Consider the following 115,343-nt stretch of genomic DNA (forward strand, 5'->3'; position numbering starts at 1 on the left):
CAACCGTGATTTGGCCGATTCGATGCAGCATCTGGTCCAGCACGGTCTGGTGGCTTCCAAAGCCGTGCACCGCCTCGATCTGCCGAACTTGCCGACCACCCGCAGCCTGCGCAACGACATCGGCGACCTGCGCAGCCGCCTCAAGTACGCCGCTTACGACACCACCCAGGGCACTACGGCCAAGGACGGTTTGTCGGTCAGCCCGTTGCTCGGGGTCGGCAAGAACAACCCGTTGAGCCGGGTGATTGGCGAGTTGATCGCCAGCGCCCAGCATCAACTGACCATCTGCACGCCGTACTTCAACCTGCCATTGGCCGTGACCCGGGAAATCAACCGGGCGCTGGCGCGGGGTGTGAAGGTCGACATCGTGGTCGGCGACAAGACTGCCAACGACTTCTACATTCCACCGAGCGAGCCGTTCAAGGTGATTGCGGCGTTGCCGTATCTCTACGAAATCAGCCTGCGGCGCTTCGCTAAACGCCATCAGCGCAACATCGACAGCGGCCAGTTGAACCTGCACCTGTGGAAGGAGGGTGACAACACCTACCACCTCAAGGGCATGTGGATCGATCAGCGCTACACCTTGCTGACCGGCAACAACCTCAACCCGCGAGCGTTTCGTCTGGATCTGGAAAACGCTTTGCTGATCGATGATCCGCGTGGCGAAATGCTGGAGCCACGCCGCACCGAACTGGCGGAGATTTTCCAACACACCCGGCGCATCGAGCGTTATCAGGATCTGGAAACTTTGCCGGATTATCCGGCGGGTGTTTCGAAGTTCCTCAAGCGTGTCAGCCGCGTGCGGATTGAGCGGTTGCTCTACCGCATTTTGTAAGGCCTGAAAAAAAGCATGGCTGGCAAGCCAGCTCCTACAGGGTTTGATGTCGGTCACGTAATTGTGGTTCGACTCAGAAACCTGTAGGAGCTGGCTTGCCAGCGATGAGGCCCGTCCAGGCGCTACAACACTCAGTTCAATCCCAGTTTCCCACGCAACGTGGACAAGTCTTCCGCCAGTGTATTCACCGGTCCGACCAGCGCCTTGCGGTCGTTTTCCTTCACTTTGTCATAGGTCTCGAAACCGCCGTCCTTGGTTTTGTACTTGGCCAGGATCTTGTCCACGGTCGCAAAATTCTTATCGACTTTGGCCACGAACGCCGCGTCCTGCTTCTGGATTTGCGGGCGGAACAGGTCGACGATTTTCTTCGCTCCGTCGATGTTGCCCTGGAAGTCATAGAGGTCAGTGTGGCTGTAGCGATCTTCCTCCCCGGAGATCTTGGTGGCCGCCACTTCTTCCAGTAGCGCAGCGGCACCGCCGACGACTTTTTCCGGCGGGAACGTCAGGCCGGCGACGCGGGTTTGCAGGTCATTCACGTCTTTGTTCAAACCGTCTGCCAGTTCGCTCAGGCCCTGGGTGCTGTTTTCCGAGAACAGCGAGTATTCGATGCGGTGGAAACCGGTGAAATCTTCGGCTTTCACGCCTTTTTCGTGGTCGTCGACGCGGGAGTCGATGGAGGCGTCGAGGTCACTGAACAGTTCAGCAATCGGCTCGATCGACTCGTAGTAAACGCGGGTCGGTGCGTAGAGTTTTTTCGCCGTGGCCAGGTCGCCTTTTTTCACCGCGTCGGTGAACTGCTGGGTGTGGCTGGCCAGCTCATCCAGTTGCTCAGTGACGTAGATCTTGTAGTCCGAAATCGGTTGCACCAATTCCAGCGGCGCCGTCGCCGCGAAAGCCGAAAGCGGGGTGTTGAGCAAGCCAAGGGTCAGCATTAACGCGAGTGGCGACTTTTTCATGGGACGGTTCCGTGGAGGTTGTTGTGGTTGTTAAGCGTTGGTTTTCGGTTGTGTGGCAGCGAGCAGCGAACGACCGATGAAGTCCTGATCGCCGGTGACCCCGGGCAGGGTGAAGAAATACCCGCCGCCGACCGGTTTGAGGTACTCCTCCAGCGGTTCGCCATTGAGGCGGGTTTGCACGGTGATGAAGCCTTTTTCCAGGTCGGCCTGGTAGCAGATGAACAGCAGGCCCATGTCCAACTGACCGTTCTTGTTCACCCCGTTGGAGTAGTTGAACGGCCGGCGCAATATCAAATTCGCCTGTGTCGCGGCGGTGCGCGGGTTGGCCAGGCGGATGTGCGCGTCGAGCTTGGTCAGCTTGCCTTCGGGGTCTTTGCTGTAGTCCGGGACCTGGCTTTCGTGTTCGCCCCCCATGGGTGCGCCGCTGCTTTTGACTCGGCCGAGAATGCTTTCCTGTTCCTGCAACGGCGTGCGGTCCCAACGCTCCACGAAATTGCGGATGATCCGCACGGCTTGATAGCTGCCATTGGCCGCCCACGCCGGTTCATCACTGTCGGGCTGGACCCAGACGATGCTGTCCATGGTTTTGGCGTTATTGGAATCGGGGTTGGCCGAGCCGTCACGAAAACCGAGGAAATTGCGCGCGCTCTGCGCAGGCACGCCGGGTTTGGTCGGCGCCTGGGGCGGTACGCTGCCTTCCTGTTTCCAGCGCACCAACAGCAAATCCGGGAGGTTTTTCACGATGTCGCGCAGGGCATGGATGTTGGTGTCGTTGGTGTTGGAGCAAAACTGCAGGCTCAGGTCGCCATGGCAGCAATCGGCGTCCAGTGCGTCGTTGGGAAAACCGACCATGCGGATCAGGCGTTTGGGTCTGACTTCGGCCAGGCCGAAGCGCTCATCGAACAGCGAGGCACCGACTGACACAGTGATGGTCAGGTTGTCCGGGGTCACCACGGGGCCGAGAATGCCGGAGTCTACTGGCGGCAATTTCGGATCGACCTGTTCGACTGGACCACCCTTCATCAGGAACGCGATGCGCTCGTTGAGGGTGCGGAACAGTCGCTCCAGGTCTTCGCGGTCGCTGGCCAGCACATCGAACGACACCAGCATTCCGGAGGCCGGACGCGGAGTGACAATGCCGCTCTGGTGCTTGCCGTGGAAGTCGTGGCGATCTTCGGTTTTGTCACTGCTCGGTGCTTCAGTGACCTGTGCGGGGCTGGCGGCCATGGCCGGGCAGCTCAGGGCCGAGCCTGCCAGTGCGACACCGGCAGCGCCTATGCCCATCAGCACCCGGCGACGTTGAAGGTTGAGTTGCGCTGAATCGTTCATCTGAAAGTCGTCTTCTGCTTACAGGCCGGAAAGGCCAAGGGCGGGATCGATCCCATCGAGTGCGTCGGCCAGTGCCTTGGCCTTGTCGGCGATCTCTTTGCGCTGTTCGGCGCTGACGCTGTCGTAGCTGGCGTAACCATCTCCGACCCTGAAGCCGTTGAGTTCGCCATCGAAGGCGTTGAGGGCGTTGTCGATTTTCGGCAGCAATTCACCGACGGATTTCGCCAGCAACGGGCGCAGCAACTCGACGACTTTGCGTGCGGCATCGAGATTACCGGCAAAGCCGTTCAGGTCACTGTGGCTGTAGCGTTCTTCTTCACCGCTGCCGGCGCGAACGTCGGCGAGGTTGTTGAAATTGCGCACCACGATGCTGACCAGTTGCTCCGGTGGCAGAGACTGCGCCAACAATTGCTGTTTGAGGGTGGTGACGTCGGCGAGCAAGCGCTGGGCGACCGGTTTCAGGCCATCGAGGTTGCGCTGTTGGAACAGTGCGTATTCGAGGCGGTGGAAACCGGTGAAGGCCGGATCCTGCTCACGCTTTTCGAAGTAGTCGGCGCGGGCATTGATGCTGTTATCCAGTTCGGCCAGACGCTGGGCGGCCGGGGCCAGCCGTTGATATGCAGCGCGGGCGGGTACGTACAAGGCTTGGGCCTGACTCAGGTCGCCGGCTGCGATGGCCTGTTCGAGGGCGCCTACCGCTTTGATCAGCGCAGTGCCCTGGCTGCTCAGGTACACGCGAAACTCCGACAACGGCCCGACAAACGCCACCATCTTAGGCTTGGCTTTGGCCGCCGCATCGGACGCCGCCGTCGAGGTGACGTGCAAGGTGCCACGGGGGTTGCTCAGCAGGCCGCAGGTGATCGCGTAGTCGCCCGGCAACAGGTTGGCGTTGATCACCTGGCTAAGGCCCGGCGCGATGTTTTCGCGTTCTTCGACCACTAGCACGCCGTCGAGAATTTCCCATTCAACGGCGCGATCGGAGCGGTTGACGATGCGGAAACTGGCGCGTCCGGCCGGAACTGTCAGCGCATTCGGTTCGCAGCTGTGCGATTGAATGGTCACCAGCACCTCGTCGTGGTTGGTCTGGCGCTTGGCTGCGGCCATTTTCGAGGCGTAGAAGAACAGGCCGCCGGCGGCGATCATCACGATCACGGAACCGGCCACGGCCCAGCGCAATGCGCGGGGAGGGGAAGCCTGGGTGGGGGCTTGATTTGGCATGGTTGCCCTTACTGACTGGAAACTGAGGAAGACTGTTTGGCGGGTGCCGGGGCCGGGAGGAAAAACATCACCAGCGCCACGATCAGATAAAGCAGGTAGGCACCAAGGGTGCTGATGGTCGGGGCGTCCTGATAACCGAACATGCCGGCCAGTACCGAACCCAGCGGGCCGTCCATCGGCAGCGTCGCGCTGATGTCAAACAGCACGGTTTGCAGGTGGTTCCACACCCCGGCTTCATGCAGCGCTTGCACCGAATTGGCGAGGATGCCCGCAGCGACCACGAGGATGAACAGGCCAGTCCAGCGAAAGAACGCACCAAGATTCAGGCGCATGCTGCCGGTGTAGATCAGGAATCCGACAATGATCGCCAGGATCAGGCCGAGCAGGGCGCCGATGGGGGCGGACGGGCCTTCGCTTTGCTGGAACACTGCGAGCAGGAAGAACACGGTTTCCAGGCCTTCCCGCGCCACGGCGAAAAACACCATGGCGATTAGCGCGGTGACTTGGTGCCTGGACCCGGTTAGCGCCTGATCCAGGGACGCGTGCAACGAATGCTTGATCGAGCGCGCGACCTTGCGCATCCAGAACACCATGGAACTCAGGATGCCGACGGCCACCAGTCCGACCACACCTTCAAACAGTTCCTGTTGCTTCTGCGGGAATTCGGCGCTGACCAGTTCCAGCCCTCCACCGACCAGCAAGGCGAGGGCGGCGGCGAGGAATACGCCGATCCACACGGCAGGCATCCATTGACCGCGACCAGTCTGTTTCAGGTAACTGGCGATGATGCCAACGATCAAAGCGGCTTCGATGCCTTCGCGCAGCATGATCAAAAAAGGGACGAGCATTCAGCACCGTGACGGCAATAGATAGGGTGCTAAGTTGTAACATAATGACACTCATTCCCAAATGGCATCCATTGCCATTTACCTGAACCTAAGCTGAACAACCCGCAAGATCACTTAACCTCCTGTGGAAGCTAGCCTGCTGGTAATAAAGGCGTGTCAGTCAACATAAGTATCGAATGTGATGCCGTCATCGCTGGCAAGCCAGCTCCTACAGGGATCTGCACTCGGCAGGTGGCTGCGCTAATATCCCCCACCCAATCAAGAACAAGGCTCACCACGCTCCATGGCGGAAAAAGACACCATCTCCATCCAATTGGTGCGTGAAGCGCTGTTGCAAAGTTGCGCCCCTGGCGTTGCCACCGACGAGGTGCTGGACAAGGTCGGCATCGATCCGGCCTTGCTGCAAAGCACTGACGCCCGCGTTCCGGCGAGCGCTTATGCGCGGCTTTGGCGCTTGCTGGCCCGGCGAGGGGACGATGAGTTTTTCGGCATGGACCCGCGCAAACTCAAATCCGGCAGTTTCGAGTTTCTTTGTCGCAGCGCCATGGTCCAGCCGAACCTGGCGATGGGACTCACCAGCGGCTTGAATTTCCTGTCGTTGATACTCGAGCGCATGCCCGCCGAGCTGGTGCATCAACAAAGCCTGGCAGAAATCGTCTTGCTTGAAGACGACCATGAACCGCGCCGGGCCTTCACCTATTTCACCTACTGGATGATCGTCCATGGTGTGGCCTGTTGGCTGGCGGGGCGGCGGATCCCGATTTTGGCCATCGAATTGCGCTGCGCGCAGCCGGATTTCTGTGATGACTATCAGGTGATGTTCTCCGAAAACCTGCGTTTCAACCGGCCACGCACGCGGATGATTTTTTCCGCCGAGTGCCTGGATTTGCCGATCAAGCGCAGCGCCGAAGAACTCAGGCGTTTCCTGGCCCATGCGCCTGCGAATATTTTGGTCAAGTACCGTGACCCGCAAAGCCTGGCCAGCCGGATCAAACAGGATCTGCGGCAACTGCCCGCCGAACACTGGCCGGAAACCGAAGCCCTGGCGCAACGCCAGTGCATGTCGGCCTCGACCTTGCGCCGCCGGCTGGCCGAGGAAGGGCAGACCTATCAAGGGCTCAAGGACAGCGTGCGTAAGGAATTGGCGATTGTCTGGCTGGCAGAGCCGTCCATCAGCTTCGTTGAAATCGCGACGCGGCTGGGGTTTGCCGACGCGAGTTCGTTCTACAAGGCGTTTCGCAAGTGGTCGGGATCCAATCCGGGGCATTACCGCAGTTTGATTCTCAACGAGTCTGACTGATCTATTTTTTGGTGTGGCTGGGCTGACGCCATCGCTGGCAAGCCAGCTCCTGCAAATTGAAATGCGAGCCCCTTTAGGAGCTGGCTTGCCAGCGATGGCGGCCGTCCAGGCGCCACACCTCTCGACCTTGGCCAAACCAGTCAAGCAACTTGATAACTTTGACCATTGCCCCGCACCCCGCACAGGGCGAGTATTTCCCTGTTGGTTACGGTTCCCCGACCTAATAAAAATACAGAGGGATTCTGGCAATGCGCGATTACTTGTCTGCCGTTTCACAGTTCAATTATCAGCACACCGTCAACGCCGCACTCGCGGGCGATCTGAATGCCCTCAACGCCTGTATCGAGTGTTGCGACCGGCATGTCTTGCCAGGTCGCATCGCGCTGTTCTGGGAAGGCCGCGATGGCTCCAGCGCCACTTATACCTTCAGCGACTTGCAAGACAAGGCAGCGCGCTTTGCCAATTTCCTGCTGGCCCAGGGCGTGAAAAAAGGCAATAAGGTTGCCGGTCTCTTGCCCCGTAACATCGAATTGCTGATCACCGTATTCGCCACCTGGCGCATCGGCGCGGTGTATCAGCCACTGTTTACCGCGTTCGGCCCGAAAGCCATCGAGCATCGTCTCGGCAGCTCCGGCGCCAAGGTCGTGGTCACTGACGCCGTCAATCGCTCGAAACTCGAAGAAGTCGCCGACTGCCCGACCATCGTCACGGTCACTGGTGCCAAGGGGCAGGGCATTGTCCGTGGTGATTTCAGTTTCTGGGCTGAACTGGCCAATTATTCCGCGCAATGCGAACCAGTGATGCTGACCGGCGAAGACCCGTTCCTGCTGATGTTCACCTCGGGCACCACCGGCCCGTCGAAAGCGCTGTCGGTGCCACTGAAAGCCATCGTCGCGTTCCAGAGCTACACCCGCGACGCAGTGGATCTGCGCCCGGAAGATGCGTTCTGCAACGTCGCTGATCCGGGTTGGGCCTACGGTATCTATTTCGGCGTCACCGGGCCGATGTCGATGGGGCACCCGATCACCTTCTACGATGGTCCGTTCACCCTGGAAAGCACTTGCCGGGTGATCAACAAGTACGGGATCACCAACCTCACCGGTTCACCGACCGCCTATCGTTTGTTGATCGCCGGTGGCGATGAATTCGCCAAGTCAATCAAAGGCAAGTTGCGCATCGTCAGCAGCGCGGGCGAACCATTGAACCCGGAAGTGATTCGCTGGTTCGCCGACAACCTCGGCGTGGTCATTCACGACCATTACGGCCAGACCGAACTGGGCATGGTGCTGTGCAACCACCATGGCTTGGAGCATCCGATTCACATGGGTGCCGCCGGTTTCACCTCGCCCGGTCACCGTATCGTGGTGCTGGATGATCAATACCAGGAGTTGGGCGTTGGCCAGCCGGGCATCCTGGCCATCGACCGCAGCCAGTCGCCAATGTGCTGGTTCGCCGGTTATGAAGGCGCGCCGACCAAAGCCTTCGTCGGCAACTACTACCTGAGCGGCGACACCGTTGAGTGGAACCCGGATGGCAGCATCAGCTTCGTCGGCCGCAGTGACGATGTGATTACCACTTCCGGCTACCGCGTTGGCCCGTTTGACGTGGAAAGTGCACTGATCGAACACCCTGCGGTGATCGAAGCAGCGGTGGTAGGCAAGCCCGATCCGGAGCGCACTGAACTGGTCAAAGCCTTTGTCGTGATCTGCTCGCAATACCGCGCCACGCCGGAGCTGGCCGAAGAGTTGCGCCAACATGTGCGCAAGCGTCTTGCCGCGCACTCGTACCCGCGTGAAATCGAATTTGTCAGCGAGTTGCCGAAAACCCCAAGCGGCAAATTGCAGCGCTTTATGTTGCGCAACCAGGAAATCGCCAAGGCTCAAGAGGCCGCCGCGAAGAACGTTTCAGCTTGAATCCAAGGAAACAATGATGCAGATCGAAAACAAGGTTTTTCTCGTCACCGGCGGTGCCTCCGGCCTCGGTGCGGCGACCGCTGAAATGCTGGTCGCGGCCGGTGCCAAAGTGATGCTGGTGGACATGAACGCCGAAGCCGTCGCGGCTCAGGCCCAGCGTCTCGGCGCGCAAAGCGTTGTCGCTGATATCAGTAACGAAGCGCAGGCCGAAGCTGCTGTGCAGGCGACGGTCAAAGCCTTTGGCGGGCTCAATGGCCTGGTCAACTGCGCCGGCATCGTGCTGGGTGAGAAGATCCTCGGCAAGACTGGTCCGCATGCGCTGTCCAGCTTCAGCCAGGTGATCAACGTCAACCTGATCGGCAGCTTCAATATGCTGCGCCTCGCGTCGGCAGCAATTGCCGAAAGCGAAGCGGACGCCGGTGGCGAGCGCGGCGTGATCATCAACACCGCCTCGGCAGCGGCTTATGACGGCCAGATCGGCCAGGCAGCTTATGCCGCGTCCAAGGGCGCCATCGTCAGCCTGACGTTGCCGGCGGCTCGCGAACTGGCGCGTTTCGGCATCCGCGTGATGACCATCGCTCCGGGCATTTTCGAAACCCCGATGATGGCCGGCATGACCCAGGAAGTCCGTGATTCCCTGGCTGCTGGTGTGCCGTTCCCACCGCGCCTGGGTAAACCGGACGAGTACGCTGCGCTGGTCAGGCATATCATCGAAAACAGCATGCTCAATGGCGAGGTGATCCGTCTCGACGGCGCCTTGCGCATGGCCGCCAAATAAGGAGGATTAGTCATGACTATTTCCAACGATCCGATTGTCATTGTCAGCGCCGTCCGCACCCCGATGGGCGGTTTCCAGGGCGAACTGAAAAGCCTTACCGCACCGCAATTGGGTGCAGCCGCGATCAAAGCGGCGGTTGAGCGTGCCGGTGTGGCCAGCGATGCCGTCGACGAAGTGCTGTTCGGCTGCGTGCTGCCCGCCGGCCTTGGCCAGGCGCCTGCGCGTCAAGCGGCGCTGGGAGCCGGGCTGGATAAATCGACCCGCTGCACCACCCTGAACAAGATGTGCGGCTCGGGCATGGAAGCGACGATTCTGGCCCACGACATGCTGCTTGCCGGTAGCGCTGACGTGGTGATCGCGGGCGGCATGGAAAGTATGTCCAACGCGCCGTATCTGCTGGACCGCGCCCGCAGCGGTTATCGCATGGGCCATGGTCGGGTGCTGGATTCAATGTTCCTCGACGGCCTCGAAGACGCCTACGACAAGGGCCGACTGATGGGCACCTTCGCCGAAGACTGCGCCGAAACCCAGGGCTTCAGTCGCGAAGCCCAGGACTCATTTGCCATTGCCTCGACCACCCGCGCACAACAGGCGATCAAGGACGGCAGCTTCAAGGACGAGATCGTACCGCTCACCGTAACGGTCGGCAAAGAACAGGTGACGATCAGCAACGACGAACAGCCGCCGAAAGCCAAACTGGACAAGATCGCTTCGCTGAAACCAGCGTTCCGCGATGGCGGCACCGTTACGGCGGCGAACTCCAGTTCGATCTCCGACGGTGCCGCCGCACTGGTGCTGATGCGCCAGTCGCAAGCGCAGAAACAAGGCTTGAAACCGCTGGCGGTGATTCACGGGCACGCCGCGTTCGCCGATACCCCAGGGCTGTTCCCGGTAGCGCCGATTGGTGCGATCAAGAAGCTGGTGAAGAAAACCGGCTGGTCCCTGGATCAGGTCGATCTGTTCGAAATCAACGAGGCATTTGCGGTGGTCAGCCTGGTGGCGATGACTCAACTGGAGATCCCCCACGAGAAACTCAATGTGCACGGCGGCGCTTGCGCCTTGGGCCACCCGATTGGCGCGTCCGGCGCGCGGATTCTGGTGACCTTGCTCTCGGCCTTGCGCCAGAAAAACCTGAAGCGCGGCGTTGCGGCGATCTGCATCGGCGGCGGCGAAGCCACGGCCATGGCTGTGGAATGCCTGTATTGATTTGATTTCTGTAGGAGCCCGGCTTGCCGGCGATGACGATCTCAATGACGTCATCGCTGGCAAGCCAGGCTCCAACAAGGGCAAATGTATTTTTAAGGAACTGGCATGATCCCGAATGACGACCAACAACAAATCCGCGACATGGCCCGGCAATTCGCCGAGGAACGGCTGAAGCCGTTCGCCGCCGAGTGGGACCGTGAGCACCGCTTCCCCAAGGAAGCCATCGGCGAAATGGCCGAGCTTGGTTTCTTCGGCATGCTGGTGCCAGAGCAGTGGGGCGGTTGTGACACCGGTTACCTGGCCTACGCGATGGCCCTGGAAGAGATCGCGGCCGGCGACGGCGCGTGCTCGACCATCATGAGCGTGCACAACTCGGTCGGTTGCGTACCGATCCTCAATTACGGCAACGACGATCAGAAAGAGCGCTTCCTCAAGCCATTGGCCAGCGGTGCGATGCTCGGCGCTTTCGCCTTGACCGAACCGCAGGCCGGTTCCGATGCCAGCGGCTTGAAAACCCGCGCCCGACTGGAAGGCGATCATTACGTCCTCAACGGCTGCAAACAGTTCATCACTTCCGGGCAGAACGCCGGGATAGTGATTGTGTTTGCCGTGACCGATCCGGGCGCCGGCAAACGCGGCATCACCGCATTGATCGTGCCGACCGACTCGCCCGGCTACAAAGTTGCGCGGGTGGAAGACAAACTGGGCCAGCATGCGTCCGACACCTGCCAAATCCTCTTCGAGGACGTGAAAGTCCCGGTGGCTAACCGTTTGGGCGAAGAGGGCGAAGGTTACAAGATCGCCTTGGCCAACCTCGAAGGCGGCCGCGTCGGCATCGCCTCGCAATCGGTGGGCATGGCCCGCGCGGCGTTTGAAGCAGCGCGCGACTACGCCCGTGAACGCGAGAGTTTCGGCAAGCCGATCATCGAGCATCAAGCGGTCGCGTTCCGCCTGGCGGACATGGCGACCCAGATCGCCGTGGCGCGGCAGATGGTGCACTACGCGGCGGCGTTGAGAGACAGCGGCAAACCGGCATTGGTCGAAGCTTCGATGGCCAAGCTGTTCGCCTCGGAAATGGCCGAGAAGGTTTGTTCCTCGGCCTTGCAAACCCTGGGCGGTTACGGTTACTTGAACGACTTCCCGCTGGAGCGCATTTACCGCGACGTGCGGGTTTGTCAGATCTACGAAGGCACCAGCGATATTCAGCGCATGGTCATTTCGCGCAATCTTTGAGAGAAGGAAACCCCTTGTGAGCTTCGAAACGATTTTGTTGGAAACCCACGGCCGTGTTGGCTTGATCACCCTGAACCGTCCGCAAGCGCTGAACGCGTTGAACGCGCAGATCGTTAGCGAACTGAACCACGCTCTCGATGGTCTGGAAGCTGATTCGAACATCGGCTGCATCGTGCTGACCGGCTCGAAAAAAGCCTTTGCCGCTGGCGCGGACATCAAGGAAATGGCCGAGCTGACCTACCCGCAGATCTACATCGACGACCTGTTCAGCGACAGCGATCGCGTGGCCAACCGCCGCAAACCGATCATCGCTGCCGTCAACGGTTTCGCCCTGGGTGGCGGCTGTGAGTTGGCGCTGATGTGCGATTTTATTCTGGCCGGTGACAATGCCAAGTTCGGCCAACCGGAAATCAACCTCGGCGTACTGCCGGGCATGGGCGGCACCCAGCGCCTGACCCGCGCCGTGGGCAAGGCCAAGGCCATGGAAATGTGCCTGAGCGGGCGTTTGATCGATGCGGTGGAAGCGGAGCGTTGCGGGATCGTCGCGCGAATCGTGCCGAGTGATGAACTGCTGGACGAAGCGCTGAAAGTCGCGGCACTGATTGCCAAGAAGTCCTTGCCGATTGCGATGATGGTCAAGGAAAGCGTCAACCGTGCTTTCGAAGTGAGCCTGTCCGAAGGCGTGCGCTTTGAGCGCCGGGTGTTCCATGCGGCGTTTGCGACGCAGGATCAGAAGGAAGGGATGGCGGCATTCATTGCCAAGCGTGAGGCCGAGTTCATCGGCAAGTAATGCGGCGTTTTTGCTGACGCTATCGCTGGCAAGCCAGCTCCTGCGGGTTTCGGGGCATACACAATATTTGTGAACGACCGAGAACCCTCTAGGAGCTGGCTTGCCAGCGATGCTTTTAGAGCCTCAAACCAGATAGTTCTTCAATTCCCGCGCAATCACCATCCGCTGAATCTCGCTCGACCCTTCATAGATCTGCGTGATCCGTGCATCCCGGTAATACTTTTCTACCGGGTAATCCTCCAGATACCCATACCCGCCATGAATCTGTATCGCTGACGAACAGACTTTCTCGGCCATCTCCGACGCAAACAGCTTGGCTTGCGAAGCCTCTGACAGGCACGGCTTGCCGGCAGTGCGCAAACGTGCGGCGTGCAGGATCATCAGGCGTGCTGCGTTCAGTTGCATGTGCATGTCCGCCAACAGGTTGGCAATGCTTTGGTGCTCGATGATCGGTTTGTCGAACTGCACGCGATCGCGCGAATAGGCCAGCGCCGCTTCAAACGCCGCGCGGGCAATGCCCAGCGCCTGGGCGGCGATGCCGATGCGCCCGCCTTCGAGGTTGGACAGGGCAATCGCCAGGCCTTTGCCGCGTTCGCCGAGCAGGTTGGCCTCGGGTATGGTGCAGTTGTTCAGCGTGACCGCACAGGTGTCGGACGCGCGGATGCCCATTTTGTGTTCCGTGCGATCGACGATGAACCCGGCAGTGTCGGTCGGCACCAGGAACGCTGAGATACCGCGCTTGCCCAAATCAGGATCAGTCACGGCAAACACGATCGCCAATTTGGCCCGTTTACCATTGCTGACGAATTGCTTGGCGCCGTTGATTACCCATTGGCCGTCGCGCAGTTCAGCGCGGGTGCGCAGGTTGTGCGCTTCGGAACCGGCCTGAGGCTCGGTCAGGCAGAAGCAGCCGATGACCTGACCGCTGGCCAGATCCGCCAGCCAGGTCTGTTTCTGTTCTTCGCTGCCGTAGTTGAGCACCGGCCCGCAACCCACGGAGTTGTGGATGCTCATGAATGCACCGGTGGCGCCGTCGCCGGCCGAGATTTCTTCCACTGCCAACGCATAGGCGACGTAGTCGACATAGGTGCCGCCCCATTCCTCGGGCACCACCATGCCCAGCAGGCCCAGTTCACCCATTTTCGCCACCAGACCGTCGTCGATCCAGCCAGCCTTTTCCCACGCCTGGGCGTGGGGCGCGATTTCGCCGCGGGCAAAGTCCCGCGCCATGTCGCGGATCATCACTTGTTCTTCAGTCAATTCGAGGTCGTGCATCGCTCAGCTCCCGCTCTCATCGAAACCGTGAAAGAAACTCGCGACATGCTCGGCGTCCAGCGCCTGCAAGGTCGGCGGGTTCCAGCGCGGGTTCTTGTCTTTGTCGATCAGCAAGGCGCGTACGCCTTCGATCAGGTCGCCGCGCTCGAACCACTGGCGGTCCAGGTGCAGCTCAAGGGCGAAACAGTTTTCCAGGCTCAACTGCCGGCCGCGACGCAGCATTTCCAGGGTCACACCCATGGCCAGCGGCGAACGGGTTTCCAGCAGGTCTGCGGTGGTCGTGGCCCATTCGTGGCTGTCGGCGACGGTCACTTCACGCAGTTGCTCAACAATACTCGGCACATCGGGCAGGGCGAAGAAGTGGTCGATGGCCGGGCGCAGCGCTTTCAGTGGTGCGTCGGGCAATTGTTGCACGGCCAGTTTCGCCAGCAGGCCTTGCAGGTCCTTGAGCGGCGTGTCGTGCCATTCCAGCTGTTCGAGTTTTTCGTCCAGCGTCGCCAGTTTGGTGCTGTCCAGATACCAGTCGGCAAGGCCGCAATAAAGCGCATCGGCGGCGCGAATCTGCACGCCGCTGACGCCCAGGTAAATTCCCAGCTCGCCGGGAATGCGCGGCAGGAAGTAGCTTGCGCCGACATCCGGGAAATAACCGATGCCGACTTCCGGCATCGCCAGACGACTTCTCTCGGTGACCACCCGCAGGTCAGCCCCTTGCACCAGGCCCATGCCGCCACCCAAGACAAAACCGTCCATCAGTGCCAGCACCGGTTTGCGGTAGTGGTGAATTGCGAGGTCGAGGGCGTATTCCTCGACGAAGAAATCTTCGTGCAACGTGTCGCCGCTTTTGAAGCTGTCATGCAGCGAACGAATGTCGCCGCCTGCACAGAAGGCTTTTTCGCCGGCACCGCGCAGGACCACCGCGTGCACCTGCGAATCCCGCGCCCAGGCATCGAGCTGACGTTGCAGGCTGCGGACCATTTCCAGGGTAATGGCGTTGAGACCGGCGGGGCGATTGAGGGTCAGGTGACCGATGTGGTTGCGAACCTCGGCCAATACTTCGTTTTGCGTGGCATCCCTGGACCGGATCGCCTTCGATGCAACCTGAGCAGTCATCAGTAACTCCCTGCTTTTATTGTTCTTTATAGAGAAGCTCGCGCGCGAGCGATGCAGGATCGTAACAGTGCAAATTTGTGATGTACAACCGGGATATGTGCAGGTGCTTACTGCATTTTTGCATGGTGCTCATGCGCCCCTGTGGCGAGGGAGCAAGCTCCCTCGCCACAAAGGTCAGTTGCGGCTCTGGCGTTGTCAGGCACTGCGGCTCAACACTTCCCCAATACTGCGGCGTTTAGCGTGGAGTTCGCTGGCATGAATCAGTTGTTCGAGGTCTTCCGGCGTAACGTCGAAGAACGCCTCCATGTCCGCCAGCGCCAGTTTCAGATCCTCGGCGGTGATCGCCTGACTGTCCGTGGGCGGATGATCGGCCGGCACCACGGCAACGGGTTCGCTGGGGCGTTTGGGGTAGCGGATACTCGTCAGATTGTTATAGGCGATGGCGCTGAGCAACATGACCGATGCGCCGAGCATGGCCGGGCCGAGTGCCTTCCAGTCCATAGCAATGGTTGCCGGGTCGGCCAGGACCAACGTCAACGCCAGGGCACCGGCCGGTGGGTGCAGGCAGCGCAGCCAGCACATCAACACCAGGGCCATGCCCGCCGCCAGACAAGCGCTGGTCAAGGTGCGACCGAGCACATGCGCAACCAACAGCGCCACCACGGCCGCGCTCAAGTAGCCGCCAATAATCGACCACGGCTGTGCCAACGCGCCGGAAGACACCGCGAACAGCAGCACCGCCGATGCGCCCAGCGGGCCGATCAGATGTTGCGCCACCTCGATGCCGAACACCTGGCCGCACAGCCAGACACTGAGCATGGTTCCTAAGGCCATGCCGATGGCGGCGCGGCTCCATTCAGTGGGGCGGGTGTTGATGGCGGCGGGCAACCAGCGAGCAAGCATGATGTGGATCGTTCCGATGACAAAACCGAAAAAAAAGGCTCGCCGGAAATACCCAGAAAGCCCTTGAAGTTGTTCCAACTATTGGGGGAGGAACGAGCACAGTGTGCCGATCATTTCAGATGCTGACAAATTCATATTAATGAACCTTCAGTTCATTATTTATGAAGTATAGGCACGCCACGGCCACTCATGAAACACAGCAATCCACCCAGCGCCGCGAGTGCGCTCAAGGCGTAAAACATGGTGGGCGCCGGCGTGTGCATCAGCAGGAAGCCGCAGATCACCGGGCTTAGTGCGCCACCGAGAGCGGCCAGGTTCTGCGCCCCGTAGTAACTTCCGCGCAGTTCTTGCGGGGCCAGGGTGTCGATGAAGAGAAATTCGGCCGGGTAAATGATGATTTCCCCGAGGGTGAAGATAAACATCGCCACGCACCAGCCCATCAGGCTATCCGCGAGGCTGAAGCCGATCAGGCCGAAAATGAACAGCGCAGTGCCTACAACGATCCAGTGGCGCAGGTGCTCGCGCTTAAGGAATCGTCCGATCTGATATTGCAGCAGGATCACGCTGATGGCGTTGCAGGCGAGCAGGGCGGCCATCACCTTGAGCGTGTTCTGGTCATCGCTGGTTACCAGCAAGTATTGCGAAAGATAGAAGGTGAAGCGGCCATGAACCACAGTGCTGAGCAGGCAGCCGAGGGTGAACATGATAAGGGTGCGGTCGTTTTTCAGGGTGATCAGGGTTTTAAGGAAGCTCTGCACTTGTCCGGTCGAAAGAGGCAGCGCCGGGTCTCTGGCGATCCCGGTGAGTAAGAATATGCTGAAAAACGCAATGCCAGCGGCGATCAGAAACGGTGCGATAGGATAAACCCCGGCAATCACCACGCCGAGCATCGGGCCGACGGCGTAGCCAATGTTGGTCAGGGTGTAGCTGAGGGAAAATGCCTTGGCACGTTGGCCCACGGGCAGGTTTTCACTCAGGATCGCTTTGGAGCCGATAAGAAACAACGCCGAAGCGGTTTCAGTGACCACCAGCGTGACGGTGGTCAGGTAGAGGTTTTCAGCGAAGGTCAGCAGCACCAGGCCAATCGCGCTGGAGAGCATGGTCAGCATCAGCAGTCGGCGCTTTTCCAGACGGTCGATGATGTAACCGCCATAGAGCGCGAGCAGCGTCGCGATGAACACCGCAATGCCCAGCAGCAAGCCAACGTCTTGTTGGTTGAGGCCGAGCTTGTTGCTCAGGAACAGCGTGAGCATCGGGCTGGTGATTGCGCGGCTGATGACGATAGTCAGCGAGCAGATCAGCAGCCGGCGGATGACGAGCGAATAGGTGGTCACGGGAAGTTGAAAGTCCTTGTTCGGTGCTGTAGCAATCCTCCCACAGGTGATTATCGATTCCCGTAGGAGCTGCCGAAGGCTGCGATCTTTATGTTGATCCTGGCGATGCAACGTCAAAAGATCGCAGCCTGCGGGAGCTCCTACAAGGGCGATGCGGTAAATCAGATAATAATCAGGCGACGATCGATGCCGCCGGCCAGCGCTGCAACGGAATCGGCAGCTGGCGCGATTCGCCACGGCCCATCGGGAAGTACAGGAAACCATTGCGCGCGAGGCGGTCTGCATCATAGAGGTTGCGACCGTCAAAGATCACCGGAGCATTGAGCCGTTGGCGAATAAGCTCGAAATCCGGCGCCTTGAACTGTTGCCATTCGGTGCAAATGATCAGCGCATCGGCGCCGGCCAGCACCGATTCCGGCGTGCCCATGAGCATCAGCTTCGATTCATCGGGATACAACTGCTGGGTTTCCTGCATGGCTTCTGGGTCGAAAGCGCGCACGTTGGCGCCAGCAGCCCACAGCGCTTCGAGCAAGACGCGGCTCGGGGCATCGCGCATGTCGTCGGTATTGGGTTTGAACGCCAGGCCCCAAAGGGCAAAGGTCTTGCCACGCAAATCGCCCTGGTAGAACGCCTTGATCCGCTCGAACAGCTTGTGTTTCTGCCGTTGGTTGATGGCTTCCACCGCTTGCAGCAGGTCGCTGGAGCAGTGGGCCTCTTCGGCGCTGTGAATCAGCGCGCGCATGTCCTTGGGGAAGCACGAGCCACCATAACCGCAGCCGGGGTAGATGAAGTGGTAACCGATGCGCGAATCGGCGCCGATGCCCAGCCGAACCGATTCGATGTCCGCGCCCAGGTGTTCGGCCAGTTCGGCAATCTGGTTGATGAAGCTGATCTTGGTCGCCAGCATGCAGTTCGCGGCGTACTTGGTCAGCTCGGCGCTGCGCAGGTCCATAAACATGATCCGGTCATGGTTGCGGTTGAACGGCGCGTACAGGTCACGCATGACGTCGCGCACTTCTTCGCGCTCGCAACCGATGACGATGCGATCCGGGCGTCGGCAGTCGGCCACGGCCGAGCCTTCCTTGAGAAATTCGGGGTTGGAAACGATATCGAATTGCAGCAAGCGCCCTACCTTGATCAGGCACTTGTCGATGTGCGCGCGCAAGGTATCGCCGGTGCCCACCGGGACCGTGGATTTCTCCACCAAAATTACCGGTTGTTCGCGATGGCGTGCCACGGCGTCGCCCACCGACAGCACGTAGCGCAGGTCCGCCGAGCCATCGTCCCGGGACGGCGTGCCGACCGCGATGAACAAGACCTGGCCGTGTTGCACCGCGAGTTTTTCATCGCTGGTGAACTGCAGCCTTTTAGCGTCCAGGCTTTCGCGCACCAGGCTGGCCAGCCCCGGCTCGAAAATGCTCACGTGGCCCTGTTGCAGCAGCTCGACTTTTTTCTGGTCGATATCCATACACACCACGTCATGGCCAACTTCTGCCAAGACCGCTGCCTGCACCAGACCGACGTAACCGCTACCAAACACACTGATTTTCATGAGGCACTCCTGTCCCGATCGACTCCGGTTCAGGATTAACACGGCCATATTTCAGTTCATCTATCGCCCAGACACCGGCCACTGCCGCACGGTAATTGACATTCCGTGCCTTGGGCGGCAGCGTAGCGCCCCATGCCGATCCGATAACGCGGATTACCTGTGGCGAGGGAGCTTGCTCCCTCGCCACGGGCGTAACGCCCGATCCTTTTTTGCTTACTTTCAGTATTTTTATTCAAGGCCGTTTCGTTTGACTGACTTGCCCGCTGTTGCTGCAAATACTCCCCAGACCAATCCGCTCACCGTGTACCTGGCGCGACTCGCGCCGTCCAGCCAACTGACCATGCGCTATGTGTTGCAGGATGCCGCCGACCGCTTGGGCTTCGAAGACGTGAACATCGAGGAAATTCCCTGGCACAACCTGCAACCCGAGGATGTGATTGCGCTGGTGGCCACGTTACGTGCCGATGGTTATGCCCCGAACACTTCGTCGCTGTACGTCAATGCCGTGCGCGGGGTGATGAACGAAGCGTGGCGCATGAGCCTGATCAGCCAGGAACACTTGCTGAAAATGCGCTCGGTCAAGGGTATTGCCGGTACACGGCTGTCCCAGGGGCGCAACCTTCGGCGCTCGCTGATCCAGGAGTTGATGGAAGTCTGCGCTGCCGATCCACGGCCGCAGGGGCTGCGGGACGCGGCGATCATCGGGATTCTGTACGGCTCGGGGATGCGCAAATCGGAATCGGTGAACCTCGATCTGAATCAGGTCGATTTCACCGAACGCAGCCTGCGGGTCATCGCCAAGGGCAACAAGCAGTTGATCAAATACGCTCCGGCCTGGGCCTTTGCCAAACTCGACGCCTGGCTGGAGCTGCGCCGCTCAATGCTCAAAGAAGGTGAGGTGGACGATCCGTTCCTGTTCAACCGTATACGTCGTGGCAGCCACATCACCCGCGAGCGCATCACCAAACATGCGATCTATTACATTGCCCGGCAGCGTGGTGCGCAGGTCGGGGTGAAAATCATGCCCCATGATTTCCGTCGTTCATTCATTACTCGAGTGATCGAGGAACACGATCTGTCGATCGCGCAGAAACTCGCCCATCACAGCAACATCCAGACAACGGCCAACTACGATGTGCGCGATGACAACGAACGGCGCCGCGCGGTGGACCGATTCGATCTTTGACGGTTGGCGCTCAAGGTTCACTCAGCACGTGGGCATGGCCGATGGTGGAAACGTGAACCGCGCTGCCGGCCGGTGGCGCATACATGCCCGAGCTGCGCACCAGCAGTGATCGACCGGACTGCTCACCGGAGGCCGAGGACTGCAACTCCACTGTCAGCGTGCAGGTATTGCCGCTGAAATCCCGCTCGGTGACCACGGCGCGGCAACCCACGACTTCCGCGGTATGGGGCTGGATACTGGCCAACTGAAGTTGCTCGGGACGCAGCATGATTTGCGCCGCGCTGTTGTTGCGGTGGTTGTTGACCGGTATCCGCCCCAGATCGCAATGGGCCCAACCGGCTTCGATGCGGGCGGGCATGACTACGGCGTCGCCGAGAAACAGCGCAGTCTGGACGTCGTCAGGGTAGCGATACAGGTCCAGCGGATGCCCAGACTGCACGAGCCGGCCATGGCGCATGACTGCCAGTTGATCGGCGAAGGACAGCGCCTCGCTCTGGTCATGAGTCACCAGAATGGTGGTGACGCCTGCCTCGGCCAGCAACCGTGCGACCAGTTTGCGCATGGTCGCGCGCAAACCGGTATCAAGCGCCGAAAACGGTTCGTCCAGCAGCATCAACCGTGGTTGTTGGGCCAGAGCGCGTGCCAGGGCCACACGTTGTTGCTGACCGCCCGAAAGTTCGTGGGGCCAACGCTCGGCCATGTGCGCGTCCAGGGCGACACTGTCCATCAACTCCGCAATTCTTTGCTGTTTTTCGCTGCCCTTTATCGACAGCCCGAAGCCGATGTTGGAGGCCACGGTCATGTGCGGAAACAACGCGCCATCCTGTGGAACGTAGCCGATCAGGCGTTGGTGCGCGGGTACTTCATGGGTGCTGTCGACCAGGGTCTGGCCGTTGAGCGACAGGCGACCGCTGTCGGGAAACTCGAAACCGGCGATCATCCGCAGCAACGTGGTTTTACCCGACCCCGACGGGCCGACGATCACCGTGCGGCTGCCAGTGGGTACTGACAGGCTGACGTTTTCCAGGGCCCGATGGGAGCCATAGGACTTCGAGATCGAATGCAGTTCTAAAGCGTTCATCGGCCAGCCGTTTTTTTGGATTGGTGATAAAGGAGTCCGGTCAGCGGCATCGATAGCACAATCATCAACAGGGCATAGGGTGCCGCCGCGGCGTAATCGATTTCGCTGGTCATCGCCCAGAACCCGGTCGCCAGGGTGCGCGTCCCGTTCGGGGCGAGCAGCAGGGTAGCGGTCAGTTCATTGGTGATCGCCAGGAAGACCAATGCAGCGCCAGCTGCGGCCCCCGGTGCGGCCAGGCGCAGGGTGATCAGCCACAATGCCCGGGCCGGCGAACGGCCCAGGCTGCGGGCGATGTTTTCCAGCTCCACCGGCGCCTGGGCGATGCCGGCACGCAGGCTCACTAACGCGCGCGGCAGGAACATCAGCAGGTAAGCCAGCAGCACAGTGATCGTGGTCTGGTAAATCGGCCGGGCAAAATGGATCGTGACCGTCACCAAGGCCAGCGCAACGACAATTCCCGGTAATGAGCTGGTGATGTAGTTGCAGCTTTCCAGCAGGCGTTGCAGTCGTCCGGGGGAGCGGATCGACAGCCAGGCAATCGGGATCGCTGCACAGGTGGTTAACGCCGCCCCCGCCACGCCGAACAGCAGGGTTTGCTGCAGCGCCGGCCACAGTTCGGTCAGGTCCCAGACTTCCATGCCCCCGGCGATCAGCCATCGACCGAGCGTCATCAATGGCACGCCCAGGGCGAGAACGCAGGTGATGATCAGCAGGGCAAAGGCGAGGGTTTTCGACGAAAGGCCCAGGCATACGATACGTTGCTCTCGGGCGCTACCCGAACCAACGCGGGCATAGCGCGCGGTGCCACGGGCCGCTGACTCCACCGTCAACATCAGCAGGCAGAACAGTGCCAACACACTGGCCAGCATGTGTGCGGCAGGACCGTTGAAGGTGGATTTGAACTGATCGAAGATCGCTGTGGTGAAGGTGTCGAAGCGGATCATCGCGTACAAACCGTATTCGGCCAGCAAGTGCAGACCGACGAGCAGGGCGCCGCCGCAAATCGCAAGGCGCAACTGCGGTAGTACCACGCGGAAAAATACCGCCCAGGGTTTCAGCCCCAAAGATTCGGCGACATCTTCAATGGCCGGATCGAGCCGGCGCAGGGTCGCTGCAACCGGCAGGTAAAGGAACGGAAAGTAAGCGATCACCGACACCAGCACGCCGGCGAACAAGCCGTGAATCGGCGGAACCAGACTGACCCATGCGTAGCTGTGCACGAACGCGGGCACCGCCAGCGGCGCGGTCGCCAGCAACGACCACCAGCGCCGACCGGGCAAATTGGTGCGTTCCGTCAACCAGGCCAGCGTCACTCCCAGGGTGATGCACAAGGGAATCGTCAGCAGCACCAGCAACAGGGTGTTAACCAGCAGTTCACCGACCCGTGGCCGGAACACCAGGGTAACAACGGTATCCCAGCCGGTTTGCAACGACACGCCGATGACATAGGCAATCGGTAGCAGCGCCAGCAACGAAACCAGCACCGACAAACCGACCACCCACGCGCCACCGCGGCTTGCAAACACGCCGCGTGATCGTCGACGCAGATGGGTGGGTGTCGTTTCGGCGACACCCACCGGCAAGATTTCAGGAATCAATTAAAGCAGTCCCGCCTGAGTCATCAGCTCCACGGCTTTTTTACTGTCGAGTTTCGAGGCGTCGACGGTGGGAGCGTCAAGCTGTTGCAAAGGCATCAGTTTTGGGTTGGATTCCGCGTTTTTGCCCACGGCGTATTCAAACGATTTACCGTTCTTGAGAATGGCCTGGCCGTCCTTGCCGGTAATCCATTTGAGGAAGGCCTGGGCTTGTTCCTTATTCTTGCTGGAAGCCAGGACGCCGCCGCCGGAGATGCTGACAAACGCACCCGGATCCTTGTGCTTGAAGTAGTGCAGGGCGGTGTTTTTGCTGTTCTCGCCGGTCTTGGCTTGATCCACGAAGCTGTAATAGTGGTAGATCACGCCGCTGTCGATCTGCCCGGCATTCACCGCTTTGAGCACGGAGCTGTTACCCCGGTAGGCAGTGAAGTTGGTTTTCATCGCCTTCAGCCATTCGAGGGTTGCGGCTTCACCTTTCTGTTCCAGGATGGCGGCGACGATGGCCTGGAAGTCGGCACCGCCCGGCGAGGCGCCCCAGCGACCTTTCCAGCTTGGCGCGGCGAGGTCCATCAGCGATTTCGGCAGGTCGGTTTCTGGCAGTTTGCTCGGGTTGTAGACGAAAACCGTCGAACGCGCCGCGATCCCCACCCATTTGCCATGGGCCGGGCGGTACGCTGAATCGACTTGCTCCAGGGTGGCTTGGTCCACGGGCGCAAACAAGCCTGCGCCATCGACCAGGACCATCGCCGGGGAGTTTTCGGTCAGGAACACATCCGCTGGCGATTCTGCACCTTCCTGCACGATCTGGTTGCCCATTTCGGTGTCATCGCCGTTGCGCAAGGTCACTGGAATCCCGGTTTCTTGTGTAAACCCTTCGACCCAGGATTTGGTCAGGCTTTCATGCTGTGCGTTGTAGACCACGATGCCGACGGTATCGGCCGCATGGACCTGCCCGATGCTTAGCAAAGCGGTGGCCAGCAAGGCCTTTTTGAGGAACGAAGGGATAGGGGATTTCATGCGGCGCCAGCTCCTGTTTTTTTTAGTCTTGCAGGCTGATTCGAGCGAATCGACAAAGGAAGGACGTCAATTATTCTAGATCAATACGAATCATTTGCAGGTTTAAGGCGGCGCTAATGTAAAACCTCTAATGAGAAAAAATCGTCAATTGAGTTAACCAGCGAAACCTGTGGGAGCGAGCAGATTCACTCCCACAGTGGACCGCGTGTTACTGGCCGGCATTGACCGAAGGACAACTTTTTTGTGTACCCGCCGCTGCCTGGCTGATCAGGGCGGCCAGGCGTTTGACGTTGTTCTGCTGCGCGGCCACCAGCTCATCGATAGACGGTCCGGACGGAGTCTGCAAAGTGCTGCGGCAAGTTTCCATGACGGTCTCAGTTCCATTGCCGGTGCGAAGGCGCCATTTGACGTCAAGCAAACCGTACTGACCTGGCACCGAATCAAAGCGCTGTACCTCCACACGCACCGAAAGTCTTCGCTGCGGATTGTTGTTGATCATTTGGTCGTCCAGAGCACTGCGCAACTCATCCACCAGGCTGGCTCCCCACCACTCGGTTTCAAGGATCGCCATGCCGGTATTGCCTTGACGCACGACGATCTGCGGGCGATCTACCTGCGGCGGAACAGTGAGGCTTTCAATCTGGATATCCGCCGTATTGCGTGAACTGCCCGTCAATTGCGCGGGGGTCAACGTGTGAAACTGGATCGGATCGCTGCGGCAAGCGGTGAGCAATGACAACGCAGCGACCAACGTGATTTTCAGTGGAAAAGCCATGAATGTTGCTCCTGTGGTCATTTGCTCGGCGGCCCTTGCATATCCATCGGTGCGGCGTTAACCGGACGACCGCGAATCAGCGATTCCGGATGGCGGCCAAGGTAATCCGCCAGGTCACGCAAGGAACGCGAGGTGCGACCGAGTTCGTCCATGGTCTGCCCGAGTTTTTCCCGCTGCGGAGAGTCTTCGGCCAGGGTCGAGTTGGCCGATTGCAGGGTCGTATTGGCCGATTGCAAGGTCTTGCTCACATCCGTCAGGGTGGTTGTCACGCCAGGCAGTGTCTTGGCATTGAATTGCACCAGGCCTTTGCGCAGTTCGACGAGGTTGCTGTCCAGATTGCCGGCAATGCGCTCGATTGGCAGTTGATTGATCTTGTTGACCATGGCCTCGAGTTTTTCCTGCAATTGTTCGAGGCTGCCTGGAACGGTCGGAATACTGACCGGACGGGCGCTTTGATCAAACACGACTTTCTCTGCTTTAGGGTAGAAGTCGAGGGAAATGTACAGCTGGCCTGTCAGGAGATTGCCGGTGCGAGCCTGAGCGCGCAGCCCATTGTCGATAAAGGTGCCGATCACGCGTACGGCGGCGGCTTCATCGTTTGGATCGTGATTAAGTGTCTGGAGCATTTTCGTATGTGCACGGCCCAAGCGCTGCGGATAAATCATGATGCCGACGTTGACCGGGAAGGTGCGTTTTTTCGCGTCGAAATCCAGATTGACCGACACCACTTTGCCGATTTCGATGCCGAGAAATTCCACTGGGGCATCCACTTTGAGCCCGCGCAAGGCCTGGTCGAAACGCAAGGTCATAAACTGTCCCTTGCCACTCGGTGGGGCGAGGGCGGTTTGCTGGTCCTCGAACAGTTCGTAGGCATACTCCTCCGGGGCTGGTTTGTCGTCGGGGCTGTATTCCGGCGCACGAAACGCAATGCCGCCCACCAGGATGGCAGACAAGGACTCGGTCTTGACCGCAAAGCCATTGGCGCCGACGTTCACGTCGATCCCGCTGGCGTTCCAGAATCGGGTGTTCTCGGTGACGTACTGATCATTCGGCGCGTGAATGAATAACTCGATGTTCACGCCTTTGCCATCGGGGTCCAGCGCGTAGGCCACAACCTGGCCGACGGGAATCTTGCGGTAGTAGACCGGCGAGCCGATATCCAGCGAGCCCAAGTCCTGGGTATGCAAAGTAAAACGTTTGCCTGGCTCGCCATAGGTGATGGCTGGCGGGTTTTCCAGGCCTTTGAAGTTCTTCGAACGAGCATTGTCCTGGCCGATATCGGCGCCGATGTAATCCCCTGACAGCAGCGTATCGATGCCCGATACCCCGCCAGCACCGATACGCGGCCTAACCACCCAGAATTGCGAGTCTTTGCGGGTAAAGCTTTCTGCCTGTTTCACCAGTTTTATCGTCGCGTTCACGCTCTTCTGGTCGTTGCTCAGTGCCACGTCCGAGACATGGCCGATCACCACGTTGCGGTACTTGACCTCGGTTTTGTTGGCCGTCAAGCCATCACCGGTCTTGAAGGTTATGGTGATGGTCGGCCCTTCCTGCAAAATGCTGTGAACCACCAGCGATATCCCTACCAGTACCGCGACAATCGGCACGATCCATACCAGTGAAACGCCAAAACGGCTGGTCTTGATCGGAGCCTGTCCAGGGGGCAATGGCCCGTTAGTGGCTTGTGACTTCATCCGTGACCTCCTCGTTTGGGTTATCCCTCGCTTTATCCGGTTTTTTATCCCAGATCAGTCGCGGGTCGAAACTCATCGCTGACAGCATGGTGAATACCACCACCAGGCCAAAAAAAAGAATGCCCGGGCGCGGTTCGATATCGGCCAGGGCTTGAAATTTCACCAGGGAAGCCACCAGAGCAACCACGATGACGTCGAGCATCGACCAATAACCGATAAGTTCGACGAACCGATACATTTGCGATCGTTGCCTGAGCGCCCACTGGCTGTCGCGTTGAACGGTCACCAGCAGTACCGTCAGGGCGGCGAACTTGATGCCGGGTACCGCAATACTGGCGATGAAAATGATCAGGGCGATGTCCCAGGCGCCAGCCTCCCAGAACTCCAGCACGCCGCTCATGATCGTGCTGTCTGCACCGTTGCCGACCATCTTGGTGTTCATCACCGGTAACAGGTTGGCCGGGATGTAGAACACCAATGCGGTGATCATGTAGGCCCAGGTGCGGATCAACGAATTGGTCTTGCGTCGATGCAACGGTGCGCCACAGCGCTCGCATTCGTGAGGGTCATTGGTCATGTCACAGACCATCTCGCAGCTGTGGCACAGGCACAGGTTCAGATCGCTGGCGACTGGAGGCGTTGTCATAAGATGTCCCACAGTTCACGGATATCGCGTCCGGCAATGCGGATCATCATCAGGCTGAGGACGGCCAGGGCAAACAACCCTATGCCGGGCAGCACATCCAGCAACCCGGCGAGCTTGATGACCGCCACCATCGCCCCCAGCAGACACACTTCCAGCATGCTCCACGGCCTCAGGGCTTCCAGCCAGCGCATACAGAACTTGAAACCGGGCGAACGCTGGTTCTTGAGAGCGAAGGTCAAGACCCAGATCAGTAACAAGAGTTGGATGATGGGCGCGATGATCATGGCGATCGCCGCCACCATCGCAATGAACGTGATCGGCCCGAGACTTAACGCCAGCACCGAATCCCACAACGTGGCGCTGTTTTTCAAGCCTTTGAGGCTGATGCTCATGACTGGATAGAAATTGGCGAAAATCCAGACCACCAAGGCGGTGAACGTCAATGCCAGCCGTTGCTCCACGGTCAGGCCGTTATACCGCTGAAGTACGCCGCCGCAGCGCGTACACAGGGTTTTCTGATGTTTGGCGAGCGTTACTTTTTCGTATACGCAGTCGCAGTGCTCGCAGATGATCAGGTGATCCGTTATTGCCATAGGCCAGGCTCGATAGAGGGGCAGAATTGATGAGCACCCCCTCAATATAGAAGTGACTCGCAATTGAGCAAATCGAAAGGCTAAACAAAGAGATGGAAACGATCGGTAACTTTGTAGGAGCTGGCTTGCCAGCGAAGGCGGCCTTGAACATTGTGTTGTTCTTTCGGTCGCCATCGCTGGCAAGCCAGCTCCTGCAGGGGGGTCAGCCCAGTGCTTCGCGCATGCGGTACCAGAGCATGCCCAGCGCCAGCAGGGGCGAACGCAGTGCGCGGCCACCGGGGAAGGTCATGTGTGGCACGGCGCTAAAGACGTCGAAACCTTTACTGTGACCCGCATGGATCGCTTCGCCCAATAGCTTGGCGCACCAGTGGGTCACGTTCAGGCCGTGGCCGGAGTAGCCTTGGGCGTAGAACACGTTCGGGTACTGACTCAAGCGCCCGACCTGGGGAAAGCGATTGGCGGTGATGCCAATCTTGCCGCCCCATTGATAGTCGATGCGCACGTCCGCCAGTTGCGGGAAGACTTTGAGCATTTGTGGGCGCATGTAAACGGTGATGTCCCGAGGATCGCGTCCGGAATAATGACAGGCGCCGCCGAACAGCAGGCGCCGGTCCGCCGAGAGCCGGTAGTAATCCAGGCCGACTTTCTGGTCGCACAACGCCAGGTTGCGCGGGATCAACTGAGTGGCAAGCTCAGCCGACAAGGGCTCGGTGGCGATGATGTAGCTGCCCGCCGGAAGCACCTTGCCACTGAGTTTCGGTTCAAGTTCTTCCAGATGCGCATTGCAGCCCAAGACCAGATGGCTGGCGCGTACCGTGCCCCCGGCGCAACGAACTTGCACGGTGCTGCCGTGGATCAATTCCAGCACCGGACTTTGCTCGAAAATCCGCACGCCAAGGGACTGCGCGACTTTCGCTTCGCCCTGGACCAGGTTCAGCGGGTGCAGGTGCCCAGAGCCCATGTCGATCAGGCCGCCGGCATACACGCCAGAGTTGACGACCTGCTCACGGATCTGTGTGGATTCGACCAGGCGGGTTTCATGGGCATAAGCCGACTCATTCAGCGCAGCGTGTTCAGCCTTCAGCCCGGCAAACTGCGCCGGGGTGTTGGCAAGTTCGCAGAAACCCCAGCGCAAGTCGCAATCAATGCCATGCTCGCGGATACGATCGCCCACTACCTGTACTGATTCAGTCCCGGCCTGCTCCAGATAGCGCACGCCTTCAACACCCACATGCCTGGCAAAACCGCTGACGTCATGGCCGATGCCGCGAATCAACTGCCCTCCGTTGCGCCCGCTGGCGCCCCAGCCAATCCGCCGACCTTCGAGCAGGATCACCGAGAGCCCGCGCTGGGCCAGTTCGATGGCGGTGTTGACGCCGGTAAACCCGCCGCCAATTACGCAAACATCGGCCACCAGGTCTTCGGCCAGCGTCGGGTAGGGCGCCTTGCCGTGGGCCGACGCGGCGTAATAGGAATGGGCGTGTTCGTTGGTGTACTGGTTCATTTGTTGGACTTCACTTTGCTCCAGGAGCGCGTCATCAAGCGCATGATCGACTGCGGCGGCGTGGTCGAGATGTAGAGCTTGTCGAGGACTTCCTGGGGTGGGTAGACCTCTGGGTTGTTCACCAACTCAGGGTCCATGAATTGTTTGGCCGCCGGGTTCGGGTTGGCGTAACCGACCGAGGCACTGACCTTGGCGATCACTTGCGGATCGAGCAGGTAATTAATGAAGGCGTGGGCTTCTTTCGGGTTGCCGGCATCGGCGGGGATGGCCAACAGGTCGAACCACAAATTCGCGCCTTCCTTGGGAATGGCATAGGCAATGTTTACGTTGTTCTTGGCTTCCTTGGCCCGATTGGCGGCCTGGAACACATCGCCCGAGTAGCCGAACGCCACGCAGATGTCGCCGTTAGCCAAGTCCGAGACGTACTTGGACGAGTGGAAGTAGGTGATATACGGCCGGATGCTCAGCAACTTGGCTTCGGCTTTTTTGAAGTCCTCGGGGTTTTCGCTGCGCGGGTCCATGCCCATGTAGTTGAGCACCGCCGGGAACACTTCATCCGCCGAGTCCATCATCGACACGCCGCACGCGCTCAGCTTCTTGATGTTCTCCGGCTCGAACAGCACGGCCCAGGAATCGATGTGGTCGATGCCCAGCACTTGCTTGACCTTGTCGACGTTGTAGCCGATGCCGTTGGTCCCCCACAGGTACGGCACCGAATGTTCGTTGCCGGGGTCGTTTTTTTCCAGCAAGGCCAGCAGTTTCGGGTCCAGGTTTTTGAAGTTCGGCAGTTGCTCGCGGTCCAGCTTGAGGAACGCGCCGGCCTTCACTTGACGGGCCAGGAAGTGGTTGGATGGCACCACCACGTCATATCCGGTGCGCCCGGCGAGCAGTTTGCCTTCGAGGGTTTCGTTGGAGTCGAAAACGTCGTAGATCACCTTGATCCCGGTTTTGGCCTGGAAGTCGGCGAGGGTGGTTTCGCCGATGTAATCGGTCCAGTTGTAGACGCTGACCTGTGGCTGAGCCTGGGCAACGGCGCTGAACAATACCGCCAGCGCGACCGGGACCACGGATTTCAAAATACGCATATCGATACCTTCTTGGAATTATTGGGTTATCCCGATTTTTTCTGTCCGTACTGTAGGAGCCGGCTTGCTGGCGATAGGCGCAATGCGGTGTATCAGGTACACCCCGCCGCGCCTATCGCCAGTTCAAGCCGGCTCCTACGGGGGGCATGTATGTTGTTATTAGACGCTCAGCAACAGGAATTCCCGCTCCCACGAGCTGATCACGCGCTTGAAGTTCTCGTGTTCGGCGCGTTTCACCGCGACGTAGCCGCGCACGAACTTGTCGCCCAGGTAGCGGCCGATGGTGTCGCTCTCTTCCATCTGCGTCAGGGCGTCCTCGATGGTGATCGGCAGGCGCAGGTTGCGGCGTTCATAGGCGCGGCCCTGTACCGCAGCGCTCGGCTCGATGCCTTCAACCATGCCGATGTAGCCGCACAACAGGCTGGCGGCGATGGCCAGGTACGGGTTGGCGTCGGCGCCCGGCAAGCGGTTTTCCACGCGCATGGCTTCCGGGCTGGAAGTCGGCACGCGCAGGCCGACGGTGCGGTTCTCTTCGCCCCACTCGACGTTGACCGGTGCCGAAGTGTCCGGCAGAAAGCGGCGGAACGAGTTGACGTTCGGCGCGAACATCGGCAGCACTTTCGGGATGTACTTCTGCAAGCCGCCGATGTAGTGCAGGAACAGCGTGCTCATGCTGCCGTTTTCATCAGCGAAAATCGGCTTGCCCGTAGCGATGTCGACCACACTCTGGTGAATGTGCATGGCGCTGCCCGGCTCATCGCCAATCGGCTTGGCCATGAAGGTCGCGGCGACGTTGTGCTTGAGCGCAGCCTCGCGCATGGTGCGTTTGAACACGGTGATCTGGTCGGCCAGGTCCAGCGCGTCGCCATGACGGAAGTTGATCTCCATCTGCGCCGGGCCGTCTTCGTGGATCAGCGTGTCGAGGTCCAGGCCTTGCAGCTCGCACCAGTCGTAAACGTCCTCGAACAGCGGATCGAATTCGTTGGCGGCATCGATGGAGAACGACTGACGACCGCTTTCCGCACGGCCCGAACGGCCCATCGGCGCTTTCAATGGCAAGTCCGGGTCTTCACAGCGCTGGGTCAGGTAGAACTCCATTTCCGGCGCAACGATCGGCTTCCAGCCTTTGTCGGTGTACAACTGCAGCACTTTTTTCAGCACGTTGCGCGGCGACAGTTCGATCGGGTTACCGAACTTATCGAAGGTGTCGTGAATCACGATGGCAGTCGGCTCGATCGCCCATGGAACGACGTACACCGCATCGGCCACCGGCTTGCAGACCATGTCGATGTCGGCCGGGTCGAGCAGGTCGTAGTAGATGTCGTCGTCGACAAAGTCCCCGGTTACCGTTTGCAACAGCACACTTTCCGGCAGGCGCATGCCTCGCTCATGCAGGAACTTGTTGGTGGGTGCGATTTTGCCGCGTGCAATGCCGGTCAGGTCACTGACGACGCACTCGACTTCGGTAATCTTGTGATCTTTCAGCCACGTGAACAGCTGATCGAAAGGGGCATTCATAAAGACCTCGTTATTGGTTTTGTTAACGCGGGAGAAAGCCGATTCGTCTGTAGGACACTTCCCCTGTGGCGCGTTGACGTCTATCTTGGGCGAGGCTCAACGTTCCATCTATCCACTTTAAGCAGCACAAAGCGCACCAAAAGAGTGCGCAAAGGTCGCCCATGACAGTGTGTAATCCGCTCCAGGTTCAAGCGTTCAATACCGCCGATGTGGCCGAGCAAATCCGCGCCACACCGGGTTGGGTCCAGCATTACCAGCAGATGTCACCGGGGCATTTCGCCGGTCTGGTGCGCTATCTGGACTTGCAGGGTGTGGAGATTTACGAGGAACACATGAACACTCGGGTCGAGCAGAATTTCAGCGCGCCGCAAGGGTCGCTGGCGTTCTGTTTCGATCGCAGCGATAACGCGCTTTACGTGTTGAATGGCGAAAGCCGCAACATCTGGATCACCCCGGAGAACTACCAGGAAATCGCCGTGGTGTTCGGGCCGGAGTTTGTCCAGCGCCATGCGCTGGATGTCGCCAGGCTTGAGGGGCTGTTCATGGCGCCGCTCAATTCGCAGCAGAACGCATTGTTCAGTCGCTGGCTCAGCGGCACGCTGACGCGCTTGTCGCAGACCTTCGACCCGCCGAGCCGCGAAGCACTGACTGAGCAATTGCTCGACGATTGCCTGTTCATCCTCGACAACGCTTGTGTGTGCCTGGACCAGGGCGCCTTGCAGCGCCGGGCCGGGGAGCGAGCGATCATGAAACGGGTAGGGGAATGGGCGGCGGATACGCCGGAAGAGCACCTGAATTTGCTGGAGCTGTCACAGGTCGCCGGGGTCTCACTGCGCCAGTTGCAGCATGCGTTCAAGACCTACACCGGCATGGCGCCCACCCAATGGCTACGTTTGCGTCGACTCAACAGCGCCCGCCGCGAACTGCTCGGCAGCACACCAACGCAAACCACTGTCGCCGAGGTGGCGATGCATTGGTCGTTCTGGCATTTGGGACGGTTTTCCAGCAGCTACCGCGCATTGTTCAAGGAGTTGCCGAGCGACACGTTGAAACGCGTGAGCGCCGCGCAACCGAATGGACGCGGACGGCGTTAGAAGGTTGGTGGGGTGATCACCCAGATCACTACTGCATCGACGTCGCCGGGGTTGCCGTAGCGATGCGGTTCCTGGCTGGAGAAGCTGAAACTGTCGCCTTCGTTGAGCTGGAAGTAACGCTCGCCCACCCATAATTCGAAACTCCCCGAAAGCAGGTATCCGGCTTCTTCGCCTTCGTGGCTGTAGCTTTGCTGGCTGTAGGTGCCGGGCGGGAAACGCGAATGGAGCATTTCCAGTTGCTGGTTGGGTTGTGGAGTCAGTAACTGGTCGATGATGCCGTCTTCGTAATGCACGCTCAGACGACTGTTCTTGCGCACGACAATGCCGTCGTCTTCGGGGGCGGTGACCGCTTCGCTGGCGAAGAACCACTGGATGGTTACGCCGAGGGCGCGGGCGATGTTGAACAGCGCCGGAATCGACGGGTAGGCGAGGTTGCGCTCCAGTTGGCTGATGTAGCCGGCGGTGAGTTCGCTTTGTTGCGCCAGTTCCGCCAGGGTCATGCCCCGGCGTTTTCGCAGGCCGCGAATGCGCGTGCCGAGAAAGTGCGGTTCGGCGGCGCCGGTTGCGGTCTGGGTCTTGCTGTTATTGCTCATGGTGAGTTCCGAACCGGTCGAACATGAAACTCTGTAGGAGCTGGCTTGCCAGCGATGGACTCGACAACACCGCAGTTATCCGGTGAACACGCGTTTCGCTCACAAGCATCGCTGGCAAGCCAGCTCCTACAAGGTATTTGAAAGCCCCGGAGTATAAACAGGCTCAAAGCTCCCAGGCGACTTTCAGCCCTTCATAAATCGCTTCTTCGGCGGTGCGCGGTGCAAGGCAATCGCCGATGCGCCGGAATTCCACCAATCCTTGCAACTCAGCGCCCAGGGTATCCACCGGCTGATGCCCCTGGCACAACACCAGCGTATCGATATTTTCCAGCAGCATCGGTTCGCCACTGGCGGTGTGCTGCAGGTAGACGGTGTTGTCGTCGCAGCCGTACAAGCGCGCATAAGGCGTGATCGGGATGCCGAGTTTGTGTAACTCGCCGACCAGTTGATCACGCACGTATAGCGGCAGGTTTTCCCCGCAATGGGTGCCGTTGACCGCCAGTTGCACTTGATGCCCGGCGCGGGTAAGGCGCTCGGCAATACCGGGGCCGATCCAGTCGCAACGCCAGTCGACCACCACCACCGAGCGACCGATCTGTACCTCGTCGCGCAGGATTTGCCAGGCATCCACCACCTGCAATTCACCACCGCGTTCGAAGTTCGGCCAGTAAGGTTCGGCACCCGTGGCGACGATCACCATGTCCGGTTTTTCCTGTTCCACCAATGCGCGGTCGACTCGGGTATTGCGCACCACACGTACGCCGGCCAATTCCATTTCCCGTTGCAGATTGGTGCTGGCACCGCCGAATTCGCTGCGGCGCGGCAGCAATTGCGCCAGCAGCACTTGCCCGCCAAGTTGTGAACTGGCTTCGTACAACGTCACGTCGTGGCCACGTTGGGCTGCGACGGCGGCGGCTTTCATCCCGGCCGGACCACCGCCGGCAATCATGATGCGCTTGCGATGGGTCGTCGCTTGGCGCTGGCCGAAGATCAGCTCGCGGCCGGTTTCCGGGTGTTGGATACAGGAAATCGGCAAGCCCTTGTGAAAGTGTCCGATGCACGCCTGATTGCAAGCGATGCAGGCGCGCACATCTTCGACACGGCCGGTGTCGGTCTTGTTGGGCATCTGTGGATCGCAGATCAGCGCGCGGGTCATGCCGCACACATCGGCCTGACCGCGCGCCAGCATCAACTCGGCTTCCTGGGGCTGGTTGATGCGTCCGGTGACGAACAATGGAAGGGTCAACCCGGCCTTGAAGGTGCCAGCCTCCTTGGCCAGGTACGCCGCTTCGATCGCCATCGGCGGCACGATGTGCACAGCACCGCCCAACGACGCCGAAGTGCCGGCGACGATGTGCACATAGTCGAGTTGTGGTTGCAGCGATTGCACGGCGGCCAGGGATTCGTCTTCGGTCAGGCCTTCGGGGTCACGTTCGTCAGCGGAAATGCGCAGGCCGATGATGAATTGTTCATCGGTCGCGGCGCGGATGGCGGCAATGATTTCGCGCAGGAAGCGCAGGCGCTGTTCCAGTTCGCCGTTGTAACCATCGGTACGGCGGTTGACCCGCGGATTGATGAACTGCGCCGGCAGGTAGCCGTGGCTGGCGACCACTTCGACGCCATCAATCCCGGCCTGATACAAGCGTCGGGCGGCGGCGGCATAACCCGCGACAATCTCGTCGATCATCGCTTGATCCAGCGCCCGTGGCATCACCCGGAAACGCTCGTTGGGCACCGCCGACGCGGAGTAGGCCACCGCCAGCAGGCCATCGCTAGACTCCATGATTTCCCGCCCCGGATGAAACACTTGCGACAGCACCACGGTGCCGTGGGCATGGCAGGTTTGCGCGATTTTGCGGTAACCCTCGATGCAGGCGTCGTCGGTGGCCATCAGCACGTGGGAGGTATAGCGCGCGCTGTCATGCACGCCAGCCACCTGCAGCACGATCAGCCCGACACCGCCTTCGGCACGCGCCTGGTGATAGGCGATCAGTTGCTCATTGACCAGGTTGTCGGTGGGCATCGAGGTGTCGTGACCACTGGACATGATGCGGTTCTTCAGGCGCTTGCCACGGATCTGCAACGGTTCGAACAGGTGTGCAAAGGCTGGGGTCGTGCTCGACATGGGGCGGATACTCCGGGCGGGCTGAAGCCGAAAGACGGGGTTTCGGCGTTGTTATTATTGTTCTATAGAAATTTACCCGCAGTAAAAAATCAACTTGTTTTTTTACTATCGGTTGGACTAGCGTGATTCGGTCGCTGGACGATTTAACGGGCCAGCCTTAATGTCTGCGCAGCCGATCAGCCTGGAGAATTACAACAATGAACGAGATCGCCACCCACCTGACTGCGCGCAGCGCCACCGAACAGCGCCTGCGTGAAGAACTGGCGGCCTGTTATCGCTTGATTGCGCATTTCCGCATGACCGACCTAATTTTTACCCACATCTCGATGCGTATTCCGGGGCCGGAACATCATTTTCTGATCAATCCGTATGGGTTGATGTTCGAGGAAATCACCGCTTCGAATCTGGTGAAGATCGACCTGAATGGCCACGCAGTGGAACCGTCGCAGAATCCAGTGAACCCGGCCGGTTTTGTCATTCACAGTGCCATTCACGGTGCCCGTGAAGATGCGCAATGCGTGTTGCACACTCACACCAAATCTGGCTGTGCCGTCGCCGCGTTGAAGTGCGGTTTGTTGCCGGTGAATCAAATTTCCATGGAGTTCTACGGTCGGGTCGCTTACCACGACTACGAAGGCGTGGCGCTGGACATGAGTGAACAACAGCGGCTGGTGCAGGACCTGGGCGACAAACCGGTGCTGATGTTGCGCAACCACGGGTTGCTGACGGTTGGCGAAACCGTGAGCCAGGCGTTTTTGCGCATGTATTACCTGGAGAAGGCTTGTGAAATCCAACTGGCCGCGCAAGCTGCCGGCGAGTTGGTGCTGCCATCCCAAGAGGTTTGCGCGCACACCGAGCGCCAGTTCAACGATCCAGGGCGGCCGCTGGATGACGGTGAGCTCAGCGATCCGGATGCCATGCAGTTGGCGTGGGCGGCGATGTTGCGGTTGCTGGAAAGGGTGGCGCCGGGGTATCGGGACTGACCGGAGCCCTGTGTTGAGTCGGCTGACGCCATCGCTGGCAAGCCAGCTCCTACAGGGGATGGATGGTGTACACAAACCAAAAATACGGTAGGAACTGGCTTGCCAGCGATCGCGCTGTGTCAGACCACAGGGATGTTGAATGGGCGAGGCTTCATCGCTGACAAGCCAGCTTCTAGTGGATTACACCAGACTGGAGACATGGCGGGTTCTTGCTGTACAGTCGTTCAGCTCGCATCCCAATCGTGAGCCCCATGATCGAATCCAGGAGCGTGTCGCCCATGAATCAGGAAGCCCGTTTTTCCCGCATGGAACCGGAGTTGCGTAAGGCCAATCTGATCGAGGCGACGCTGGTGTGCCTAAAGCGCCACGGTTTCCAGGGTGCGTCGATCCGCAAGATTTCCGCCGAGGCGGGCGTTTCGGTAGGGCTGATCAGCCATCACTATTCCGGCAAGGACGAACTGGTCGCCGAGGCCTACATGGCGATCACCGGGCGGGTCATGACCTTGCTGCGCGACGCCATGGAACAAGCCGCGCCGAATGCCCGGGAACGGCTTTCGGCGTTTTTTCGCGGTTCGTTCTCCGCCGAATTGCTCGATCCGCAACTGATCGATGCCTGGCTGGCGTTCTGGGGCGCGGTAAAAACCGCCGAGGCGATCAACCAGGCGCACGATCATTCCTATGGCGAGTACCGCGGAATCTTGCGCAAGGTGCTGACGGAACTGGCACAGGAGGAGGGCTGGGAAAACTTCGACGCCGATCTCGCCGCCATCAGCCTCAGCGCTTTGCTCGACGGTTTGTGGCTGGAGTCCGGACTCAACCCCGGCACCTTTACTCCGGAACAAGGCATCCAGATTTGCGAGGCCTGGGTCGATGGGTTGCAAGCCGGCGGACGCCAACGCTTTTGCGGACAGACGAGCAGCTGTTGATCACCTGTTCAGCAGTAGCTACTCTCTGGCGCTGACGCAGCAAAACACTCTAATAAGAAATGCGCCTTCGGGCATTTGCAGGACTCCAAGTAATGACGCCTCGGGTACTGATCGTCGATGACGATCCGCTGATTCGTGAACTGTTGCACGCCTACTTGTCCCAGGAAGGCTACGAGGTGCATAGCGCCGCCACGGCGGAACTGGCCGAAAGCTTCCTGGCGAGCCAGACCGTGGACCTGGTCATGCTCGATATCCGCTTGCCGGGCAAGGACGGCCTGACCCTCACTCGCGAACTGCGAGTCCGCTCGGAAGTCGGGATCATCCTGATCACTGGGCGCAACGATGAAATTGACCGTATCGTCGGCCTTGAATGCGGCGCCGATGACTACGTGATCAAGCCCCTCAACCCGCGCGAACTGGTGTCCCGGGCGAAAAACCTGATCCGCCGGGTTCGTCACGCGCAGACGCCGCCACCCGTTGCAGCTGTCTCAAAACCGGTCAAGCAGTTTGCCGGTTGGGCACTGGACACCGACCGCCGTCGCCTGATCGATCCCGCGGGTAGCGAAACCCTGCTGACCCACGGCGAATACCAACTGCTGAGCGTATTCCTGCGCAACAGCGGCCACACCCTCAGTCGCGACCAGTTGATGGACCAGATCCGCAACCGCGAATGGGTCCCTAACGACCGCTCCATCGACGTGCTGGTGGGCCGCTTGCGCCGCAAGTTGCACGACGACCCAGCCGAGCCGCAGTTGATCATCACCATCCACGGCGCCGGTTACCTGTTCACTGCCAGCCTGGCGGCGTGACCGTTGTGCGGCGATTGCTCTGGCTGATGCTGGTGCTGCTGGCGGGCAATACACTCGCGGCAGAAAAGGTGCGCTATTGCGACTATCCGGTGTACCCGCCAATTTCCTGGAGCGACGGCAAGCAGGTACGTGGTCTGGCGCCCAGCGTGGTGCAAAAGCTCTTCGGCGAACTGGGCTACGAAGTCGAGATCGTGGTGTTGGGCAACTGGAAACGTTGCCTGATCGACGTCGCCGAAGGCCGGGTCGATGTGGTGCTGGCTTACAGCACGGCGCAACGGGAACAGAGCATGCTGTTCTCCACGGTGCCGGTGCTGCGCGAAGAGGTCGCGCTGTTTATCAATCGCCAGCATCCGGTGAAGTTCGAGCGGCTTGAAGATCTGGCCAACTACCGTGGCGGACTGCTGTTTGGCGAAAGTTACGGCGTGGAGTTCGATCGCATGGTCGCGCAAAACAACAACATCGAATGGGTCTCGGACAGCCGCCAGAACTTCGGCAAGCTGATTCGCGGGCGCATTGATTTCATCACCCAGGAGCGCCGCACCGGGCAGTTGTACATCGAGAACCTTGCGGGGGCCGAAGACTTGGTGGCGCTGCCCAAGGCTCTGAGCGTGGACTATCTGCGGGTAGCTGTTTCGCGTCTTTCGCCACTGGCCAATCGAATGCCGGAAATCAATGCGCAATTACAGCGCATGGTTGATGCCGGCGACATCGAGCGCCTGCTCAATGAAAGCGAAGTCACCTACCGCGACATGATCAATCTGCCGGTGAACGCGCCATGATCCGCGCTCGACCCGGTGGTCTGTTGCGGCGCCTGCTGCTGTTCATTCTGTTGTTCAGCCTGTGCTTCACTGTGCTCGCCAGCACGGTGCAGTTGTATATCGAATATCGCCGGGAAATGCGCGAGATTGATTCGCGCATGGAGCTGATTCGCGCCGGCTATCTGGCAAGCCTGGAACGCAGTCTGTGGGATCTGAACCAGGAACAGTTGAACGTGCAATTGCGTGGCCTGGTGGATTTTTCCGACGTGGCGCGGGTGCACCTGACCAGCCCGGATTTCGACCTGTTGCAGGGGAATCCGGACCCGGTCGGGCCGTTGCGCGTCGAGCGTTTCACCTTGGACTACCAGCCACCGTCCGGCCCGACGCGGCATCTTGGGGAGCTGGAGGTCAGCACCGATCTGGGCGCGGTTTATCAGCGCCTGTACACCACGGGGTTGACCAGCCTGCTGTGGATGAGCGTTTTCCTGTGTGGCCTGGCAGTGGCGCTCTCCGGGTTGTTTTACCGATTGGTCACCCGTCACCTGCAAGTCATGGCCGATTTTGCCCGACGCATTGCCGCCGGTGAATGGCACGAGCCGTTGCGCCTGGAGAAGCATCGTGGCGTCTTTCAAGACGAAATCGACACCGTGGCCCACGCCCTCGACGACATGCGCCGGGCGATCCTGAGCGATATCGACCGCCGCGAGACTGATCGCCTGGCCTTGCAGGACAACCGCGATGAATTGGTGCGCATGGTCGAGCGTCGCACCGCCAGCCTGATGCGCGCCAAGGATGAAGCGGAAGCAGCGAACCAGGCCAAGTCGCGGTTTCTGGCAACCATGAGCCATGAACTGCGCACGCCGCTCAATGGCATCCTCGGCATGGCCGAATTGCTGCGCGGCGCGAGCCTGGACCGGCAAGACAGTAAACGCCTGGATGCATTGCACAAGGCCGGCGAAGGTTTGCTCTCGATCCTCAATGAAGTGCTGTATTTCGCCAAACTGGAGGAGGGCGTCAGTCAGCCGGAGCCCGTTGATTTTTCGCTTCGCCAGTTGCTCGACGAAGTCCTCACGCTATTGGAACCCAAGGCGCTGGACAACGACACGATTCTGCTTTGCCGGGTCGATCAGCGTGTGGCCGGGCAACATCACGGCGCCGAGCAGTTCTTGCGCCAGGTCCTGAGCAACTTGCTGGCCAACGCGATCAAGTTCACCGAAGGCGGGGAAGTCAGCGTAGAAGTGGCGCTGCTCGTGCAGCCGGAAAGTCAGATCGGGCAATGCCTGCGGGTGAGCATCTCGGACAACGGCATCGGCATTGCGCCGGCCATGCAGGCGAAGATCTTCGAACGCTTCACCCAGGCCAGTGAAGAAGTCGCGCAGCGCTTTGGCGGCACCGGATTGGGGTTGGCGATCTGCAAGCATCTGGTGGAGAAGATGGGTGGCCGTATTGGCGTCAGCAGCGAAGTCGGGCAGGGCAGTTGTTTCTGGTTTGAACTGACGTTGCAGCCGGCCAGCGGTGTGAATGACGTGACACCGATTCAAGCGGCGGGCCCGGCGCTGGAGATTCTGGTGGTCGAAGATGTGGCGCTGAACCGAGAAGTCGCCGAGGGTCTGTTGCAACGGGACGGGCATCAGGTGTGGTTGGCCGAGGACGCTGAACAAGCGTTGGTCCTATGCGCTACGCGGACCTACGATCTGATTCTGCTGGATGTGCATTTGCCGGGTATGAGCGGCGTCGAGTTGTGCAAACAGATCCGCAGCCACGACGGACCGAACCAGCAAACGCGGATATTCGCCCTGACCGCCAGCGTACAACCGGCGCTGGTGCGCGGGTATCTGGACGCGGGCATGGATGGCATCCTGGCCAAACCGTTGAAACTGCAAAATCTGCGTCAAGTGCTGGCGGGGCAGGCGACTGCCGTCGAGTCGGAGCTGGGCGACGAATCGATGGACTGGCCATTGCTGCAAACCCATCGCACCTTGCTCGGCGAACAAAAAGTGCAGGGGTTGCTGACGGTGCTGCGCGATTCGATCCTGCAACACCGCGAAGCACTGAGCGAAGCCATTGAAGCCGACGACTGCACGGAAGTTGCGCAACTGGCGCACCGATTGGCCGGCAGCTGCGATTCACTGGGCTTTCGGGCGTTGGCGTCGGTATTGCGAACGCTGGAAACGGCGGCGTTGGGTAGCGATGAATGCGCGATCCGCTCGCTGCTGCCGTCCGTTCAAACGCATGTAAAGCATTCGCTGCACACCCTGAAAGGCCTGTTGCAGAGCTGACGTACAGTTTTGTTACGACTTTCTACAACTTCGATCTTTACGTACAACTCGGCCTTACATCGCTTTCCAATAATCGACGCAACCGCCGCAGCGCGGTCTTCGAAGCTTATTGGAGATAATAATAATGAATTGCCGTAAAGCTGATCCTTCCCTGCGCCGTGACGTCCTGTCATGCGCTGTACACCTCTCTGACTGCTGAGGTGACGACATGAGCGAAAACATCGACCGTAAGGGCATCCAACTGACCCGCGCCCTGAAGAGCCGGCACATTTTCATGCTGTCGCTGGGCGGCGTGATCGGCACCGGGTTGTTTATGGGCTCCGGCGTGACCATCAATCAGGGCGGCCCGGTCGGGGCGATTCTGGCGTATCTGGTCGCCGGATTCCTGATGTACCTGGTGATGGTCTGCCTCGGCGAACTGTCGGTGCAGATGCCGGTTTCCGGTTCGTTCCAGACCCACGCCACCAAGTTCATCGGGCCCGCCACTGGCTTCATGATCGGTTGGGTGTACTGGATGAGCTGGGCCACCACCGTCGGCCTGGAGTTCACCGCAGCGGGCATGTTGATGACGCGTTGGTTCCCGGCAGTGCCGATCTGGTATTGGTCGGCGTTGTTTGTGGTGGTGCTGTTCGGCATCAACGCGATGGCGACCCGTGCTTTCGGTGAGGCGGAATACTGGTTCTCGGGGATCAAGGTTGCAGCCATTCTGGGTTTCATCGTGGTCGGCGTGCTGGTGATCTTCGGCGCAATCCCGCTGACCAGCGGCGCACCGGCGCCGATGATGAGCAACCTGATCGGCGACTCGCTGTTCCCCAACGGCATGTCCGCCGTGTTCGCGGTGATGATGACCGTGGTCTACGCCTTCCAGGGCTGCGAGATCATGGGTGTGGCGGCCGGCGAAACCGATCAACCGGAAAAAAGCATCCCGCGCGCCGTGCGCAACGTGGTGTTCCGCGTGCTGATCTTCTACGTGCTGGCGATCATCGTGCTGTCGGCCATCGTGCCGTGGCAGCAGGCAGGGCTGATGGAGAGTCCGTTCGTGCAGGTGTTCGACATGGTCGGCATTCCGTTTGCGGCTGACCTGATGAACTTTGTGATCCTCACGGCGATTCTCTCGGTGGGTAACTCCGGCCTGTACGCTTCGACCCGTATCCTCTGGGCGATGTCGAAAACCGGCATGGCGCCCAAGAGTCTTTCGCCGCTGAGCAAGCGCGGCGTGCCGTTGCGTGCCTTGAGCATCACCTTGTGCTTCGCGTTGGTATCGCTGATGACCAGTTTCGTCGCGGCCGACACGTTGTTCATGGTGCTGATGGCGGTGAGCGGTATGTCCGGCACGGTGACCTGGATTGTCATCGCATTGGCGCAATACAAGTTCCGCAAAGCCTACCTGCGCGATGGCGGCAAACTCGGCGACCTGAAATATCGCGCGCCATGGTTCCCGGTGTTGCCGCTGATGTGCATCACCCTGTGCTGCTCACTGTTCGTGTTCCTGGCACTGGATGAAACCCAACGGCCGTCGTTGTACTGGGGCTTCGGGTTTATCGCCCTGTGCTATGGCGCGTACTTCCTGTTCCATCGCAAACGTGAGGCCGAGCTGGCGCCGAGTCTGCCGACGGTTTAACGACTTAACCCTGTGGGAGCGAGCCTGCTCGCGATAGCGGTGTATCAGTCAACAGAGATGTTGAATGTGATTCCGTCATCGCGAGCAGGCTCGCTCCCACATTTTTTTGTGACTGTAGCGAGTTGTTCGAAGTTGTAACAGCGCCAACGACTTACGTCCTCACTTCTAGAAATAACTCAATAAAACCAATGTGTTATCAAAATTTATAGCGTGTTACAGCTCATTGATTCGCCGATTGCCGCCTTACTGAACACTCGTTTAGTATGGCCGCAAGTCGCATCACCTCAAGACAAACAAAATAATTCGAGGACCCGCATGACTACTCACGATTCGCTGCTCAGCCAGGTCGAAGCAGGCGTTGCCTGGATCACCCTCAATCGCACCGCCCAGCGCAATGCGCTGGACATCCCGACCCTGAAAAGTCTTCACGCCTTGCTCGACGCGTTCAACGCCGATCCTGCTGTTCGGGTGGTGGTGTTGACTGGCAGCGGTCGCAGCTTCTGCGCCGGCGCCGACCTTGCCGAGTGGGCCGAAGCTGAAGCCCGTGGCGCACTGGAAACCTACGGCTGGACTGAAACCGCCCACGCCCTGATGACGCGTTTGCACAGCCTGGATAAACCGACTATCGCCGCCATCAACGGCACCGCCGTCGGCGCCGGGATGGACCTGACCCTGTGCTGCGACCTGCGCATCGCCGCGCAATCTGCTCGCTTCAAGGCCGGTTACACCAGCATGGCCTATTCCCCGGACGCCGGCGCCAGTTGGCATCTGCCACGGCTGATCGGCACCGAGCAAGCCAAGCGTCTGTTGTTCCTCGATGAATTGTGGGGCGCCGACCGCGCCCTCGACGCCGGTCTGGTCGGTGATGTGTGCGCTGACGATCAACTGTTGAGCGTCACCGGCGAACTCGCCGCACGCCTGGCTGGCGGGCCAACCTTTGCCTTTGCCCAGACCAAAAAACTCATGCGCGAAGGCGCCGACCGCAGCCTGCCCGAGCAACTGCAAGCGGAACTGGCCGCTGGCCTGTTGTGCGGACGCAGCGAAGACGGCAACGAAGCCCTGCGCGCCGCCATGGAAAAACGCCCGGCACGCTTTATCGGTCGCTAAGCCCCGGCAAACCTCTATCCGCACACGAACAACAGGTAGCATCCATGAATTTCCAACTGACCCAAGAACAAGAAATGTTGGTGGACTCGGTACGCAGCTTCGTCGAGAAGGAACTGCTGCCTTATGAAACCGAGGTCGATCGCGCCGATGAGGTTTCCCCTGAACTCGCCGCGCAGATTCGCGGCAAGGCGATTGCCGCCGGTTTCTACGCGTTCAACATGCCGGAAGAGGTGGGCGGTGGCGGTCTGGATTACCTGTCCCAAGCGCTGATCGAGCGTGAACTGTCGAAAGTTTCCTGGGCGCTGCACGTGTTCGTCGCGCGGCCTTCGAAGATCCTCATGGCCTGCACCGGCGACCAGATCAAGGACTACCTGTTGCCATGCATCCAGGGCGAGAAAATCGACTGCTTCGCGCTGACCGAACCGGGCGCCGGTTCCGATGCCAACGCGATCAAGACCCGCGCCGTGCGTGAGGGCGACGACTTCGTCCTGAACGGCAGCAAACACTTCATCAGCCACGCCGGGCATGCCGATTTCGCCATCGTCTTCGCCGTGACCGACACCTACGAACACAACGGAAAGAAACGCAACGCCGTGACCTCGTTCCTGGTTGACCGCAACACGCCCGGCATGACCATTCGCCGTGGGCCGAAGTGCGTGAGCAACCGTGGCTACCACACCTTTGAAATGTTCTTCGACGACTGCCGCGTTCCGGCCTCCAAAGTACTGGGCGAAGTCGGCAAGGGTTGGGAAGTGGCCAACGCCTGGCTGACCGCCGGACGGGTGATGGTTGCCGCCAACTGCGTCGGTCAGGCGCAACGGGCGCTAGACGTTTCGCTGCAATGGGCGGCCGACCGCAAACAATTCGGCCAGGCTATCGGCAACTTCCAGGGCGTGTCATTCAAGCTCGCGGATATGGCCACGCAAATCCGCGCCGCTGAACTGCTGACCCTGCACACCGCATGGAAAATGGACCAGGGCACCATGACCGATGGCGAGGCCGGCATGGCCAAGCTGTTCGCCAGTGAAGTGTTGGGCCGCGCGGCGGACGAGGCCGTGCAGATCTTCGGTGGCATGGGCCTGATGGATGAGAGTCCGGTGGAACGCATCTGGCGTAACGCGCGAATCGAGCGGGTCTGGGAAGGCACCTCGGAAATCCAGCGTCATATCATTTCCCGCGAACTGCTGCGGCCGCTGTTGCGCTGATCGCCCGGAGAATTCCTATGTCGCAGTCGATTCGTGACAACCTCAAACGCATGCTTGCGCCACGCCACGTAGCGTTTGTCGGTGGCCGCAGCATGGCCCGCGCCCTCAAGCGCTGTGCCGAAGGCGGTTATCTTGGGCAGATGTGGCTGGTCAACCCACAGCACGACAACCTTGAAGGCGTGCCCTGCGTACGCAGCATTGCCGAACTGCCGTGCGGGCCGGACGCGGTGTTTATCGCGACCAATCGCGACCTGACCCTGACTTGCGTCGCCGAACTGGCGGCCATCGGCACCGGTGGCGCCATTTGCTACGCCTCGGGTTTCGCTGAAACCGGCGCTGAAGGCCAGGCCCTGCAACAGCAACTGCTCGAAGCGGCTGGCAACATGGCGCTGCTCGGCCCCAACTGCTACGGACTGCTCGACTACCTGCACAGCTCCGCGCTGTGGCCTGTAGCGCACGGTGGCAAAGCGGTGGAGAAGGGCGTCGCGGTACTGACCCAGAGCGGCAACTTCGCCTACAACCTGTCCATGAGCGACCGCTCGCTGCCGGTTGCCTACATGGCTTCGGTCGGCAATCAGGCGCAATTGGGCGTGGCCGAATTGATGGACGTGTTGCTCGACGAGCCACGAGTCACCGCCATCGGCCTGCACCTCGAAGGTTTGAAAAACGTCCCGGGTTTCGCCCGCGCCGCGCACAAGGCGCTGGAAAAGGGCATTCCGATCATTGCCCTGAAAACCGGCGTGTCACAGATCGGCGCTGAACTGGCCTTGAGTCACACCAGTTCGCTGTCCGGTTCCGATGCGTTGTACGACGCGCTGTTTGATCGCCTCGGCGTCATCCGCGTCAGTGGCCCGGTGAGCTTCGTCGAAACCTTGAAAGCCGCGGCGTGTGGAAATCTTCCAGCCGGCAACAGTTTGATCGCACTGGCCTGTTCCGGTGGCGATGCCGGTTTGATCGCCGACTACGCCGAACGCAATGATTTGAGCCTTCCAAAACTCGACGACGGACAAGTCGGCGAACTGGCCCAGGTACTGCCGAGCTACGCCAACCTGGTCAACCCGCTGGACTTCACTACCGCCATTTGGGGCGACGGCGACGCCTTGAACCGCATGCTCGACAGTGCCCTGCGCACCCAAACTGATGCAGCGATGCTGGTTCTCGACTACCCGGCGGAGTTCACCGGCGAGCGCAAGGAATGCGACCTGCTGCTGGACCTGTACGGCAAGGCACTGGCGCGTCATGGCAAGACCGGTTTTGTCACGTCGGCGTTCCCTGAACTGTTGCCGGCCCACGCCCGTGAGCACCTGCATGCTCAAGGTGTGGCGGCCTTGCAAGGTGTTGAAGACGGCTTGGCTGCCTGGGGCCGCATCGCCGGTTATCAGCGCAACCGCCAGGCCTTGTTGGCCCTGGGCGAATCGGCCTTGGTGCCACTGTGCCCGCAAGCGCTGGAAGGTACAGGCCGGTTGCTCAACGAATGGGATTCCAAGCAGGCCTTGCGTGTGTTTGGTCTGCCTACCCCCAACGGCAAACTGAGTACCCCGGACCACGCACTGAAGGATGCCGAGGCACTGGGTTACCCGCTGGTGTTGAAAGCCGTCAGTGCGCAACTGCCGCACAAGACTGAAGCGGGCGCCGTGGCGCTGAACCTAAAGGACGGCGCGGCACTGAGCGCTGCCCTGGAAAAAATGCGCGCGAGCATTGCCGTGTACGCGCCCGGCGTGCCTTTTGATCAGCTGTTGCTCGAGCCCATGGCCAAGCCACCGCTGGCTGAATTGATTGTCGGCATCAAGCGCGAAAACGATTTCGGCCTGGCCCTGGTGATTGGCGCGGGTGGCATTTTGGTAGAGCTGCTCAAAGATAGTCGCAGCCTGCTGCTACCGACCACCAACGGCGCCATTCGTAAAGCCTTGCTCAGCCTGCGCAGCGCCCCGTTGCTGCAAGGTTTTCGCGGCCGTGAATCAGCAGATCTGGATGCGTTGATAACGGCAATCCGCGCCGTGGCCGACTACGCCTGCGAAAACGCCACGCAGTTGCTCGAACTCGATGTGAACCCATTGTTGGTCGGTGCCGATGGCACGACGGCGGTCGATGCGTTGATTCGCCTCGGCCATGAATGAGGAACTGAACATGCAAAGCAAATCCTTGACCGGTGGCCAGGCGCTGGTGCGCCTGCTAGCCAACTACGGCGTCGACACGGTGTTCGGCATTCCCGGCGTGCACACGCTGGAGCTGTATCGCGGCTTGCCCGGCAGCGGCATTCGCCACGTGCTGACTCGTCATGAGCAAGGCGCGAGTTTCATGGCCGATGGTTATGCACGAGTCAGCGGCAAACCCGGCGTGTGCTTCGTCATCACCGGCCCCGGCGTTACCAACGCCGCCACCGGTATCGGCCAGGCCTATGCCGACTCGATCCCGATGCTGGTGATTTCCAGCGTCAACCACACGGCCAGCCTCGGCAAAGGGTGGGGCATCCTCCACGAGTGTCAGGATCAGCGAGCCATGACCGCGCCGATCACCGCGTTCTCCGCCGTCGCCTTGACCGCCGAAGACCTGCCGGAACTGATCGCCCGTGCCTATGCAGTGTTCGACAGCGAACGTCCGCGCCCGGTGCACATCTCGGTGCCGCTGGATGTGTTGTCGGCACCGGTCGCCCGGGACTGGAGCAACGACGTGGTGCGTCGCCCGGGTCGCGGCACGCCAGCGGCGACTGCGCTGGATGAGGCAGTGGCCAAGCTGCACAGCGCCAAACGACCAATGATCATCGCGGGTGGCGGCGCCCTGAATGCCGCTTCAGAGCTGCAAGAAATCAGCACCCGGCTGGCCGCGCCACTGTTCACCAGTGTCGCCGGCAAAGGCCTGCTGCCACCGGACGCACCGCTAAATGCCGGTTCGTCCCTGTGTGTGGAACCGGGCTGGAAGCTGATCTCCGAAGCGGACGTGGTGCTGGCTGTCGGCACCGAAATGGCCGACACCGATTTCTGGCGCGAACGCTTGCCCCTCAACGCCGAGCTTCTGCGAGTGGACATCGATCCGCGCAAGTTCAACGACTTCTACCCGTGTGCCGTGGCGCTGCACGGTGACGCACAGCAGACACTGGCCGCCTTGCTGGATCGCCTGTCGCCGGAGGCCCGCGACGCCGGTGCAGCGATTGCCAAAGTGGGCGCACTGCGTGAAGCCATTCAGTCCGGCCATGGCCCGCTGCAATCGATTCACCAGGCGATTCTGCAACGCATCGCCGCCGAACTGCCGGCCGACGCGTTTATCAGCACCGACATGACCCAACTGGCCTACACCGGCAACTACGCCTTCGCCAGTCAAGCCACTCGAAGCTGGTTGCACCCGACCGGTTACGGCACGTTGGGCTACGGCTTGCCCGCCGGGATCGGCGCCAAGTTCGGCGCACCGCAACGACCAGGCCTGGTGCTGGTGGGTGATGGTGGATTCCTCTACACCGCGCAGGAACTGGCGACGGCGGTCGAGGAACTGGACAGCCCATTGGTGGTGTTGCTGTGGAATAACGACGCGCTGGGGCAGATTCGCGACGACATGATCGGCCTGGATATCGAGCCCATCGGCGTGCTGCCGCGCAACCCGGATTTCGCGGCATTGGGTCGCGCATTCGGTTGCACCGTGACGCAGCCGCAGAACCTCGCGGAACTGCAAACCGACTTGCGCCACGGCTTCAATCGCAACGGCGTCACCCTGATCGAACTCAAGCATGCCTGCGTTCGCTGACGTTCAACCTTTTTGGAAGGAATAGGGCCATGCGCTTTTCCGATCTGACTCAACGTATCGCCGGGGACGGCGCTGCCGCCTGGGAGATTCACTACCGCGCGCTGGCATTGCGCGAGCAGGGCCAGGACATTTTGCTGCTGTCAGTTGGCGACCCGGACTTCGACACGCCGCAACCGATCATCCAGGGTGCCATCGACAGCCTGTTGTCCGGCAATACCCACTACGCCGAGGTGCGCGGCAAGCGTGCCCTGCGCGAAGCCATTGCCAAGCGCCACCGGCAACGCAGCGGTCAACCCGTGTCAGCCGATCAAGTCACGGTGCTGGCCGGTGCGCAATGCGCGCTGTTCAGCGTGGCCCAGTGTGTGCTCAATCCGGGCGATGAAGTGATCGTCGCCGAACCGATGTACGTCACCTACGAAGCCGTATTCGGCGCGTGCGGCGCCAAAGTGGTGCCAGTGCCGGTGCGTTCGGAAAACGGTTTCCGCGTGCTAGCGGAAGACGTCGCCGCCCGAATCACCCCGCGTACCCGCGCACTGGCACTGAACAGCCCGCACAACCCGTCCGGCGCGAGCCTGCCGCGCAGCACTTGGGAAGCCTTGGCCGAACTGTGCATCGCTCACGATCTGTGGCTGATTTCCGACGAGGTCTACAGCGAGTTGCTGTTTGACGGTGAGCACGTCAGCCCGGCGAGTTTGCCGGGCATGGCCGAACGCACCGCGACCCTCAACAGCCTGTCGAAATCTCACGCCATGACCGGTTGGCGCGTCGGTTGGGTGGTGGCCCCGCCATCGTTGTCCGCGCACCTGGAAAACCTTGCGCTGTGCATGCTCTACGGCTCGCCAGACTTTATCCAGGACGCCGCCGTGGTCGCGCTTGAAAGCAATTTGCCGGAACTGGAAGCCATGCGCGAAGCCTATCGCCAGCGCCGCGACCTGGTGTGCGAGAGCCTGGCGGATGTTCCCGGCGTACGTGCGTTGAAACCCGATGGCGGCATGTTCGTGATGGTCGATATCCGCGAAACCGGGCTCAGCGCCCAGGCATTTGCCGACCGTTTGCTCGATCGCCACGGCGTCTCGGTATTGGCCGGTGAGGCTTTCGGTCCGAGCGCTGCCGGGCACATTCGCCTCGGTTTGGTGGTGGGGGCTGCGCCGTTGCGTGATGCCTGCCAGCGCATCGCCCGTTGCGCCGAAGAATTGATGGAGGCTCAGGTTCATGCTTAATCACAAGTCATTGTTTATCGATGGACGCTGGCAAACCCCGTCGGGGCAGGGCATCGCCGAGGTGATCAATCCGGCCACCGAAGAAGTGGCCGGCAGCGTGCCGCTGGGCGATGAGCGCGATGTGGACAATGCCGTGGCAGCGGCGCGCAAGGCTTTTGCTTCCTGGTCACGCACACCGTCCAGCGTGCGCGCCGGTTTCATCCGCGCGTTGGCGGAACAACTGAAATCCCGCGCTGATGAAATGGCCGCCGTCATCACCACCGAACTGGGCATGCCGGTGCAGTGGTGCCGTTCGGTGCAAGTGGACGGGCCGATCATTGGCCTGGAGCAATACGTCGAACTCGCCGGTTTGATGGACGAAGTGCGCGAAGTCGGCAACTCGCTGGTGATCCGCGAGGCGGTGGGTGTCTGCGCCTTCATCAACCCGTGGAACTACCCGCTGCACCAGTTGATCGGCAAACTCGCTCCGGCGCTGGCGGCGGGCTGCACGGTGGTGGTCAAGCCCAGTCAGGAAACGCCACTGCATGCGTTCCTGTTGGCGCAAATGATTGAAGCGATCGGCTTGCCCGCCGGGGTCTTCAACCTGGTCAGCGGACCGGGTTCGAAGGTCGGCGAAGCGTTGGCCAGGCACCCGGACGTGGACATGGTGTCGTTCACCGGTTCCACCGGCGCCGGTGTGCGGGTTGCCCAAGCGGCCGCGCCTTCGGTGAAACGCGTGTGCCTGGAACTGGGCGGCAAGTCGCCGCTGTTGATTGCCGAAGACGCGGATCTGGCGGCGGCTGTGCGCTACGGCGTGCAGGACGTGATGATCAACTCCGGGCAGACCTGCACCGCGTTGACCCGCATGCTGCTGCCGGCCAGCCGTTATGCCGAAGCGGTGGAACTGGCACTCGCTGAAACCCTGAGTTTGCGCATGGGCGATCCACTCGACCCGCAAAGCTTCCTTGGCCCGATGTGTTCGGCGGGGCAACGGCGCACCGTGCAGGATTATATTCGCGTGGGTCAGTCCGAAGGCGCACGCCTGTTGTGTGGGAGTGATTCGGCACCGGCATTCGAACGCGGCTACTACGTCACTCCGACGCTGTTCGCTGATGTCGATAACCGCATGCGCATCGCCCAGGAAGAGATCTTCGGCCCGGTGTTGTGCCTGATTCCCTACGCGGATGAGGCACAGGCGATCCAGATCGCCAACGACTCGCCGTTCGGTCTGTCCAGCGGTGTCTGGGCCGGCGGCGCCGAGCGTGCGTTGCAACTGGGCCGACAGTTGCGTGCGGGCCAGTGCTTTCTCAACGGTGCGGCCTTCAACTATCAGGCGCCGTTCGGTGGCTATAAACAATCCGGCAACGGACGTGAATGGGGGGAAGAGGGGCTCAACGAATTCGTCGAAGTGAAGGCGATCCAGGTGTGACGGTTAACGCTTCAAAGGATGTTTGCACCGGGCCATGGCCCGGTGTCTTGCGTGGTTTTGAACGGGTATTTCCTTAGCTTTTTGATCAGAGGCAATGCAATGAGCGATAACAAAAACAAGATTACTCAAGCGAACCATGAATTCAGCTTTGCGCGTCGCGACTTTCTCAAGTACAGCGCTGCTGCGGCCGCGGTGGCCGGCGCGTTCTCCATGGGCCTGCCCTATGGCGCCATGGCTGCCGAGGCCACGCCAAAACCCGGTGGCATCTTGCGCCTGGGCCTGGCCGGTGCCAGCACCACCGACTCGAAAGACCCCGGTTCCTGGGTCGATACCTTCACCTTTGTCGGTTTCTCGGCGATCTATAACACCCTGACCGAAATTGCCGTCGACGGCACGGCGATCCCTGAGCTAGCCGAAAGTTGGACCTCGACCCCGGACGCGCGGGTCTGGACCTTCAAGTTGCGCCAGGGTGTGACCTTCCACAACGGCAAGACCCTGACCGCCGACGATGTGGTCGCCTCGATCCAGCATCACCTCGGCGAGAAATCCAGCTCGGCGGCGAAAACCGTGTTGGGCGATGTCGCCAAGGTCAGCGCCAATGGCAGCGACAGCGTGGTGTTCGAGCTGAAATCCGGCAACGCCGACTTCACCTACGTGGTCGCCGATTACCACCTGGTGATCATGCCGAGCAAGGACGGCGTGCCGGACTGGCAGGCCGGTGTTGGCACGGGTGGTTATCGTCTCAAGGATTTCGAGCCGGGTGTGCGCATGACCCTGGAACGCAGCCCGGACTACTGGAAAGCGGGGCGCGCGCACTTCGCCGGCGCCGAACTGATCGCCATTGGCGACGGCGCCGCTCGGATCAACGCGCTGGTCACCGGGCAGGTTGACGTGATCAACAAGGTTGACTTGAAAACCGTGGCACTGCTCAAGCGCAACCCGAACCTGGTCATCGAAGAAACCAAAGGCGCGCAGCACTACACCTTCCCGATGCTCACCGACAGCCAGGCGTTCCAGAACAACGACGTGCGCATGGCCATGAAGCATGCGATCAACCGCGAGACCCTGTTGGCCTCGGTGCTGTACGGCTATGGCCTGGTGGGCAACGATCACCCGATCCAGCCCGGCAGCCGCTTCATCAACACCGCCCTGGAACAACGCACCTACGACCCGGACAAGTCGCGCTTCTACTTGAAAAAGGCCGGCCAGGATTCGCTCAAGGTGCGCCTGCAAGCCTCCGACGCAGCGTACAGCGGCGCGGTGGATGCGTCGGTGCTGTTCAAGGAACAGGCGCGTGCGGCAGGGATCGACATCGATGTGGTGCGCGAACCGGCCGACGGTTTCTTCACCAACGTCTGGATGAAGCAACCCTTCACCACGTCGTTCTGGTACAGCAGCCTGACCGCCGACCGCATGTTCAGTATCGGCTACGCCAAAGGTGCGGCTTGGAACGAAACCCACTGGGACAATCCGCGTTTCAATCAACTGCTCAACGCCGCCCGCGGCGAGCTGAACGACCCGCTGCGCCGCGAGATGTACAACGAAATGCAGGCGCTGTGCCGCGATGATGGCGGGGCAATCGTGCCGTTGTTCGCCAGTTCGGTGGCGGCGCGTTCCAACCGCGTCGCTCACGGCGGACAAACCGCGCCGTATGGTGAATTGGATGGCCTTCGGGTGATTGAGCGCTGGTGGCAGGCGTAATACTCGGAACGATGGAAATCCTCTGTAGGCGCTGGCTTGCCAGCGATGGCGGCCTGAAATCTTGCACTGACGATGAAGACGCCATCGCCGGCAAGCCGGCTCCTACAGTTTGTCATTCGCAGTTGTTGCCAACGTGCCCAATTCAAGGAACTGCACGATGAGAAGTATTTTCAAGCTGTTAGGTCAGCGCCTGGCATTGGGGCTGTTATCGCTGTTGGCGGTATCGGTGATTATCTTTCTGGCGGTCGGCATGCTCCCGGGCGACATCGCCCAGGCCATGCTCGGCCAATCCGCCACCCCGGAAACCGTGGCAGCATTCCGCGCTCAATTGGGCCTGGACATGCCGCCACTGACCCGATTCGGGCACTGGATGTGGAACCTGCTGCAAGGTGACCTCGGCGTGTCGCTGGCCAACCAGCGGCCGATCGCTGACCTGGTCGGCGCGCGTTTGGCCAACACCTTCAGCCTGGCAGTGCTGGCGGCGCTGGTATCGGTGCCATTGGCATTGTTACTGGGGATGCTCGCGGCGTTGTATCGCAACAGTTGGTTCGACCGTTTGCTCAATACTTCGGCGCTGAGTGCGGTGTCGTTCCCCGAGTTTTTCGTCGCTTACATTCTGATCCTGGTGTTCGCGGTGAAGCTCAACTGGTTCCCGAGCATTTCCAATCTTTCGCCGAACGCCTCGCTGGGTGAAGTGCTGGAACGCTCGGTACTGCCGGTGGCCACGCTGAGCCTGGTGGTGATCGCGCAGATGATGCGCATGACCCGCGCCTCGCTGATCAATCTGCTGGCCAGCCCCTACATCGAAATGGCCCGGCTGAAAGGCATCAGCCAGTCGCGGATCATCTTCCGTCACGCCTTGCCCAATGCGCTGGCACCGATCGTCAACGTGGTGGCGCTGAACCTCGCTTATCTGGTGGTGGGCGTGGTGGTGGTCGAAGTGGTGTTTGTCTATCCGGGCCTTGGCCAATTGCTGGTGGACTCGGTGGCCAAGCGCGATATCCCGGTGGTGCAAGCCTGCAGCCTGATCTTCGCTGCGACCTACATCCTGCTCAATACCAGCGCCGACGTGCTGTCGATTGCCAGTAATCCACGCCTGATGCATCCAAAGGGGTAGACCATGACCTTGCTTAAACAATTGGTCCGGGCGCCGCTGAGTGCCAAATTCGGATTGCTGGTAATCGTTGCGTACATTTTGGTGGCGCTGTTCGCCCCGGTATTGGCGCCGTATGGTGAAACACAGGTGGTGGGCGAGGGGTTCGCGCCGTGGGGCGGGCAGTTCCTGTTGGGCACCGATAATCTTGGGCGCGACATGTTCAGCCGCCTGGTCTACGGCGCGCGCAATACCTTGGGCATTGCCTTCCTGACCACCGTGTTGGCGTTCCTGCTCGGTGGCCTGAGCGGTCTGGTCGCCGCGATCAAGGGCGGTGCGATCGATCAGGGACTGTCGCGGGTAGTGGACATCTTGATGGCAATTCCGCAACTGATCTTCGCCTTGCTGATTCTCAGTGTGGTCGGCACCACGGCGACGTCGTTGGTGTTGGTGATCGCGCTGCTGGATGCCACCCGAGTGTTTCGCCTGTCTCGAGCGGTGGCGATGAACGTGGTGGTGCAAGACTTCGTCGAAGCGGCGCGCCTGCGCGGTGAAGGCCTGTGGTGGCTGGTAACCCGCGAAGTGCTGCCGAACGCGGCGGCGCCATTGATTGCCGAGTTCGGGCTGCGGTTCTGCTTCGTGTTCCTGTTTATCAGTGCGCTGTCGTTCCTCGGCCTCGGCATTCAACCGCCCACCGCCGACTGGGGCAGCATGGTGCGCGACAACGCCGTACTGATCACCTTCGGCGACATCAGCCCGTTGCTGCCCGCCCTGGCCGTGGCGTTGATCACGGTCAGCGTCAACTTCGTCGTCGACTGGATGCTGCACAAATCCAGCGGCCTCAAGGAATGCTGAACATGACGACATCCAAACCTTTGCTGGAAATCCGCAACCTGCACATTGAAGGTCATTACGAGGATGCTTGGCATCCGCTGATCAAGGGCATCGACTTGACGCTGCAACGGGGCGAGGTGCTGGGGCTGATCGGTGAGTCGGGCGCAGGAAAATCGACCCTCGGTTTGTCCGCCATGGGCTACACCCGTGACGGCTGCAAGATTACCGGTGGTTCTGTGCATTTCGATGGCATCGACCTGCTGAATGCCAAGCCCGAAGCTCTGCGCAAGTTGCGCGGTTTGCGTATTGCGTACGTGGCGCAAAGTGCGGCGGCTTCGTTCAACCCGGCCCATCGGCTGATTGACCAGCACGTCGAAACAGCGGTGAAGAACGGCGGCATGAGTCGTGCCCAGGCCATGGCCGAAGCCGTGGAGCTATATCGCGTGCTGCGCCTGCCCAATCCCGAGCAGATCGGCCAACGGTATCCGCACCAGGTCTCCGGCGGCCAGTTGCAACGGGTCATGACCGCCATGGCGATGGCCTGCCATCCGGACCTGATCATCTTCGACGAACCCACCACCGCGCTGGACGTCACCACCCAGATTGAAGTGCTGGCGGCGATTCGCGACGCGGTGAAGACCTACGGCAGCGCAGCGATCTACATCAGCCACGACCTGGCAGTGGTGGCGCAGATGGCCGATCGGATCATGGTGCTGCGCCACGGCAAACTGGTGGAAGAGGCCGAGACCCGCAAGATGCTTGGCGATCCGCAGGAGGATTACACCAAGTCGTTGTGGGCGGTGCGCAGTTTCCGTACCGAGCCCAAGGCGTGTCCGCAGCAGGAACAACCGCTGCTGGAACTGCGCAAAAGTTGCGCCAGTTACGGTCAGCAACCGGTGCTGCATGACGTTTCGCTGAAGTTGTATCGCGGCCAGACCCTGGCGGTGATCGGCGAGTCGGGGAGTGGCAAAAGCTCCACGGCGCGGTTGATCACCGGTTTGCTGCCACCGACTCATGGCGAGGTGCTGTATGACGGCCAGCCGCTGCCGGCGGACTTTCGTCAACGCAGCAAGGAGCAGCTGCGGCGTATCCAGATGATTTATCAGATTCCCGATACCGCACTGAACCCGCGTCAGCGCATCGTCGATATCATCGGCCGGCCGCTGACCTTTTATCTGGGGCTCAAGGGCAAGGCTATGCGGGCGCGGGTGGCTGAGTTGCTGGAGATGATCGAACTCGATCCGGCGGCGTTCATGGAGCGTCAGCCCCGGGAATTGTCCGGTGGGCAAAAACAGCGGGTTTGCATCGCCCGAGCGCTGGCCGCCGACCCGCAATTGATCATCTGTGACGAAGTGACCTCGGCCCTCGATCAATTGGTGGCCGAAGGCGTGCTCAAGCTGCTCAACCGCATTCAACAACAACTGGGTGTCGCGTACCTGTTCATCACCCACGACGTCGCCACCGTGCGGGCGATTGCCGATGAAGTGCTGGTGATGCAACGGGGCAGGGTGGTCGACCACGGCTCGCGCAGCCAGATTTTCACCCCGCCGCATCAGGATTACACCGGGCTGCTGTTTTCGTCCGAACCACAAATGGACCCGGACTGGCTCGACCAATTGCTGGCCAGCCGCGCGACCGCAAACTCATCCAATACGCTGGAAAAAGTCTAAGGAATCACCATGAAAGTATTGATCGTCCACGCTCATCCAGAGCCACAGTCCTTCACCGCCGCCCTGCGTGACCAGGCGATTGCGACGCTTGAAGCCCAGGGCCACGAAGTGCAGGTCAGCGACCTGTACAAAATGAGCTGGAACCCGGTGGCCAGCGCCGACGACTTCTCGTCGCGGGAAAATCCCGAGTACCTGGTCTATGCCCTGGAACAACGTTTGGGCGTGAAGAGCCAGTCGCTGGCGGCAGACATTCAGGCCGAACTGGACAAACTGCTGTGGGCCGATTTGCTGATCCTCAACTTCCCGATCTTCTGGTTCTCCGCGCCGGCCATGCTCAAGGGCTGGATTGATCGGGTGCTGGTGTCGGGGATTTGCTATGGCGGCAAGCGTTTTTATGACCAGGGTGGTTTGGCTGGCAAGAAGGCGCTGGTGACAGTGACGTTGGGCGGGCGTGAGCACATGTTCGGGGAGGACGCGATTCATGGGCCGTTGCAGGACATGTTGCGTCCGATCTTGCGCGGGACGCTGGCCTATGTTGGTTTCGATGTGCTGGAACCGTTCGTGGCGTGGCATGTGCCGTACATCAGTGATGAAGCGCGCCAGCAGTTTTTGGTTGATTACGACCAGCGCCTTCAACACCTGAGCGATGACCAGCCGCTGGTGTTCCCGAAGCTCTCGCAGTTTGACGAACAGCTCTATCCGCTGCCTGCACAGGTCTGATCAACGCCACAAAACCTGTAGGAGCAAGCTTGCTCGCGATGAGGCCGGCACATCCAACATCGATGCCGACTGACCTGACGCCATCGTCAGCAGGCTAGCTGCCAGAATTAATCTCCAGTGCACTAGTTTTTTGCGGTATTCGCCTCGGCAACCCGAGATGGCGTGGCCGTGTAAAGGCGCGCAGTTGCAGCCAGTGCCGGTCCGTTGGGTAGAAAACTCCCTGGAGATGGAGGTGGGCGAGGAGGGCTGATCTACACTCTTTCTGGGTGAACCACGCCCATCAGGAGGTCATCATGAAAAGGTTGTCGCCCATCGGGCTGTGCGTCGCATTGTCGGTTGTCAGTGTCCAGGGATGGGCGCAAACCGTGGTGCCGATGAAAGGCCAGACTTCGCAACAGACTCAACTCGACATCAACGAATGCAACAGCATCGCCGCCAGCAGTGCATCGACCACCTCGACACCGTCGGGCGGACGGGTGAAGGGCGCCGCCGTGGGTGCTGCGGCCGGTGCAGCCGGGGCCCAGGTGCGCGGGCGCCAGCACGACGAGTTTTATGATCGTGTCGATGATGACAAGCAGCAGGACTATCGGCAGGACCGCGCCAAGCAAACGGCGGCGGCGGGTGTCGTGGTCGGTGGTTCGCGCCAGCGCCAGGATCGACGTGAACAGGAGAAAACCAACGCTGCGACCACTTCGACCGCGTACACCAGTTGTTTGCAGGGTAAGGGGTATCAGGTCAATCCATAAACCAGTCACACAACCCCCTGTGGCGAGGGAGCTTATTCGGTGCTTGCAGTGAATCGTGCCGTTTGCCGCTGATCGAGCAGATAACCCATCAGGCAGGCATACAGCGTTACCGCAATGAACAGGCCCATGCGCACCGCAAATGCGGTGTAGACGTCCTTGCCCGCCAGACTGTCCTGAACCGATTGGCCCAACAGGATAATCAGCGTGACCAGGGTGTTAAGCCAAAAACCAGGGCTGAACCGGCCTGGGCTTAGGCCATAGAGCTTGCGCGCCAGGATCAGCGCGAACAGCAGCATCCACAGGAAGAACATCCACAGGTGGACAAAAACCGTCAACGCGCTCCAGAACAGGATCGCCAACAAACCGCCCAACAAGGTCGAGCCAATCAATTCCCGTGCGGCATCTCGGGCGTTAGTAGTGGAACTCTGTTGGCCGAGGCTGACGGCTTTCAGCACGATGGGCATGTAGCTGGCCGGATCGATCAGCGCCAGCAAAAACGTGGGCATCACGATCAGGGTTGCCCGCAGCGCCACCCGGTCGACATCTTCCGCCGACAATGCCGCAGCGGGTGGCGGTGTCGGGGCATTGGCCGGCTCCGGGAACAACCAATGACTTAAACGGCCGATCAGGACAGCCAGAAGCAAGCCGCTGGTCAACGCCTTGATCACCGTCGCCGCCAGACCGAAATCGGCGACCCCGGCGGCAGGGATCATGGTCAGGCCGATCACCAGGAAGGTGACCACCAGGCCGTTGCCGCCACGCTGGCCGTAGCGAAAGACCATCAGCAGGCAGAGGCCGATCAATAGCACGCCGCTGACGGCGTAGTAGCGCAGAAGCGGGATCAACAGCAGGCCGATGCCGGTGGTCAGCATCGCGGTCAGTGCCAGCACCAGAGTGGCCTTGAAGGGCAGCGGACGATTGACACTGACCAGCAACAAAGCACCCAGCACCGGCGCCAGAAACGGGATGGGCATTCCCAGGCCGAAACTCGCGGCCAGGCACAGCGCCGTGCCACTGGCCAGTCGCAGCGCGCGCTGCACCCTCGGCGAATGCTTAGTAGGCATACGACAGCCAGCTCATCAGCCACAAGAATATCCGGCCCATCGGGTTGAGCACGTTGCCTTCGGAAGGGAAGGCCATGACTTCGGCCTGGCCACCGGAGCGGATCGCGCGATTGTCCTTGAGCATGGACAAGGACTCCGGCGAAAACTCGATGATCACCGGAAAGCGTTGCGCCGGGCGCAGCCAGTCGCGGCTGTTCTGCACCGTAGGCAGGCTGCCGGGAGCGGCGGGTTGGCCGACGCTGACACCGTAGCCGACACTGCGCACGTGGCCCTTGAATACTTCGCCAGGCAGCGCATCGAGGGCAATCGTCACCGGGGTTTCCGGCTTGACCAGGGCGAGGTTGTTCTCGGTCATGTCGGCGCTGATCCACACATCGTGGATCGCAATCAGGGTCATGACCGGGTTACCGGCCGCCGCGAATTGACCCACATCCGTGCGCAGGTCGGTGATCAGACCGGCCGAACGCGCGCGAACTTGGGTATTGGACAGGTCCAGCTCGGCTTTCGACAGCGCCGTGGCGGCGCTGCGCAACAGGGCGTTGTCTTCCTCTTTGCCACCTTCCTGCTCACGCGCACGCTGGACTTCGGCACGGGCAGCGGCCACCTGGCTGGTGGCGGCATCGCGGCTGGCGCGGGACACTTCAAGCAACCGCACGGAAACGGTTCCGGGATCTTCGCGGTATAAGCCTTCAAGCCTCTGGTTGTCCTGCCGCGCCTTGAGTTCGTTGGCTTGTGCCGCACGTAAACTGGCTTGCGCAGAAGCGATGCCGGCGGTGCTGGCGCCGATCTGCCGACGGGTGGATTCAAGGTCGGCTCGCGCCCGGTCAACCGCGATCTGGTAAGGCTGCGGGTCGACCTCGAAGATCACTTCTCCGGCCTTCACGTCCTGGTTGTTGCGCACATTGACGCGGATCACCCGTCCCGACACTTCCGCGGCCACCGGAATCACAAACGCACCCACCCGTGCCTGCTGGGTATACGGGGTGAAACGGTCAGCCAACAAGTACCAGGCCAGGCTGAACACAATCAACACTAAAACCCAGGTGATGCCTTTTTTCGCTGGATCGGCGGCAGGCTGCGCTGGCTGAGGGGAGGGCGCGGCTTCAGTCATGGTTTTTTCACCTGATTGGGCAATGGGGAGGCGGTCTGCTCGGCGGTCGGGTCGTTAAGCAGGTTGCCCCAGTCAGTCCGTTGTTCCATCTGTTGGCGCGTGGCGGCATCAACCTTGGGCTGGGCGCTGTACCAACCACCGCCCAACGCCTTGTACAGGGCAATCACATTGCTCACCGCATCGCCACGGCTCAGCAAGTAACTGTCCTGTAGTTCAAGCAGCGCTCGCTGGGCGTCCAGCACTCGCTGGAAGTCTGAATAACCTTCGCGGTAGAGCGTGTTGGCCAGGGCCAGCGAGCGTGTCGCGGCGCCTTCGGCCTCACGCAGGATGCGCTCGCGTTGCAAGGAGCGGGTCAAGCCATTGGCGGCGTCATCTGCCTCGCGTGCCGCCTGGCGCACCTTGTCGCGATAGGCTTCGATCAATTGCTGCAAACGCGCGTCCTGCACGCGAATGTTGTTGGCGATGCGGCCATAGTCGAACACGTTCCAGCGCAGGCTCGGACCACCGATCAGGTCGAGGCTGCGGGATGTGCCGCTCAAGGAATCGGTGGACCAGACGATGCTGCCCAGCAATGTCAGGGCAGGGTAGTAATCGGTTTCGGCCACCCCGACCAGCGCCCCCTGCGCCGCGACATTCAACTCCGCAGCACGAACATCCGGTCGGCGCAGCAGCAGATTGGCCGGGACATCCTGCAGCACGGCGCGATCCACCAACGGGATCAACGCGGTGTTGTCGACCACCAGTGGCAGCGCCCCGGGCGGCTGGCCGATCAATACGGCGAGCGCGTTGCGGGTGCGAGACAGCTGATCTTCCAGGCCGGGGATGGTGCTCAACGTGCCCAGGTATTGGGTCTTGGCTTGTTGCAGGTCGAGTTCGGCGGTCTGGCCGCTGTTGAACAGCTTCTCGGTGATCTCGTAGTTGCGATATTGCTGCTTGGCGTTTTCATTGGCGACGCGTAGACGCGCCTCGGTGGTGCGCAGAAAGAAATAGCTGTCGGCGACTTGCGCCCGCAGCAAGACCAGCACGTCCTCATAGTTGGCCTCAGACGCGAAATAGCTGGCATCGGCAGCCTCGATAGCACGGCTGAAGCGACCCCAGAAGTCCAGTTCCCAACCGATATCGAACCCGGCACTGTGTTGCCACAAATGGCTGTTCACCGGGTTGTCGCCGCCGGACTGATGGCGGTCGAGGTACACGCTGTCAGCGGCGATCTGTTGCAGTTGCGGGTAGCGCCCGCTTTCGGCGATGCCCAATTGCGCGCGGGCTTCCATAACGCGCAGGCCGGCGATCTTCAGGCTGGAGTTGTGTGCGTCCGACTCGGCGATCAATCGGTCGAGCACCGGGTCGGCGAAGATTTGCCACCACTGACGGAGGTCCGGGTACTGCGCGCGTTGACTGGCGTGCTCAAGGGCGGGGGTATTCCAGTGGTCGACCCACGGCTCAGCGGGCGGCTGGAAGTCTGGCCCGAGCCGAACACAACCGCCGATAGTCACCGCGCCGAACAGCAGCAGTCGGCGGCACCGCATCCGTGTGGATGTACCTGATTGCATTGGGTGTTTTCCAACCAAAGGACATCACAGCAGCATAGCTGTCCGTATGCCTTCTGCATGGCCAGGCACAGCAAAACGCAAAAACGCCGCGACTGTCGTAAAAACGACCTGTTTACGCTGAACACGCACCTTCATCAGTTTTCTGTTGAACGACTGTTCAGCTTGGATTATGTTTCGTTCCACCTTCTCTCCCGGCTGGTTGCGGGCTTGCGTTTCTTCATTTCGAACGAGGCACTGGCATGCGGTTTTCACCCTTTGTTGAGCGGATCTCAGGTCAAGGCGTAGCGGCCTGGGATATTCACAATGCGGCATTTGAAGCCCGACGCGGTGGAGAGGATGTGATCATTCTCAGTGTCGGCGACCCCGATTTCCCCACGCCTGACTTCATCACCGACGCCGCCATCCACGCGCTGCGCGAAGGGGATACCCACTACACCGAGATTGCCGGTCGCCTGGCGCTGCGCGAAGCCATCGCCGCGCGTTACGGGAAGCTGTTCGGTCGCGAGTTGCAAGCTTCCAGCGTGATCACCGTGGCCGGCGCGCAGAACGCCTTGTTCGTCACTTCGATGTGCCTGCTCAGCGCGGGCGACGAAGTGATTGCCCTTGATCCGATGTACGTCACCTACGAAGCAACGCTCAAGGCCTCCGGTGCCACGCTGGTTCGGGTGCCGTGCTCGGCGGACGACGATTTTCGCGTCGATGCGGCGGTGTTGGCCAAAGCCATTACCCCGCGCACCAAGGCGATTTTCCTGTCCAACCCCAACAATCCTACCGGCGTGGTGCTCAACCGCGAAGAGCTGCAAGCCATCGCCGACCTCGCCATCGCCCATGACCTGTGGGTGGTGGTCGATGAAGTCTATGAAAGCCTGACGTTCGAACGCGAACACTTGAGCCTGGCGGCATTGCCGGGCATGGCCGAGCGCTGCGTGGTGATCGGCAGTCTGTCGAAGTCCCATGCCATGACTGGTTGGCGCATCGGCTGGATCGTCGCCGACCCGGCGTTGGTGGCGCATGCCGAAACCCTGGTGTTGAGCATGCTTTACGGCTTGCCGGGGTTCGTCATGGAAGCCGCGCTGAAAGCGGTGGAAGCCCACGATGAAGTCACCCACGGCATGCGCGACATCTATTGTCGTCGGCGTGATCTGGTGGTAGCGGGGCTGTCGGACTGCCCGGCGATTTCAGTGCTCAAGCCCGACGCTGGCATGTTCGTGCTGGTGGACGTGCGCGGTACCGGCCTGACGTCGCTGGAATTCGCCTGGCGCCTGTTGCGCGAGGCGCGGGTGTCGGTGCTGGATGCCGCCGCATTCGGTGAACCGGCCCAAGGTTTTGTGCGACTGTCGTTCACCCTGGGTGAGGAACGACTGGCCGAAGCGTGTCAGCGAATTCGCGATTTTGTCCTGGTGCTCAACGGTGAAGCGCCTCGACCTGTCATCAGCCGTGTCACCAGCGAGGCGGTGAGAGAACCGGTCGCAGCCCGGACCATGATCGAAGTCGATCGCCTGCACAAACGGTTCGGCAATATAGAAGTGCTCAAAGGCGTGTCCCTGACCGCCCGCGAAGGCGAGGTGATCTCACTGATCGGCGCCAGCGGCTCGGGAAAAAGTACCTTGCTGCGTTGCATCAACATGCTCGAAGTGCCGGACCAGGGGCGGATTCTGGTGGACGGCGAAAGCATTCACCTTAACCACACTCGCCCAGGCGCGCCGCTGGTGTCCGACGCCAAGCAGTTGGTGCGCATCAGGTCGAGCCTGGGCATGGTGTTCCAGAACTTCAATCTCTGGCCCCATCGCACGGTGCTGGAAAATCTCATCGAAGCGCCGATCCAGGTCCTGCGCGAGAGCAAAGCGGAGGCCACTGAACGGGCCGAAGCCTTGCTCGAACGCGTGGGGCTGGCGGCCAAGCGCAACGAATACCCGGCGTTTCTTTCCGGGGGCCAGCAACAACGGGTGGCCATCGCCCGGGCATTGGCCATGCGGCCCAAGGTCATGCTGTTCGATGAACCCACCTCGGCACTCGACCCGGAACTGGTCGGAGAAGTGCTGCGGGTGATCCGCTCTCTCGCCGAAGAAGGCCGGACCATGATCCTGGTGACTCATGAAATGGCCTTCGCACGTGATGTCTCTTCCAAAGTCGCCTTCCTGCATCAAGGCTTGATCGAGGAAACCGGTTCGCCGGACGAAGTGTTCGTACACCCACGCAGCGAGCGTTGCCGGCAATTCGTCAACGCTCATCAAACTCGCTAACACCAATAAAAAGACGGGAAAACAACATGGGAAATCGACGTTTTGCACAATGGTTGACCGGCGCAGCCTGCGTAATGCTGGCCGGCATGAGCGCGGCACAAGCGCAGCCGATCAGGTTCGCGGTCGCGGCCGAACCCTATCCGCCGTACACCGAGAAACAGGCCAACGGTGAGTGGAAAGGCTTTGAAGTCGACCTGATCCACAAGCTGTGCAGCGAAATGAAAGCCGAGTGCGAGATCAAGGAAGTGGCGTGGGACGGGATCATTCCGTCGTTGCTGGCGAAGAAGATCGACGTGATTTTCTCCTCGATGTCGGTCACCGAAGAGCGGGAAAAACAGATCGCCTTCAGCAAGGCTTACTACGACTCGGTCATTGCGATTGTCGGCCCCAAAGGCACTTCCGTGACCAAGTATCCGGATGACCTCAAGGGCAAGACCATCGGCGTGCAGAACTCGACGGTGAGCGCCAGCTACCTGAAGACCTACTACGAGAAAATTGCCGACGTTAAGTACTACGACACCCAGGACTCGGCCAACGCCGACCTGATTGCAGGTCGTATCGACCTGATGATGGCGGACGGCACTGCCATGGCGGCCTTCGTCAAAACCCCGGATGCCACCAACAGCAACCTGGAATACCTCGGCGCCGTGCCGTACGACCCGATCTTCGGCAAGGGTGTGGGTGCGGGTCTGCGCAAGGGCGACACCGAACTTAAGGCCAAACTCGACAAGGCGATCCAGGAACTGCTGGCGAGCAAGGACTATGACGACCTCTCCCAGAGCTATTTCGGTACCAGCGTGAAACCGACGTTCTGACCACCACGCCCTGTAGGAAGCCGGCATGCTGGCGATTGTGACGACGCGACGCGCCTGACACGCCGCCATCGCTGGCAAGCCAGCTCCTACAAGGTGGGGGCGGTGTTTTCATGGCCATACCGGAACTCAAAATGTAGGGGCCGGCATGCTGGCGATTGTGACGACGCGACGCGCCTGACACGCCGCCATCGCTGGCAAGCCAGCTCCTACAAGGTGAGGCGGTGTTTTCACGGCCAAATGTAGGAGCCGGCTTGCTGGCGATTGTCACGACGCGACGCGCCTGACACGCCGCCATCACTGGCAAGCCAGCTTCTATAAGGGTTCGCATTTGCTACCTGGAGATTCAGATGCCAGCAATGTTCGATTTGATCAATTTCACCGAACAAGGGTGGGGTGGGGCGCTGTTGAAAGGGCTCTTGATGACCCTGCAGATATCGGCCGGGGCCTTTGTGGTCGGGTTGGCCATCGGATTGGTGGTGGCGTGTATCAAACTCGGTGCACCGAAACCGATCGCCGCCGTGGCGCGGGGTTACACCACGCTGTTTCGCGCCGTACCTGAACTGCTGCTGATCCTGCTGCTTTATTACGTCGGTTCCATGCTGCTTAACTCGTTCATGGCCTGGCTCGGTTACGACACAGTCAACGTCAGCGGCCCACTCGCGGCAATCGTGGTTCTCGGCCTGGTGCAGGGTGCCTACGCCTCGGAGATTTTCCGTGCCGCGATCCAGGCGATTCCCTACGGCCAGATCGAAGCCGCCAAGGCTTTCGGCTTGCACGGCTTTGGCCTGTTCCGCCGCGTCACGCTGCCGATCATGGCGCCTTACGCGATGGCGGGGATGGCAAACCTGTGGATCAACCTGATCAAGGACAGTGCGTTGATCAGCGTGGTCGGCACCAACGAGCTGCTGTACACCGCCAAGCAAGGCGCGGGTTCGACGCGTCATTATCTGTTGTTCTACCTCACGGCTGCCGCGCTGTATTACGCGGTGACGTTGGCGTCGAACTATCTGTCGGGACGGCTTGAGCGACGCATTCGTCGCTGGATGCCCCTGGCTGACTAAACCGGCTGAGTGAACGAAATGATTCCAGCGTGGATAGTTGAATATGCGTCGCTGTTGGGCCGAGGGTTGCAGACCACCGTCGTCATCCTGCTCATTTCCAGTGTTTTCGGGTTTGCATTGGCCGTGTTGGTGGCGTTGGCGCGAATCTCGAAGAACAAGGTGATCGCCAAGGTCAGCCTGTTCTATACCAGCGTGACCCGTGGCACACCGTTGCTGATCCAGATCTACATCTTCTATTACGGCCTCGGCAGTCTGTTTGCGCAGTTCCCGCTGATCCGTGGCAGTTTTCTCTGGCCGTATCTGCGTGACGGCTATTGGTACATCGTCTTTGCGCTGGTGGTGTCGGTGGGCGCCTATGTCGGCGAAGTGATTCGCGGTGGCCTGCTGGCGGTGCCCAAAGGTGAAATGGAAGCCGCCTCGGCGTTCGGCATGACCCCGCGTCAATCGCTGCTGAGGGTGCGTTTGCCCCGGGCGCTGCGTTTGCTGTTGCCGACCCTGGCCGGCGAAACCGTAATGCTGCTCAAGTCCACGGCGCTGGCGTCGACCATCGCCGTGATCGACCTGCTGGGCGCGGCCAACGTGGTGCGGGCCCAGACCCTGCAAGTGTATGAGCCGTTGCTGCTGGTGGCCGGTGTGTATGTCTGCCTGACGTTTCTGATCGAGGCGCTGTTTGCCTTCTTCGAACGGCGCGGCACGCCTGTGCGCAGGTCGGCGTAATGAGCACGCCAAGGAAGGTCGACCGTTCGTTGCAAGGCATTGGCCTGTGTACGTTGGGCTACGCGTTCCTGTCTTTGCAGGACGCGGGCATCAAGTGGCTGGTGGCTGATTATTCAGTGTTCACCATCCTGTTCTGGCGCGCGTTCGTGGTGGTGGTCGCGTGTTTGCTGGTGGGGCGTTTGCAACTGGTGCAACGCGCCTGGCGTTCGTCCAGTCGGCGCTTGTTGGTGGTGCGCGGCTTGTTGTCGATTGCCGCATGGCTGCTGTATTACACGGCAGCCCGCGACCTGACCCTGGCGGAAATGACCACGCTGTATTTCTCGGCACCGATCATGGTCACGGTGCTGGCGACGGTCATTCTCAAGGAACAAGTCAGCGGCTGGCAGTGGTTGGCCCTGATCATCGGTTTTGTCGGTGTGGTGATTGCCTGTCGCCCTGACAACATGACCGATCCGCTGCCGATTGTGCTGACGTTGCTGGCGGCGATGTGCTGGGCGTTCACCTATATCCAGTTGCGCCAGGTGGATGACCAGACGTCAGTGCTGGAACAAATGCTGATCAGCAACGTAGTGTTTGTCATTTGCATGATGGTGGCATTGCCCTGGACTCACACCCCGGCACCCACGCCTGCCTGGCTGGGAATGCTCGTCGCAGGCCTGATGGGCGGTGCCGGCCAGTTTCTGTTGTTCGCCAGTTTCCAGCGCGCCACGGCCACTGTGCTGGCGCCGTTCGAATACACGGGGCTGATCTGGGCGTTCCTGCTGTCGAGCCTGATCTGGGGCACGCTGATGGATGTGTCGTTGATGATCGGTGCCGGTTTGATCGCCATCAGCGGCACCCTGGCGATGATCTTCGGCCGGCATCCGTCACAGGACGTCGTGGGTGCTGAATGCTCCGTGTCGCAATCCCTTTACCCAACAACGGCAGATGTGGAGGCCGTTGGCGGGGCTGAAGGTCTCGGGGTTGAGGCACCACTCGATCCAGAGCCCGTCGAGCATCGCCGATAAGCCGATGGCGGCGAGGCGGGTGTCGTGGATCACGAAGTTTTCGCTGGTCGCCAGGTCTCCAAGTAACTGGCGCAACAGGTCGAGATAGGCACCGTAGCTTTTTTCGTGGGACTGGCTGACGTGCTCTGAGTGGCGGATCAGGCTCCAGAACACCACCCAGGCACCGAGCAGTTTCGGGTCCATGACTCGCGGCGAAAAAGAACCGACCAGGAATGCATCCATTTTTTCCGCCGGTGTGCCGACCTGGTGGATTTCATGGAGGAGGGCCGTGGTGAGTTCGTTGGCGAGCTTTTGGTAGGTGTCGGCGATCAACGCATCGATGCTGCCGAAATGATGATTGAGCAGGCCAACCGAAACCCCGGCTTCAGTGGCGATGCGTCGTACGGAAATGCCGGCATGGCCGTCACGGACCAGACAACGCAACGTCGCGGCAACCAGCAGTTCGCGGCGCTCATCAGGTTCGGCACGACGATTTTTCGGGACGTTGCTTGTCACAGGCGATTCCTTGGCTGCAGTTGCACGCTGGCGAGCTTAGTTGAACAGCTGTTCAATCTCCAGTCTCGGCAGCGACGACGTTTTTAACGTTCATGAAGGGAGGGCAAGCAGATGGCGCAGGATGTTTCGTTCAAGGTTCGCAATAACAATGGCGATTCGCTGCAGGTGGGTGCCTGGCGTTTTGGCAGCGATTCTCGCGGGCCGAAAGTGCATTTGCAGGCGGGTGTGCATGCTGATGAAATCGCCGGGATGCTGGTCCTGCATCTATTAATGCAGCGTCTTGAGGTGGCTGAGGCTGAGGGTCGACTCAACGGCAGTGTGACCGTGGTGCCCCAGGCCAATCCATTGGGTATTGGTCAGTTTCGTCAGGGGCGGATTCTTGGGCGCTACCACGATGCCACCGGGCACAACTTCAACCGTGGCTTCGATCAGTCCGCCGCGATGGAGCGACCTTCGACCAACGTCCAGGAATGGCAAAAAAGCCTGGTGCAACTGGCGGCTCCAGCGGATGTGATGCTCGACCTGCACACCGACGATGAAGCACTGCCATACGTCTACGTGCATCGCAGTTTCTGGCCCCGTGGCCGCGAGTTGGCAGCGGCGATGAAAATGAACGTGGCGATTATTTGGGATGACGGCGGCGACGGCTCGTTCGAAGAAACCATCATCGCGCCGTGGCTGCGCGATGGCACCACCGGGCAGCGCATGGCGGCAACCCTGGAGCTTAGAGGGCAGGGGGACGTCAATGATCGGTTCGCCGAACAGGATGCCGAAGGGTTGTATGCCTGGCTGTGCAATTACGGCGTCATCGACGGGGCGCACTCGCCGGTTGATTGGCCCGTCGAGGCGGTAGAGATGGGCCACATGGAAACCATTCTCGCGCCGCAACCCGGCGTGCTGATCTTTGAAAAAGAACTGGGCGATGTCGTTGAAGAAGGACAGCGCTTTGCGCGGATCCTGCGCCGACCGGGTGATCCGTCATCCGAAGTGGTGTTGTACGCCGAGCAAACCGGGCGACTGGTCACACGCTATCGGGATCGATTGATATCGCAAGGCATGGGCGTGGCGAAGTTCACCGGCAGTCGTTTGTCGCGTAACTGGAGCGGTGGCTTGTTGGACCCGAACTGAATCACGGCCATAAAGAAACTACCTAGCGCGATGGTGATCGCCTGCATAGCTCACGGCCAGACGCTGCCATAGGCTTCAAACTCCGAAGCCTATGTTGGCTGAAAACAGCCGGAGTACGTCATGCGGTTTTTTGAAATGATCACTTTCACCGTGCGGGTTCGCACCGTCGCCCAGGCATTGGCACGCATCGAAAAAGCCTTGGCCGCGCCAGAGGTCGGAGGCACGCTGATGGGTTGCTGGGCCTCGGAAATCGGCCAGTTGAATCAAATAGCGCTGTTGCGTGGATACGCGGATGAAGGCCAGCGGCAAGCGGAGCGCGAACGTTTCCTGCTGGGGGGCGAAGCATTCGGCATCAACGAATTCATCACCGATCTGCGGATCGAGAACTACAGCCTGTTTCCGTTCCTCAAGCCGTTGAGCGCCGGCAAACACGGACCGTTCTATGAGATGCGCGTTTACGACCTGGTCAGTGCCGGGCTGCAACCGACCCTCGATGGTTGGGCCAAGGCGATAGAGCCGCGTACGGCTGAGCAGTATTCACCGGTGTACGCCGCGTTTTATGCCACCGACGGCGCGTTGCCTCGTTACCTGCATATCTGGCCGTGGGCAACCCTGGAACAGCGCCTGCAAGTGCGAACCCAAGCGGTGGAGGACGGCGTCTGGCCCCCGGAAAACTCCGGCCCGCAACTGCGTGACATGCGGTCGACGATTTATCTGCCGGCGGGATTTTCGCCGTTGCAATGAAGCTTTTGCCATTGGCGGGTCAGGAAATCATATTTCACGCCAAGCCTGCCCTCGTAACTGTGATGGCCGCCGTCGGAGTCCGCGCCGCGATACAGACCGAGATCGACCTGAAACGCCTGCATGTCATAACTTGTGAAATTTGCTATTTCGTTCGTCTGATCGGATCCAATCCAGAGAAAACTGACACTAAGGGGCATAGCTTTTGGGAATTACCAACTAAGGTCAATAACTGACATTGCGATGCAATTTTCAAGGTGCGCTGGTAATGCCCAGTCAATTGCGGAAAAAATTGAACAAGGAGGTTTCAATGCAGAATGCTATCGACAATCCTTCCACGGGGTTCGCCCCGCATTTTGTGCGTAGCGCCTTATTGGTCGCGATAGCGAATGCCTTTTTGCTGGCGGATGCTCAGGCGGCATGCGGACCGCTGGCCGCCGGAGCCTACAACGTATCCCAAACCTGTACGCCCGTCGCCAATGTCGATGCCTCGATCAGTACTCAATCGGGGACGACCATCACCACCACGGCCGGCTCCTCGGTACTTAGCCGGGGCAACAATGCCAATTCAACGCTGACTCTCAGCGGCACCACAGTCGAAAGCACGCCACCGACGGCTGCAAACGCCGTGTTCTCGAACGTAATCGGGACTACCGGCAATGCGTCCCTGAGCGTCAATGGCGGCACCAACACGGTCAACGTTGGCGGCAGCGGGCTCGATGCGCTGGCCATCACCAATGCCGGCAGTGGACTCTCGACGTTTTCCGTCACTTCGGGCACCACGCTGAACATCCTCAACACCGTGGTCGGGAAGGAACATGACGGGATCGATGTGAATGCCAGTGGCGGCGGCGCAATCAACGTTACCCACGATGGCAGTGGTCAGATAACCCTGCTCGGCGGCAACGGCATTTGGACCAAAGCCACTGGTAGTGGTGACACCAGCGTCAGCGTGGGTAGCGGGGTCAGCATCCTGGTCAACAACGACGATGCGCTGTCTGCCGGCGATCCCATTACCGACGATACCTTACCCACCGCTGGCATCGGCAACAACGCCGGGGTCCATACCCGCGCGATCAGTGGCAACACCACCCTGGTGAACGCGGCGACTGTCCAGGCCATCGGCATGAACGCCTTCGGTCTTTTCACAGAGGGCGGCGCCGGCAATACCCGGTTGAGCAACAGCGGGACGATCAGCGCCAATGGCCTCAACGGGTTTGGCATTCGTTCTTTTTCCAGCGTTGGCAGCATCGACATCGTCAACACCGGAGCGATCACCACCACCGGTGGCGGCGGACATGGTATCTATGCCAACGATAACGTTGGCGCCACCGGCTCGATCAGCATTGAAAATAACGCCACTATCAACGTCGGTAACACGGCCAATACCGCCGGATCACGAGCGATCTACATCATCAAGCGCGGTCCCGGTGATGCGACTGTCACCGGTAGCGGCAACATCAACGTGTTCGGTTCAATCAACACCACCCGCGCCTACGGCATCATCGTCAGTGCCGAAAGCAACAACGTCCTCATCGACTACTCCGGCAACATCTTCGCCAGCGGTTTTGGCGCGGGTGGCATTCGGGTCGATTCAACCGGCGGCAATGTCCGGGTCAACTACTCCGGCAACCGCATCGAAACGCTCCACAGCAACGCCAACGGGATTTATGCGTCAACCCAATCACCGACAGGCACCGTGGACGTCAACGCTGGCGGCACGATCATCACACACTCCGACGCCGGGTCCGGCGATGGCAGTGGCATCGGTTCCTTCGGCATCCAGGCGTTGACGCTTGGGGGCAACGTCAGTACCACGTTCACCGGGCCGCTGATTGACGTCAATGGCCAGGGCGCGGCGATTCTGGCGGGCAACGCGTTCAACTCAGGCACCGGCGTCGGTACCCTGAATGTGAGCAACAGTGGTCAACTGATCGCTCGTGGCGATCAGCAGCGCGGCATCCGCACGCTGTCCGTCACTGGCCAGCAGACCATCGTCAACACCGGGCCGATTCAGACGCTCGGTGCGAGCAACAGCCAGGGGATTCTCGCTCAAGCATCCGGCGCGGCCACTCTTTCAGTGAGCAACACCGGGGCGATTACCACGAAGGGCACGGCGTCTTCGGCGATTGATGCGTTGACCGAAGGCGGAGCGGTCAGCGTCAGCAACAGCGCGACGATTGAAGGCGGGTGGGCAGACAGCAACGGCGTAACCCTGGGCGGCGCAACCCAGACGTTGAACAACGCCGGTGTTATCGGTGCGCTCAGCGATTCAGCGGTGCGTGCCGATGCAACCACGCCCGGGACGAGTTTCACACTCAACAATACCGGGCAGATCACAGGCTCAGTCAATGCCGTCAGTGCCGCCAGTACGGTCAGCAACAGCGGCACCTGGATTTTGCGCAGTTTCGCCGACAGCACCGGCAGCGGTACACGTGATACCTGGGGCATTGCGACCAGCAATCTGGGGTCGGCGGGCACCAACAGCATCGACAACAGCGGTGTCATTCGCCTGGCAGCGCAGCCGGCTACGGGCATCGTCAACTTCAATACCAGCGGTGCCTATCTGCCCTTGGGCCAAGCGGCTAACACGCCGACGCCGGGCGGGGCGGTGCAGGGCCAATTACTCGGCGTGAACAGCTTCACCAACAGCGGTACGCTCGACCTTGCCGCCGGCAGCGATACCCTGGGCAATGTCCTGCTGATCAGTGGCGCGACCACCGCCGGCACCGATGGCGGCGGGGTATTCGTGTCCAATGGCGGTAGCCTGCTGCTCAACACCACGTTGAACGGCGGTGGCGCCAACAGTCTTTCCGACATGTTGGTGGTCGACTCGACGACAACCGGCAGCGGCGGCGCCACTCGCGTCGCCGTAAGCAACGTTGGCGGTCTGGGCGAACTGACCGAGGGCAACGGCATTGCGGTGGTTGAGTTGCTGAACAAATCAGATGCTGCGAGCGCCCCCAATGCCTTCCGTCTGGCCAGCCGCGTGGTCGCCGGGCCTTACGAATATCGTCTGCAACAAGGCGCCGAAGATGGCAGCGCCAAGGACACCTGGTTCCTGCGTTCAGACGCGCCGGTGCCAGATGATCCACCGGGCCCACCGGGTCCACCGGGTCCTGATCCCGATCCAACTCCCGCGCATGTACCCAATTTCCGACCGGAAGTCTCTCTGTACGGTGCAGTTCCGGCGCTGGCGCTGGTCTACGGCAGGACGATGGTCGATACCTTGCACGAGCGGGTTGGCGAAGAGCGCCTCAATGCCAGCGATCCGTTGCCCAAGGAAGACGAGTCGACCCTGGCCCCGTCCATGGGCTGGGGGCGGGTGATCTATCGCAGCGGCAAACAGGAGGGTGATCGCAAAAACGCCCTGGGCAACACACCCGAGTACAACTATGACCTGACCGCGTTTCAGGTCGGCACCGACCTCTACCGTAAAATCAGAACCGATGGCAGTCATGAACAGGCTGGTGTATCGCTATCGGCCGGCACCATCGACGCAGGCGTCAGCCACTACACCCGCCGTCCCGCCGGTGAAGACACCTTGCGCGCCTACGGGTTGGGGGCGTACTGGACGCACTTCGGGCCGTCCGGCTGGTATCTGGACGGCGTGCTGCAGGTCAATCGCTTCGACATCGAGGCCAAACCCAACGACCTGGCCAAACTGAAAACCCGTGGTTGGGGCTACACCGCCTCGCTGGAAAATGGCTATCCATATGAGTTCGACAAGGACTGGTACGTCGAACCGCAGTTACAGGCCATCTACAGCTACGTCGACCTGGACAGCAGCGACGACGTCGGCGCGAACATTCGTTTCAAGGACGTGGACTCGCTGATCGGACGGCTCGGCGTGCGCATCGCCAAAGACTGGGATACCGAAGGCGTCGACAAGAGCGCACGGCGTACCAACGCGTGGATTCGTCCGAGTGTCTGGCATGAGTTCAAAGGGCAACCGAAGACCGAGTTTTCCTCTGAGTCGGGTTACGTTCCGTTCGAGGCAGACATCCAGGGCACCTGGGGCGAGGTCAATCTGGGGGTGGATTACCAGGCCAACCGACGCACCACGTTTACCGCTTCGGCAGGCTATCGCCAGGGGTTCGACGGAGATAGCCATGGGTATGACGCGATGCTGGGGTTCAAAATCAACTTCTGACTATCCACGCCGCCCATCTCTATCGGTGGGCAGCTCGATGGCCAAGTGTGGGCATGGCGTTGGCATCGGGCTTGGCCTTTCGGTGATCAATCGAGTGAGACAGTAGAAGCAGGCTATTACTGATAGAGGAGGGTGACCGCCCACAACATTAAAAAACTGCCTCATCCCACCACGCCACGATGCTCCCGACTGAATTTACGAAAATCGCCGCATACATCGGAGCAACTGAGCGATATTCCTGTCCGGTATTGGGATTGGTTGAAACTTAAATCTACTAAATAGATGTTTAGCGTAGTTATTATCTATTTAGTAGATATGTTGAATGGCTTTGGGTAATAGCTCGAGGGTCGATCAATGAGTCATACCGAATTAATTTCATCCCGTTTCGATATCTCTTCCCTTATCGCGGCACTCAGCCTGGAACCCCATGAGGAAGGCGGATATTACCGTAGGACCTTTCAAACCGATCACCGACCACTGATCGCGACTGCGCGAGGTCAACGTTATTTAATGACCTCGATTTATTATCTGCTGACTGAACAATCGCCCATCGGTCATTTTCATCTCAACCAGTCGGACATCATGCATTACCACCATTTGGGCGACGCGATTCGCTACAGCCTGATTTATCCAGACGGCACACTCGAAACCGTGGTGATGGGCAGCGACGTTACTGCCGGCCAGAATTTGCAGCTGCATGTACCGGGTGGCGTTTGGAAAGCTGCGCAATTGGAAAATGGCGTGGCAGGCTTCGGTCTGATCAGCGAAGCGGTAACGCCAGGGTTTGATTTTGCAGATAGAGAGATGGGACGCAGAGAGAAGCTCAGTGTGGAATTTCCTGAGCATTTGGAGTTGGTTGAGCGGCTAACGCAAAGCTGAAGATTCTGGACCAGGTCGAGGCTTTCAAAGCAGTGTGCAACCGTGCCGACTTTGTTATATCATGTTACGCATAATGTATATTATGTTAAACGAAGTGTGTAGAAGCTGTTTAACAACTCGTTGAATTGCAGCCAATGGCTTTCAGTCATGCCAATTCAACTACTCAAGGTTTCGTTCGCTAATCGCACGACATCGCCTGTCAGGCCACCTTCCTTCACCCGTTATTTGGCACGCTATGCACACCTTGGCAGTCGCCGTGATTCATGCGGTTTGCCGTCAGATCATTCTGTTCAGCCAAATAAAAACAGGAGTACGCCTTGATCAATAAAACATTCGAATCCGTCGCTGCTGCATTAGACGGCATCGCCGATGGTTCGGTCATCATGGTGGGTGGCTTCGGCACCGCCGGGATGCCTTCGGAGTTGGTAGATGGCGTCATCGCTTCGGGCGCTCGCGAGCTGACCATCATCAGCAACAACGCCGGTAACGGTGAGATCGGTCTGGCCGCATTGCTCAAGGCCGGGCGCGTTGCCAAGGTCATCTGTTCGTTTCCACGCCAATCCGATTCCTATGTATTCGACGAGCTGTACCTGGCAGGAAAGGTTCAGCTTGAGGTCGTGCCGCAAGGCAACCTGGCCGAGCGTATTCGTGCGGCTGGCTCTGGAATCGGTGCGTTTTATTCGCCTACCGGATTTGGCACGTTGTTGGCCGAAGGCAAGGAAACCCGGGTGATTGACGGTCGCAACTATGTGCTGGAAATGCCGTTGCACGCCGATGTCGCACTGATCAAGGCCGAAAAAGGCGATCGCTGGGGCAATCTCACCTATCGCAAAGCCGCGCGAAATTTTGGACCGATCATGGCAATGGCCGCGAAAACCACAATCGCGCAGGTCAAGCGAATCGTCGAGTTGGGAGAGCTGGACCCCGAACACATTGTCACGCCGGGGATCTTCGTTCAGCGCGTGGTCGCAGTGCCGCTCTCCCCTATCTCGAATGCCAACGTCAACTGAGGCCCGCCATGACTGTTATGAAAAAACTCTCGCGTAGCGAAATGGCCCAACGTGTGGCTGACGATATTCTCGAAGGTTCCTACGTGAACCTGGGCATTGGCGTGCCTACGCTGGTGGCCAACTACCTGGGTGACAAGGAAGTGTTCCTGCACAGTGAAAACGGTGTGCTGGGCATGGGCCCGAGTCCAGCGCCGGGTGAAGAAGACGATGACTTGATCAACGCAGGCAAACAGCATGTGACGCTGCTGCCTGGTGGCGCCTTTTTTCACCACGCCGATTCGTTCTCGATGATGCGCGGTGGTCACATCGATATTGCCGTGCTGGGCGCCTTTCAGGTCTCGGTCAACGGCGACCTCGCCAACTGGCACACCGGCGCCGAAGGATCCATTCCGGCGGTGGGTGGCGCGATGGACCTCGCGACCGGCGCACGTCAGGTATTCGTCATGATGGATCACCTGACCAAGACTGGCGAAAGCAAATTGGTGCCGCAATGCACGTACCCGCTGACGGGCATTGGCTGCGTGACTCGGATTTATACCGACCTGGCTATTCTGGACGTCACTCCACAAGGCTTGAAGGTTCGGGAGATTGTTGCCGAAATCAGCTTTGAAGAATTGCAAGCGCTCAGTGGCGTGCCGTTGATCCAATGACGGATTGAGTCTGCCTGAACGCAGCAATGTGCCGGACGGCCTTAAGCTTGTCCGGCAACGCAAGCCCATCGCAAGCAATCGAGCGCCGAGTCACGGCGCCTAACCGCAGCCAGGTATCTCAGCTGAGGGTCGGGTAATCGGTGTATCCCGCCGCGCCTCCACCGTAAAAGGTATTGCGGTCCGGTTCCGTGAGCGGCGCATCGAGCTTGAGCCGCTCCACCAGATCCGGATTGCTGATGAAGGGACGCCCGAATGCCACCATGTCGGCGTGGCCCGAGGCAACGGCGTCGAGGGCCATCTGCCGGTCGTAGCTGTTGTTGGCGATGTAACGACCGCCATAGGCAGCATGCAACGCTTTGAAGTCAAAGGCGTCGGCCTCGTTTTCGCTTTGAGTCTGACCTTCGACGCAGTGCAGATACGCCAATCCCAGCCGCCCAAGCTGTTCGGCAAAGTAGCCATAAGTCCCCTGCGGATCACTGTCCAGTGGCGTATCACCGACCGCGCGGGTGATCGGCGACAGTCTCACGCCAACTCGATCCGCACCCCAGATCTCCGATACCGCCTGCACCACTTCCAGTGGGAAACGAATGCGGTTTTCCACCGAACCGCCGTACTGGTCGGTACGCAAGTTGGTGCTGTCGCGAATGAACTGCTCCAGCAGGTAGCAGTTGGCCGAATGCACCTCGACACCATCGAATCCGGCCTCCAGGGCACAGCGAGCGGCGCGTTTGTAATCCTCCAGGATTAATGCGATTTCCTCGGTGCGCAGCGCACGGGGCATTGATGGCGTTTCCAGGGTTTGCGACTCGAGGAAAACCACTTCCCCGGCCTGGATGGCCGAGGGTGCCACGGGCGCGGCGCCGTTCTCTTGCAGGCTCACATGGGACATCCGGCCGACGTGCCACAGTTGACACACGATCTTGCCGCCCGCCTCGTGCACCGCATCGGTGATTTGACGCCAGGCTGCCACGTGCGCCGGTGTGTAGATGCTCGGCGTAAAGGCATAGCCGCGGCCCTGCCGTGAGATGTTGGTGGCCTCCGAGATAATGAGGCCCGCACTCGCCCGCTGTCGGTAGTACTCAACAGCCACCGGCGTGTGCACGCCATCCATGTTCGCGCGAGAACGCGTCAATGGGGCCATGGCGATGCGGTTGGCGACTTTGATTGCACCAATTGTGAGTGGCGCAAAAAGATCGGATGGTTGGTTATCGGACATTTTTTTGACTCCAACAAGTAGTCGGGTATCGATGGCGTCGGGAAGCCGGTTTCACAACTGTTTGGGTTTAGTGGAAATCGACTTCGAGAGCCAGTTCGATGGGATAAAACCGGATCAATGGCGTCGTCCGGTATTTGGAGTCACGAGCACCGATCAACCAACTCCACGAATAACCCGTGTGATGCAAAGGGCTGGGTTGGACTGGCTCATATTCAACTCGGCCTGCGCAGCCGTAAATCCACCACACTTCACGACAGTGGAAAATATGCGCAACAGGCGCAAATCCATGTCCGTAACGTTTCTGAGCACTGACTATCTCGCTGGCCGTTGGATTCTCATGGAGTAATGGCAACCTTCATCACCCCATCCCGTTGGTGGGCAAACAGTTCATACGCCGCCTCTATGTCATCGAGCTTGTAGCGATGAGTCACCAGCGGTGACAAGTCCACCCCGCCACTTTCCACCACCGCCATCAAACGTCGCATCCGTTCCTTGCCGCCGGGACACAAGGTCGTGATGATGCTGTAGTCCCCCAGGCCGGCAGCAAAAGCATTGAGCGGGATTCGCAGGTCACTGGAGTAAACCCCCAGGCTGGAAAGCCGACCGCCCGGACGCAGTATCCGCAGCGCCGATTCAAAGGTCCCCTGAGTGCCCAGCGCTTCGATGGACACATCGACACCTCGTCCATCGGTCAGGGCCATGATCTGTTCAACCACATCGCCGTCCTTGAAATTGACCACATGGGTCGCACCCAGTTGTTTAGCGACGCTCATGCGCTCGGCGACTGCATCGACGCCGATAATCGTGGTGGCGCCTTTAAGGCGTGCACCGGCCACGGCGCAGAGCCCGATAGGCCCCAGGGCAAACACCGCAACGGTATCGCCAATCTCCACCCCGCCTCGTTCCGCCCCGGAAAATCCGGTGGACATGATGTCCGGGCACATCAGCACCTGTTCGTCGCTGAGTCCATCCGGTATCGGACACAGATTGGCCAGCGCATCCGGCACCAACACGTATTCGGCCTGGCAACCATCAATGCTATTGCCGAACTTCCAGCCGCCGGTGGCCCGAAAGCCGTGCCGTGTATCCGGGCCATCCTGTGAGCCGCAGCCGCACAGGCAGGCGTAACTTTGTCCACTGGGGGTAATCGCGCCCGCGATCACCCTTTGGCCTTCGACAAAACCGCGCACCTGCGAGCCGAGCCGCTCGATGATGCCAACCGGTTCATGACCGACGGTCAGGCCTTTGGCCACAGGGTATTCGCCACGCAGGATATGCACGTCGGTGCCGCAGATCGTGGTGGTCGTGATGCGAACCAGGGCATCGAGCGGCCCGACTTCGGGGATGGGTTTGTCGTCGAGCACAATCCGGTTTTTTTCGACGAATATTGCGGCTTTCATGGTGGCCATGGTGATCCCTCCTGATCAGTGCTGCGATGAGTTCAGCATGAAATCAGGACACTGCCAGATTGCCTGATCAAAGGTTGCTGGCGAGAATGCCTTCAGGTACACCGCGTTATCGTTCATCGCTGGCAAGCCACCTCCTACAGGATCCATGCAAACCCCGTAGGAGATGGCTTGCCAGCGATGGCGTCGGTACATTCAGCATTGATATGGCTGACATACTGTTTTCGCGAGCAAGCAGTATCAGGTGTCATGCCGTCGCGTACTGCCCACAGATTGATGTGCGACAGCGAGAGTGGCAACGGCATGCGCAGCCACAACACGCCCGGGACAATCTCCTTGACCATGCCGGGTTCCGGAGGCTCGCCGCTCGGGTAAACCAGCGCAATCCGTGATGACGCGGCGGTACGGATTGTTTTCTTCAAGGTTTCGAGCCCTAACGTTCTGAAACCTCATGTTTTCACTTTTTGCCTACGCGGATCCCCCCCATGGCTGGTGGTATAGAGGGGGTTGACCAACCCTAACGACCTGCCAGGGAAGTCGCCAACAACATCTCCAACCCCATTGGCTTGGCAAAATAGTAACCCTGGGCCTGCCCCGCGCCCATTTCACGCAGCAAAACCAAAGTCGCTTCATCCTCGACGCCTTCGGCCACCACACTGAGGTCCAGCGATTCGGCCATCCGCACAATCGCCCGGACGATCGCGCGACTGCGGGCACTGGTAGTCAGTTCAAGGATGAATGACTTGTCGATCTTCAAGCCGCTGAAACGGTATTGATGCACATAACTCAGGGATGAAAACCCGGCGCCGAAGTCATCGAGCACCACGGACATGCCGTTGTCGGCCAATTGCTGCATGGTCTGTCGGGCAATCGCCGGCTCGGCCACCAGCGCACCTTCAGTCAGTTCCAGGCAGATCCGCGATGGCGCAACTCCGTGCTGGTGCAACAGTGCAAGCACATCACTGGCGAAGTCCGGTCGCGTCATGCTGTAGCTGGAACAATTGACGTGCACGGGCGGCCAGTTGGCGTGCTGCGGATTTGCGAGGATCACCGCAATGCTGTTCAGCATGTACAGGTCTAGTCGACCGATCAGGCGCAAGCCCTCGACATCCGGCAAAAACTCGCCTGGCGCGATCACCCGACCGCCCGGTTGATGCCAGCGGATCAGCGCTTCGAGGGCCAACAGTTCACCGGTTTCAACGCTGACAATCGGCTGGAAATACGGCAGCAGTTCGTCAGTGCGTTTGAGCGCGTTGCGCAAGGCCCCTTCTCGCTCTACCTGATCCGAGACTTCACGGCGCACTTCCTGGTTGAACACTGCATAGCTGTCCCGCCCGCCACTCTTGACCCGGTACATTGCCGCATCGGCATCGCGCAGCAGGTCGGCCGGTTCGTGATGGAACTGACTGTCGGCACTGACAATGCCGATACTGCAGGACGAAAACACTTCATAGCCATTGATGAAAAATGGCAGGTCAAACGCCACCAGGATCCGCTCGGCGATTTCGATTACCACGTCCAGCGGCGCTTCGGGTGCGAGCACCGAGAACTCATCACCGCCCAGACGCGCGAGCATGTCAGTCTCGCGCAGGCAACCGCGCAAACGGTGAGCGGCCTGCATCAGCAGCAGATCGCCGAAATGATGGCCGAGGCTGTCGTTGACCATCTTGAAGCGGTCGAGGTCGATGAACATCACCGCCAGGTGCCCGCCTTCGCTGCCGAACTGTGACCAGGCCAGATTGAGGCGCTGTTGCAGGTAGGTACGATTGGGCAGTCCGGTCAGCGCATCGTGGGAGTTTTCATGTTGCAACTTGGCGTTGGCATGGTCGAGCTCGCGGGTGCGGTTCTGCACCCGGGCTTCCAGCTTGAGGTTAGCGGCGTGGATCGCTTCGGCGGCCGTACGACGCGACAACGCGGTGTCGATGTGCCGCGACACGAATGTCAGCAATTCCTGGTCACGTTGGGTGTACCGCACCTGCGAGGTATAGCTTTGCACCGCCAGCACGCCACGCACCACATCGCCGTCAAACAATGGAATGCCCAGCCAGGAGTAGGATCGGACAGACTCATTGGCCAGTTCGATTTCACCGTGTGCGGCTAATCGTTCGGCCTCGCCGACGTCAATCAGGCAAGGCCCGCGCTGACGGATAACGTATTCGGTCAAACCCCGGCGACCACGCCGTGCCGGCGGGCAGATTGTCTGCCGCTCATCGACATAATAAGGAAAGGTCACTTCACTGGTCGCATCGTCGAACAGCGCAATGTAGAAGTTCTGCGCGAACAGCAGATCTCCGACGATGCCATGCAAACTCTGAAACAGTTCAGACATGTCGCCGGGTCGGCTCGACAGCTCCGCAATCTGGAATAGCGCGCTCTGCAGATGCTCGGCGCGTTGTCGGTCTGCCACTTCCTGCCTTAATGCGTCGTTTAGAGCCGAGAGCTCCAGCGTCCGGCGCATCACCGTCGCTTCCAGATCCTCCCGGTGCAGAATCCGGTCCAGCGCCATGGCCACGTGGCGGGCCACCACCAGAAACAGTGCGCGATCTTCAGCGCTGTAGGTACGAGAAACCTCGTAGACCTGCATGGCGAGCATGCCAAACACTTCATCCGAGGCGTTCTTCAACGGTGCGCCCATCCAGAACTCGGGACGATCACCCACGCAGTAGAAGCGCTCCTCGGCCTGCGCCGCGATTATGCCGGCGGCGTCGATCAGCAACGGCTGGCCAGTGGTCAACACCTGGCCGGTCAACGACAGGTGCGAAGGGTCAAGGTATTCGTAGTGCGAGGATTCCACGGCATCAACGTCAATGATGTCGACGTAATACGGGTAGTCGATCTTGCCCGTGTGCGGGTCATACAGCGCGAGATAGAAGTTCTCGGCGTCGATCAGGCTGGCCAGCAGCTGGTGAACCCCAACCAGAAACACCGAGCGGTCGCGGGTCGAACTGGCCAGGTAGGTAATTTCATACAGCACGCGCTGAGTAATCTGCGCACGGGCAAGGGTATCGGCTTGTATTTGAATGCCCAGGCGCCGGGCAAAGTCGTCGAGCGCTGGTTGCGCCGCATCACTGGCTGGCGCGAGTAACCAGCCCAGCACATTTTCGCCTCTGCCGGTGGGCCAGCGGTGCAAACGCCGAGTCAGGCAAAAGGCTTCAAATTCATCATTTGCAACGCTTGACGGCCACTGCACCCTAGGGTCGCCCTGCCCGACCAGATGCATCTGCTCACCGGCACGGTAAACCACCCAGGTGGTGGAATGGGTCCAGTTGCGCGCAGTGGCCAGTAATTGCTCGATCGTGTCCGCGTTGCTTGCCATGCCGACAGCACCCGAAGTCCCTTTTTGTTGAGATGCGACAACGTCGCAGTCGTTCGATTGCTGCGGGGAGTCAATCAATGGACGAATACTCATCACCTCTCCCTGAGTCAAACTGCCGGTCTCTCTGACTGGTTGCTATCAATGTGCCAGTTAGCATCCCGTTTAAAGCTTATGAGAATTTTTTTCAATCGTTTTATTCGCTTTAGTGCCAATAAAAAGCCGGACAACGAGTTAAACGCGACTTCTCGACCAAGACAACCGTTTCCACGCTGCTACGCTTGAAACAGTAGCTTTGGCGCTTTCCAGCCGACCGGCGCACGTGCCTTCTGCAGGCTGACGGAACAGTCGAATTAACAGATCCTGCGCCCAAGCGAGTCAGACTTCGTTGAGCAAAGGAGTAGACATGCCCCCCCGCAAAAACAGGCCCGTCAACAACACCGCAGGGCAAAAGGAAGACAACGGGGACGAACCTGTCTTTCACTCGCGCAAGGAACGACTGTACGAAGGTGAGCGGTTACGTGAACGCCTGCCGCATGCCGAACACGCCGACTGGAAACCCACCGGCAAGCGCCGTGACTCGATCGAACTTCTCGAAGAGTCCAACCGCTATCGACTGCCAGAATTGGTACCTGTGCGCTACGGCCGCATGTTGCGCAGTCCGTTCACGTTTCTTCGGGGCTCTGCGGGTTTGATGGCGCATGACTTGGCCATGACGCCCACCACCGGCATTCAGGTGCAGGCCTGTGGGGATTGTCACTTGATGAACTTCGGGTTGTTCGCGACCCCCGAGCGCAATCTGATATTCGATATAAACGATTTCGACGAAACGCTCCCCGGGCCCTGGGAATGGGATGTAAAACGCCTGGCAATCAGTTTTGCCGTGGCCGCGCGCGATAACCACCTCAGCGATAAATGGGCGCGGGCCGCCGCCGCCGAATGCGTACGCGCTTACCGTGCGCGCCTGCGCAAATTTTCCAAGATGAGCCCGATGGAGGTCTGGTATGACCGACTGGATGCCCAAGCAATCATCGACATGGCACCCAATGCGGAGATCAAGAGAATCCGCGAACAATTGGTCGCCAAGGCCAGGATGCGTGTCGGCGATTATCTCTTTCCCAAGATCAGTGGCGAAGTCGGCGGGCGCCGGCGCCTGATAGATCAACCGCCGATACTTTTTCATGTGTATGAAAAGGGCTTCGTGCAGAACGTCCAGTTGGCCCTGCAAGACTACCGATTGTCACTGCCCCACGAGCGGCGGGTGCTGTTCGATCGCTACCGCCTCGAAGACATTGCCGTCAAAGCGGTCGGGATTGGCAGTGTCGGGACCTATTGTTTCGTCGGCCTGTTCTTTTCCGCGGAAAACCACCCGTTGCTTCTGCAATTCAAGGAAGCCAGTCCCTCGGTCCTGGCGCCCTATGCCGGCAAGAGCCATTACGAAAACCAGGGGCAGCGTGTCGTCACAGGACAGCGATTGATGCAGTCGTCCAGCGACATCTTTTTGGGCTGGACCCGCAGCCAGAACGGCCGGCACTTCTTCGTCCGGCAGTTGCGGGACATGAAAATGTCCGCGCCCATCGAAGGCATATCCGCCCCCCGCTTGAAGATGTACGCCGAGTGGTGCGGTCTTACCCTGGCCCGTGCCCACGCCAAATCGGGTGATGCGGCACTCATCAGTGGCTACTTGGGCAAGACCGACTCCTTCGACCAGGCCATCGGAAAATTTGCCCTCGCCTATGCCGAGCAAAACGCCAAGGACCATGCTGCGCTGGTGGAGGCTGAAAAATCGGGGCGGATCATTGCGTTGAGAGAAGAGGAGTGATGAAGCCGTTGCCTGTCATCGGTCCGGCAAACTACCGATCATCCATTGGCCAGTCGGCGAGATAAGGCTTAGTCTTTGAGCACATTTCCTTGAATCACCGACTGATGACCCACGCCGATTTTTCACTCGATATCGAAGCCGTCCGCAGCATTGAGGCTGTGCCGGTCATCCTGAGCATGGTCAGGCACCTCACCGGGATGCGTTTTGCCGCTGTAGCAAGAGTCACCGAAGAGAACTGGGTGGCCTGTGCGGTGGATGACGCCATCGATTTCGGCTTGAAACCCGGTGGTGAGTTAGTTCTCGAGTCGACCATCTGCCATGAAATCCGCCAACACAGGCAACCGGTGATTTTCGGCCATGCCAGTGAGCACCCGGTTTTTTCGTCGCACCACACACCGAGAACCTATGGACTGGAGAGCTATATCTCCATCCCGATCATCAAAGCCAATGGCGACTTTTTCGGCACGTTGTGTGCGATCGATTCCGTGCCGGCGAATCTCGACGAGCCGGCCATCGCCAAGACACTCACCCTCTTCGCCCAACTCATCGCCATGAGCCTCGACACTCAGAACAACCTGGAAAAAGCCAAAGCGGCACTGGTAGACGCCAATGAAAATGGCCGGCTGCGCGAGCAATTCATCGCCGTGCTGGGCCATGATCTGCGCACCCCGCTCAGCGCCATTCGGATGAGCGCCGATCTGCTGGAAACCAAAATCGAGGACAAACGTTCGCTCAAGCTGATATCAGCCATCCGCAACAGTTCTACGCGCATGGGGCACCTGATTGAAAACGTTCTGGACTTTGCGCGAGGGCGACTGGGGAGTGGAATCCCGATCAAGCGTCAATTAGTCGATGACCTGGAGCGAGTACTGCGATTGACCGTAGACGAAGTGCAGGCCTCACATCCCCGGGTGTCCGTCGTACATTCGCTGGAGTTGCCGGCCGGCGTCTATTGCGACCCGCTACGTATCAGCCAGTTGCTATCCAACCTGTTGGGAAATGCCGTGACGCACGGTTCAAGAGACACCTGCGTCAACGTCCGGGCATACACCGAAGCAGATGAAGTCGTCATATCGGTGACGAACCAAGGCACGCCGATTCCGGCTGAACTGATGCCGTTGCTGTTCCAGCCATTCACCCGGTCGGAAGCCGGAAAGCGCGGCGAAGGCCTGGGTCTGGGGCTTTACATCGCTTCTCAGATCACCGCCGCGCATAACGGCGCATTGAGCGTTACCTCCACGCAGGAGTCAGGCACCTGTTTTGTCGCCAGATTTCCAGCCCGGTTCAAGTGGGCATGAACGCTGACTAACAACTCGTGCCAATCGCAACGAGCAATGGTTCGCAGACTCAATGAGTCGTTGATTGAACTGGCCGGATTAAATCGCGCAAAAAAATCATTAAACCTTTCAACGCTAAAAAAATGATCTATACCCAAAAGGGCAATTAGCACTGACCCTGTTCCGGTATCTATACAGCCACCTTAGGCCGGTAACTCAACATCAAAACAAGCCAAGAGACTCTGGTTATGAATGTTTTGAAAGTTGCTGCAAGCGATGCCGTTAGACAGCGCTTTCATACATCCCGCCCGCTTATTGCCCTGGATCAAATCGACTTCACCGATATCGCCGTTGCGGTGCTGACGGTACGTGCTCTGATCCTCACCCCGTTCAAGGAGCAACGTTTTCTTCGGCTTAAAAGGTTTATGTGTGCAAGCAGCAAAGCTTGCCCCCTACCTGGCGATTGGCCGTACGCAGCCAGGTCGAGGGTCAATATTTGAACTGGGCAAGGAGTACGCGATGGCTGATTCAAGCAAGAAAATGAGCCTGATGGGGCTCACGACGCTGGTGACGGTCAACATGATGGGGTCTGGCATTATCATGCTGCCTACCAACATGGCTCAACTCGGTGCTGTTTCGCTATTGTCATGGATATTCACCGCTATCGGCTCGATGGCCATCGCCTATTGCTTCGCTCAGTGCGGAGTATTTTGCCCCCGGTCTGGCGGCTTGTCCGCGTACACTGAGGAAGCTCACGCGAAGTCCGGCTTCTTCCTCTGTTCATACCTGTATTTCCTCTCCCTGGCGATTGCCAACGTGGCCGTGGCGATCTCCGCGGTGGGCTATATGACGGCCTTTGTACCCTGGCTCGGAACGGGAGCCATCCCCCTGTGCATCGGCACGATCGGCCTGATCTGGTTGACCACCGTTGCCAACTTCGGTGGCCCGGGCATTACCGGCAAGATCGGGGCTATCACGGTGTGGGGCGTGATCATACCGGTAGCGGGCCTGAGCATTATCGGCTGGTTCTGGTTCAAGCCCGATGTACTGGCTGCTGCCTGGAACCCCAATAGCCTGCCCATTTCCGAAGCCATCTCCAAAGCCATACCCTTGACCCTTTGGGCCTTCCTGGGGATGGAATCGGCCGCCCAAGCGACCGATGCCGTGGAAAATCCAAAGCGCAACGTGCCACTGGCCTGCCTGTTCGGTACTCTCGGTGCAGCCGTGGTGTACGTGCTGTCGACCACCGTCATCCAGGGCATCGTGCCCAACGCCGAACTGGCCAATTCCTCCGCGCCCTTCGCGCTGGTCTACAGCAAGATATTCAGCCCGATGGTAGGCAACATCGTCATGGCGCTGGCAGTCATGGCTTGTATTGGCTCGCTGCTGGGCTGGCAGTTCACCCTGGCACAAACCGCCAAGATGACGGCCGACCAAAACCTGTTCCTCAAGCTGTTCAGCAAGGTCAACTCGATGAACGCGCCCGTCGTCGGCATGATCGTCTGCGGCGTGCTGCAGACCCTCATGGCCTTGTCGACCATCTCCCCGGATGCCGCTGCGCAATTCAGCAAGCTGGTCAGCCTGGCCGCCGTGACCAACCTGATTCCCTACATAACAGCACTGACCGGCTTATTGGTGATCATGCACAAGGCCAACGTCGGGGCTTCCGTATACACGCGCAACCTGGTGGTGTTGCTGGTGGCGGTGGCCTACTCGTTGTATGCCTTGTATGCCTGCGGCAAGGATGCGGTCATGGGCGGCACTCTGGTCCTCGCCGTCGGCTACTTGCTCTATGGTTTCCTCGCCAAGCGCTTTGTCAACGAGCCGGCGGCTGATCTGAATAGGGGAGTCAATCCATGAACCTGATATCGAGTAAATCGCTGAGGGTGATGATCGCTTGCGGACTGTCGATGGTGTCGGCAATGGCCTGTGCCAATACTCTGGAGCGCGTGCGAGCCAGCAATACCCTGACCCTGGGTTATCAACCGGACTTTGCCCCGTTCAGCAGCCACGTGGGCGACAAAGCCAGCGGCTACGCCATTGACCTGTGCAGTAAAATCGCCGACCAGGTCAAAACCGAACTTGGGCTGACCTCGTTGCAAGTACGCTTTGTGCCGATAAAAATTACCGAAGAAGTCAGCGCCGTCAGCTCAGGCAAGGTCGACATCTTCTGCACACCAACACCCACGACCCTTGAGCGACGCAAAGTGGTGAGTTATTCAGTGCCGATTTACACCGCCGGGCTCTCTGCCGTGGTGCACAAGAATTCACCCCTGCCCTTGCTCAAGATCCTCAGGGGTGAAGTGGCGCATGACGGCCCAACCTGGCGCGCGACCGTCAATCAAGGCTTGGCCAGGCAAACTTTCGCCGCCCCCGAGGGTGGCGTTACGGAGCAGTGGATACGCGAGCAGATGCGTCTGCTCGGCGTGATCGCCACCCTGGTCACGGTCAAGAATAACGACGATGGGATCAAGCTGGTTGCCGACGGCAAGGCCGATGCGTTCTTTTCCGACCGCATCGTGCTCAAGAATCATATTGCCAGTGACTATCCCAACGGTGAGCTGCTGGTCCTCGACCGCATCTACAAGTACGCGCCAACCTCGATGATGCTCGAGCGTGGCGATGAGGACTTCCGTCTGCTGGTCGATACCGTGTTAAGCAACATGTATCGCTCCGGTGAGATCGAACAGGCTTACACGAAATTCCTGGGAGGCGTCGGTGAAACCGCCAAGAAGCTTTTCGACGTCTATGCCGTGCCTTAGCGCCTGCATTGTAGAAAACCGCCTGCGGGCGGCCTTTTTCAATCAGGTACCCAGCGCCTGTTCGAGGTTGAGGAACAGGCATTTTGGTAATGACCACCGCCGCTGCCGTTTGCCCGGAAATGACACCTTCCTTGAACCAAGCGCACGGATAAGTGCGAAGCCATTCCAACACCGGCCAGTTACGCGCCGCACTCCGGGTTTGACGAGCAAGTATCGCCGTGCTCGCTTCATCAATGGAACGGGAAGATGTAGTTCATCCAGGCGGCCATGCGCAGCAGAATCTTGCGCATCGCCGCAATATGATGGAAGTGTTGGCTATAGAGTGCCGCCTGCCCGTAAGCGCCACCCGGCATCTGGCTTTTATATTGGGCGAATTCCGGATCGGTGATTTCAATGATGATCGGAACACGACCAGGGGATGTTGAGCCGGAGAAGTTGATCAGCGTACCGGAGGGCTGAACTTGCCCCTCGGCAATCGCCGAATAGACCGTCTTGACTCTACCCTGGAAAACCTTTCCGGGAATGCCATCGAAAGCCACCTCAGCCTCATCCCCCACAGCCAGGCGCAGGAGGCTGTTCTGCCTCATCCAGGCAGCGAAGTATTGCCCTTCCTCGGGAATGAACACCATGGAAGGTCGCAACGGCAACTTTGACGCCATCATGCCCGGACGCAGGGAAACATGCGTGACGAAGCCCTTGCTCGGCGCACGGACGGTGGTGTTGTCGAGTTCGTACTGAGCATTGTCCAGTTGTGCCTGCAAATCATCAGCTCGTGCTATTGCCGAGTCCAGTTCACGTTGCGTGCCAAAATTGCGTTTGATCAACTCCGTGATCCGATAGCGATCACCCCTTGCTGAGACGAGTTGCGCTTTAAGGGACTTGACACGATTTTCAAACGGGGTGGGATCGATGCGAAACAGCACATCGCCTTTTTCCAGCGACTGGTTCGTTTGCACCGGCACGTCGATCACCTGACCAGTGACCACGGGTATCACCGGAACAGAGATAAAATAAGAGCGCGCCACCTCGGAATAGGGATGGTTGTAGTTCATTGTAAAAATCAACGCACCTATCAACACGATGCCACCCAACACCGCCGTCGGCACGGTCCACTTGTTCAAAGGTATGCGGAATATTTTGAATAGCGCTATGCAGAAGGCCGCATAGGTGAGGATAAGCAACAGGTCCATGGGTCAAATGCCTCCGCCACGACTATCGGGTGGCGTACGAAAACTCTGCGGCGTTCCTGTTGCTGTTTCCAGATCTTCAATGCGCTTTTGCAGGTCCGCGACCTGTTGCTCCAGATGAACGACATGGCTCTTGGGCGACTCGCCATCCCTAAATCCCCAACCTCGATCTTCGCGATAAAGCGTGGCCCATATCCACAAAAACGGCCAAAGCGCATGCAGAGTGAACAGACTGACCCACCCGGTTGCATGTATCGCGTCCTGATGGGGATGATTGCGGTGTTTGGCAATATCGTAGGGGATGTCGTGCAGCACGATGATCCCGTAGAACAGCACTATTCCAACGAAGATCAATAGGCCCAGAGCAAAGTAGTCGAGCATGACTGCGTCCGTTGCGAGATGTAATGGATAGAGTGTAGACGAGGTGTAATTAGGCATTTAATGCCCAAGACACTCGAATGGATCGGCGCAATCAGAGGAGGTCATGCCTCTAAGACCTGCAGTCCGGGCGCTATTCGGTGCTGGGCCTGAAGAACGAAGAGAAACGCAGCATCGAGTTCGGCGCCAGGGCTTCGGCTGCCAATTACACCCCGGCAGCGTTGCGTCAGGAAGGGATTCGTTAACGTTAAACACGCATGTGGCGACTCTTACAGGCGACTGATGAGTCGCCTTTTTTTTGGTAATAAGTCGCGCGGCGCCGATTGATGGAGGTTGCGTTCGCTCACGAATCTTTCGGTTCTTGCGCCGGTGCCGTAAACCATTTGTCCCTGGGCACCCACTTCTCTGCGGGCGGATCACCGAGATAGTGAGGCGACATGATCTGCACGCCGTACTCGTTGAACACATCCTGAATGTTCGCATGCAACATGCTGAGCAGCACCGCACGCGGGCGTGGCTGACTGGGAATGGCCTGCGCCACCAGTCGATACTCCGGATAAAAGTCCGACAACGCGGTCTGGAACACTTGCGCCGGTGGCGATTCCAGGATGCCCTCCGTGCGTCTGGCGGCCTCCAGCAACATCGCCTCCACCTGCCGCCAAGGCGTGTCGTAGCCGATGGTCACAACGGTATCGACTACGTAACCGGGACCTTGCACCGTGCGCGAATAGTTCTTGGTGACCGTGCTGGTGATCATCGAATTGGGCAGCGTCAGCACCTCTCCCAATCCGGTGCGAATGCGCGTGGTGAACATGCCCAATTCCGTCACCGTACCTTCGTATTCGCCGATGCGCACAAACTCACCGGGTCGCAGGGTCCGGGTGTACGTCAGGATCAATCCCGCCGCCGCTTGCCCGACCACACTGGAGGCGCCCAGTGAAATCATCACGCCGATCAACACCGACAAACCTTTGAACGCATCCGTGCCGGCACCCGGCAGATAGGGGTAAGCCATGGCCAACGCAAACAGCCAGATCGCCAGGGACGTCAGGCGTTGAGTCGGTTGCAGGGTTTCCTGGTTGAGCCAACTGAAAGTGCCCGGTGTGGCCATCCGCCGCAGGATCCGGCGACTGAACGCCACCGCGCCACGGGCGATGAAAAAGATTGCCAGCGCCACACCCAGTCCGGGTATCGCGCCGACAATTCCCTCAAACAAATAGCCGGCCACTTCCAGCAGATAGTTGTTAAGGCTTTCTCCCCAGGGCCGGGTATAGGGGAACCGTGACAGGACAAAACCCAGCCACTCGTAGGTAAGCAGCAACACGACTATCCAGCGCAGCACGCCAAGCAAACGGCTGACCAGCGGGTACAAGTAATTGGCGTCGAGAATCTGCACGCGCCCTACCCGCAGCGCCTTGGTATGGCGATCCATCAAGTCAGGCAGCTTTTTCAACAGTTTGCGCCGCAGATAAGCCATGACCCAAAGCAAAGCGAAATAGATGCCGGTGGCCACTGCGACAGCGATGAGTGACCTGACCATCATTCGCAGATTGCGCGCTTCCCGGGTTTCGGCCACGACTTGCCGCAGCCTCTCGGCCGCCGCTTCGGCGGCCTGCTGGACCGAATCGTATTCGCTGCTATCGACATCCTTGGGCGACACGATAAAGGCGCGCTTGGCGCCTATCAGCACCAGATAACTGTTCTGGATGGAGTCAACGACAACATTGAGATCATCGGTGTCATCCAGGGCCTCACTGATGACCCATTTCGCCCGTTTGACCCGCGACTCCGGTGACTCTCCAAGCAACGTGGCCCGGAAAACCATAATGCTGCGGTTGGCGATTTTCAGTTCGGCAGGGGGATGTTCATCAGGTTGGCTGGTGTCCTCGGCCCAGATCAGCGCAGCCCAGAACATCGCACCAACAGCCATTAATATTGCGAGCAACCTGCTACGCATGTGTCAGTTCCTTACAGGACACGGGTACAGATCGCAGCGTAGTTCAGCGATGAACGGTTGTCAGATATTGAGGTTGCGCGCTGCACGCCGATGAACCTTGACAGCCATTTGAAAGATCGACTGCCCGGCAGAAGTAGCTCAGACGTTGGTGACGCGGCCCTTCCCTGCTTCCTGGAAGTAGCGCAGGGCGAAGGACCGCGGCGGGAGCGGTATCTTTAAAACTCTTCTTCCACGGGCGGCCGATCTTCCACCCACTGCCAAAACAGCTGATAGCCGACCGCAAGCACCACGGGGCCAATAAACAAACCCAGGATGCCACTGGTGACCATGCCGCCCAGCGCACCGATCAACACCACCGGCATTGGCACGTCCACGCCTCGGCCCAGCAGCAACGGTTTGAGCACGTTGTCCACCAACCCGGCAACGAAGACGAACACCGAGAAGATGATGGTCGTGGTATTGGCGCCCTCGGTGGCGAACACATAGGCAATCACCGGCACCGTAATCAAGGTCGCCGGCAACTGCATGATGCCCAGCAACAACACCGCCAATGCCAACAGCCCGGCACCCGGCACGCCTTTGAAGACAAAGCCCAGACCCACCAACAGCATCTGGATGAAGGCGATGCCGACCACGCCAAGCGCCACGGCACGAATCGTTGCGGTACACAAAGTGGCGATTTGCGGGCCTTTATCCGGGCCGCTGATCCGCGACGCAATCTGCACGGCGGCGTGACTGCCAGCCTTGCCGTAGGCCATGAAGATCCCGGCGATGATCAGCGCAATGATAAACATGAGAAAACCCATGCCGACGCCGGCCAGTTTGCCCAACAGTCCCAGGCTGACATCCTTGATTTGCGGTATGTATTTGGCGGTCAGGCTAGGAAGGTCAGTCGACGCTTGCAGCCAGAGCGCTGAAAGCGGTTTGCCTATCAATGGCCATTGCGCAACGGCATCGCTGGGTGGGGGAATCTGGATGCCTTCACTCTTGACGACCTCCATCGCGTTTTCGACCGAATCGGCAATCGAGACCCCGAGCAGGTAAATCGGCACCATAAGAATCACAATCGCCACCAGCACGATTAACGTGGCGGCGCGCCCTTCTTTTTGCCCCAACGGCCCCATGAGTCGCTCTTGCAACGGGTAAAGAGTAATCGCCAGGATCACCGACCACAGCATAAGGTCGCGGAAGGGACGGAAGATCTCGAAGCAGAACAGCACCAGAACCACAATCAGTCCGGCGCGGATCAGCACATCGAGCATCCCGCGGGACAACGCTTTCACTGAGAGCGATGTGGGCACCATGGAAGTCTCCTGACGATTCGCTGTGGGTTTGAGGAATCCGTTAGCCCAGCATAGACGCTCATTACACAACGTAAAGGATCAACGAAACTTCAGTGGAACCACTCTAGTCGCGGCGATGTCCACGCCGACCCGAGCGGGCAACGTCACGGCGTGCCGACCTTGCCTTGCCTGGAAAACAATTCGAACACAGCACACCGGTTCAATACTTGCCGAGCAATCTGCGCAACCATGCACCGTTCCAGCGTGTAGGCTTGGAAATGAACGGATCGCCGTCAAGGCCAACGCTTTCAAACTGCCTGCGACTGCGGACGTCTCGCGGTCGAAATCCTGTGGTGACAGATCGATGAAGTGTGCCTCCCCAGCCCTGCGGGGCAACCTGCCCTTGTGCCTGTCGCTGCTAACCACCAGCATCTGCGGGACCGCGTTGGCGGACGAATCGGCATCAGGTTTCTTCGAAGGTGCGTCGTTTGATGTCCTCAGTCGCAACTTTTACCTCAACAGCGACTACCGCTCCCCTTCGCCGACGGGAAAAAGCTACAGGGCCGAATGGGCGCAGGGCTTTATCAGCTCTTTTGAATCCGGCTTCACGCCGGGCACTGTGGGCTTTGGCGCCGACGCCCATGCATTTTCGGGTCTGAAACTGGACGGTGGAAAAGGCCACTCCGGGACCGGTCTATTGCCGGTCGACAGTGACGGTCGTAGCGCCAGCAACTATTCCAGCGGTGGCGGCGCCATCAAACTCAACACCTCCAAAACCACGTTGTCCTTCGGCGAAATGATGGTCGAAACCCCGGTGTTCGACACGGCGGACAAACGTCTGCAACCGGAGTACGCCAGCGGTTTTCTGCTCAACACTCGCGAATTCGACGGCACCCTGCTTTCTGCCGGCCACTTCACCGCCTTCAAGAACCAGGACAGTTCATCAGGCAAAGGTAATTTTTCCGGTTATGGGGCCACGACAGATGCCGGTGGCATCTCGTTCGCGGGTGCCGACCTGTTCACCCAGAGCCCGGCCGGTGGGGCGATTTATGCTTCCGAGCTGACAGACACCTGGCATCAGTATTACGGCAACTTGCACCTGAAACAGTCCGGGATGTTCATCGACGCCAATATCTACCACACGCAAGAAACCGGTGAGGCGCTGGCCGGCGCCATCGACAACACCGCGTACAGCCTGTCGGGTAAATACGCGATTGGCGCCCATGGCTTCACCCTGGCGTATCAAAAAATCCATGGCGATACGCCGTTCGATTTCGTCGGTGGTGACTCGATCTACCTCGCCAACTCGATCAAGTACGCCGACTTCAACGGCGCGGGCGAGCGCTCATGGCAGCTCCGTTACGACCTGGATTTGAGCACCTTCGGCGTGCCCGGACTGAACTTCATGACGCGCTACGTCAAAGGCAGCGGCATCGACGGCACCCATGCGCCCAAGGGCGGCGCCTACAACCCGTTCGATCCCTCCCTGGGCGAGTACGTGCCGCAACAAGGGGATGGCGGACGTCATTGGGAGCGCGACATCGACATGCACTACATCGTGCAGTCCGGCGCCGCCAAGGGGTTGAGCCTGCAGGTGTCCCACGTGTCGCACCGCGCCAACGCTGCCCAGGGCGGCGATGATATCGACAGGCTTTACATGGTCATCCAGTACCCGCTGAGTTTCGGGCCTTTTTGAGCGGAAAATGGCGGAAGGTAGCCGGAGTCGAACCTGCCCGGGAACGGATGCCGTCCCCAACCGGGTTTGAAGCCCGGCCGCGCCACCGGGCGCGATTACCTTCCTTGAATCAGTGCCCGATTTCTCTGGCCAGGGCATTATCCAGGCGAATCTGGCGTCGGTCACCAAAGCGCCGGGTCAGGCCGAGGCGGTCGAAGTATTCGAGAATCTGGATACTGCGCTTGCGCCCCAGGCCCACCGCGTCGCGAAACGCCGATACCTGGATCACCGGGTTGCCCTCGGCCAGTTGCAACAGCATAGCCGCCAAACGCCGGATCATCGCGTCGGTGTAAAACAGGTCGCGCACCACTTGATGCAACAGTCCCAAGCGGGCCATTTTGCGCAGCAGCAGGCGCACCGTGGCTTCGTCATGCCCCAGAGTGCGTACCCATGGAGGATCGAACCCGGCCGCCTCGAACTGCGGCTGTAACTGTTGCCACAACGCCTCGTCCTCTTCACTCAAGCGCACTTGATGATCGGGCAAATGCAACCACGGTCCACTGCTGGTGATAGTGCCGTCGGCCAGCAGTTCGTCGAGCAGGCTGATGAAGGTCGGGCGGTCGAGGGCGGTGCCGGTGAAACGACGCAGGCGATCACGGTCCGGGCCCATTTGGTCCGGTTCCAGTTGGTGAAAGCGTGTCAGGTATTGCAGCACAACCGTTTTCAGGGCCTGCCAACGGGCCGTGCTGAACAATAGCGGGCCATGCCGAGTCTCGATCAAACGCACGTCATTGGGCAAAGTCCATAGGGTGCGCGGAGCGTTGAACTGGCGCTCCAGTCGCTGTGGGTCAAGGCCGGTGTCGCTGTTGGCCAGCAAAACGGGAAGTACGTTTTCCAGGCGATCACTCGATGTCAGTGCCTGTAACTGCGCCAATCGCTCGGGGCTGCGTCGTTGTCGGGACGGTGCGAACGGGTCGAGCACTCGACCGCCACCGAGGGTGCGTTGCGCGCTCTGGTCACGCAGGATCAGCGAATCGCCCTTCACGGCCTGCACCGGCGCGTTCAGCAGGATTTGCGCGAACATCCGCTCACCGGGCGCCAGGCTGGCCCCCTCCAGCAAGGCCACGCGTCCGGTCAGGTCTTGTGTGCCGATATGAACGTGAACTGGCTGAAAGTGCTCGAAGGCCCTCGCTTCGCCGGACAATAAACGCAGGTCGATGTCCAGACGCTGGGTCGGTGCATACAGCCATTCTGCCGACAGCCATTGACCACGGTGAATCTGCTCCAGCGCAAGGCGATCGGCACTGATGTTAAGCGCAACGCGCTGACCGGCCATGGCAACCTCCGCGGGTTGATTCTGCGCATGCAGCCCCCGTACGCGCACGGTTTTGCCGAGGGGGCCGAGCATCAACGTATCGCCCACCGCCACTTGACCGGACAGCGCCGTGCCGGTGACCACAATGCCCGCACCGGCGACGCTGAACGCCCGGTCAATCGCCAGGCGAAAACCACCGTCAAGGCTACGTTGAACGACGTCCCGCTGCGTTTCGATCAGGGTTTGGCGCAGGGTGTCGATGCCCTGTCCGGTTACGCTCGACAGCGCAATCAACGGCGCATCGGCATAGATACCGGGTGCCAACAAGGATTCAATTTGCTCGCGCACTTTTTGTACCCGCGCCGCTTCTACCCGGTCGCATTTGCTGATCGCTACCAGCGCCCGAGGAATACCCAGCAGTTCGACAATGGCCAGGTGTTCGCGGGTCTGCGGCATCACACCGTCATCGGCGGCCACCACCAGCAACACCAAATCAATGCCCTGAGCCCCGGCGAGCATGTTGTGGGTGAAGCGTTCGTGGCCGGGCACGTCGATAAAACCGGTAAGGCCCGCGCCCGGCTCCAGCTCGGCATAACGGTAGCCGAGGTCAATGGTCATGCCGCGTTCGCGCTCTTCCCGTCGCCGATCACCGGCCTGGCCGGTCAGGGCTTCCAGCAATGCTGTCTTGCCGTGGTCGATGTGCCCTACCGTGCCGACGATCACCCTAAGACTCCAATTGTTCGAGTTGCGCCAGCCATGCCGGCTCGTCGTCCAGTTGCCGCAAGTCCAGCCACAAGGCGTCGTCATCGATGCGTCCGAGCACCGGGATCGGCAAGGCACGCAGCGCCTCTTCCAGCCCGTGCAGACATCTTCCACGGAGACGTTTCGACGTTTGCGGTCGCAGGCATAACGCGGCACTGGGCAAGCGCGCCACCGGTTGGCTACCGCTGCCGATCATGCCCAGCGCCGCTTCCGCGCTAACGTGCCAGGCGTCGCCCAGCACCCGCGCCAATGACGGTTGCAGGCGTTCAGCCTGAGCGAAGATATCCGCCTGCGGCCGGGTCAGCAGACGCAGACTCGGCAGGCGTTCGGCCAGTCGATCAGGATTTCGGTACAGACCAAGTACCGCTTCGAGGGCGGCCAGGGTCAGTTTGTCGACCCGCAGTGCGCGTTTCAGCGGGTTCTTCTTGATCCGTGTGATCAAGTCTTTACGACCGACAATCAACCCGGCCTGGGGGCCACCCAGCAGTTTGTCGCCACTGAAAGTGACGATGTCGGCGCCGTCGAGCAAGGCCTGGCGCACGGTCGGTTCGGCCGGCAATCCCCAGCGAGTGAGGTCCAGCAGACTGCCGCTGCCGAGATCTTCCAGCAGCGGCAAACCGTGCTGGTGCGCCAGTTGCGCCAGCTCGGCGGTCGGCACGCTGGTGGTGAAACCCTGAATGTTGTAGTTGCTCGCATGCACGCGCATGACCAGACCGCTACGTGGACCGATGGCGGCTTCGTAGTCGCGGGCGTGGGTGCGGTTGGTGGTACCGACTTCGTGCAGCTTCACCCCAGCGCGGGCCATGATGTCGGGAATGCGAAAGGCGCCACCAATTTCAATCAGCTCGCCCCGGGAAATGATGCCTTCCTTGCGCGCACCCAGGCTGTTGAGGGTCAGCAATACGGCGGCGGCATTGTTGTTGACCACGGTCACCGCTTCGGCGCCCGTCAGTTCGCGGATCAAGCCTTCGATCAGGTCGTCGCGGTCGCCACGCTTGCCGCTGTGCAGGTCGAATTCCAGGTTCAACGGATAGCGCGCGGCCATTTGCACCGCTTCAATGGCTTCCTCGGGCAACAGCGCCCGTCCAAGATTGGTATGCAGCACGGTGCCGGTGAGGTTGAACACTCGGCGAACATGGCTGCGATGTTGCGTCTGCAGCCGTTCGCCGACGCGGCCCGCCAGCACTTCGGGCACCAGTTCTACTTCGTTGAGCTGCCCTGCCAGCACCGGTTCGCGCAAGTCATCGAGCAACGTCCGCAGGCTGGCGAGCAACGCCTCGCGCCCATAACGTTCGGCCAACGGATGGCAGGCCGGGTGGCGCAGCAAGCTGTCGATAGAAGGAAGTCGCAAGGCTGGGCTGGTGGATCTGGCGGACATCAGGCGCTCCCGCAAAGGTTGACCGCCTGAGTGTAGACGTTCGCTTCAATCGCCCCCGGGCGCCAGCAACAGATTGGGTGCCGGGCGCTGAAAGCCTTCCTGCTCCAGTCGCATGTCGAGCATCAGGCTGCTCAGGTCGGCGGACAAGGCTTCGCCCTCGGCATCGCACTCCAGGTAAATCTGCTTCAGATAGCTTTTGCAGCCCGGACAGGTTTCCGCGCGCAATGGCGCCTTGTCGGCCGCATGACGGTCGCTGTCGAAGCTGACGTATTGCAGGCCTTTGCTTTGCTCGCAATACACGCACTTGACCCGCACCACATGCCATTCGCAGGCACACAAGGAACAAACCAGATAGCGCAAGCCGTTGTACTTGCCGCGATGGCGGATCACGCCTGCCATGGCGGGCGATCCGCAAGCCGGGCATTGATGGAGACTGTTGCCGGGTTTCAAGGCCAGGCCCGGGGTGCTCAGCAACCAGTGACTCCAGGCTGTCTGTAGTGCAGCGCCGAGAAACGGCACCACCGCCGGCGGTAGCAAGGCGTATTGACCGCTGACCAGCGCCAGTGCCCAGGCCTTGACCTGCCCGTCGCTGGCACTGCGCAACGACGCGACGGCCTTCTCCACTGCCGGTTGTGGAGGCAACCGAAAGTTCGGCAACAGTGCATGCAGAAACGCCAGCCAACCGTTTTCACGCACCAGACTGTCGGCGGCAAAGGGTGGCAAGCCGTGGTCGAGGCACAATTGGATGCGTTGCGGGTCCGGCGTCGCGGCGGGCGGCGGATCGTCGAGCAAACGCTGTTGCGCGTGGCACAATCCGGCGACCAGTTGCAGGTAATCGGCCAAGGGATGGCCTTCGGCCAAGCGTTCGAGGCGCAACGCACGCAGGGTAAACAGGTTGTGCGGTGGAAGGTGCAGAACCGGCGGTGAGGTGGCCGCCGCTTCGATCTGTCCTGGCTCCAGAATGGTGGCCAAATCGTTATCCTTTTTTGCTCAGCGGAGGATCGCGACGCGGACGCTCGTCACGCGTCACTTCGCGGTACCACAGTTCATGGTGTTTCTTCGCCCAGGCGCGGCTGACCCAGCCGTGCATCATTGCGCTGACCGAACCCTTGATCCAGATACCGGCATAGATGTGCACGATGATGCTCAGGATCAGCACGAAACCGGCCAGTGCATGCAGCAACATTGCCCAGCGGATCGTGGTGATACCGAAGTATTCGCTGAAGTACGCGCGCCAGATCACCAGACCGGTGAACAGCAGTCCCAACATGCAAAGCAGTAAAGTCCAGAACAGCAGCTTCTGCCCCGGGTTGTATTTGCCGACCGGTGGCACGCCCTCCTCCTGGTTTTTCATCACCCGGTCGATGCGCCGCAACCACAGGCGATCATTGGCGATAAAGTAATTGGCGCGCCAGAAACGCAACACCAGGCCGAGGAAAAACACAAACATCAGCACGCCCATAAATGGATGCAGGATGCGGGTCCACGGCCCGCCGCCGAACAGGTTGCTTAACCAGAACAGCGCCGGATGAAACAGCGCCAGCCCGGATAATCCGGCCATGAAAAACAGGATCGCCACCAGCCAATGATTGGTGCGCTGGTTGGCGGTGTAACGAAGGATCTGTTTGCGGATCATGGCCGGTCCTCCCGCTTCGGATCGTAGGTGTGCACTGACGGGTCGACTTCATGCACCGCAGGATCGTTGAGTGGCGGCAGTTCATCTTCTTCGACGATCTGCGGTCCGACGCGCACGTAGTGGAAGAATCCGGCCAACACCGCCAGGCCCATGGCCAACAAGCCCAAGGGTTTACTCACGCCTTTCCACAGATCAACCAGCGGGCTGATCGTCGGATCAATCGGCAACCCGGCATAAAGCCTCGGCGTGTCGGCATGGTGCAGCACGTACATCACATGGGTGCCACCGACACCCGCGGGGTCATACAAACCGGCATTGTCGAAACCACGGCTCTTGAGGTCGACGATGCGTTCGGCGGCGTGTTCCTTCATGTCTTCCTTGGAGCCGAACACGATGGCACCGGTCGGGCAGGTTTTCACGCAGGCTGGTTCCAGCCCCACCGCCACCCGGTCCGAACACAACGTACATTTGTAGGCCTTGTGGTCCTTCTGCGAGATGCGCGGGATGTTGAACGGGCAACCGGTGATGCAATAGCCGCAGCCGATGCAGTGGTCCTGATTGAAATCGACGATGCCGTTGGCGTGCTTGATGATCGCACCGGGGCTGGGGCACGCCGCCAGGCAACCGGGTTCGGCGCAGTGCATGCAGCCGTCCTTGCGGATCAGCCATTCGAGGTTGCCGGCATCGGTTTCGTGCTCGGTGAAGCGCATCAACGTCCAGGTTTCTGCGGTGAGGTCTTGCGGGTTGTCGTAAGTGCCGTGGTTGTGGCCGACCTCGTCGCGCAGCTCGTTCCATTCCGAACAGGCGACCTGGCAAGCCTTGCAACCGATGCACTTGGTGGTGTCGATGAGCTTGGCGACTTCCTCCTGATTGCGCACTGAGGACGGCACGGTGGTGGTGGCCGAGCGGGCAATAATGTCTTGGCTGGCCATTTATATTTTCTCCACGTTGACCAGGAATGACTTGGATTCCGGGGTCTGTGTGTTGCCATCGCCGAGGAACGGCACCAGTGTGTTGGTCAGGTAACCGTGGCGTGTGAGGCCGGTGAAACCCCAGTGCAACGGGATACCGATCTGGTGCACCACCTGATTGTTGACCTGCAACGGCCGAATCCGCTTGGTCACCACCGCCACCGCTTCGATGTGCCCGCGCTTGCAACTGACGCGCACCCGGTCGCCGGCGACAATGCCTTTTTCCTTGGCCAGCACTTCGCCAATTTCGACGAATTGCTCGGGCTGGGCGATCGCGTTGAGCTTGCAGTGCTTGCTCCAGAAGTGGAAATGCTCGGTCAGCCGGTAGCTGGTGGCGGCGTACGGGTAATCCTTGGCCACGCCGAGGGTGTCCCACACCGAATCGAAGATCCGCGCCGCCGGATTGCTGGTGGCTTTCTTGTTTTCCGGGTGCAGCGGGTTAATGCCGATGGGCGTCTCGAAGGGCTCGTAGTGCTCGGGGAACGGGCCTTCGTTCATCTTGTCGACGGCGAAGAACCGCGCCACGCCTTCGGGGTTCATGATGAACGGATTCATCCCGGCTTCCGGCGGCACGTCGGCCTTATAGTCGGGCACATCGGTGCCGGCCCAGGCTTTGCCGTTCCACCACACCAGGCGTTTTTTCTCGTCCCACGGCTTGCCTTGCGGGTCCGCCGAGGCGCGGTTGTAGAGAATCCGCCGGTTCGCCGGCCAGGCCCAGGCCCAGCCTTGATGTTGGTGCATGCCAAACGGGTCGTTGTTGTCGCGGCGGGCCATCTGATTGCCGACTTCAGTCCAGCTGCCGCAGAAAATCCAGCAACCGGAGGCGGTGCTGCCGTCATCCTTGAGTTGACCGAACCCGGCGAGTTGCGCATTGGCCTTGATCAGCGCGCCGGTGGCGTCGGTGAAATCGGCGGTGGCGCTGCCGTTGATTTCCTTGGCCAGCTCTTCCGGCGACGGTTCGTCGGCGATCTTGTACGGCCACGACAGTTTCAGGATTGGATCGGCATAAGCACCGCCGTTCGCCTGGTAGCGTTGGCGCAGACGCAGAAACAGCTCACTCATGATCCGCACGTCGGTGCGCGCTTCGCCAGGTCCATCGGCACCCTTCCAGTGCCATTGCAGCCAGCGACTGCTGTTGACCAGCGAGCCGTCCTCCTCGGCGAAGCAAGTAGTGGGCAGGCGAATCACTTCGGTCTGGATATCGGCGCTGTTGACGTCGTTATAGGGCCCGACCTTTTGCCAGAACTCCGAAGTCTCGGTGGCCAGCGGGTCCATCACCACCAGCCATTTGAGCTTGGCCAGCGCCGCCATCACCCGGTTTTTGTCAGGCAACGCGGCGATCGGGTTGAAGCCCTGGCACATGTAGCCGTTGACCTTGCCCTGGCCCATCAGGTCGAACACTTTGAGGATGTCGTAGTTGGGGATGTCGAGTTTCGGCAAATAGTCGTAGCACCAATTGTTCTCGACCGAGGCATTGGCGCCGTACCAGGCTTTCATCAGGCTGACGTGGAATTTGCTGTAGTTCTGCCAGTAGGACAGTTGCCCCGGACGCAGCGGTTTCTGAGTGCGCTTGACGATGTAGGCGTTGTAATCCTGCTCGGCATCGCCCGGTAACGTCAGGTATCCCGGCAGTGAGTTGGACAGCAGGCCCAGGTCGGTCAGCCCCTGGATATTGGAGTGCCCGCGCAAGGCGTTGACACCGCCACCCGGCATGCCGACATTGCCCAGCAACAGTTGCACCATCGCCGCGCTGCGGATGATTTGCGAACCGATCGAATGCTGGGTCCAACCGAGGGCGTAGAGAATCGTCATGGTTTTGCCCGGAACCGAGCAAGTAGCGATTTCGTCCCAGATTTTTTGCATGGCATCGACCGGCATGCCGCAAATCTGGCTCGCCAGTTCGATGTTGTAGCGGCTGTAGTGCTGCTTCATCAATTGATAGACGCAGTGCGGGTCTTGCAGGCTCGGGTCGGTCTTGACGAAGCCGTCCTCACCCATTTCATAGCCCCAGCCGGACTTGTCGGTGTACGCCCGCTTGGTCACGTCGTAGCCGCTGAAAATCCCGTCCTCGAAGCCATAGCCGGCTTTGACGATGAACGACACGTCGGTGTAGTTGCGCACGTATTCGTGCTGGATCTTGTCCTGGGTCAGCAGGTAATTGATCAGCCCGCCCATGAAAGCGATGTCGGTGCCGGTACGAATCGGCGCGTAGTAGTCGGCCACCGAAGCGGTCCGGGTAAAACGCGGGTCGACCACGATCAGCCGCGCCTTGTTATGCGCCTTGGCTTCGGTCACCCACTTGAAGCCGCACGGATGCGCTTCTGCTGCGTTGCCGCCCATCACCAGAACCAGATTCGCGTTGGCGATATCGGTCCAGTGGTTGGTCATGGCTCCACGGCCGTACGTCGGGGCAAGACTTGCCACCGTCGGGCCGTGTCAGACACGCGCCTGGTTATCAAACCCCAGCATGCCGAGACTGCGAATGACCTTGTGGGTGATGTAGCCCGCTTCGTTGGACGCCGCTGATGCCGCGAGGAAACCAGTGGTCAGCCAGCGATTTACCGTTTGGCCCTGAGCGTTTTTCTCGATGAAGTTGGCGTCGCGGTCGGCCTTCATCAGGTCGGCGATGCGATCCAGCGCTTCATCCCAGGAAATACGCGTCCACTCGGTGCTGCCGGGCTTGCGTACCTGTGGGTACTGCAGGCGGCCGGGGCTGTGAATGAAGTCCAGCAGGCCGGCGCCTTTGGGGCAAAGGGTGCCGCGGTTGACCGGGTGGTCGGCGTCACCTTCGATGTGGATGATGCTTTGCGCAACGTTCTTCGCGGTATCGCCCTGGCTGTACATGATCAACCCACAGCCGACCGAGCAGTACGGACAGGTGTTGCGGGTTTCATGGGTGTGGGCAAGCTTGAAGTGGCGCACCTGCTCTGCGAAGGCTGGCGTCGGGGCCATGCCCAACGCGCCCAGGCTAGAGCCTGCAAGGCCGATACCGGCGACCTTGAAGAACTGACGACGGTTGAGGTCCATCGTTCACTCCTGATCAGGTGGAAACCCGGTACTTTTGCCGGATTTTCTGGACAGTCACGGTGGCGGCAGACGGGCTGCCGACATCTGAATTCTAGACAAGGCTGTCGAAATCACCATGGCAACCGACCGTCGGCCCTGACCTGGCCCTTGTAGGAGCAAGCTTGCTCGCGATGGCGAAGGGTCAGCCATCCATTTATGTCACTGACTCACCGTTATCACGAGCAGGCTCGCTCCCACAGGGTCTGGGGATTATCATGGCCGGCATGATTAACCCGACTTCACGAGACCGCGCATGACTTTCGATTTTGATCAGGTGTTCGATCGCCACAACACCGGCAGCACCAAATGGAGCCGCTACCCGGCCGACGTGTTGCCGATGTGGGTTGCCGACATGGATTTCGCCGCGCCACCGATGATCATCCAGGCACTGCAAAAACGCCTGGAACACCCAATGGTCGGCTACAGCGTGGCCCCGGACGATCTGCGCGAGGCTATTGTTGCCGACTTGTGGAACAAGTACGCCTGGCGCGTCGAGCCGCAGGAGTTGATCTTCCTGCCGGGGGTCGAGTCGGGTTTCAACATGGCCCTCAAAGCGCTGGTGCAGCCGCAACAGAATGTCGTGGTCCAGGTGCCGAACTACCCGCCGCTGCGTCATGCGCCAGGTCATTGGGGATTGAACAAGGTCGAGTTGAACTTCGATGCTCAGCCTGACGGCACCTACGCCACGCCGCTGTCGACCTTGAGCCAGTCGTTGCAAGGTGGCGGCGCCCTGCTGTTGAGCAACCCGCACAACCCGCTGGGCAAAGCTTTCCCGCGCGAAGAGCTGCAAGCCATCGCCGACATCTGCGTGGAGCACGACGCCTGGATCATCGCCGACGAGATCCACGCCGAGCTGTGTTTTGACGGTCGTCAACACATTCCGATGGCCACCCTGAGCCCGCAAATCGCCCAACGCACCATTACGCTGATGTCGGCCAGCAAGGCCTATAACATCGCCGGGTTGAAGACCTCGTTCATGATCATTCAGGACCGCCACCTGCGCGAGCGCGTCAACCACGCCCGTTGCGGCATGGTCGACAGCGTCAACCCGCTGGGCCTGGAAGCCACCCGCGTTGCCTACAGCGAAGCGGCGCCGTGGCTGAACGAGCTCAAGGCCTACCTGCAAGCCAACCGCGATTACCTGGTCGATGCGGTCCGCACCCGTTTGCCGGGCGTCACCATGAACGTTCCGCAAAGCACCTATCTGGCGTGGCTCGACTGCACAGCGCTGGGGCTGGACAACCCGCAACAGTTCTTCCTGGAACAGGCCAAGGTCGGCTTGAGCCCGGGTCTGGATTTCGGCGATGACTGCCGACAATTCGTGCGCCTGAACTTCGGCTGCCCGCGTTCGTTGCTGGAAGAAGGCATTGCGCGGATGGAGCGCAGCTTGCGTCACCTCAAGGCCTGACACCGCTCCCGTGTAGGAGCTGGCTTGCCAGCGATGCGATCATCGGGTCGAAATTGATTTTGCCCGAGCGGGTGCCATCGCTGGCAAGCCAGCTCCTAAAATGGTTCGTGAGTTCTTAGGGAAGGTGAAATACAACCGAACTCAAGCCAAACCCCCACAGTCAACCCCGAACACGCCCCCTGTTCGGAGTCTGATGATGAACTACCCCAAACCACCCTTCCCCAAGCAACACCAACCTGTCCCCGGCTCCCAGCGAAAAATGGATCCCTACCCCGATTGTGGCGAGCAAAGCTATAAGGGCTCGGGGCGCCTGGAAGGCAAGATTGCCCTGATCACCGGTGGCGACAGTGGTATCGGTCGCGCCGTGGCGATTGCCTTTGCCCGTGAAGGCGCGGACGTGGCTATTGCCTACCTCGATGAACAGGAAGACGCGCAGGAAACCGCCCGTTGGGTGGAACAGGCCGGGCGCCAATGTCTGCTGCTGCCCGGAGACCTGGCGCACAAGGTGCATTGCCAGGCACTGGTGGAGAAAACCGTCGAACGCTTCGGTCGCATCGACGTGCTGGTCAATAACGCCGCGTTCCAGATGACCCACGAAACCCTGGAAGACATTCCCGATGAAGAATGGGTGATGACCTTCGACGTCAACATCACGGCCATCTTCAGGATTTGTCAGGCCGCGTTGAAACACATGAAGCCCGGCAGTTCGATCATCAATACCAGTTCGGTGAATTCCGACATGCCCAACCCCACCCTGCTCGCCTACGCCACGACCAAGGGTGCAATTGCCAACTTCACCGCTGGTCTGGCGCAAATGCTCGGGCCGAAAAATATCCGGGTCAACAGCGTGGCGCCCGGGCCGATCTGGACGCCGCTGATCGTTTCCACCATGCCGGAAGAAACCGTGCAGAACTTCGGCGCCAACACCCCCCTTGGGCGCCCGGGTCAACCAGTGGAAGTAGCGCCGATTTATGTGCTTTTGGCCTCGGACGAAGGCAGCTATATCACTGGCCAGCGCTTTGGCGTGACCGGTGGCAAGCCGATCCTTTGAGCAAGGCTGAAAAAATTGAACCCGCGGATATTGCCCGTGCTCAACACTTTATCGGGCCTCACGTCGTGTACTGCTGTTCACTCAAGAATTTGAAACAAACGAAAACCTGTGGCGAGGGGAGCTTGCTCCCTCGCCACAAGTGAATAGCATGCTTCCCCGGAGGGCCTTTCGATATCTGGAGGTCGCCATGTCCGCACCTATCGTCAAGCTGTTTACCCAACCTAACTTCGCGTGGACGGATATCCGCAAGGAAGAGGAAGCACATCCGCGCCACTATCTTGCACATTTGCTACTGCTCGCCTTGATCCCTCCGGTTTGCCTGTTTATCGGGACCACTTACGTTGGCTGGAGCCTGGCGGAAAATGAAACGGTGAAGCTTAGTTCCGCCAGTGCGCTGCAACTCTGCATATTGCTGTACGTCAGCATCCTGGTTGGCGTCGCCGTGATGGGGCTGTTCATTCGCTGGATGTCACGCACCTTCGACGCCCGGCCTACCGTCAATCAATGCATCGGTTTTGCGGCCTACACCGTCACGCCGTTTTTCCTCGCGGGCCTCGCTGGCCTGTACCCGAGTCGTTGGCTGGCCATTTTGGTGTTAGGCGCAGCATCGGCGTATTCGACGTTCCTGCTGTTTGTGGGATTGCCGACGTTTATGCATGAGCGCAAGGAACAAGGCCTGCTCAACTCCGCTTGTGTCTGGGGCGTCGGGCTGTTGGTGCTGGTGACGATTCTGGTGGAAATGATCCTGGTGTGGTTCAACGTGCTGACGCCCGAGTATTTGCGCGCGACTGTCGGTTGATGACAGAAGCCATGAGCTTCACCGCTTGGGTCGCCGTGCTGGGTGCCGTGCTGCTGGCGTTGGCACTCACCTCGTCGTACCTGCGCTGGATGCCTGTGACCACGTCCGCCGTGTGCCTGGCGCTGGGCGTGGCCATCGGGCCGTCGGGACTCGGCTGGCTCAGGCTGGATATAAAGGACGCGTCGTTCTGGATGGAGCACCTGACGGAAGTCGCGGTGCTCTTTTCTTTGTTCGTCTGCGGGTTGAAGCTGCGGCTGCCGCTCAAGGATCGCAAGTGGCGCGTGGCGTATGGGCTGGCCGGGCCGGTGATGCTCCTGAGCATCACCGGTGTCTGCCTGTTGCTGCATTTTGCCTTTGGACTTGCGTGGGGGCCGTCGCTGTTGATCGGCGCGATATTGGCGCCCACCGACCCGGTACTGGCCTCTCTGGTTCAGGTCAACGACTCCAAGGACGACGATCCGGTGCGTTTCGGACTTTCTGGTGAAGCCGGTCTTAACGACGGGATAGCCTTTCCATTTGTGATCCTCGGTTTGCTGTTCCTGCAACAGGGCGATTCCTCTTCAACCACCTGGCTCGATGACTGGGCGCTCAAACGTCTTTTGTGGGCCGTGCCTGCCGGTTTATTGATTGGCTACTCCATGGGCCGAGGTATCGGGCGTCTAACTTTATCTATGCGCATCAGAAACGCCGACAGCACCCTTTCACCCAATGACTATCTGACGTTCGCGCTGATTGCACTGGCTTACGTCGCCGCCGAATCGGTTCATGGTTATGGGTTTCTGTCGGTATTCGCCGCAGGCCTCGGCTTGCGTGGGGCCGAGGTCAAATCCACGGGCAATGCACAACCACCGGCCGAGCATCTGGTTCAGGCAGTGGTCGGCCACCAGAACGTCGAGCCCGATGCCGCCGTGCATGGTGATGTAGAGCATCTGGAGGACACACAAGTGGCGGCCGGGATCATGATCGGCGACATGCTGTCCTTTGGTAGCCTGGTGGAGCGGGCTATGGAAGTGTTTTTGGTAACGTTGCTCGGCGTCGTGCTGATGGCCCACTGGGACTGGCGCGCGTTGGCCATTGGTGGTGTGTTGTTCTGCCTGATTCGTCCCCTTAGCGTCATGCTCATACCGTGGGGTAACGTGCTCGACGGTCGGCAACGCTTATTGATCGGCTGGTTCGGCATTCGCGGGATTGGCAGCTTTTATTACCTGTTCTATGTCCTCAACCATGGGCTGAATCCGTCAGTTGCAACACTGTGTACTGACCTGACGCTGTCCGTGGTCGCGTTGAGCATCTTGATTCATGGCGTCAGTACGCAACCGGTCCTCGCCCGCTATGAGCAACGCAAGAAGCCAGCCGTTGAGCCGCGAACTGCATGAAGCAACGTCACTACTCATGCAGCCTGCATGACCTCTATTCGCCAGCACTCCATATATCTCATTGATTTTTTACGAATTTATCCGGCGGTCGAAAGCGGCACGACTCATGCTCTATTCCCAAGAGCGACTTTCGGCATCGAGACCGTTTGCGCTCTTCCATTCCGTGACGACTTGAGAGACCTCACCATGAACGCCATAGACCTGTTGAAAGCTGACCATGAACGCGTAAAAGGCATCTTGAGCCAATTGAGCGAGTCCACCGAGCGCGGCATTAAAAAACGCACTGAATTGCTGGCCAAGCTGGAAATGGAAATCTCCATCCACACGCGTCTGGAAGAAGAAGTCCTGTATCCGGCTTACAAAAAAGCCGGCGGCAAAGAGCAGGACGTCATGTACTACGAAGCCAAAGAAGAGCATCGCACCGTTGATTCGCTGGTTCTGCCGGACCTCAAAGTCACCGACCCGTCGACACCTGAATTTGCCGGTCGGGTCAAAGTGGTCAAGGAGTTGCTGGAGCACCACATTGAAGAGGAAGAAACAGAAATGTTTCCTCAAGCCAAGAAACTGCTTGGTAAAGCAGAGCTGGAAGAATTGGGGGCACAGATGGAAACACTGAAAGCTCAACTGAAGAAAGAGCTCGGTGCGCCCAACATGGCTGCCTGATTGCAAACATATGGCGAGGGAACTTGCTCCCTCGCCATATGTACAACCTAAATCGCTATCACTTCATCGCCGCAGCAATGATTTCCACCAGATTGTGCTGGGTAAAAGGTTTCGGCAATCTGGGAAGCCTGGCTGCATTACCTTCGAGACGTTCGGCATAACCTGTCGCCAGGATAATTGGCACGTCTGACTTCCGCGTGCGGATGGCATCTGCCAATTGAGCGCCACTCATCTGAGGCATTGCCATGTCGGTGATGACTAGGTCGATCGCTTTCTCAGCCTCGAACAACTCCAGCGCCTGGACGCCGGATGTCGCCGCGATCACCCGATGACCGAGGTCTTCGAGCAACAGACAAGTACTGGTCAGCACCAGGCTGTCGTCATCCACCACCAATACACACAGGCGAGAAACCTCCGGTGTGGCCAGTTCATCGATAACCGCTGCCTGTTGCGAACCGCTGGCAGCGACGGGCAACCATAGCTCTGCAGTCGTGCCGTGGTCTTTCTTGCTCTTGAGAACGAATCGTCCGCCCAGTTGTTCGATAAAGCCGTGCACCATCGATAGCCCGAGCCCCGTGCCTTTACCGAGCCCCTTCGTGGTGAAAAACGGGTCCATCGCCGAGGCCAGTGTCGCTTCGTCCATGCCCTCCCCGGTATCGGTGACACTCAGGCAGACATATCGCCCGGCCACCATATGCGGGCGAATTTCCTCACGAACTTCTTCGGCACGGGTGCTGATCACGATTTTCCCGCCGTGGGGCATGGCATCACGGGCATTGGTGGCCAGGTTCAACACGGCAAGTTCAAGTTGATTGACGTCAGCCATGACCGGTTCAAGTTGTGGAGGGAACCGGGTTTCAAGGACGACTGAAGGACCTAACGAACTGCGCAACAACCCGGAGATGCCCTGCACCAGTATCGGTAACTCAACAGGTTCGGACTTGAGCTCCTGGCGCCTGGCGAAAGCAAGCATGCGCTGGGTCAGGGACACCCCCCGCTGGGCGCCCTGAGTGGCATTGTCGATCAGTCGGGTAATTTTCGGGTCGTCCGCGATTCGTTTGCGGACGATTTCCAGATTGCCAAGGATGACTGTCAGCAGATTATTGAAATCATGGGCAATCCCCCCGCTCAGTTGACCGATAGCCTGCATTTTTTGCGCCTGGAACAGCGCTTCACGGGTTTTTTCCAGGGCTTGCTGCGCTTGGGTCACCTCGGTGATATCGCGGGTGATCTTGGCAAACCCGAGCAAGGTGCCGGTCTCGCCCCAGATCGGGTCCACGACCACATGGGCATAGAATCGAGTGCCGTCCTTGCGCACACGCCAGCCCTTGTTTTCAAAACGCCCCTCACGCACGGCGATATCCAATGTTCGTTGCGGTTCGCCAGCTGCACGGTCCTCAGGGGTGTAGAACAGTGAAAAGTGCTGGCCGATGATTTCTTCGGGCGCGTAGCCCTTGATGCGCTGAGCGCCCAGGTTCCAGTTGGTCAGGCGTCCATCCGGATCAAGCATGTAGATCGCGTAGTCGGTGACGCTTTGCACCAGCAGGCGGAATTGTTGCTCGCTTTGCTTGAGCACTTCCTCCGCCATTTTTCGGTCGGTCAGATCACGGGTAATCTTGGCAAACCCCAGTAGCTGGCCGGACGTGTCATAAATCGGATCAATCACCACGTGGGACCAAAAATGCGTGCCATCCTTGCGCACACGCCAGCCTTCACCTTCAAAACGCCCCTCGCGAATCGCCGTGTCCAACGCTAATTGAGGCTTGCCGATACGGCGGTCTTCCTCGGTGTAAAAACGCGAAAAGTGCTGACCGAGAATCTCGGCCTCTTCATAGCCTTTGAAACGTCGGGCGCCGGCGTTCCAACTGATGATGATGCCGTCGGGATCAATCATGTAGATCGCGTAGTCAATCACCGCATCGATCAACAAGCGAAAACGCTTGTCTTCGAAGGCATTGGCTTTGTTTCGATCTTCGCTCATTGAAATCTCGAGTCATATTGGATTTTCTGGAGTATGCGACAAACAGCCGATTTGAGAAGACTTTACCTCGGCAGTTTGCTTCTCAAGCGGTTATGCCCACTCAGCGATACACGTATTTGGTGATATAAGAATACAGGTCGTTATAGACAAAATCGGGCACCTGTTTGTCATATTCCTTGGTTTTCAGTAGTTGCAGATGACACTCCTTGACTGCCTCATCACGCTCCTCCATCGAATAAACAGATCTTCTGAGGATTTTGTCATAGGCGCTGTACGTATAAGGTTCCAATGTGGAAGTCTCAGTAAGTTCGCCCGCTGCGTCCAGGGTGTAGGTACTGTGCGCGCGCAGCACCCGGTCCTGCAGTGCGCCCAGCCCACGCTCGTACAAAAATATTTGAGAGCCACTCACTGTCTTTGCGAGGAACTCGAAGGCGACGAGGACCGCCGGGGCGTTACTGATGCTTGACTCCAGCCTCGAATAGCTGACGAATCGTTCCAGTTCTTGCTTAGCCAGGCTGGAGAATGCCCGCTTGATGCTGGACATATGGGCAAACGCGTGATTACAACCCACAACATGGATTTCCGGTTGATAACCTTCAGCAAATTTTGCCAACCCGGCAAAAGCGATGTCATCGAACGCGCACTCCATGATGATGTTGTACTGATGAGTGCGCGCAGAGGTGAAGATTTGTGCTCCGAGGTCCCTGGCAAACGCTTCTGTGTGTTCGTAGGCGTGCAGAACCCCGAGCTTGATCATGTCGGCGTATTGCGGGTGTTTTTTTCGGTACTCGGGCAGGTACAAACGAACGTAATTCCCGTAACGCCCGGATGGCAGCAAACTTTTTTCCAGCAAGTAAGTCTTTCCCGAGCCTTCCACTCCAGCGGTGATTAACAGCTTGCGCGGGGTTTCTACGGTTTTGCCGGCGAACAGCGTGGCAGTGATTTCAGTGAACGCCTTGGTTACGTCCTCGGGGGTGTAGGTGTACTTCGATGCATCTGACATACCTTGATTTCCTTATCAAAGAGTTGGGTAAAAGTGATGACCAGCCCTATGAATAAAGTTCGCTTTTGGGGATTGTTCAAATCGCCGTTTGCATCAAGGTATGTCTATGTTTTTAAAGGTAAAAAATCCTACCAATCAGAGTGAATTATCTTCGGTGCAATCGACCACCAGCGTGGGAGCAATTGCTTGACCTTGCTCTCGCCAAAGCGGTCATCGATCAACATCACCACCCCTTGGTCCTGTTGGGTGCGAATCACTCGCCCCGCTGCTTGCACGACTTTCTGTACACCGGGATACAGGTAGGTGTAGTCGTAGCCAGCACCGAAAATAGCCGCCATCCGCCGCTTCAGTTGCTCGTTGACCGGGTTGAGCTGCGCCAACCCCAAGGTGGCAATGAATGCGCCAATCAGCCGAGCGCCCGGCAAGTCGATGCCTTCGCCAAACGCCCCGCCCAGTACCGCAAAGCCGACGCCCTGGCTCTCGGCGGTGAATTGATCCAGAAACAGCTGACGTTGCTCCTCCGCCATTCCTCGGGATTGCGACCAGAGATTGATCTGCGGATACCGCTCGGCCAGCAACTGCGCGACTTGCTGCATGTAATCGAAACTGCTGAAGAACGCGAGGTAATTTCCGGGGCGCTGGGTGAACTGTTCGGCGATCAACTCGACAATCGGCTCCAGGGACGCTTGGCGATGCACGAAGCGGGTGGAGATCTGGTTGACGATGTGCACCTGCAACTGGTCGGCGTGAAACGGCGATTCAACGTCGATACACACCGTGTTGGCCGGCGTGCCGAGCAAATCGGCGTAATAGTGACGAGGGCTGAGGGTGGCGGAAAACAGCACGGTGCTGCGCGCAGCCGTGAGGCGTGGACCGATAAAACCGGCAGGCACCACGTTGCGCAGGCATAACTGCGAAAGGCTTTTCTTGCGGTCGAGGTCGCGTTTGCTGATATCGAACAGGAACTGCTCGTCGAAGAGTTCGGCAACCCGGCAAAATTGCAGCATGTCGAAGTAAAAACTCTGTAGCGCACTGTCCAGCCCCTGCGGGTGATCGTTCAGATAATCGCCGATGCTGGCGCTGCACGATGACAACGCCTGGAGCAGTTTTTCCGGAGGTTTGTCATAAGCCTGATAGGTGCCCTGTTGCTGATTGTGCAGGGCGTTCCATTCGCGATTGACCCGCTGCAAGGGCTTTTTCAACGCCTCGGGAGCGGTTTTTCGTACGCCGTTGAGGGACGATTGATCGAGGCTGGCGCTGTACATCTGACGACCGCGTTCCACCAGGTTGTGGGCTTCGTCGACCAGCGCCGCGACTTTCCAGTTGTTGAGCTGCGCCAGGCCGAACAACAGCGCACTGAAATCGAAGTAATAGTTGTAGTCGGCGACCACCACGTCGGCCCAGCGGGCCATTTCCTGGCTGAGGTAATACGGACAAACCTCGTGTTCCAGAGCGATTTGACGCAATGCACATTGATTCAACAATCTGACTTCGCTGGCAGCCTGACGCGCCGCCGGCAAGCGATCATAGAAACCCTGGGCCAGTGGGCAGGATTCGCCGTGGCACGCCTTGTCCGGGTGCTCGCAGGCTTTGTCCCGGGCGATCATCTCCAGAACCCGCAACGGCGGCGCATCGGCGCTGTCGAGAATCACCTGCGCAGCGTCCAGTGCCAGTTTGCGTCCCGGGGTTTTCGCAGTGAGGAAAAACACCTTGTCCAGTTGCTGTGGTGTCAACGCCTTGAGCATCGGAAATAACGTACCGACGGTCTTGCCGATACCCGTCGGCGCCTGGGCCATCAAACAGCGACCGGTACTGACGGCCTTGAACACCGACTCGGCCAGATGACGCTGCCCCGGTCGAAAACCGGCATGGGGAAACGCCAATTGCTCAGCGGCCCGATTGCGTCTCTCGCGGTGAACCATTTCCTGCTCGGCCCAGTGCAGGAACCGGGCGCAATGCTCCTCGAAGAACGATTTCAGTTCCGTTGCGCTGAAGCGCTCGACCAGACAAGTTTCCTTTTCACTGACGATGTCGAAGTACACCAGCGCCAGGCTGATCTGCTCAAGCTTGAGTTTCTGGCACATCAACCAACCGTAGACCTTCGCCTGCGCCCAGTGCAGATGGCGGTGATTGGCCGGTTGCTTACTCAAGTCGCCGCGGTAGGTTTTGACTTCTTCCAGGCAGTTTTGCCCGGGATCATAGCCATCCGCCCTGCCCTTTACTGCCAGGGTTCGATATTGGCCTTCAAGGGCGACTTCACTCTGATACCCGTCACTACGCCGTGAAGCTACCGTGCGATGGCCCAAAATTCCCTCCAGTGCGGTGGGGGACGGCGTAAAACGCAGGTCGAGGTCACCGACCTTGGCAGTGAATTCACACAACGCCCGTACGGCAATGCTGTAGCTCAAGCGCTCTGCTCCGCCCATTGCACGTAGCAAACGGCAATCGGCATGCGGTGCTCGTGGCAGAACTCCAGCCAGCGCAACTGGTTGTCCTGCAAGCGATCCCCCGGGCCCTTGACTTCGATCATGCGGTAGGTCTTTTGCTGCGGCCAGAACTGGATCAGGTCCGGCATACCGGCGCGATTGGCCTTGATGTCCAGCAGCAAGCGGTTGAACCAGTGGTTGAGGTGCGCGGCCGGCAAACAATCGAGGGCTTGTTCCAGCAGCTCTTCGCTGAGCATTCCCCAGAATACGAAGGGCGATTGAACACCCCACTTTTGTACATAACGCTCACGGATGGTCTGGCGGTAGCGTCCGTCGTCAAGTTCCGCGAGGCACGCCTGGAACAAATCGGCCCGGCGGCTATGGAAATCCTCATTCAGTAGATCCACCGGGCCGCGCTGGAACGGGTGAAAAAACGCCCCCGGCAGCGGCGCGAAAATCGCCGGCCAGCACAGCAGACCGAACAGCGAGTTGATCAGGCCGTTTTCGACGTAGTGCACCGGCGCCGATTCTTCCGACAAGTGCGACTGAACGTAATACTCCACCGACATCAGCGGGTCGGTCCTGGGCAGTTGCAGGTCCAGGCGCAGCATTGCTTGCGGGGAACGACGTTTCATCGGCGGCCCACCCAATTTACGGCGCAACCTCGGCAACATCCTGAGCAACAGCTGTTGCTCGGTGGCGCTTTC

The 115,343-nt window shown here is 59.7% G+C and carries 91 protein-coding genes, 1 tRNA gene and 2 pseudogenes (2 of these 94 running past the window's edge); 49 read left to right on the forward strand and 45 right to left on the reverse strand.

What is annotated here, in order from left to right:
• Nucleotides 1-835, forward strand: partial view of a CDP-diacylglycerol--serine O-phosphatidyltransferase gene (gene pssA, locus ABVN21_RS09425; RefSeq protein WP_339554571.1) — the 3' portion only. It extends 509 nt beyond the left edge of the window; only the last 835 of its 1,344 coding nucleotides appear in the window; its start codon lies off the left edge, out of view; it ends in the stop codon at nucleotides 833-835.
• Between the two features lie 131 nt (nucleotides 836-966).
• On the opposite strand, the gene efeO (ABVN21_RS09430) is transcribed toward pssA, so the two are convergent.
• Genes efeO (ABVN21_RS09430) through efeU form a run of 4 tightly spaced genes read right to left on the reverse strand, consistent with a single transcriptional unit; the run spans nucleotide 967 to nucleotide 5,186 of the window.
• Nucleotides 967-1,791 (reverse strand): iron uptake system protein EfeO, encoded by an 825-nt coding sequence (gene efeO, locus ABVN21_RS09430; RefSeq protein ID WP_339554572.1) that lies wholly within the window; start codon nucleotides 1,789-1,791, stop codon nucleotides 967-969.
• Between the two features lie 30 nt (nucleotides 1,792-1,821).
• Complete coding sequence (gene efeB / locus ABVN21_RS09435) at nucleotides 1,822-3,120, reverse strand: iron uptake transporter deferrochelatase/peroxidase subunit (RefSeq protein ID WP_339554573.1); 1,299 nt, start codon at nucleotides 3,118-3,120, stop codon at nucleotides 1,822-1,824.
• A gap of 18 nt (nucleotides 3,121-3,138) precedes the next feature.
• Nucleotides 3,139-4,338, reverse strand: a complete 1,200-nt coding sequence (gene efeO, locus ABVN21_RS09440; protein WP_339554574.1) for an iron uptake system protein EfeO — start codon at nucleotides 4,336-4,338, stop codon at nucleotides 3,139-3,141.
• Between the two features lie 8 nt (nucleotides 4,339-4,346).
• The gene (gene efeU / locus ABVN21_RS09445) at nucleotides 4,347-5,186 is read right to left on the reverse strand and encodes an iron uptake transporter permease EfeU (protein WP_339554575.1); all 840 of its coding nucleotides are present in this window, start codon (nucleotides 5,184-5,186) and stop codon (nucleotides 4,347-4,349) included.
• A 283-nt stretch (nucleotides 5,187-5,469) separates the two neighbouring features.
• Here efeU and ABVN21_RS09450 point away from each other — a divergent pair, with 283 nt between their 5' ends.
• The 6 genes from ABVN21_RS09450 (at nucleotide 5,470) to ABVN21_RS09475 (ending at nucleotide 12,406) form a co-directional block, all read left to right on the forward strand.
• Nucleotides 5,470-6,486: an AraC family transcriptional regulator gene (locus ABVN21_RS09450; RefSeq protein WP_339554576.1), complete on the forward strand. Its 1,017-nt coding sequence runs from the start codon at nucleotides 5,470-5,472 to the stop codon at nucleotides 6,484-6,486.
• Between the two features lie 248 nt (nucleotides 6,487-6,734).
• Nucleotides 6,735-8,399 carry an AMP-binding protein gene (locus ABVN21_RS09455; RefSeq protein ID WP_339554577.1) on the forward strand — a complete coding sequence of 555 codons (1,665 nt, stop codon included), beginning with the start codon at nucleotides 6,735-6,737 and terminating at the stop codon, nucleotides 8,397-8,399.
• A 16-nt stretch (nucleotides 8,400-8,415) separates the two neighbouring features.
• Nucleotides 8,416-9,177 carry an SDR family NAD(P)-dependent oxidoreductase gene (locus tag ABVN21_RS09460; protein WP_339554578.1) on the forward strand — a complete coding sequence of 254 codons (762 nt, stop codon included), beginning with the start codon at nucleotides 8,416-8,418 and terminating at the stop codon, nucleotides 9,175-9,177.
• Between the two features lie 12 nt (nucleotides 9,178-9,189).
• Nucleotides 9,190-10,383: an acetyl-CoA C-acyltransferase gene (locus ABVN21_RS09465; protein WP_339554579.1), complete on the forward strand. Its 1,194-nt coding sequence runs from the start codon at nucleotides 9,190-9,192 to the stop codon at nucleotides 10,381-10,383.
• Between the two features lie 105 nt (nucleotides 10,384-10,488).
• Complete coding sequence (locus ABVN21_RS09470) at nucleotides 10,489-11,616, forward strand: acyl-CoA dehydrogenase (protein WP_339554580.1); 1,128 nt, start codon at nucleotides 10,489-10,491, stop codon at nucleotides 11,614-11,616.
• 16 nt (nucleotides 11,617-11,632) lie between these two features.
• Entirely contained in the window at nucleotides 11,633-12,406 is a 774-nt protein-coding gene (locus ABVN21_RS09475) for an enoyl-CoA hydratase (RefSeq protein ID WP_339554581.1), read from the forward strand.
• 123 nt (nucleotides 12,407-12,529) lie between these two features.
• Here ABVN21_RS09475 and ABVN21_RS09480 read toward each other — a convergent pair whose 3' ends face one another.
• From ABVN21_RS09480 to ABVN21_RS09500, 5 genes are all read right to left on the reverse strand, one after another.
• Nucleotides 12,530-13,681: an acyl-CoA dehydrogenase family protein gene (locus ABVN21_RS09480; protein ID WP_339554582.1), complete on the reverse strand. Its 1,152-nt coding sequence runs from the start codon at nucleotides 13,679-13,681 to the stop codon at nucleotides 12,530-12,532.
• A 3-nt stretch (nucleotides 13,682-13,684) separates the two neighbouring features.
• Nucleotides 13,685-14,791, reverse strand: coding sequence for an enoyl-CoA hydratase/isomerase family protein (locus ABVN21_RS09485; RefSeq protein ID WP_339554583.1), 1,107 nt, complete (start codon nucleotides 14,789-14,791; stop codon nucleotides 13,685-13,687).
• Between the two features lie 195 nt (nucleotides 14,792-14,986).
• The gene (locus ABVN21_RS09490; RefSeq protein WP_339553703.1) at nucleotides 14,987-15,694 is read right to left on the reverse strand and encodes an HPP family protein; all 708 of its coding nucleotides are present in this window, start codon (nucleotides 15,692-15,694) and stop codon (nucleotides 14,987-14,989) included.
• 155 nt (nucleotides 15,695-15,849) lie between these two features.
• Nucleotides 15,850-17,028 (reverse strand): MFS transporter, encoded by a 1,179-nt coding sequence (locus ABVN21_RS09495; RefSeq protein WP_339553704.1) that lies wholly within the window; start codon nucleotides 17,026-17,028, stop codon nucleotides 15,850-15,852.
• A 172-nt stretch (nucleotides 17,029-17,200) separates the two neighbouring features.
• Nucleotides 17,201-18,580, reverse strand: a complete 1,380-nt coding sequence (locus tag ABVN21_RS09500) for a UDP-glucose/GDP-mannose dehydrogenase family protein (RefSeq protein WP_339553705.1) — start codon at nucleotides 18,578-18,580, stop codon at nucleotides 17,201-17,203.
• Nucleotides 18,581-18,827: 247 nt separating this feature from the next.
• Here ABVN21_RS09500 and ABVN21_RS09505 point away from each other — a divergent pair, with 247 nt between their 5' ends.
• Nucleotides 18,828-19,766 (forward strand): tyrosine-type recombinase/integrase, encoded by a 939-nt coding sequence (locus tag ABVN21_RS09505; protein WP_339553706.1) that lies wholly within the window; start codon nucleotides 18,828-18,830, stop codon nucleotides 19,764-19,766.
• A gap of 10 nt (nucleotides 19,767-19,776) precedes the next feature.
• Here ABVN21_RS09505 and ABVN21_RS09510 read toward each other — a convergent pair whose 3' ends face one another.
• The 10 genes from ABVN21_RS09510 to ABVN21_RS09555 form a co-directional block, all read right to left on the reverse strand.
• Nucleotides 19,777-20,847: an ABC transporter ATP-binding protein gene (locus tag ABVN21_RS09510; RefSeq protein ID WP_339553707.1), complete on the reverse strand. Its 1,071-nt coding sequence runs from the start codon at nucleotides 20,845-20,847 to the stop codon at nucleotides 19,777-19,779.
• Entirely contained in the window at nucleotides 20,844-22,442 is a 1,599-nt protein-coding gene (locus tag ABVN21_RS09515) for an iron ABC transporter permease (protein WP_339553877.1), read from the reverse strand. Before ABVN21_RS09515 ends, ABVN21_RS09510 begins: the two co-directional genes overlap by 4 nt.
• Before the next feature lie 3 nt (nucleotides 22,443-22,445).
• Complete coding sequence (locus tag ABVN21_RS09520) at nucleotides 22,446-23,459, reverse strand: iron ABC transporter substrate-binding protein (protein WP_339553708.1); 1,014 nt, start codon at nucleotides 23,457-23,459, stop codon at nucleotides 22,446-22,448.
• Nucleotides 23,460-23,667: 208 nt separating this feature from the next.
• Complete coding sequence (locus tag ABVN21_RS09525; RefSeq protein WP_339553709.1) at nucleotides 23,668-24,234, reverse strand: PqiC family protein; 567 nt, start codon at nucleotides 24,232-24,234, stop codon at nucleotides 23,668-23,670.
• Nucleotides 24,235-24,251: 17 nt separating this feature from the next.
• Nucleotides 24,252-25,928, reverse strand: a complete 1,677-nt coding sequence (locus tag ABVN21_RS09530) for an MlaD family protein (RefSeq protein WP_339553710.1) — start codon at nucleotides 25,926-25,928, stop codon at nucleotides 24,252-24,254.
• Complete coding sequence (locus ABVN21_RS09535) at nucleotides 25,909-26,574, reverse strand: paraquat-inducible protein A (protein WP_339553711.1); 666 nt, start codon at nucleotides 26,572-26,574, stop codon at nucleotides 25,909-25,911. The genes ABVN21_RS09530 and ABVN21_RS09535 overlap by 20 nt, the downstream gene beginning before the upstream one ends.
• The gene (locus ABVN21_RS09540; protein ID WP_339553712.1) at nucleotides 26,571-27,167 is read right to left on the reverse strand and encodes a paraquat-inducible protein A; all 597 of its coding nucleotides are present in this window, start codon (nucleotides 27,165-27,167) and stop codon (nucleotides 26,571-26,573) included. Before ABVN21_RS09540 ends, ABVN21_RS09535 begins: the two co-directional genes overlap by 4 nt.
• A 202-nt stretch (nucleotides 27,168-27,369) precedes the next feature.
• Nucleotides 27,370-28,671, reverse strand: coding sequence for an FAD-binding oxidoreductase (locus tag ABVN21_RS09545; RefSeq protein ID WP_339553713.1), 1,302 nt, complete (start codon nucleotides 28,669-28,671; stop codon nucleotides 27,370-27,372).
• Nucleotides 28,668-29,756 carry a polyamine ABC transporter substrate-binding protein gene (locus tag ABVN21_RS09550; protein WP_339553714.1) on the reverse strand — a complete coding sequence of 363 codons (1,089 nt, stop codon included), beginning with the start codon at nucleotides 29,754-29,756 and terminating at the stop codon, nucleotides 28,668-28,670. Before ABVN21_RS09550 ends, ABVN21_RS09545 begins: the two co-directional genes overlap by 4 nt.
• A gap of 159 nt (nucleotides 29,757-29,915) precedes the next feature.
• Nucleotides 29,916-31,274 carry a glutamine synthetase family protein gene (locus ABVN21_RS09555; RefSeq protein ID WP_339553715.1) on the reverse strand — a complete coding sequence of 453 codons (1,359 nt, stop codon included), beginning with the start codon at nucleotides 31,272-31,274 and terminating at the stop codon, nucleotides 29,916-29,918.
• A gap of 161 nt (nucleotides 31,275-31,435) precedes the next feature.
• Between ABVN21_RS09555 and ABVN21_RS09560 the strand changes: the two genes are divergently transcribed.
• Entirely contained in the window at nucleotides 31,436-32,368 is a 933-nt protein-coding gene (locus ABVN21_RS09560; protein WP_339553716.1) for a helix-turn-helix domain-containing protein, read from the forward strand.
• Here the strand turns inward: ABVN21_RS09560 and ABVN21_RS09565 are convergent.
• Both ABVN21_RS09565 and ABVN21_RS09570 read right to left on the reverse strand, forming a co-directional pair.
• Nucleotides 32,365-32,961, reverse strand: a complete 597-nt coding sequence (locus tag ABVN21_RS09565; protein WP_339553717.1) for a cupin domain-containing protein — start codon at nucleotides 32,959-32,961, stop codon at nucleotides 32,365-32,367. The genes ABVN21_RS09560 and ABVN21_RS09565 overlap by 4 nt on opposite strands.
• A gap of 163 nt (nucleotides 32,962-33,124) precedes the next feature.
• Nucleotides 33,125-35,086: an FAD-dependent oxidoreductase gene (locus ABVN21_RS09570; RefSeq protein WP_339553718.1), complete on the reverse strand. Its 1,962-nt coding sequence runs from the start codon at nucleotides 35,084-35,086 to the stop codon at nucleotides 33,125-33,127.
• Nucleotides 35,087-35,283: 197 nt separating this feature from the next.
• Between ABVN21_RS09570 and ABVN21_RS09575 the strand changes: the two genes are divergently transcribed.
• The 18 genes from ABVN21_RS09575 (at nucleotide 35,284) to ABVN21_RS09660 (ending at nucleotide 57,901) form a co-directional block, all read left to right on the forward strand.
• Complete coding sequence (locus ABVN21_RS09575; RefSeq protein ID WP_339553719.1) at nucleotides 35,284-36,069, forward strand: class II aldolase/adducin family protein; 786 nt, start codon at nucleotides 35,284-35,286, stop codon at nucleotides 36,067-36,069.
• Nucleotides 36,070-36,347: 278 nt separating this feature from the next.
• Nucleotides 36,348-36,995 (forward strand): TetR family transcriptional regulator C-terminal domain-containing protein, encoded by a 648-nt coding sequence (locus tag ABVN21_RS09580; RefSeq protein ID WP_053159046.1) that lies wholly within the window; start codon nucleotides 36,348-36,350, stop codon nucleotides 36,993-36,995.
• A gap of 92 nt (nucleotides 36,996-37,087) precedes the next feature.
• Nucleotides 37,088-37,804 carry a response regulator gene (locus ABVN21_RS09585; protein WP_339553720.1) on the forward strand — a complete coding sequence of 239 codons (717 nt, stop codon included), beginning with the start codon at nucleotides 37,088-37,090 and terminating at the stop codon, nucleotides 37,802-37,804.
• Nucleotides 37,805-37,809: 5 nt separating this feature from the next.
• Nucleotides 37,810-38,583, forward strand: coding sequence for a transporter substrate-binding domain-containing protein (locus ABVN21_RS09590; RefSeq protein ID WP_339553721.1), 774 nt, complete (start codon nucleotides 37,810-37,812; stop codon nucleotides 38,581-38,583).
• A complete protein-coding gene (locus ABVN21_RS09595) occupies nucleotides 38,580-40,841 on the forward strand; it encodes an ATP-binding protein (protein WP_339553722.1) in 2,262 nt (753 codons plus the stop codon). The genes ABVN21_RS09590 and ABVN21_RS09595 overlap by 4 nt, the downstream gene beginning before the upstream one ends.
• Before the next feature lie 208 nt (nucleotides 40,842-41,049).
• Nucleotides 41,050-42,462, forward strand: a complete 1,413-nt coding sequence (locus tag ABVN21_RS09600) for an amino acid permease (protein ID WP_339553723.1) — start codon at nucleotides 41,050-41,052, stop codon at nucleotides 42,460-42,462.
• A gap of 315 nt (nucleotides 42,463-42,777) precedes the next feature.
• Entirely contained in the window at nucleotides 42,778-43,569 is a 792-nt protein-coding gene (locus ABVN21_RS09605) for an enoyl-CoA hydratase-related protein (RefSeq protein WP_339553724.1), read from the forward strand.
• Between the two features lie 44 nt (nucleotides 43,570-43,613).
• Nucleotides 43,614-44,774, forward strand: coding sequence for an acyl-CoA dehydrogenase family protein (locus ABVN21_RS09610; protein ID WP_339553725.1), 1,161 nt, complete (start codon nucleotides 43,614-43,616; stop codon nucleotides 44,772-44,774).
• A gap of 17 nt (nucleotides 44,775-44,791) precedes the next feature.
• Nucleotides 44,792-46,891: an acetate--CoA ligase family protein gene (locus ABVN21_RS09615; RefSeq protein WP_339553726.1), complete on the forward strand. Its 2,100-nt coding sequence runs from the start codon at nucleotides 44,792-44,794 to the stop codon at nucleotides 46,889-46,891.
• Nucleotides 46,892-46,901: 10 nt separating this feature from the next.
• A complete protein-coding gene (locus ABVN21_RS09620) occupies nucleotides 46,902-48,509 on the forward strand; it encodes a 5-guanidino-2-oxopentanoate decarboxylase (RefSeq protein WP_339553727.1) in 1,608 nt (535 codons plus the stop codon).
• A gap of 29 nt (nucleotides 48,510-48,538) precedes the next feature.
• A complete protein-coding gene (locus tag ABVN21_RS09625) occupies nucleotides 48,539-49,729 on the forward strand; it encodes an aminotransferase class I/II-fold pyridoxal phosphate-dependent enzyme (RefSeq protein WP_339553728.1) in 1,191 nt (396 codons plus the stop codon).
• Nucleotides 49,722-51,137 (forward strand): aldehyde dehydrogenase family protein, encoded by a 1,416-nt coding sequence (locus ABVN21_RS09630; RefSeq protein WP_339553729.1) that lies wholly within the window; start codon nucleotides 49,722-49,724, stop codon nucleotides 51,135-51,137. Before ABVN21_RS09625 ends, ABVN21_RS09630 begins: the two co-directional genes overlap by 8 nt.
• A gap of 99 nt (nucleotides 51,138-51,236) precedes the next feature.
• A complete protein-coding gene (locus tag ABVN21_RS09635; protein WP_339553730.1) occupies nucleotides 51,237-52,838 on the forward strand; it encodes an ABC transporter substrate-binding protein in 1,602 nt (533 codons plus the stop codon).
• A 157-nt stretch (nucleotides 52,839-52,995) separates the two neighbouring features.
• Nucleotides 52,996-53,955 carry an ABC transporter permease gene (locus ABVN21_RS09640; protein ID WP_339553731.1) on the forward strand — a complete coding sequence of 320 codons (960 nt, stop codon included), beginning with the start codon at nucleotides 52,996-52,998 and terminating at the stop codon, nucleotides 53,953-53,955.
• A 3-nt stretch (nucleotides 53,956-53,958) separates the two neighbouring features.
• Nucleotides 53,959-54,786, forward strand: a complete 828-nt coding sequence (locus ABVN21_RS09645) for an ABC transporter permease (RefSeq protein ID WP_339553732.1) — start codon at nucleotides 53,959-53,961, stop codon at nucleotides 54,784-54,786.
• A gap of 2 nt (nucleotides 54,787-54,788) precedes the next feature.
• On the forward strand, nucleotides 54,789-56,435 hold the full coding sequence (locus ABVN21_RS09650; protein WP_339553733.1) for an ABC transporter ATP-binding protein: 1,647 nt from the start codon (nucleotides 54,789-54,791) through the stop codon (nucleotides 56,433-56,435).
• Nucleotides 56,436-56,444: 9 nt separating this feature from the next.
• Entirely contained in the window at nucleotides 56,445-57,155 is a 711-nt protein-coding gene (locus ABVN21_RS09655; protein ID WP_339553734.1) for an NAD(P)H-dependent oxidoreductase, read from the forward strand.
• Between the two features lie 293 nt (nucleotides 57,156-57,448).
• On the forward strand, nucleotides 57,449-57,901 hold the full coding sequence (locus ABVN21_RS09660; protein ID WP_339553735.1) for a hypothetical protein: 453 nt from the start codon (nucleotides 57,449-57,451) through the stop codon (nucleotides 57,899-57,901).
• 32 nt (nucleotides 57,902-57,933) lie between these two features.
• Here the strand turns inward: ABVN21_RS09660 and ABVN21_RS09665 are convergent, their stop codons facing one another.
• Genes ABVN21_RS09665 through ABVN21_RS09675 form a run of 3 tightly spaced genes read right to left on the reverse strand, consistent with a single transcriptional unit; the run spans nucleotide 57,934 to nucleotide 61,602 of the window.
• Nucleotides 57,934-58,965: a DUF2955 domain-containing protein gene (locus tag ABVN21_RS09665; protein ID WP_339553736.1), complete on the reverse strand. Its 1,032-nt coding sequence runs from the start codon at nucleotides 58,963-58,965 to the stop codon at nucleotides 57,934-57,936.
• Entirely contained in the window at nucleotides 58,955-60,076 is a 1,122-nt protein-coding gene (locus ABVN21_RS09670) for an HlyD family secretion protein (protein ID WP_339553737.1), read from the reverse strand. The genes ABVN21_RS09665 and ABVN21_RS09670 overlap by 11 nt, the downstream gene beginning before the upstream one ends.
• Nucleotides 60,073-61,602 (reverse strand): TolC family protein, encoded by a 1,530-nt coding sequence (locus ABVN21_RS09675; RefSeq protein WP_339553738.1) that lies wholly within the window; start codon nucleotides 61,600-61,602, stop codon nucleotides 60,073-60,075. The genes ABVN21_RS09670 and ABVN21_RS09675 overlap by 4 nt, the downstream gene beginning before the upstream one ends.
• 263 nt (nucleotides 61,603-61,865) lie before the next feature.
• Here ABVN21_RS09675 and ABVN21_RS09680 point away from each other — a divergent pair, with 263 nt between their 5' ends.
• The 5 genes from ABVN21_RS09680 to ABVN21_RS09700 all read left to right on the forward strand — a co-directional run bounded on the left by ABVN21_RS09680 (nucleotide 61,866) and on the right by ABVN21_RS09700 (nucleotide 67,469).
• Nucleotides 61,866-63,869, forward strand: coding sequence for an aminotransferase class I/II-fold pyridoxal phosphate-dependent enzyme (locus ABVN21_RS09680; protein ID WP_339553739.1), 2,004 nt, complete (start codon nucleotides 61,866-61,868; stop codon nucleotides 63,867-63,869).
• A gap of 26 nt (nucleotides 63,870-63,895) precedes the next feature.
• Nucleotides 63,896-64,684: a transporter substrate-binding domain-containing protein gene (locus ABVN21_RS09685; protein ID WP_339553740.1), complete on the forward strand. Its 789-nt coding sequence runs from the start codon at nucleotides 63,896-63,898 to the stop codon at nucleotides 64,682-64,684.
• 347 nt (nucleotides 64,685-65,031) lie between these two features.
• Nucleotides 65,032-65,745, forward strand: a complete 714-nt coding sequence (locus ABVN21_RS09690) for an ABC transporter permease subunit (RefSeq protein ID WP_339553741.1) — start codon at nucleotides 65,032-65,034, stop codon at nucleotides 65,743-65,745.
• An 18-nt stretch (nucleotides 65,746-65,763) separates the two neighbouring features.
• Complete coding sequence (locus ABVN21_RS09695) at nucleotides 65,764-66,462, forward strand: ABC transporter permease subunit (RefSeq protein WP_339553742.1); 699 nt, start codon at nucleotides 65,764-65,766, stop codon at nucleotides 66,460-66,462.
• Nucleotides 66,462-67,469, forward strand: a complete 1,008-nt coding sequence (locus ABVN21_RS09700; protein ID WP_339553743.1) for a DMT family transporter — start codon at nucleotides 66,462-66,464, stop codon at nucleotides 67,467-67,469. Before ABVN21_RS09695 ends, ABVN21_RS09700 begins: the two co-directional genes overlap by 1 nt.
• Here ABVN21_RS09700 and ABVN21_RS09705 read toward each other — a convergent pair.
• Nucleotides 67,425-67,964: pseudogene (locus tag ABVN21_RS09705) on the reverse strand (TetR family transcriptional regulator C-terminal domain-containing protein); the annotation flags it as partial. The gene ABVN21_RS09700 and the pseudogene ABVN21_RS09705 sit on opposite strands and share 45 nt — an antisense overlap.
• 111 nt (nucleotides 67,965-68,075) lie before the next feature.
• Between ABVN21_RS09705 and ABVN21_RS09710 the strand changes: the two are divergent.
• From ABVN21_RS09710 to ABVN21_RS09735, 6 genes are all read left to right on the forward strand, one after another.
• The gene (locus ABVN21_RS09710) at nucleotides 68,076-69,092 is read left to right on the forward strand and encodes a succinylglutamate desuccinylase/aspartoacylase family protein (RefSeq protein ID WP_339553744.1); all 1,017 of its coding nucleotides are present in this window, start codon (nucleotides 68,076-68,078) and stop codon (nucleotides 69,090-69,092) included.
• A 120-nt stretch (nucleotides 69,093-69,212) separates the two neighbouring features.
• Nucleotides 69,213-69,836, forward strand: coding sequence for an NIPSNAP family protein (locus tag ABVN21_RS09715; RefSeq protein ID WP_339553745.1), 624 nt, complete (start codon nucleotides 69,213-69,215; stop codon nucleotides 69,834-69,836).
• Between the two features lie 307 nt (nucleotides 69,837-70,143).
• Nucleotides 70,144-73,986: an autotransporter outer membrane beta-barrel domain-containing protein gene (locus tag ABVN21_RS09720; protein ID WP_339553746.1), complete on the forward strand. Its 3,843-nt coding sequence runs from the start codon at nucleotides 70,144-70,146 to the stop codon at nucleotides 73,984-73,986.
• Between the two features lie 354 nt (nucleotides 73,987-74,340).
• On the forward strand, nucleotides 74,341-74,865 hold the full coding sequence (locus ABVN21_RS09725) for a cupin domain-containing protein (protein ID WP_339553747.1): 525 nt from the start codon (nucleotides 74,341-74,343) through the stop codon (nucleotides 74,863-74,865).
• A gap of 317 nt (nucleotides 74,866-75,182) precedes the next feature.
• Nucleotides 75,183-75,875, forward strand: coding sequence for a 3-oxoacid CoA-transferase subunit A (locus ABVN21_RS09730; RefSeq protein WP_339553748.1), 693 nt, complete (start codon nucleotides 75,183-75,185; stop codon nucleotides 75,873-75,875).
• Between the two features lie 8 nt (nucleotides 75,876-75,883).
• On the forward strand, nucleotides 75,884-76,525 hold the full coding sequence (locus ABVN21_RS09735; protein ID WP_339553749.1) for a 3-oxoacid CoA-transferase subunit B: 642 nt from the start codon (nucleotides 75,884-75,886) through the stop codon (nucleotides 76,523-76,525).
• Nucleotides 76,526-76,643: 118 nt separating this feature from the next.
• Here ABVN21_RS09735 and ABVN21_RS09740 read toward each other — a convergent pair whose 3' ends face one another.
• The 5 genes and pseudogenes from ABVN21_RS09740 to ABVN21_RS09760 form a co-directional block, all read right to left on the reverse strand.
• Nucleotides 76,644-77,741, reverse strand: coding sequence for an alkene reductase (locus tag ABVN21_RS09740; protein ID WP_339553750.1), 1,098 nt, complete (start codon nucleotides 77,739-77,741; stop codon nucleotides 76,644-76,646).
• A gap of 156 nt (nucleotides 77,742-77,897) precedes the next feature.
• Nucleotides 77,898-78,050 (reverse strand): annotated as a pseudogene (locus ABVN21_RS09745) (LysR family transcriptional regulator); the annotation flags it as partial.
• A gap of 26 nt (nucleotides 78,051-78,076) precedes the next feature.
• On the reverse strand, nucleotides 78,077-79,150 hold the full coding sequence (locus tag ABVN21_RS09750) for an NAD(P)-dependent alcohol dehydrogenase (protein WP_339553751.1): 1,074 nt from the start codon (nucleotides 79,148-79,150) through the stop codon (nucleotides 78,077-78,079).
• A 134-nt stretch (nucleotides 79,151-79,284) separates the two neighbouring features.
• Nucleotides 79,285-79,569, reverse strand: a complete 285-nt coding sequence (locus ABVN21_RS09755; RefSeq protein ID WP_339553752.1) for a hypothetical protein — start codon at nucleotides 79,567-79,569, stop codon at nucleotides 79,285-79,287.
• Nucleotides 79,570-79,664: 95 nt separating this feature from the next.
• Nucleotides 79,665-82,556: an EAL domain-containing protein gene (locus tag ABVN21_RS09760; RefSeq protein ID WP_339553753.1), complete on the reverse strand. Its 2,892-nt coding sequence runs from the start codon at nucleotides 82,554-82,556 to the stop codon at nucleotides 79,665-79,667.
• 310 nt (nucleotides 82,557-82,866) lie between these two features.
• Between ABVN21_RS09760 and ABVN21_RS09765 the strand changes: the two genes are divergently transcribed.
• From ABVN21_RS09765 to ABVN21_RS09785, 5 genes are all read left to right on the forward strand, one after another.
• Nucleotides 82,867-84,282: a DUF2252 domain-containing protein gene (locus ABVN21_RS09765; RefSeq protein ID WP_339553754.1), complete on the forward strand. Its 1,416-nt coding sequence runs from the start codon at nucleotides 82,867-82,869 to the stop codon at nucleotides 84,280-84,282.
• Nucleotides 84,283-84,386: 104 nt separating this feature from the next.
• Nucleotides 84,387-85,580: a GAF domain-containing sensor histidine kinase gene (locus ABVN21_RS09770; protein ID WP_339553878.1), complete on the forward strand. Its 1,194-nt coding sequence runs from the start codon at nucleotides 84,387-84,389 to the stop codon at nucleotides 85,578-85,580.
• A gap of 227 nt (nucleotides 85,581-85,807) precedes the next feature.
• A complete protein-coding gene (locus ABVN21_RS09775) occupies nucleotides 85,808-86,059 on the forward strand; it encodes a hypothetical protein (protein ID WP_339553755.1) in 252 nt (83 codons plus the stop codon).
• Nucleotides 86,060-86,078: 19 nt separating this feature from the next.
• Nucleotides 86,079-87,419 (forward strand): putrescine-ornithine antiporter, encoded by a 1,341-nt coding sequence (gene potE, locus ABVN21_RS09780; RefSeq protein ID WP_339553756.1) that lies wholly within the window; start codon nucleotides 86,079-86,081, stop codon nucleotides 87,417-87,419.
• The gene (locus tag ABVN21_RS09785; protein WP_339553757.1) at nucleotides 87,416-88,321 is read left to right on the forward strand and encodes an amino acid ABC transporter substrate-binding protein; all 906 of its coding nucleotides are present in this window, start codon (nucleotides 87,416-87,418) and stop codon (nucleotides 88,319-88,321) included. The genes potE and ABVN21_RS09785 overlap by 4 nt, the downstream gene beginning before the upstream one ends.
• Nucleotides 88,322-88,551: 230 nt before the next feature.
• Here ABVN21_RS09785 and ABVN21_RS09790 read toward each other — a convergent pair whose 3' ends face one another.
• The 4 genes from ABVN21_RS09790 to ABVN21_RS09805 all read right to left on the reverse strand — a co-directional run bounded on the left by ABVN21_RS09790 (nucleotide 88,552) and on the right by ABVN21_RS09805 (nucleotide 93,147).
• Nucleotides 88,552-89,511 (reverse strand): HlyD family secretion protein, encoded by a 960-nt coding sequence (locus ABVN21_RS09790; RefSeq protein ID WP_339553758.1) that lies wholly within the window; start codon nucleotides 89,509-89,511, stop codon nucleotides 88,552-88,554.
• 3 nt (nucleotides 89,512-89,514) lie between these two features.
• Nucleotides 89,515-89,889 (reverse strand): DUF3302 domain-containing protein, encoded by a 375-nt coding sequence (locus tag ABVN21_RS09795; protein ID WP_339553759.1) that lies wholly within the window; start codon nucleotides 89,887-89,889, stop codon nucleotides 89,515-89,517.
• A 340-nt stretch (nucleotides 89,890-90,229) separates the two neighbouring features.
• Complete coding sequence (locus ABVN21_RS09800; protein ID WP_339553760.1) at nucleotides 90,230-91,843, reverse strand: mechanosensitive ion channel domain-containing protein; 1,614 nt, start codon at nucleotides 91,841-91,843, stop codon at nucleotides 90,230-90,232.
• A 215-nt stretch (nucleotides 91,844-92,058) separates the two neighbouring features.
• Nucleotides 92,059-93,147, reverse strand: a complete 1,089-nt coding sequence (locus tag ABVN21_RS09805) for an AI-2E family transporter (RefSeq protein ID WP_339553761.1) — start codon at nucleotides 93,145-93,147, stop codon at nucleotides 92,059-92,061.
• A 343-nt stretch (nucleotides 93,148-93,490) separates the two neighbouring features.
• On the opposite strand from ABVN21_RS09805, the gene ABVN21_RS09810 reads away from it, so the two are divergent.
• Nucleotides 93,491-94,822, forward strand: coding sequence for an OprD family porin (locus ABVN21_RS09810; RefSeq protein WP_339553762.1), 1,332 nt, complete (start codon nucleotides 93,491-93,493; stop codon nucleotides 94,820-94,822).
• An 8-nt stretch (nucleotides 94,823-94,830) separates the two neighbouring features.
• Here ABVN21_RS09810 and ABVN21_RS09815 read toward each other — a convergent pair.
• The 7 genes from ABVN21_RS09815 to fdnG all read right to left on the reverse strand — a co-directional run bounded on the left by ABVN21_RS09815 (nucleotide 94,831) and on the right by fdnG (nucleotide 103,890).
• Nucleotides 94,831-94,926 (reverse strand) — tRNA-Sec (locus ABVN21_RS09815).
• A gap of 5 nt (nucleotides 94,927-94,931) precedes the next feature.
• Nucleotides 94,932-96,839, reverse strand: coding sequence for a selenocysteine-specific translation elongation factor (gene selB / locus ABVN21_RS09820; protein ID WP_339553763.1), 1,908 nt, complete (start codon nucleotides 96,837-96,839; stop codon nucleotides 94,932-94,934).
• 1 nt (nucleotide 96,840) lies between these two features.
• Nucleotides 96,841-98,256, reverse strand: a complete 1,416-nt coding sequence (gene selA, locus ABVN21_RS09825; RefSeq protein ID WP_339553764.1) for an L-seryl-tRNA(Sec) selenium transferase — start codon at nucleotides 98,254-98,256, stop codon at nucleotides 96,841-96,843.
• Nucleotides 98,257-98,301: 45 nt separating this feature from the next.
• Nucleotides 98,302-99,228 carry a formate dehydrogenase accessory protein FdhE gene (gene fdhE, locus ABVN21_RS09830; protein ID WP_339553765.1) on the reverse strand — a complete coding sequence of 309 codons (927 nt, stop codon included), beginning with the start codon at nucleotides 99,226-99,228 and terminating at the stop codon, nucleotides 98,302-98,304.
• A gap of 4 nt (nucleotides 99,229-99,232) precedes the next feature.
• The gene (locus ABVN21_RS09835) at nucleotides 99,233-99,892 is read right to left on the reverse strand and encodes a formate dehydrogenase subunit gamma (protein WP_339553766.1); all 660 of its coding nucleotides are present in this window, start codon (nucleotides 99,890-99,892) and stop codon (nucleotides 99,233-99,235) included.
• Nucleotides 99,889-100,824, reverse strand: coding sequence for a formate dehydrogenase subunit beta (gene fdxH, locus ABVN21_RS09840; protein WP_339553767.1), 936 nt, complete (start codon nucleotides 100,822-100,824; stop codon nucleotides 99,889-99,891). Before fdxH ends, ABVN21_RS09835 begins: the two co-directional genes overlap by 4 nt.
• On the reverse strand, nucleotides 100,825-103,890 hold the full coding sequence (gene fdnG, locus ABVN21_RS09845; RefSeq protein ID WP_339553768.1) for a formate dehydrogenase-N subunit alpha: 3,066 nt from the start codon (nucleotides 103,888-103,890) through the stop codon (nucleotides 100,825-100,827).
• Nucleotides 103,891-104,182: 292 nt separating this feature from the next.
• Between fdnG and ABVN21_RS09850 the strand changes: the two genes are divergently transcribed.
• From ABVN21_RS09850 to ABVN21_RS09870, 5 genes are all read left to right on the forward strand, one after another.
• Entirely contained in the window at nucleotides 104,183-105,337 is a 1,155-nt protein-coding gene (locus tag ABVN21_RS09850) for a PatB family C-S lyase (RefSeq protein WP_339553769.1), read from the forward strand.
• 193 nt (nucleotides 105,338-105,530) lie between these two features.
• Complete coding sequence (locus ABVN21_RS09855; RefSeq protein ID WP_339553770.1) at nucleotides 105,531-106,388, forward strand: SDR family oxidoreductase; 858 nt, start codon at nucleotides 105,531-105,533, stop codon at nucleotides 106,386-106,388.
• A 187-nt stretch (nucleotides 106,389-106,575) separates the two neighbouring features.
• On the forward strand, nucleotides 106,576-107,187 hold the full coding sequence (locus tag ABVN21_RS09860; RefSeq protein WP_339553771.1) for a Yip1 family protein: 612 nt from the start codon (nucleotides 106,576-106,578) through the stop codon (nucleotides 107,185-107,187).
• 11 nt (nucleotides 107,188-107,198) lie between these two features.
• Nucleotides 107,199-108,563 (forward strand): sodium:proton antiporter, encoded by a 1,365-nt coding sequence (locus tag ABVN21_RS09865; protein WP_339553772.1) that lies wholly within the window; start codon nucleotides 107,199-107,201, stop codon nucleotides 108,561-108,563.
• Nucleotides 108,564-108,749: 186 nt separating this feature from the next.
• Nucleotides 108,750-109,226: a hemerythrin domain-containing protein gene (locus tag ABVN21_RS09870; RefSeq protein WP_339553879.1), complete on the forward strand. Its 477-nt coding sequence runs from the start codon at nucleotides 108,750-108,752 to the stop codon at nucleotides 109,224-109,226.
• A gap of 58 nt (nucleotides 109,227-109,284) precedes the next feature.
• Here ABVN21_RS09870 and ABVN21_RS09875 read toward each other — a convergent pair whose 3' ends face one another.
• From ABVN21_RS09875 to ABVN21_RS09890, 4 genes are all read right to left on the reverse strand, one after another.
• A complete protein-coding gene (locus tag ABVN21_RS09875; protein WP_339553773.1) occupies nucleotides 109,285-111,207 on the reverse strand; it encodes a PAS domain S-box protein in 1,923 nt (640 codons plus the stop codon).
• Nucleotides 111,208-111,307: 100 nt separating this feature from the next.
• Complete coding sequence (locus tag ABVN21_RS09880) at nucleotides 111,308-112,210, reverse strand: zeta toxin family protein (RefSeq protein ID WP_339553774.1); 903 nt, start codon at nucleotides 112,208-112,210, stop codon at nucleotides 111,308-111,310.
• 128 nt (nucleotides 112,211-112,338) lie between these two features.
• Complete coding sequence (locus ABVN21_RS09885) at nucleotides 112,339-114,618, reverse strand: ATP-dependent DNA helicase (protein WP_339553775.1); 2,280 nt, start codon at nucleotides 114,616-114,618, stop codon at nucleotides 112,339-112,341.
• Nucleotides 114,615-115,343: the end of a VRR-NUC domain-containing protein gene (locus ABVN21_RS09890; RefSeq protein WP_339553776.1), read on the reverse strand. The gene runs 924 nt beyond the window's last position; only the last 729 of its 1,653 coding nucleotides appear in the window; its start codon lies off the right edge, out of view — the gene reads right to left on this strand; the stop codon is at nucleotides 114,615-114,617. Before ABVN21_RS09890 ends, ABVN21_RS09885 begins: the two co-directional genes overlap by 4 nt.

Origin of the sequence: Pseudomonas sp. MYb327 (assembly GCF_040438925.1) — a bacterium.
Classification (GTDB): domain Bacteria; phylum Pseudomonadota; class Gammaproteobacteria; order Pseudomonadales; family Pseudomonadaceae; genus Aquipseudomonas.

What these genes read in the sequence shown, in the direction of transcription:
- ABVN21_RS09610 (WP_339553725.1), top strand. Translation starts at nt 43,614, where the DNA reads ATGAATTTCCAACTGACCCAAGAACAAGAAATGTTGGTGGACTCGGTA.
- ABVN21_RS09740 (WP_339553750.1), bottom strand. Translation starts at nt 77,741, where the DNA reads ATGTCCGATAACCAACCATCCGATCTTTTTGCGCCACTCACAATTGGT.
- ABVN21_RS09765 (WP_339553754.1), top strand. Translation starts at nt 82,867, where the DNA reads ATGCCCCCCCGCAAAAACAGGCCCGTCAACAACACCGCAGGGCAAAAG.
- ABVN21_RS09700 (WP_339553743.1), top strand. Translation starts at nt 66,462, where the DNA reads ATGAGCACGCCAAGGAAGGTCGACCGTTCGTTGCAAGGCATTGGCCTG.
- ABVN21_RS09490 (WP_339553703.1), bottom strand. Translation starts at nt 15,694, where the DNA reads ATGCTTGCTCGCTGGTTGCCCGCCGCCATCAACACCCGCCCCACTGAA.
- ABVN21_RS09635 (WP_339553730.1), top strand. Translation starts at nt 51,237, where the DNA reads ATGAGCGATAACAAAAACAAGATTACTCAAGCGAACCATGAATTCAGC.
- ABVN21_RS09500 (WP_339553705.1), bottom strand. Translation starts at nt 18,580, where the DNA reads ATGAAAATCAGTGTGTTTGGTAGCGGTTACGTCGGTCTGGTGCAGGCA.
- ABVN21_RS09560 (WP_339553716.1), top strand. Translation starts at nt 31,436, where the DNA reads ATGACAGTGTGTAATCCGCTCCAGGTTCAAGCGTTCAATACCGCCGAT.
- ABVN21_RS09810 (WP_339553762.1), top strand. Translation starts at nt 93,491, where the DNA reads ATGAAGTGTGCCTCCCCAGCCCTGCGGGGCAACCTGCCCTTGTGCCTG.
- ABVN21_RS09460 (WP_339554578.1), top strand. Translation starts at nt 8,416, where the DNA reads ATGCAGATCGAAAACAAGGTTTTTCTCGTCACCGGCGGTGCCTCCGGC.
- ABVN21_RS09855 (WP_339553770.1), top strand. Translation starts at nt 105,531, where the DNA reads ATGATGAACTACCCCAAACCACCCTTCCCCAAGCAACACCAACCTGTC.
- ABVN21_RS09565 (WP_339553717.1), bottom strand. Translation starts at nt 32,961, where the DNA reads ATGAGCAATAACAGCAAGACCCAGACCGCAACCGGCGCCGCCGAACCG.
- ABVN21_RS09480 (WP_339554582.1), bottom strand. Translation starts at nt 13,681, where the DNA reads ATGCACGACCTCGAATTGACTGAAGAACAAGTGATGATCCGCGACATG.
- ABVN21_RS09685 (WP_339553740.1), top strand. Translation starts at nt 63,896, where the DNA reads ATGGGAAATCGACGTTTTGCACAATGGTTGACCGGCGCAGCCTGCGTA.
- ABVN21_RS09690 (WP_339553741.1), top strand. Translation starts at nt 65,032, where the DNA reads ATGCCAGCAATGTTCGATTTGATCAATTTCACCGAACAAGGGTGGGGT.
- ABVN21_RS09880 (WP_339553774.1), bottom strand. Translation starts at nt 112,210, where the DNA reads ATGTCAGATGCATCGAAGTACACCTACACCCCCGAGGACGTAACCAAG.
- ABVN21_RS09675 (WP_339553738.1), bottom strand. Translation starts at nt 61,602, where the DNA reads ATGCGGTGCCGCCGACTGCTGCTGTTCGGCGCGGTGACTATCGGCGGT.
- ABVN21_RS09770 (WP_339553878.1), top strand. Translation starts at nt 84,387, where the DNA reads ATGACCCACGCCGATTTTTCACTCGATATCGAAGCCGTCCGCAGCATT.
- ABVN21_RS09710 (WP_339553744.1), top strand. Translation starts at nt 68,076, where the DNA reads ATGGCGCAGGATGTTTCGTTCAAGGTTCGCAATAACAATGGCGATTCG.
- ABVN21_RS09870 (WP_339553879.1), top strand. Translation starts at nt 108,750, where the DNA reads ATGAACGCCATAGACCTGTTGAAAGCTGACCATGAACGCGTAAAAGGC.
- ABVN21_RS09470 (WP_339554580.1), top strand. Translation starts at nt 10,489, where the DNA reads ATGATCCCGAATGACGACCAACAACAAATCCGCGACATGGCCCGGCAA.
- ABVN21_RS09575 (WP_339553719.1), top strand. Translation starts at nt 35,284, where the DNA reads ATGAACGAGATCGCCACCCACCTGACTGCGCGCAGCGCCACCGAACAG.
- ABVN21_RS09605 (WP_339553724.1), top strand. Translation starts at nt 42,778, where the DNA reads ATGACTACTCACGATTCGCTGCTCAGCCAGGTCGAAGCAGGCGTTGCC.
- ABVN21_RS09715 (WP_339553745.1), top strand. Translation starts at nt 69,213, where the DNA reads ATGCGGTTTTTTGAAATGATCACTTTCACCGTGCGGGTTCGCACCGTC.
- ABVN21_RS09520 (WP_339553708.1), bottom strand. Translation starts at nt 23,459, where the DNA reads ATGAAATCCCCTATCCCTTCGTTCCTCAAAAAGGCCTTGCTGGCCACC.
- ABVN21_RS09775 (WP_339553755.1), top strand. Translation starts at nt 85,808, where the DNA reads ATGAATGTTTTGAAAGTTGCTGCAAGCGATGCCGTTAGACAGCGCTTT.
- ABVN21_RS09580 (WP_053159046.1), top strand. Translation starts at nt 36,348, where the DNA reads ATGAATCAGGAAGCCCGTTTTTCCCGCATGGAACCGGAGTTGCGTAAG.
- ABVN21_RS09585 (WP_339553720.1), top strand. Translation starts at nt 37,088, where the DNA reads ATGACGCCTCGGGTACTGATCGTCGATGACGATCCGCTGATTCGTGAA.
- ABVN21_RS09525 (WP_339553709.1), bottom strand. Translation starts at nt 24,234, where the DNA reads ATGGCTTTTCCACTGAAAATCACGTTGGTCGCTGCGTTGTCATTGCTC.
- fdxH (WP_339553767.1), bottom strand. Translation starts at nt 100,824, where the DNA reads ATGGCCAGCCAAGACATTATTGCCCGCTCGGCCACCACCACCGTGCCG.
- ABVN21_RS09670 (WP_339553737.1), bottom strand. Translation starts at nt 60,076, where the DNA reads ATGACTGAAGCCGCGCCCTCCCCTCAGCCAGCGCAGCCTGCCGCCGAT.
- ABVN21_RS09655 (WP_339553734.1), top strand. Translation starts at nt 56,445, where the DNA reads ATGAAAGTATTGATCGTCCACGCTCATCCAGAGCCACAGTCCTTCACC.
- ABVN21_RS09875 (WP_339553773.1), bottom strand. Translation starts at nt 111,207, where the DNA reads ATGAGCGAAGATCGAAACAAAGCCAATGCCTTCGAAGACAAGCGTTTT.
- ABVN21_RS09795 (WP_339553759.1), bottom strand. Translation starts at nt 89,889, where the DNA reads ATGCTCGACTACTTTGCTCTGGGCCTATTGATCTTCGTTGGAATAGTG.
- ABVN21_RS09805 (WP_339553761.1), bottom strand. Translation starts at nt 93,147, where the DNA reads ATGGTGCCCACATCGCTCTCAGTGAAAGCGTTGTCCCGCGGGATGCTC.
- ABVN21_RS09485 (WP_339554583.1), bottom strand. Translation starts at nt 14,791, where the DNA reads ATGACTGCTCAGGTTGCATCGAAGGCGATCCGGTCCAGGGATGCCACG.
- ABVN21_RS09615 (WP_339553726.1), top strand. Translation starts at nt 44,792, where the DNA reads ATGTCGCAGTCGATTCGTGACAACCTCAAACGCATGCTTGCGCCACGC.
- ABVN21_RS09790 (WP_339553758.1), bottom strand. Translation starts at nt 89,511, where the DNA reads ATGGACCTGTTGCTTATCCTCACCTATGCGGCCTTCTGCATAGCGCTA.
- ABVN21_RS09860 (WP_339553771.1), top strand. Translation starts at nt 106,576, where the DNA reads ATGTCCGCACCTATCGTCAAGCTGTTTACCCAACCTAACTTCGCGTGG.
- ABVN21_RS09680 (WP_339553739.1), top strand. Translation starts at nt 61,866, where the DNA reads ATGCGGTTTTCACCCTTTGTTGAGCGGATCTCAGGTCAAGGCGTAGCG.
- ABVN21_RS09785 (WP_339553757.1), top strand. Translation starts at nt 87,416, where the DNA reads ATGAACCTGATATCGAGTAAATCGCTGAGGGTGATGATCGCTTGCGGA.
- ABVN21_RS09540 (WP_339553712.1), bottom strand. Translation starts at nt 27,167, where the DNA reads ATGGCAATAACGGATCACCTGATCATCTGCGAGCACTGCGACTGCGTA.
- ABVN21_RS09630 (WP_339553729.1), top strand. Translation starts at nt 49,722, where the DNA reads ATGCTTAATCACAAGTCATTGTTTATCGATGGACGCTGGCAAACCCCG.
- ABVN21_RS09545 (WP_339553713.1), bottom strand. Translation starts at nt 28,671, where the DNA reads ATGAACCAGTACACCAACGAACACGCCCATTCCTATTACGCCGCGTCG.
- ABVN21_RS09595 (WP_339553722.1), top strand. Translation starts at nt 38,580, where the DNA reads ATGATCCGCGCTCGACCCGGTGGTCTGTTGCGGCGCCTGCTGCTGTTC.
- ABVN21_RS09620 (WP_339553727.1), top strand. Translation starts at nt 46,902, where the DNA reads ATGCAAAGCAAATCCTTGACCGGTGGCCAGGCGCTGGTGCGCCTGCTA.
- ABVN21_RS09600 (WP_339553723.1), top strand. Translation starts at nt 41,050, where the DNA reads ATGAGCGAAAACATCGACCGTAAGGGCATCCAACTGACCCGCGCCCTG.
- efeO (WP_339554572.1), bottom strand. Translation starts at nt 1,791, where the DNA reads ATGAAAAAGTCGCCACTCGCGTTAATGCTGACCCTTGGCTTGCTCAAC.
- ABVN21_RS09750 (WP_339553751.1), bottom strand. Translation starts at nt 79,150, where the DNA reads ATGGCCACCATGAAAGCCGCAATATTCGTCGAAAAAAACCGGATTGTG.
- ABVN21_RS09550 (WP_339553714.1), bottom strand. Translation starts at nt 29,756, where the DNA reads ATGCGTATTTTGAAATCCGTGGTCCCGGTCGCGCTGGCGGTATTGTTC.
- efeU (WP_339554575.1), bottom strand. Translation starts at nt 5,186, where the DNA reads ATGCTCGTCCCTTTTTTGATCATGCTGCGCGAAGGCATCGAAGCCGCT.
- ABVN21_RS09645 (WP_339553732.1), top strand. Translation starts at nt 53,959, where the DNA reads ATGACCTTGCTTAAACAATTGGTCCGGGCGCCGCTGAGTGCCAAATTC.
- ABVN21_RS09450 (WP_339554576.1), top strand. Translation starts at nt 5,470, where the DNA reads ATGGCGGAAAAAGACACCATCTCCATCCAATTGGTGCGTGAAGCGCTG.
- potE (WP_339553756.1), top strand. Translation starts at nt 86,079, where the DNA reads ATGGCTGATTCAAGCAAGAAAATGAGCCTGATGGGGCTCACGACGCTG.
- efeB (WP_339554573.1), bottom strand. Translation starts at nt 3,120, where the DNA reads ATGAACGATTCAGCGCAACTCAACCTTCAACGTCGCCGGGTGCTGATG.
- ABVN21_RS09735 (WP_339553749.1), top strand. Translation starts at nt 75,884, where the DNA reads ATGACTGTTATGAAAAAACTCTCGCGTAGCGAAATGGCCCAACGTGTG.
- ABVN21_RS09760 (WP_339553753.1), bottom strand. Translation starts at nt 82,556, where the DNA reads ATGAGTATTCGTCCATTGATTGACTCCCCGCAGCAATCGAACGACTGC.
- ABVN21_RS09535 (WP_339553711.1), bottom strand. Translation starts at nt 26,574, where the DNA reads ATGACAACGCCTCCAGTCGCCAGCGATCTGAACCTGTGCCTGTGCCAC.
- ABVN21_RS09650 (WP_339553733.1), top strand. Translation starts at nt 54,789, where the DNA reads ATGACGACATCCAAACCTTTGCTGGAAATCCGCAACCTGCACATTGAA.
- ABVN21_RS09725 (WP_339553747.1), top strand. Translation starts at nt 74,341, where the DNA reads ATGAGTCATACCGAATTAATTTCATCCCGTTTCGATATCTCTTCCCTT.
- ABVN21_RS09800 (WP_339553760.1), bottom strand. Translation starts at nt 91,843, where the DNA reads ATGCGTAGCAGGTTGCTCGCAATATTAATGGCTGTTGGTGCGATGTTC.
- ABVN21_RS09455 (WP_339554577.1), top strand. Translation starts at nt 6,735, where the DNA reads ATGCGCGATTACTTGTCTGCCGTTTCACAGTTCAATTATCAGCACACC.
- ABVN21_RS09530 (WP_339553710.1), bottom strand. Translation starts at nt 25,928, where the DNA reads ATGAAGTCACAAGCCACTAACGGGCCATTGCCCCCTGGACAGGCTCCG.
- ABVN21_RS09625 (WP_339553728.1), top strand. Translation starts at nt 48,539, where the DNA reads ATGCGCTTTTCCGATCTGACTCAACGTATCGCCGGGGACGGCGCTGCC.
- ABVN21_RS09465 (WP_339554579.1), top strand. Translation starts at nt 9,190, where the DNA reads ATGACTATTTCCAACGATCCGATTGTCATTGTCAGCGCCGTCCGCACC.
- ABVN21_RS09640 (WP_339553731.1), top strand. Translation starts at nt 52,996, where the DNA reads ATGAGAAGTATTTTCAAGCTGTTAGGTCAGCGCCTGGCATTGGGGCTG.
- ABVN21_RS09570 (WP_339553718.1), bottom strand. Translation starts at nt 35,086, where the DNA reads ATGTCGAGCACGACCCCAGCCTTTGCACACCTGTTCGAACCGTTGCAG.
- ABVN21_RS09720 (WP_339553746.1), top strand. Translation starts at nt 70,144, where the DNA reads ATGCAGAATGCTATCGACAATCCTTCCACGGGGTTCGCCCCGCATTTT.
- ABVN21_RS09835 (WP_339553766.1), bottom strand. Translation starts at nt 99,892, where the DNA reads ATGATCCGCAAACAGATCCTTCGTTACACCGCCAACCAGCGCACCAAT.
- ABVN21_RS09555 (WP_339553715.1), bottom strand. Translation starts at nt 31,274, where the DNA reads ATGAATGCCCCTTTCGATCAGCTGTTCACGTGGCTGAAAGATCACAAG.
- ABVN21_RS09850 (WP_339553769.1), top strand. Translation starts at nt 104,183, where the DNA reads ATGACTTTCGATTTTGATCAGGTGTTCGATCGCCACAACACCGGCAGC.
- ABVN21_RS09660 (WP_339553735.1), top strand. Translation starts at nt 57,449, where the DNA reads ATGAAAAGGTTGTCGCCCATCGGGCTGTGCGTCGCATTGTCGGTTGTC.
- ABVN21_RS09665 (WP_339553736.1), bottom strand. Translation starts at nt 58,965, where the DNA reads ATGCCTACTAAGCATTCGCCGAGGGTGCAGCGCGCGCTGCGACTGGCC.
- ABVN21_RS09865 (WP_339553772.1), top strand. Translation starts at nt 107,199, where the DNA reads ATGAGCTTCACCGCTTGGGTCGCCGTGCTGGGTGCCGTGCTGCTGGCG.
- efeO (WP_339554574.1), bottom strand. Translation starts at nt 4,338, where the DNA reads ATGCCAAATCAAGCCCCCACCCAGGCTTCCCCTCCCCGCGCATTGCGC.
- ABVN21_RS09510 (WP_339553707.1), bottom strand. Translation starts at nt 20,847, where the DNA reads ATGAACGCTTTAGAACTGCATTCGATCTCGAAGTCCTATGGCTCCCAT.
- ABVN21_RS09695 (WP_339553742.1), top strand. Translation starts at nt 65,764, where the DNA reads ATGATTCCAGCGTGGATAGTTGAATATGCGTCGCTGTTGGGCCGAGGG.
- selA (WP_339553764.1), bottom strand. Translation starts at nt 98,256, where the DNA reads ATGTCCGCCAGATCCACCAGCCCAGCCTTGCGACTTCCTTCTATCGAC.